This window comes from Acinetobacter sp. 148 (genome assembly GCF_031196675.1).
Classification (GTDB): Bacteria; Pseudomonadota; Gammaproteobacteria; order Pseudomonadales; family Moraxellaceae; genus Acinetobacter; species Acinetobacter baumannii.
In genome coordinates this window covers 1-115,343 of record NZ_JAVIMT010000041.1, presented here as the reverse complement: position 1 = coordinate 115,343, position 115,343 = coordinate 1, and the positions used below count along the sequence as shown (strand labels likewise).

The window sequence follows — 115,343 nt, the reverse complement described above, 5'->3', positions numbered from 1 at the left end:
TGTCTGGCGTGACAACACTTATCCGGGCGCTGCATGTGATGTGCCGTCACATCTTTATTCTTTTTCTTTTGAACAGGAACTTGGTTGGAAAAATCGCTACGGGACATCTCAAGAGATTTATCAATATTTACGTCACTGTGCCGATAAATATGACCTTCGTCCGCACATCAAATTTAACACTGAAATAGCCAGCGCCGAATTTGATGCACTGCAAGGTGTATGGCACATCCAAAGTACAACTGGTGAACAGTTTGAAGCGGAATTTCTGGTTGGTGCTGTAGGCCAACTTAACCGCCCAGCCTATCCAAAACTTAAAGGCATTGAAAACTTTAAGGGTAAGGCATTTCACTCAGCGCGTTGGGACCATGACTATGACTTAACTGGTAAACGTGTTGCAGTCATTGGCACAGGCGCAAGCGCGATTCAGTTTGTACCTGAAATTGCAAAACAAGTGGCTCACCTAGACGTTTATCAACGCTCAGCGCCTTATGTTATTCCAAAACCGGATCGGGTTTACCAACCTTTAGAGAAAAAAGCTTTCCGTAAACTGCCGATCTTGCAAAGTCTAGACCGTGCCTTGCAATATGGCCATCATGAAATTCGCCTACTTGCTTTTACAACTTCACTTAATGAAATGCCTTTGGTGGAATACATATTCCAGCGCCACATTCGAAAAGTTGTTAAAGATGGGAAGTTACGCCACCGCTTAATGCCTGACTATCCAATTGGTTGTAAACGTATTTTAATCTCTAACCACTGGTATGAAACGCTGACCCAACCTCATGTTGATGTGATTGATACAGGCATTCAAGAAATTACTGAACATGGCATTTTAGACACGGAAGGAAAGCTGCGTGAAGTTGATGCCATTATTTACGGTACAGGTTTTACAGCGACTGAATTTATGGCGCCAATGCAAATTACTGGACTTGATGGGCGTACATTAAAAGACACATGGAAAGATGGTGCTGAGGCTTATTTAGGTCTAACAGTAAACGGATTCCCTAACTTCTTTATGTTGTATGGACCAAATACCAACCTCGGGCATAACTCAATCGTCTATATGATTGAAAGTCAGGTGAATTATATTTTAGATGCACTACGCACTACTTTGAAAAATAACCTGCTGTTCACCAACATTCGTGCCGAAATTCAACACGAGTTTAATCAAAATATTCAGGAAAAAATGAAAAAAACGGTGTGGGCGCAAGGCTGTACCAGTTGGTATCAAACTGCTGATGGCAAAAATACCAATAACTGGCCAGGTTTTACCCTTGAATATCGACAACGTACTCGTCGCTTCGACATTGAAAACTACACGCAGGTTTCGGCTATTTCTTAAACAAGCTTCACCATAGGAAATGAGAAAAATAAACGGAGAATTTTATGAAGTCTTTTAAAAATAAAGTTGCAGCTGTGACAGGTGCGGGTTCTGGTATTGGACAAGCACTTGCCATAGTACTCGCAAAACAAGGTTGCCATCTGGCACTTTCCGATATCAGTGAAGCTGGATTAGCGAAAACAGTCGAGCTGTTGGCACCCTATTCTGTCAAAGTCACCACTCAAAAAGTTGATGTGGCTAAGCGTGATGAAGTTGCAACTTGGGCAAAGGCAGTAGTAGATGAACATGGCCAAGTTAACCTGATTTTTAATAACGCTGGTGTCGCAATTGGTAGTACGGCTGAAGGTGTGAGCTACGAAGACCTTGAATGGCTCATTGGTATTAATTTTTGGGGCGTAGTTTATGGCACCAAAGAGTTTTTACCTTACTTAAAGCAAAGTGGTGACGGGCATATTATTAATATTTCCAGTATGTTCGGCTTAACAGCTCAACCAACTCAAAGTGCTTATAACGCTAGTAAATTTGCCGTTCGTGGCTTTACTGAATCATTGCGCCAAGAACTCGATCTACAAAATGCTGGAGTGAGTGCGACCTGTGTGCATCCGGGTGGTATTCGTACCAATATTGCCAAAGCTGCCCGCATGAATAATAGCGTCCAGTCTTTAGGAATGGATCCTTTAAAAAGTCAGGATGCTTTCGATAAATTACTTCGCACCCCTGCTGATGATGCAGCTCAACAAATTTTAGAAGCTGTTCGTAAGGACCGTCGCCGTTTACTCATTGGAGCCGATGCGAAAGCCGTTGATATGATTCAACGTATTCTGCCACAAGGCTACCAAAAGATTTTTGCAACTGCCACTGCCTTTCAAACCCGTCTACTCAACAAATCAGCAAAATAAAAATAGTGGTCAGCATGCTCTTAATCTTAAGAGATGCTGACTAATCTCACATGCTTAGTATGAGTCCTTATTATGAAGCAACTTCTTGCATGGACCATCCGTACCACACTACGTCCAGCTTTATCCCCTAAAACACCACTAAAGCTACAACGTTTTTGTAGTGATGCAGCCAGTGCTATTGTGCTTGGGCCTCGTGGTTATCAAACAAAAAAGCAAATAATTGCTCAAGTTCCTACGCTTCATATTCGGCCTAAGACCATTAAGTCAGGTCGCGGTATTTTGTATTTACATGGTGGTGGCTATGTCGTGGGCAGTAGCAAAAGTCACGCTAAACTTGCCGCTCAGATCGGACATGTAGCTCAAGCACAAGTCTGGTTACCTGAATATCGTCTGGCCCCAGAACACCCAAGCCCTGCTGCTATTGAAGATATCATTGCAGTCTATAAAACTTTACTTGCTTACGGACAAGACCCTAAAAAACTTGTAATTGCGGGTGACTCCGCTGGCGGCGGGCTGAGCTTAAGCACCGTAATTGCTTTACGAGATGCTGGTTTACCTTTACCAGCGGCTTTAGTTTTACTTTCGCCTTGGGTTGACTTAAGTCTTTCAGGAAACACAATAAAAACTCATGCTGCTCAAGATGCGATGTTGTCAGAGGACTGGTTAACCTGGTGTGCAAAAAACTATTGCGGCCAAAAATCGGCAACCGATCCAACATGTTCCCCACTTTATGCTGACTTAACCGGATTACCGCCGATTCTGATCCATGTCGGTACCGAAGAAGTTTTATTAGACGATGCAAAACGCCTTGCTGAACAAACTGAAAAATACGGCATTCCGACGAACTTAAAGCTTTATGACCAAGTCGGACATGTTTTTCAATTTCATGCAGGTATACTAAAGGAATCTAATGACTCCATTGAGCGCATTGGGCAATTCATTGATAAACATACAGAGTCAATATAAAAAATATCATTAGACAGGAGCCTTCATCATGACAATAAACAATTATGACTATGATTACCTCATTATTGGTTCAGGCTTTGGTGGTAGTGTTTCTGCTTGCCGTTTAACTGAAAAAGGCTACTCAGTTGCCGTAATGGAAATGGGGCGACGCTGGAAAGCTGAAGATTTTGCTAAAAACAACTGGAATACTCGCCGCTGGATTTGGCGTCCGGGTATGAAACTTTTCGGTTATTTCAACATGCGTTTTTTTCGCCATGTCACCATTATTTGCGGTAATGCTGTCGGCGGTGGTTCAATTACCTATGCCAATACCCTACTGGTTCCACCTGAACATATTTGGGATGAAGGCACATGGGCAGATGCCGCGGACTGGAAAAATGAAATGCCTCAGCACTATGCTGAAGCAGAACGTATGCTTGGCGTGACTGATAATAAAATTTTCGGCCCTGCCGACCACATGCTAAAGAAAATGGGTGAAGCAGTCGGTGTTGGCCATACATTTAAACCTACTCGTGTTGCCACTTTCTTTCCACCGGAAGGTGAAGAAGGTGGGAAGACCTACCCTGACCCTTATTTTAACGGCGAAGGTCCAGACCGTGGCACTTGTACCGCATGTGGCGGTTGTATGACGGGTTGTAAACACAACGCAAAAAATACATTAGATAAAAACTATTTGTACTTTGCCGAAAAAAATGGCGCCAAGGTTTATGAAGAAACCAAAGTAGTTGATGTTAAACCACTCAATGGTAAAGCCGATGGCAGCGACGGTTATGAAGTCACGACCGAATGTTCAAGCTCATGGTTTAACACACAACGTCGTACTTGGCGAGTTCGTAATGTGATTTTCTCGGCATCTTCTTTAGGGACACAAGAGATGTTGTTCCGTTTAAAACAGTCTGGTTCTCTGCCAAATATTTCTGATGATTTGGGTAATCGGGTTCGTACCAATGCCGAGTCGATTTTAGGTGTTCGCTTTTTTGGTAAAGATGTCGACATGAGTAAAGGTGTTGCTATTGGTTCAAGTATTTACATTGATCATGACACTCACATTGAAGCGACTCGCTACCAAAGTGGCTCAGATGCCATGGGCCTTATGTGTACTTACATGGCTAAAGGCAAACCGGGTTGGACGCGTATTTTCTTTTGGTTATGGGCACTCATTTGCCATCCATTTATTTTCCTTCGCATGAGTAATCCTGTCAGTTTTGCACGTCAAACCTTAATTTTCCTTGTCATGCAAACTGCCGATGCCTCAATCAACATGCGCTTGAAACGTAACTGGTTCTGGCCTTTTGGTAAGGTGTTATCGAGCGAAGGTAAAAAGCTACCTGTTTATATTCCGCAGGCCAATGCATTTACCGAAAAAGTTGCCAAAATGTTTAATGGCCACCCCATGACGACCATTACCGAAATTTTGTTTAACGTACCTTTTACAGCTCACTGTATGGGTGGTTGTGCAATTGCTTCAAGTCCAGAGCGTGGTGTGGTAGATGGGCAAAATCGGGTATTTAACTATAAAAACTTATACGTTGTAGATGGTTCAATGTTAGGTGCAAATTTGGGCGTTAACCCAAGTCTCACCATTACAGCTCTGGCAGAACGTGCAATGTCTTATATTCCAGCTAAACATACTTTAGAAGAACAAGCTTATACTCAAACTCATGATGAAGTTTTAGAAGCAGCAAAAGTATCTGCTTAACCACATCCAAAAGCAGGTTAAAACCTCAAATAAAAGGTTTCAACCTGCTTTTTTAATATTTAAAATTTAAAGGTGTAATCGACATTCAAACGCGTTTCATTTGCCGAGTGGAAAGTCATATTCGTTGGCATGTCATTACGGTAGTGAGAAAAGCGGGCCCGCATTCCTAAGCCTTTTAACTTGCCTTCTGGAATTTTATAACCCAAATCAAACTCTAGCGAATCTTCTTTAAATCGCTGATCGCCATATTGCAGTAAATCAATATCTTCACCTTTAGCATAACGGGTCATAAAACGTAGTCCGTTTAATGACACATCACCTAATCGCGCATCTTTAAAGTCATACTCATAACGAACTGAATAGACTTTTTCATTTTTGTTCGAATAGTCCGAACTCATGAAATCAAGTACAACCGGACTTTCAGTTCCAGATAAGAATGGCAAACCTGTTGAACCAAATGACTGCATATAACCCAAAGAAAGCGTATGGTTTTGATAGTTCAAACCCAATAAGCCACTAATATGGCGGTTATCGACCTCTCCTATTTTTTTACTTCCAGTTTCTTCACTATTAAAAAACCGCACATCACTTAAAAAGTTAAGCTGGTCATTCAAAGGTTGTTTGCCGTTAAAGCCCAAAAATTGTTGCTGGTAAATGTCTTTCAGTTCGGCATGGTAAGCACGTAAACGGTAGTCTTTTAACTGATAACTTCCACCTAAAGTATAAAACGAGTCAGTGGTGGCTGCTTTGTTAAATCGATGATTGATATTGTCTGTTCCAACATCGGTATAACGAATGGAGTCACGCTGCCGTACTTCGTCGACATAAAAACCTTCGAGTTGAAGATTGGGAATTTCATTTGAAACAAAGCGAATACCGCGATAAGTCTGAGGGAACAAACGTGCTGGTGATGAAAATATGGTTGGCAATTGTGGAACCAAGTCCCCCACAAAAAGCTCATTTTTTCTAAATTTAGCCTTCCCTGTAATACCAATTTTCCCATAATAATCATCACGCGAGTTATCGGTATTCACTGGTAATAAGCCACTCCTTGCATAGTCATCAGCACGGCTTCCCATCAGGTTAAAACCTGCCATTGCCAGTACATCAACTCCGAACCCAACTGTCCCTTCGGTATAACCAGACTGTCCTTTAAAAATTAAACCCTGCGCCCAATCTCTGGCTGCTGTATAGGGATATGGATCTTTTTTATAGTCTCGGTCAAAGTAAAAATTACGCAGCGTCAGCTCAGCTTTACTGTCTGCTATAAACTCAGCATGCACAACTTGACTAAATAATGGGCACAAGCATACCCCCACCCACAATGGTGTCTTTTTCATTTTTTAACTCAACTATTTAATTTTTAATGGATTAAGGTGCTGTTTTAAGTGAGAAGTTTTGCTCTTTCTTACTTCGGTAAAAAGCGCTACCTAAACTCAAAATCAGGAAAATAGCCAAAATAAACACCACACCGTAATAGGCATACAGCGTTGCAGGTGCAATACCTTTATCTAAGAAAATGCCTGCAACCGTTGGCGATAAGATTGCCCCAATCCGACCAAAACCAATTGCATAACCCACGCCGCGACTACGGATTTCAGCATCGTAAATCGTTGGAGAAATAGAATATAAACCTGCCACACAGCCATTAATGAGTGTGCCAAGTAATAAACCGACTATGAGAGCAATGCTCACTTGAGATGAAACGGCGACAAATAGGAAAACACAGACAGCGGTTAATCCCAGAAATAAGCTTAGGGCATAGAAAATTTTCATGCGGGAAGCAAGTAAACCAATAATGGCTGCTCCGAAAATACCACCAATACTAATTAAAATACCGGTACTTACGCCTTGTTCAGGCGACATTCCCATTGAAATCAGAATTTTTGGTGTCCAGCTCATGACAAAGTAAAAGCCAAACATCACTAAAAAGAATGCAAACCAAAGACAAAGTGTCTGGAACCCCTGCTGTCCTGAAAATAATTTACCAATATCACCTGTATTTTTGTGATTATTCTGGCCGTAATAAGGTAAAGCTTTTAAAGCAGTTAAACCCATACGGTTCACTGTTGCGTTAATACGTTCTAGTGCCTGTTTTGGTCTTTTCGCCAACAAATAATCTAAAGATTCAGGTAATAACCATGCGCTAATTAGTAACATCATTATGGTTGTGATGCCCCCTGCCAAAAAGATTGAACGCCAACCTAAATGCTCAATTAAAGCCAGTGAGAGTACTCCGCCCAGTGTCGCACCAATGCCATAACCTGTAGACATTAAACTCACTGCGAGACTACGCCAGCGTGTATTGGCATACTCACTTGCCAAGACATTACTACTCGCAAGAATCCCGCCTACCCCAATTCCGGTAATAAACCGAAGTGCTGCCAACATACCGTGACTTTGCACTAAAGCACAGCCCAACATGCTAAGACCTGCAATCACAAGACAAACCAAGATGAGTAAACGGCGACCGATTTTATCGGCTAAAGGTGCGAGAAAAATTGAACCGGCAGCCATCCCAAAAAGACCTGAACTCAGCAATAAGCCAATTTGTGCGCCTGAAAGTGACCATTCTGCTGACACGGATGGAGCGGTAAAAGCCATTACCATCACGTCAAAGCCATCAATAATATTGAGACAAATACAGATCAAAATGATGAACCATTGATAACGGCTCATATTATTGTGATTAATCTCACTTAGAACATCTCTTTCCATTTGTGCATCTCCCAATGTGGATAAGAGATACACACGACATTGCTAATATGAGCGATTGGGTGGTTATGCATATCCGTATCCATCATGACCTAGAGGAATATTTGTTTTTTTGAGCATCCTGCTCTTTTTCTATACTGAATATTTGGATCCAAAAAATCAACTAAAATTATAAATTGATTATTAAAACATCTATAAACATATAAATTATATAAGTATAAAATTATTAAAAACATAAAATTAGATTGTTTGAATATTTTTATGGATCCACAATAAAAAATCTATTATGATCGATTCCAGAGCATTTTTTAGCCAAAAAAGCTCTGTTCATTTCCATGGAATGCAAGATGCATTTATAAAACTTCAAAGGATTGTTGTTATGAAACTCAAAAGAGTAAGCCAGCTTACATTGGGACTTTTTTTTGCCAGCCAATTGTTTTACACAACGCAAGCAGCATCTCCAAAAAATCAGCCACTACCCAACATCATGATTATTTTGGCCGATGATCTTGGATTTTCAGACATTAGTGCCTATGGCAGTGAGATTAAAACACCTCATATTGACAGCCTGTTAAAGCAAGGAAAAATGCTTTTCAATTTTCATGCTTCATCAATGTGTTCACCTACTCGTGCACAGCTTATGACAGGTGCAGATAACCACTTGGTAGGTTTAGGTGCCATGTATGAAACTTCTAAACGACAAGAAAAATTGTTTGGCGCCGATAGTCCGCGTGCACTCCTTAAAATTGATGGATATTCAGGTCACTTAACGCAAAATGCTTATACACTCGCAGAAATTTTAAAGACTAAAGATTATTACACCTTCATGGTCGGTAAATGGCACTTAGGCTATGCTCCCGAACAAAACCCTAAAGCCCGTGGTTTTGATCAATCTTTTGCCCTGCTCGATGGTTTCGATTTACACTTTAAAGACCAACCTAAAAACTATCCGCGCAACACCCAATACACGGAAAATGGTCAAAAGGTCACACTGCCTGACAACTACTATTCAACCGACTTTTTTACACAAAAAGCTTTTGAGTACTTAGATAAAAATAAAGCGCAGAAACCATTTTTTGCCTACCTCGCCTATACCGCTCCACACTGGCCAATACAGGCACCTGCTCACTATAGAGATTTATACAAAGGTAAATACAATCAAGGCTATGATGCGATTCGCAAACAACGCTTTGAACGTCAAAAGAAATTAGGATTAATTCCTACAAATGCAGAATACCCAACTGAAAGTGGTAATCAGGCTTTAGGCACTAAAAGCTGGAATGAACTCACCCCACAAGAGCGCAAATATGAAGCGCGTAAAATGGAAGTTTATGCTGGCATGGTCACCCAGTTAGATGATCGAGTGGGCGATGTTATTCAATATCTTAAAAAGCATCATTTATATGACAACACTTTGATTGTGTTTATGTCAGATAACGGCGCTGAAGGTGGTGATCATAATTTCCCAATGGGTGATGCCGACAATCGTTATGAAAATATAGGCAACGCCAGCTCATATGTTTATATGGGACCACGCTGGGCCGAAGTGAGCAGCACCCCATTTACGCACTGGAAGTCAGCTGCTTCAGAAGGTGGAGTACGTGTTCCATTTATTGTTAAATCGCCTGTACAAATTTCTAAACAACGTGGAATCAACGATAACTTTGCGACAGTCAGAGATATATTCCCCACTGTTATGGAACTCGCGGGTATTCAAAATAATCAAATCTATCCAGCTTCAAGCACTAAAATTAAACCGTCTGGTTTTAGCCTAATTCCTGCTTTTAAGGATAATACTGCCCGTATTCGCCCTGTTAATTATTATGACTTTAAAGAATTGCATGGCAGCCGCTATGCCAAAACTGACGAATGGAAACTTGTTGAAAACTCACCTTCTAAATTTAAAAGCCATGGTTGGGAACTCTACAATTTAAAAACAGATTTTAATGAGCAACATAATGTTTATGCAGAACATCCTGAGATCGTCAAAGTCTTAAATGATAAATATTTAAGATATGCCGATGAAAATGGTGTTGTGGATTTTGAGCAATACAATAAAAAGTAGAGAAAACCAGATGAAACAAATCATGATGCTTTCATCGTTTCTCTTACTTGGTGCATGCCAAAAAACCACGCCTCAACTAGAACAGACCACCTTGCCCGACTTAGGCAGCAAAGCTAAATGTAATTCTTATTCGGGCCTTCCTTCGGGTTGGCCTAAAAACAAAGAAGCCGGCATGGTCAAGCTTCCGCAAGGAAAAATTGTTTTAGGCACCACACAAGGTTATGAAGATGAACGCCCATTAAACTTACAGGCAACTTCCGTTCCCGCTTTTTTAATTGATGCAACTGAAGTCACCAATGCCCAATTTCAAGAGTTTGTTAAACAAACGGGTTATGTCACCGATGCAGAAAAGCAAGGCGGTGCGGCCATGTTTGTACAACCTGAGCATCCAGTTGAAGAACTAAAATGGTGGCGATTTGAAAAAGGTGCCAATTGGAAACACCCATGGGGCTTAAATAACTCTAAACAACCTGCACCTCATGAGCCTGTTCGCATGGTGACATGGAATGATGCTTATGCTTATGCAAACTGGCTAGGTCATGACTTACCGACCGAACTTGAATGGGAATATGCAGCTAAAGGTTTTCAGCAAAATTCCGATATTGGCCCTACCCACGAAGGCCATATTGTAGCCAACTTCTGGCAAGGTGAATTTCCATACAAAAATGTTCAGGAAGATGGTTTTAAGGATGTGGCCCCTGTTGGTTGTTTTAGCAAAAAACCATTTGGCTTATACGACTTGATTGGCAATGTATGGGAATGGACGCAAACACCCTATACAGGGCCAAGAGATCACCATATGGGGGATCCATCGAAATATCGGCAAAGTCACGAACAGATTTTGCAATACACGATTAAAGGTGGCTCTTATTTATGCGCAACCAACTATTGCGCGCGTTATCGTGCTGCCGCGAGGCATCCACAAGAACTCGACCTTGCCACCAGCCATGTCGGATTTAGAACAGTAAAACGCTTTTAAACGGATTTAAAAATGAAGCATATTTTTATTTATGGGATTTTCTTCTCAGGGACGACCTTTGCCTGCTGTTTAGCTCACAGTGCAGTCGATGTTAATTTTCAAAATACACTCACACTAAAAACATTCAACTTCGACAGACAATATGAAAATGGGACCAGCCCCGATACTCATAGCTTGAGCCAAGGTCTGATCTATCGTAGCGACTGGTCAACCAAACTTAATGAGGTTCAGCTACACCTCAATCCAAGCATTCAATATGCTTATCGCCTAAGTAGCGACCAACATACCAATGATATGGTCATACCCTTTGACCCTAACACCAAAAAACAAGCACAAGACTACGTTAAATATGGCTTAGGAGCTGGAGTTGAATATCAAAACTTTCGCATGAATATAGGTGAAATTATTCCCGACTCACCACTTACCCCACAAGTGGATACACATCAATTACGAGTGAACTACAAAGGCTTGGAATTAAAATATAAGACACCACAACAAAATTTCGAGCTGGGTTTGATTAACCGTTATTCACCTAAAAATGAGGAGGACTACCACAAACTCGCCATATCAAAACATGAATCTGACGGACTCTATTTCTTTCAGTGGGATGGCAAAACACCTCGGTACCACTGGAAATTTTATAATGGTTACTTAACAGATCTCATCAATCAAAGTTACCTTGCTTTTGATTATCAATGGACAAAGCAGCACACTACAAAATTACGTGTGTTTCGCCACGACGATGTCGGTAAATCAAAGCTTGGTGAATATGACAATACATCCATAGGCGCTATGCATTTCATCAAACATGGCAACTTTACAACCGGAATTGGCTATCAAGAAAACTTTGGCAAAGATGGTATTCCAAAACTCGACAATATACCCATCCCGCATATGGTGAACTGGACCTTAGGTGCGTTTACCAAAGCAGATGAAAAGTCTTATCATTTCGTTGCCTCGTATGACTTTAAAGACTACATCAAGGGCCTAAAAGTGACCTATAAATATATTTATGGCGATTCATTTCAGTCCATGAATCAAAATGATTTTGAGCAAGAAAGTGATGTGTTGATTCAGTACGACCTAAATGCTTGGGTTAAAAATCTTAAGTTTCTTTTCTTAAATATTAACTACGACACCAAACATGGCAAAAGTCTGGATGAACAGCGCATGATGCTTCACTATACGGTTAATTTCTAAATCTCTACACTCCCATAATGGCTTAACCATAGCCATTATGGATCCAAATAAACCAATAAAAAATTTCACCACAAAATTCCAAAGAAACGTAGAAGTCCTTAACAACAGTTAAAAACAGACAAATCAACCAACTTTAAAGAACAATATTTTTGAATAAATATACTGCTTATCAATTGACCAATATTTTTATTTATTATAAATTGGATCCAATAAGTGATAAGGAGTCGTCACAAATGTTTATTAAAAATGCTTGGTATGTCGCTTGCCGTCCAGAAGAAATCCAAGATAAACCATTAGGTCGCACCATCTGTGGTGAAAAAATCGTTTTTTATCGTGGTAAAGAAAACCAAGTTGCAGCCGTTGAAGATTTTTGTCCGCATCGTGGTGCCCCACTCTCACTTGGCTATGTCGAAGATGGCAACCTTGTCTGTGGTTATCATGGCTTAGTCATGGGTTGTGATGGAAAGACTGTTTCAATGCCAGCCCAACGTGTAAATGGTTTCCCTTGCAACAAAGCATATGCAGTTGTTGAAAAGTTCGGCTTTATTTGGGTATGGCCAGGTGAAAAGGCTTTAGCAGATGAAGCAAAACTCCCAACTTTAGAATGGGCAGATCATCCGGAATGGAGCTATGGCGGAGGCTTGTTTTACATTCAGTGCGACTATCGCCTAATGATCGACAATCTAATGGATTTAACCCATGAGACCTATGTTCACTCAAGCAGTATTGGGCAAAAAGAAATTGATGAAGCCCTGCCAGTGACTAAAGTTGACGGTGACCATGTCATTACCGAACGCTATATGGAAAATGTGATCGCACCTCCATTTTGGCAAATGGCCCTTCGCGGCAATCATTTAGCAGATGATGTACCTGTCGACCGTTGGCAACGTTGCCACTTCTTTGCGCCAAGTAATGTTCACATTGAAGTAGGTGTAGCGCATGCTGGACATGGTGGTTATCACGCACCGAAAGACAAAAAAGTGTCCTCAATCGTGGTCGATTTTATTACACCGGAAACTGAAACATCACATTGGTATTTCTGGGGAATGGCACGTAACTTCCAGCCAGATAATGCTGAACTCACCGATCAAATTCGTGAAGGCCAAGGCAAAATCTTTACTGAAGATTTAGAAATGCTGGAGCAACAGCAGCAAAACATTTTAAATAATCCACATCGCAAGTTACTGATGCTCAACATCGACGCAGGCGGTGTCCAGTCTCGTAAGGTCATTGACCGACTACTTGCCGAAGAAAATAAAACACCTCCTGAAACGTCCACACAGAAGTTTCCAAACATTCGGATTATTTAAAGGAGCATGAACATGGACGTTATCATTCAAAAAATTCACCAGCTCACCCCGACTATTCGTGCATTTGAATTGGTTGCAGCAAATGGTGCGGAGCTGCCGAGTTTTGAAGCAGGTGCACATATTGATGTGCATCTGAAAAATGGCCTCACCCGTCAGTATTCACTTTCAAACTGCTGCAGTGAAAAACATCGTTACGTGATTGGTGTTTTACATGATGCCAATTCACGCGGTGGTTCACGTTGTATCCATACTGAATATCGTGAAGGCGACCATTTAAAGATTGGTGAACCGCGTAATTTATTTGAGATTCACCCACAAACCAAACAGGCAGTTTTATTTGCTGGTGGTATTGGTATTACCCCTATTTTGTCGATGGCATATCGGCTTAAGTCAGCCAATTTTCCTTTCGAATTACACTACTTTGTTCGTAGTCATGAAATGATTGCCTTCTATGGCAACTTAACCGAACACTTTGGTGACCAAGTTCATTTTCACATTCAAGGCCAACCAGACACCGAATGTAATATGGTAGAGGCTTTAGGCCAAGCTTCACCTGATAAACACTTATATGTGTGTGGACCTACAGGGTTTATGCAGTTTGTCATGAGCTCAGCCGAACAAGCGGGTTGGCATAGCGAACAGTTACATCAAGAGCATTTTGTCGCGCAAAAAGTAGATACGTCTAATGATGAAGCTTTTACAATTGAAGTGAAAGGTACGGGCCGCCGAATTGAAGTATTGCCAGAGCAGACTGCAACAGAAGCATTAATTGCAAATGGCTTTGATATTCCTGTTTCATGTGAACAAGGTATTTGCGGTACCTGTATTACCCGCGTGGTAGAAGGTATACCTGATCATCGGGATCTATTTATGACCGATGAGGAACATGCCCTAAATGACCAATTTACGCCTTGTTGTTCTCGTGCAAAAACTAAACATCTTGTGATCGAGCTTTAACTCGAAAGTTCCTTTATTCAAAAATAAAGGAACTTTTCACTTTAAGCGCTGAGAACATTTCTTAGGGTTTCACCTAAAATCACCACACTACTGTGTTCGCGCATTAATGTTTCAGCACGCCCTGCCTGACGATTTACCAATGCATCGAAAATCGAACAATGCTGCAAATGTGCATAGTGCAAACGGCGATATTCCGATAAAGCTTGGTTCTGGTCATAGGTAATGGCTTGGGCAGAAGCCATTGGCAATTGGTTGTTTTTAGCCAACGCTTGGATGAGCGCAACGTTTTGCGCACCCTCAATAATGGTGTCATGAAAAATGACATTAAAATGGTGATAACGTTCCAGTTCAGCATCGCCAAACTCGTCTTTTTCATTAAAGAGTTTTTCAGTTTCCTGAATACAATGTTGCAACGTCTTTTTCTGCTCTTCGCTTAAGCCTTGCTCTGCCAAAGTTTTCGCAGCCAACCCTTCAAGCACACCGCGCACTTCAAGTGCGTCATGCACCAGTTTTCCGGAAATTTCACGAACCGTATAACCACGAGTTGGGTTTTTAATGAGGAGACCTTCTTGTTCGAGCAACCGAAAGGCTATACGAACAGGCTGACGTGAAACGCCAAGTAACTCGGCAGTAGGAATCTCGGCAATTCTGGCACCGCCTTCAAGTTCCCCTGAAATAATCATTTTTCTTAGTTTTAGTAAAACTTGTTGTCCTGAAGACATTCGTTGCCACACATCATCAAAAACGTCACTTCGATGCTAGCAAGTTCATTTGCAAAATGAAATCAATTTTCTGTGTGAATCAGTGCTTAAGCATTTGTACTGCGTTTAATAAATTAAATTGCAATCTACCTTTCATCAAAGGTTTTTAAGATTATTGACCATAATATCGAGATTATTACGAATTAAATAAGCCAAGTTAATATCAATGCCTTCAAGCATTTTTTCTTCGACTTTTAAAACCACTTCATTGCATTTGTTTAACTTTTCAATCCCGCTTTCGGTCAGGGTAATTAAAATACGGCGGCCATGTGTCGGGTCCGGTTTTTTCTCAATCCAGCCATTCACCAGTAAATCTTGCAAGATTTTATTGGCAGATTGCGGCTTTATGAAAGAACGCTCAGCAAGCTTGGCATTGGATAAATTACTTTTTGAAGCTAAAACAGAAAGTGCGGTAAATTGCGGTAAGGTAATTTCAAGCTCTTTTAAATGTTCTGTTAAATGTTTACTAATAATTCGGTCAACACGAGCAATCATGTAACTTAACTTAGGCTCATCTTCTACTTTTTTTTGAACTAAATTCGAACGTACCATAACCTTTCAATCATCATAAGAAAATCTGTAGTGAAAGTATGAGGTTCTAACCCCATACTTTCGTTAAAACTTAGCGAGCACCTGAGCTTTGTACTAAATGTACAGGCTGTTTAGGTTTTTTGACAAGAAGTAATGCAGAGATCGCTGCAATTAAGATCACTGGAATACTTGAACCAATTACGATGGTCGAGCTTTGCCCAAGCGAGAGTAAAAAACCAGCCATTAAAGGTCCAGCAAACGAACCAATACGCCCGATTGCAACCGCAGCGCCAACTCCGGTTCCACGCATTTCGGTTGGATAATACATGGCAGCCAAACCATACAACGCCGATTGCCCACCCACAATGAATAAGCCACAACCCACTGCCGAAAGTGCAAGTAAAGCAACGGTTGGAGAAATTGCTAAACAGCATAGTGAGAATAAAATGCCGAGATAAATTAGCTTAATCACAAAGCTCATGCGTAATTTATCAAGCAATACGCCCATCAGAACCGAACCTAAAATTCCGCCAACGTTATAGCCCATCTGTACATAGTTCGCCTGTAGTTTTGATAATCCCTGCGCACCCATGAGTAACGGCAACCAGTTCAACAAGAAATACAACACCACCAGCGTGCAGAAAAAGCTTATCCAAAGCTGAATGGTCGACATACGGCGTTCTTTCGCAAATAAAACCTCAAAGAATGGCGTGGTTTGCTGTGCTTGAACTTTGCGTTGCAGGTAGTCATTTGACTCAGGTAAAAAGCGCATAATCAGTGGGATTAGTAAAATAGGCGCAATCCCCCCGATATAGAAAATATGACGCCACTCTGCATCGCCTGCCAACGACATAGCAACGACAGAAGTGAGTAAGCCACCAAAAGGAATGCCACTATACATCACACTAACCGCAGTACCTTTGTGCTGGTCTGGTACAGCTTCAGAGGCAAGCGTAATCATCATGGGTAGCGCCCCACCCATTCCCAAACCCGTACAAAAACGAATAAGCAGTAACAGACTAAAATTGGCCGCATAGGCGGTTAGCAAAGACATAATTCCAAAAAGTAAGATACTAAAAATCAGAATTTTCTTACGCCCGACAATATCGGCAAACCGACCACCTAATATTGCGCCTGGGAGTGTTCCCAAAATTGCAGCACTAAATGCCCACGCCATCTGGGCATTATCTAACATAAACTCAGCCCGCATTCGTGGAGCGGCTACCCCCATTGATTGAAGATCAAAGCCTTCAAAAATTGCTATGGCAAAGCACAGTAGCAACGTTATTTTTGCCCTTGAAGGCTGTCCTGATATTTTTTCCATTGTGTTGTCCTTTATTGACTAGTCGTTCCATTTAGCCCTTTGTGTATTATTTTTAAACACACCAAAAATATCAGTTAAACTTATTAAAAAATCAACATATTTTTATTTAAAATTAATTTTTAAAATAATTAATTTTTAAAATACAACAAATTATAAAATATTTATGAAATTTTCCAAAAAAGACTTGAATGTAAGTTTAACTGATATTAGATTAAATCCCAGAACAGCAAGAAATCATTCAAGGAGTATGAAGATGAGTTATGAAAACCGCTGGGAAACAGTAGATGTTAAAGTTGAAGATGGAATTGCATGGGTCACTTTAAACCGCCCTGAAAAGAAAAATGCCATGAGCCCAACCCTCAATCGTGAAATGATTGATGTGCTTGAAACCCTTGAGCTTGATCAAAATGCTAAAGTTTTGGTTCTGACCGGTGCAGGTGACTCTTGGACAGCGGGTATGGATTTGAAGGAATATTTCCGTGAAGTCGATACTCAACCAGAGATTTTCCAAGAGCGTATTCGTCGTGACTCATGTCGTTGGCAGTGGCAACTTCTTCGTATGTATTCAAAACCAACCATTGCTATGGTCAATGGCTGGTGCTTTGGAGGCGGTTTCTCACCTTTAGTGGCATGTGACCTAGCAATTGCAGCAGATGAAGCAACTTTCGGTTTATCTGAAATTAACTGGGGTATCCCACCGGGCAACCTTGTAAGCAAAGCCATGGCAGATACGGTAGGTCATCGTGCATCTTTGTATTACATCATGACGGGTAAAACTTTTAGCGGTAAAGAAGCTGAAACCATGGGCTTGGTAAATAAAAGCGTACCGCTTGCCCAATTAAAAGCAGAAGTGACTGAACTTGCAAATTGCTTACTTGAGAAAAACCCAGTAGTTCTTCGTACCGCTAAAAATGGATTTAAGCGTTGTCGTGAACTCACTTGGGACCAAAACGAAGATTACTTATATGCCAAACTCGATCAATGTATCCACCGAGATACCGAGAATGGTCGCCAAGAAGGTTTGAAACAATTTTTAGATGAAAAATCAATTAAACCGGGTTTACAGAGCTATAAACGTACTGGTTAACTTTTGATTCTTTAATGGCAATGTAAGGACGCAACCCATGCAAAATGTACAGTTACTTATTCACGGTCAATCTGTTGATGCATCAAATCAGGCAACTTTTGAGCGTATTAGTCCAATTGATGGAACGGTAGCAACTAAAGCTGCTGCTGCAACATTGGAAGATGTTGATCGTGCAATCGATTCGGCACAGCAAGCTTTTAAAGTATGGTCGAAACTCTCGCCTACCGAGCGTCGTTTACGCTTATTAAAAGCAGCCGATTTAATGGACCAAAAAACCGAGCAATTCATTCAAACTGGAATGCAAGAAACAGGTTCAACTGCAACATGGTATGGGTTTAACGTTCACCTTGCTGCCAACATGTTACGTGAAGCAGCAGCAATGACCACACAAATTGACGGAAGCCTGATTCCGTCAGATGTGCCAGGCAATCTTGCGATGGGTGTGCGAGTTCCTTGTGGTGTGATTGTAGGAATTGCACCTTGGAACGCCCCTGTCATTTTGGCAACACGTGCGCTTGCCATGCCTTTGGCTTGTGGAAACACGGTGGTATTAAAAGCATCGGAAGCTTGTCCAGCAACACATCGTCTCATTGGTGAAGTGTTACATGAAGCAGGTCTGGGTGAAGGTGTCGTGAATGTGATTACGCATGCCGCCGAAGATGCACCACAAATCGTAGAGCGCTTAGTGTCTCATCCAGCTGTGAAACGCATTAATTTTACCGGTTCAACTAAAGTTGGAAAAATTATTGCCGAGACTGCTGCTAAATATTTAAAACCTGTTTTACTCGAACTCGGTGGTAAAGCCCCTGTTGTGGTTTTAAATGAAGCTGACATTAATGAAGCCGTAAATGCAGTCGCTTTTGGAGCATTCTTTAATCAGGGTCAAATTTGTATGTCGACCGAACGTGTTTTGGTTCAAGATAAAATTGCCGACCAGTTTATTGAAAAGTTGATTGAGAAAACCCGTTCTATTCAGGCAGGTAATCCAACCTCAAAAGACAATGTATTGGGTGTTTTAGAAAGTCGCCGCGCTGCAAACCGTATTCAACATTTGCTAGAAGATGCCCAAAACAAAGGTGCTGACTTACCTTTAGGCATTCATATTGAAGACACCACCATGCAACCGACGCTGGTACTCAATATTAAACCAGACATGCTGCTTTACCGCGAAGAATCATTTGGACCTGTATGCACAGTTCAACGTTTTTCAAGTATTGAAGAAGGCATAGCACTGGCAAATGACAGCGAGTTTGGTCTGTCTTCGGCAGTATTTAGCCAGAATATTTCACAGGCATTAGAAGTCGCTAAACAGATTGATTCGGGTATTTGTCATATTAACGGCGCAACCGTACATGACGAAGCGCAAATGCCATTTGGCGGAACAAAATCGAGTGGTTACGGACGTTTTGGTAGTAAAGTCTCTGTTGTCGAATTTACCGAACTACGCTGGATTACCATTCAAACCCAATCACGTCATTACCCGATTTAGTCAGGCTAATGCGAATACCGACATATTAAATAAAAATTGCATGATGCAAAAAATAAAGCGCAGTGATGCGCTTTCCATGGAGTGAAAGAAATGCAAATGAATGCCACTCAATCACAAGACCGCGAACGGTTCGTAAAATTAGGGCAACACGATATTCATTATCACTATAAAGATCAAACGCTCTATATCAGCCCAAAAGAGCAATTAAAACCGTATCCACAAAAACTGACAGATCGGTTAATTCATTTTGCACAAACCAAACCCGACCATATTTTTGCAGCAAAACGCAATGCTCAAGGCGAATGGGTCAAACTGAGTTATGCAGAAGTTCTACAACGCGCATGGCACATTGCTCAGGCTTTGCATGACCGTAATTTAAGCCAAGAACGACCACTGGTTATTTTAAGTGGTAATGATCTCGAACATTTAACACTCTCTATGGGTGCCATGCTGGCGGGTGTGCCTTTCTCTGCTATTTCCCCTGCCTACTCTCTGATTTCTCAAGACTTCGGCAAACTCAAACATGTGTTTGAAGTGCTCACACCTGGTATGGTTTATGCCAGCGATGGACAAGCTTTTGCCAAAGCCATTCAGGCATGCATTACATCCGATATTGAAGTGGTAACCAATAAAGGGATAGTGGGCGATCAGATCTGCACGTCTTTTCAATCGCTGTTAGATACACCAGTTTCAAATGTTCAAGAGTTTTATCAAACCCTTGATGAAAACCAGATTGCCAAATTTCTGTTTACATCAGGTTCAACTAAATTACCTAAGGCTGTACCGACCACACATTTAATGTTGTGTGTTAATCAGCAAATGTTATTGCAGACTTTCCCTGAGTTTGAAGAAACACCGCCTGTCCTACTCGACTGGCTGTCTTGGCACCACACATTTGGCGGCAGTCACAATGTCGGCATCGCACTCTATAACGGCGGTACGATTTACATTGATGATGGCAAACCCGTTGCAGGAAAATTTGACGAAACTATTCGTAATCTCAAAGAAATTTCTCCAACAGTTTATTTAAATGTGCCAAAAGGTTGGGAAGAACTCACCGAAGCGTTAGAAAAAGATGAAGAATTAAGAGACCGCTTTTTTGCCAAAGTTAAAATTCTATTCTTTGCAGGCGCCGCGCTTTCAGAAGCGGGCTGGAACAGACTCGATAAAATTGCTCAGCAACATTGCGGAGAAAAAATCCGTATTATGAGCGGATTGGGCATGACTGAAACTGCTCCCTCTTGTGCTTTTACAACTGGCCCACGCGTGATGGCTGGCTTTATTGGTTACCCTGCTCCGGGATGTGAAATTAAGCTAGTGCCATGTGGTGACAAACTTGAGTTCTGTGTTCGTGGCAAACATGTCATGAAAGGCTATTGGCGCTTAAAGGCGGACCAGCAAAGTACTATTTTTGATAATGAAGGCTTTTTCCATACAGGCGATGCCGTTCGTTTGGTCGACATCAATGATCCAACCATAGGCCTAATGTACGACGGACGAATTGCCGAAGACTTTAAACTCAATACAGGCACTTTTGTGAATGTCGGCACACTACGCAACAAAGTGCTCATTCAAGGTAATTTACTGATTCAAGATGTCTGCATTACAGGTTCAAACCTAAATGCGGTTGGCTTTTTGATTTTTCCAAAACTAGATGCTTGTGCTCAATATGCAGGTCTTAAGCTTGGTGAACATTCTGCAACAGAGATATTACAGCATCCTAAAGTCCAGCAATGGTTCCGCCAATTTTTAACGACCTTTAATAAAGATGCGACTGGCAGTTCAAATACAGTCTCAATGCTTTATTTAATGACCGAGCCACCTCAACTCGATGCCGGCGAAGTGACCGATAAAGGCAACCTCAATCAAAGCAGTATTACGAAACGTCGTGCCGCTTTAATTGATGAGCTTTATCAAAAGCAGACTGATAACCCGCTGATTATTCGGGTGCCCACCTTAAAACAATAAGCAATTGAAATAAAAAAGGAAGCTCAAACTTCGGTTTGGGCCTTAGCCTCACTTTTGCCAAAAAAGGTTCAACATGCCACACGATACAGAATTTGAACTATTTCGGGACAGCTATCGCAGGTTCTTAAAAGAACAGGTTGCTCCCTACTACGAACAATGGGAACACGATGGTCTTATCCCACGTGATCTATGGCTTCGTCTTGGGGAAAATGGTTTTTTGTGTGTTGATGTGCCTGAGGAATATGGCGGCTATGGCGCTCCTGTTCATTACTCCCTCATGCTGGTTCAAGAAACTGCTCAAGCGGGCTTTGCGTCTTTAGCTGTTGCCATTGGTGGGCAAAATGAATTGGTTTCTCCTTACCTGCAAAATATCGGGTCCGAAGAGCAAAAACGCTATTGGTTACCGAAAATGGTGACAGGTGAAGTCGTCACTGCCATTGCCATGACAGAGGCCAACGCGGGTTCAGACTTACAAGCCATACGCACTCAAGCCATTTTAGAAAATGATCATTACCGTATTAATGGTTCAAAAACATTTATATCAAATGGCTTGCATGCCGACCTGATTGTTTTGGTGGCAAAAACTGACCCTCAAGCTAAAGCAAAAGGCATTTCAATATTATTAGTTGATGCTGCTTTAGACGGCGTTAAAAAAGGTCGCTCTTTACAAAAAATCGGGCTGCATGCCCAAGATACAGCCGAACTGTTTTTTGATGATGTTTATGTGCCTGCAACTCAGCGTCTGGGGGAAGAAGGACAAGGCTTTGCTTATTTAATGCAAGAGTTACCTCGCGAACGTTTGAGTATTTCTATGATGGCTTTGGGGTCAATTTTAGGTGCCATAGAACTCACCAAAGACTACGTGCTGGAGCGTAAAGCTTTCGGGCAACCTTTAAGCCAAATGCAAAACACACGATTTGTTCTCGCAAACGCGCAAATCAAAGCCAAAGCCACCCAAGCTTTTGTAGACCAATGTGCGGCGCTTTATCAACAACACCAGTTAAGCGTGACTCAAGTTGCCGCACTGAAATGCTTTATTACCGATGCCCAATGTGAAGTGATTGACCAATTACTTCAGCTTTTTGGTGGCTACGGTTACATGCAGGAATACCCGATTTCACGCTTTTTTGTGGATGCGCGGGTACAAAAAATTTATGGGGGAACCAATGAAATTATGAAAGAAATCGTCGCCCGAGAACTGCTCGGAAAATAATTCGATTTAAAAACCAAACAAGGCAGACACAACAACTATGCCTTGTTGAAAACAAAAAATGTTATTTCAGGAAGAAATGCTATGTCGAAATTATGGATGTACTCTACCCTTATGCTCTCAGGTTCAGTGTGGGCTGGCAGTTTTATTGATAATAGTTCAGTAGAACTCACCACGCGAAATTTCTATTTTGACCGCGACTACCAAGAGCAATCTGCTTACCCTGCTGCCAAGGACTGGACACAAGGTTTTATTCTTAAAGCCAATTCAGGTTATACCGAAGGGACTGTCGGTTTCGGGCTGGATGTGCTTGCAACGGCAGGCTTTAAACTCGATGCCGATGCCGAGCACGGAGGTACAGGAAACTTACCTAGAGACACGCGCACCAATGAGCCTACCGACTCTTATGGCGAAATTGGGGTCACAGCAAAAGCGAAAATGAGCCAGACCGAGCTACGCATCGGTACCCTAATGCCAATGAATCCTGTTTTAGTGGCTTCACCTGCTCGTTTGCTTCCTCAAACTTATCGAGGAATTTCACTGACCAGTAAAGATATTAAAGATTTTGATTTACAGGCAGCCTACCTCGATAAAGTGAATCATCGGGATTCGACCAACTATGAAAAAATTAAAATTTCAGGCGTAAATGGACGATTTAAAAGTGCCGAAACTGATGGACTTTATTATTTAGGTGGAAACTATCAGTTTAATCCTGCACTCAAGCTCACCGCTTTTTATATGGATGTTGACGATCTTTATAACCAAACCATGGTCGGTGCTTTACACCAACATAAAATTAATGACACCACCAACTTTAGTTCACAATTACGCTACTACCGCAGCCGAGATGATGGACAAGCAAAAGCAGGTTTAGTCGATAATGATCTTTATCATGCGCATTTCGAACTTAAACATCAAAACCATAAATTTATTTTTGGAACCTTCCAACATCACGGCGACACCGCGTTCCCGTATTTAACGGGAGGTGAAACGGGTCTACTCATTGATACATGGCCAGGTGAGTTTTTAAACCCAAAAGAAAAAGCCTATAGCTTCCGTTATGAATATGACTTTAAAGATTATGTACCGGGTTTACGTTTTATGACTCGTTACACCACAGGTCACAATATTTATGCACCCAACTTAGGTGGAACCAATCTAAAAGAACGCGAAACAGACTTTGATTTAGGCTACACCGTTCAAAGTGGTTGGTTAAAAAATCTAGGGTTACGCGCACGCTACGCCATTTATGACAACAACATGCTCTCTACAGCCAATATCAAACCTGTAAACGAAACCCGTCTCAACATCGACTACACATGGAAATTTAAATAATTCAAAACCAGAGGTTCTGTCACACATAGAACCTCTTTTTATTTCGGGAAATTCATCATGAAGAAAGTTGTAACGCTACTCTGCGGAATTTGTCTCATTGGCCTAACTCATGCCGAAACTCAATATAACCCACCACCTATTCAGCTTGAGCCTTTAGCAAAATTTAGTGTTGATTTAAATGCGCCTGTTTGGGAGTTAGGCACCACCAGTGATGCAGGTAAACGCCGAATTATTCCCATTACCGGTGGGACATTTGAAGGCAAATCACTTAAGGGCCGCATTTTAAATAATGGTGCAGATTGGCAAATCGTTGACAATAAAGGACTGGCCATTATTGATACGCGATATTTGTTGGAAACCGATGACGGTGCGCTTATTTACCTTCAAACCAAAGGTTACCGCCATGGCTCGGCAGAGACGCTAAAACAGCTTGCCCAAGGCAAAGATGTCGACCCGAAAAACTACTATTTCAAAATTACCATGCAGTTTGAAACCAGCTCACCAAAATACTCATGGCTTAACCAGACCGTTGCGGTAGGCAGTGCAATGCGCTTGGGTAAAGCAGTTATTTATGATGCCTATACCCTGAAATAATAATTTTTATAACACCTACAAAAAGGATGGAGCCTTCATTATGGATCAAAAAACTTTAGAACACTTACCGCCCATCCATCAGCATTTGGGTGGACATAATATCCATTGGAATGACCAAAACACTGAACTCACCATCCACTACACGGCGCTAGAAAGCTTTACCAATCCACGCGGCACCGTTGAAGGCGGCATGATCTGCGCCATGCTTGACGATGTGATGGGACTTTTTGCATATCTCGCTAATGACCGTAAACCAGCCACCACCATCAACTTAACGATGGATTTTTTAAGACCCTGTGCTGTGGGCGAAGTTATTACAAAATGCCGATTCATTAAACAAGGCAAAACCGTACTGAATCTCGAAAGTGAAGCTTGGCAAAACAACAAAATGATTGCACGAAGCACAGCTAATTTTCTGGTTTTAGATTAATTACAAACATTCATTCAATAAGGATATGAATAAATGAATTACACCAACAATAAACGAATTTTGACCCGCTCCGCTTTGGTGCTTGCCATACTTGGTTCTTTGGCAGGCTGTGGAAGTGATAATGATGACACAACGGTTCCGTCAATAACCAAACCACCGCAGTTATCTCCTGCTGTTGGCGTAAAAATGACAGGAAGCTGTTCAGACTTACTCGGATTTCAGTACAACAATACCGTTATTAGCTCAGCTACCCTTCAAGAAGCAGGTACATTGACTGTCGCCAACAAACCGATTGGCGCACATTGTTTGGTCAAAGGTTATATGGATCAACGGGTAAGCCCTGTCGATGGACAAACTTATCAAATTGGTTTTGAAATGCGCTTACCAATAGACTGGAACGGCCGTTTCCTCTATCAAGGCAATGGCGGAACCGATGGTAATTTAGTTCCTGCAACAGGTCAGGTCGGCAGCGGCGGCCCACTCACCAATGCCCTACATGATGGTTTTGCGGTCATTTCTTCCGACGCAGGACATAATGCTTCACAAAATCCAATGTTCGGTTTAGACCCTCAAGCCAGAATCAACTACGGCTACGGTGCGATTACCAAACTCACGCCTATGGCAAAAAACCTAATTAAAGCCGCATATGGTAAATTGCCAGACCGCTCCTATGCCGGCGGTACATCTAACGGCGGGCGTCATGCCATGATTGCAGCAACTCGTTTGGGTGACCAATATGATGGAATTTTGGCAAGTACACCAGGTTTTCACTTACCTCGTGCAGCTGCGGCTCAACTCTATACAGCACAGCAGCTCCGTCGTGTCGCAACAGATGAAAATGACCTAAGTACCGCACTTACTCTTTCAGAGCGTAAAGTTTTAGCAAAAGCGATTTTAGATCGATGCGATGCCTTGGACGGTGTCGCAGATGGACTAGTTCAAGATGTCGAATCTTGTCGTACGGCTTTTGATATTCATAAGCATGTACCCGTTTGCTCAAGCACAAGAGATAGTACTTGTTTAAGCACCGAACAAATTGATGTATTAGCCAACATTTACCGCGGACCTGTAAACTCTGCTGGACAAGCACTTTATGCAACCCAACCTTTCGACCCGGGTTTAGTCGGCAGTAACTGGGCAAGCTGGAAATTTGAATCTTCGGTGGGAACAGCGCGTGACCCCGTTGCAGTCGGCATTCTTTTTCAGGTTCCACCAGACCCAACTGTGACTCAAAACTCTAGACAATTTGCCTTTAATTTTAACTTCGATACCGACTATCCAAAACTCTCGGCAACCAATGATGTCTATACCGAAAGTTCCATGTCATTCATGATGCCACCCGATGAACTCAATCTAGATAAACTCCGTAATCACGGTGGAAAAATGATTGTGGTACAAGGCACAGCAGATGGCGTTTTCTCTGTAGATGACACCCAAAATTGGTACGATCAACTGCTACAACACTATAAAAATGATGCGAAAGGTACAGCGCCTGAATTTGCGCGTTTCTTTAGAGTTCCGGGTATGAACCATACCCGTGATGGCATTGCGACCGACCAATTTGACGCATTGACTGCTTTAGTTAATTGGGTCGAATATGGGCAAGCACCTGACAAAATCATTGCAACTGCACGCGGTGCAGGTAACCCGAGTGGTCAAGTGAATACTGAACTTCCACCAGACTGGGCACCAGACCGTACCCGTCCACTTTGTCCTTACCCACTGATTGCTCGTTACAATGGTCAAGGTGATAGCGAAAAAGCTGAAAACTTTAGCTGTAAATAACACCCTATAAAATTAAAAGAGAGCTTAAATAAGCTCTCTCTTTTTTATCTTGATCTTAGCTCAAGCTTTACTGCTTAAACTTTTTAATACTCTTAGACAAATGAGCTCGCATCATTTGTCGGGCCAATAAACCGTCCTGATCCACAATTGCGTTATAAATATTGACATGATCATGGTGAACCGCTTTTAAATATTCTTCGCGATTTTCAGGACTTTGCTCAATAGATTTAACACGTGCACGTGGAATAATTTTTTCGCCAAGATACTTTAAAAAATCAACGAAATATTGGTTTTCAGAAGCTTCAGCAATGGCAATATGGAAATCATAGTCAGCTTTTACCGTACCATCATTTGCATCTGAAGAAATATGTCGTTCAAAGTCTTCAAGCGCAGCTTTCATTTTATCAATATGGATTTGCTTACGGCGCTCAGATGCTAAAAAGACAGCTTCAGATTCAAGACTAATCCTAAGCTCAAGCAAGGAAATAATGTCATTAATGGTTTCTAAACTGGCATTAGACAACAGAAAATTTTGCTCAACTGTCTGCTCTTTGACAAAAGTACCAATCCCGTGACGAGTCTCGACAAATCCTAATGAACGCAACTCAGTAATTGCTTCGCGAATGACAGAACGGCTTACTTCAAAAGTTTCAATTAATTCAAGTTCGGTCGGGATCTTTTCTCCAACTTTAAATTCTCCAGACTGAATTTTTTCGATCAGTTGTTCTACAATAATCTGGCTTAGTTTTTTTGTTGATCTAGGTTTAATTGCGCTAGACATAATCTGAAGAACTCATGAAATGTTGAAAAAAATTATAAAATTCATTTTACTATAAACTTAGCCGATAGTCATATTCGGTTTTTAGACCCCTAAGTTATTAAAAATAAAATATTTTCTCTCACTTATTAAACCACCACTCATATTTAAAAAGTAAGCAATTTGTGCTTATTTAAATATTTAACAATTCTTTGAATAAGTTAAAAAATATGCAGCTCAATACTCTTGATTAAGCTGCACCATTTTTAAATTTGGGCCTGACTTAACTGCCCATTGACCAGACGAGTAATCTGTAGTGGATTACTGTCTTTTAGTGCATCGGGTAATAATACTTGTGGCGTATTTTGGAAGCATACCGGGCGTAAGAAGCGCTCAATTGCTCCCGTACCTACCGAAGTGCCACGGGCATCACTGGTTGCAGGGAAAGGACCACCATGTACCATAGCATCCGATACCTCCACCCCTGTCGGGAAACCGTTAAACAATATCCGGCCAGCTTTACGGGTTAACAAATCAAGAAGCTCGCCTGCCTTAGACAATTCATTTTCATCACCAATAATGGTTGCTGTAAGCTGTCCACCTAAAGCTTCAATACCCTTCAACAGGGTGGCTTCATCTTCGACCGCAATCACAATCGACATCGGGCCGAAAACTTCATGTTGTAGTTTTGGGTTACCTGACAATAAAACAGATTGGTCCGCTTTAAACAGATGGGCTTTTGCTTGAGAAACTAGCTCAGGTTCCTGACCCGATGCAATGATCTCAAAACCAGCTTCATTTATTAATGCATCAATACCAGTTCGATAGCTTTTTAAAGTACCTTCATTCAACATAACCTGAGGCACAGCTTTCTGCGTATTTTCAGCTAAAGCTGTAATAAAGCGATCAAACTCGGGGCCTTTTATACCTAAAATTAGACCCGGTTTTGTACAGAACTGGCCACATCCCATATTAAAAGAAGCAACCGTATCTTGTGCAATCTGTTCACCACGTGAATGAAGTGCTTCAGGTAAAACCACCACAGGGTTCACACTCGACATTTCAGCAAAAAATGGAATCGGCTGAGGACGGCTCTGCGCAAGGTTATAAAGCGCCATTCCTCCTTCAAGTGAACCTGTAAAACCGGCTGCCTGAATCAGTGGATGTTCGACCAAGTTTGCACCAATACGGCCGCCAAAAATCATATTGAATGTGCCTTTAGGCATACCGCAAACTTCAATTGCTTTTTCAATGGCTTCTGCAACAAGCTCAGCAGTCGCCATATGTCCAGAGTGTGCTTTAAAGACAACCGGACACCCTGCTGCTAAAGCAGCTACGGTATCACCGCCTGCAGTTGAAAATGCAAGTGGAAAATTACTTGCACCAAACACGGCAACTGGTCCTACCCCAACTTTATATTGACGCAAATCAACACGCGGCAAAGGCTTACGTTCTGGCAATGCCACATCAATACGGGCACCATAAAAATCGCCGCGGCGTAAAAGTTCAGCAAATAGTCTTAGCTGGCCAGTAACCCGCCCTGTCTCCCCTTGAAGACGAGCAAGTGGCAAACCTGTTTCAAGTGAAGCAACCTCTTGCAAGTTCGCACCCAATGCTTCAATTTGGCGAGCAATTTCTTCAAGAAAAGATGCACGTTGTTCTTGAGTCGTTTGGCTATAAACTAAAAAAGCGTTATGCGCAGCTTGAGCAGCCTGATCTACTTCTTCAAGTGTTGCCTGACTAAATACATAACCTGTTGGCTGATAGTCTTTTGCAGCTATACTTTCTAGAGCTGGCGCATTTACAGCAACGCGTTGACCATTAATAAACTGCCGACCGTTATTTTTACTCATTTTAAAGCTCCAATACCTAAACAGTTAGAATTATTGCGGACCAAGTGTCGCAATGAGCGCAGCCAAATCTTCATAGTCTGCTTGAGTTAAATCACTTAATGGTGGACGCACAGGACCGGCATCATGCCCAACAATTTTGGCACCTGCTTTAATCATGCTTACCGCATAACCTGATTTACGGTCGCGAATTTTAATCAGTGGCAAGAAGAAATCTTTAATCAAACGATTGGTTGTTTCAAAGTCATCACTGCGAAGCGCGTTATAAAACTCCATAGCAGTCTTTGGAATAAAGTTAAATACAGCTGATGAATAAACTGGGCAACCTAAGGCTTTATATGGCGCTGCAAAAACTTCTGCTGTCGGCAAGCCACCTAAATATGACAAACGGTCTCCAATAGTTTGAGTCACTGCCGTCATCATATCGATTTGGCCAGAGCTGTCTTTAAAACCGATTAAGTTCGGGCACATCTCAGTTAACTTTTGGATCGAATCGAGATTTAATCTTGAAACGCTACGGTTATAAAAAATTACGCCAAAGTCTACTGAGTTACATACTTGCTTAACATGTTCAATTAAACCTTCTTGGCTTGATTCAGTTAAGTAATGCGGCATTAACAAAATACCGTGTGCACCTAAGCGCTCTGCTTCTTTTGCCTGTTCAATCGCCTGACGTGTCGGACCACCTGCCCCAGCAATAATCGGTACACTGCCTTTGCATGTATCTACCGCAGTTTTAATTACTTCAGAATATTCATTGCCAGTTAATGAGAAAAACTCACCTGTACCACCTGCAGCAAATAAAGCACTTGCGCCGTATGGAGCTAACCACTCAAGACGTTTTGCATAAGAAGACTTATTAAAATCTCCGTTTTGATCGAAATCTGTTACGGGGAAAGACAGTAAACCATCAGAAATAATGTTTTTTAACTCAAGAGCATCCATTTGCAAGTTTCCATACGTGTTTATGTTGTCAGACATCTTACATCATCAATCTAATTTCTTTCAATATCTTTTTTCTTTTTAAAATTAATTTTTTTATAGCAATAAAAAAGCTGCCCCAAAGGACAGCTATCAATTCAATATTTAAATACGAATCGAGTCAGATTAACGAACCAAACATGGCTTTTTATTATTAAAAGTCCAATTAGGAATTAGAAATTGCATCGCATCCGCATCATTACGTGCCCCTAAACCTTTTAATTTATAAAGTTCATGGGCTTGATTAATTTGGTCCCAATCAAGTTCGACACCAAGTCCCGGTGCTGTTGGTACCTGAATTTTACCGTCTTTAATTTCAAGCGGTGCTTTAGTCAGTTGATCTGTACCTTCTTGCCAAATCCAGTGCGTATCAATTGCAGTCACATTACCCATGGCAGCCGCCGCAACATGGGTAAACATGGCAAGGGAAATATCAAAGTGATTATTTGAATGCGATCCCCACGTTAAGTTATACATTTTACATAACTGAGAAACACGCACCGAACCTTCCAATGTCCAGAAATGCGGGTCAGCTAATGGAATATCAACAGCTTGCAATTGAATACTATGCGACATTTCCCGCCAGTCGGTCGCAACCATATTCGTGGCGGTCGGTAACCCCGTTGCTCGCTTAAACTCAGCCATAATTTCACGGCTTGAATAACCTTGCTCTGCACCACACGGGTCTTCTGCATAGGCCAGCACACCTTTTAAATGTTTACCTAAAGCAATTGCTTCATCTAAAAACCACGCACCATTTGGATCAAGCGTCACACGTGCATCCGGGAAACGGCGCGCGATAGCTGTAACAGCTTCGGCTTCTTGTTCGCCCTGTAATACACCACCTTTTAATTTAAAGTCTTTAAAACCATAACGGTCATAAGATGCTTCTGCTAAACGCTGCACAGCCTCAGGTGTTAACGCTTTTTCATGACGGACTTTATACCAATCATGGTTATGTTGAGGTGTAGTCGCATAGTCTAATGAAGTCTGTTTGCGGTCACCAATAAAGAATAAATACCCTAATACTTCAACTTCACTACGTTGTTGCCCTTCACCAAGTAAACTTGCGACATTCACATTTAAATGCTTACCAAGCAAATCAAGTAATGCTGACTCATAAGCCGTTACAACATGAATTGTGGTACGTAAATCAAAGGTTTGATTGCCTCTGCCACCACTGTCACGATCGGCAAAATTTTGCTGAATTTTTTTGAGCAAGTTTTTATATTCACCAATCGGTTGTCCTTCTACCAAGACTTTAGCATCATTTAATGTCGCTAAAATTTTTTCTCCGCCCGGAATTTCACCTACACCAATATTTCCAGAGTTATCTTCGATAATAAGTATATTACGAGTGAAATAAGGTCCATGCGCACCACTCAAATTGAGCAGCATACTGTCATGTCCGGCAACAGGGATTGCTCGAATGGATTTAACAATAGGTGTAGAGGTCGCCATTAAAATACTCCTTGGCATACTGATACTATTTTTTCATCACCAAAACTTATAAGACATCAGACAACTTGTCAATATAAACTCGCACAAAAATTATTTTTCGAGCCTACTTGCCAAAATAATATTTTTAATCATATGATGTCATACATCTAAAGGCGCGGTTTTAGAATTAGGACTATAGAGTAGATACAACATTCCGTTTTCTCATCTATTCTATCGATGAATTTGACATGACGTCACCTATTTCACGGATATGCAAATAGGTCGATTATTAAAAAGAGTTTGTATATGGATAATCTGCAAACAAATATTGCTGTAGTGACTCAGCAAAGAGCCAAGCATACAAAAACTCGCTATTACATTCTTGCGATGATTTTTTTGGTCACGGCTTTTAATTACGGTGATCGTGCAACTCTCTCAATGGCAGCAACGCCAATGTCTCATGAACTGGGAATTGACTCAGTCACTATGGGATATATTTTCTCGGCCTTTGCATGGGCCTATGTGATTGGTCAAATTCCAGGTGGCTGGCTACTCGATAAGTTTGGTGCTCGCCGTGTATATTTCTGGAGCCTGTTTTTATGGTCTTTGTTCACTGTTTTAATCGGTTTTACCGACATTTTAGGTGATACTGCGACCATCATTACTTCACTCTTTGTACTCAGATTTTTAGTCGGTTTGTCTGAGTCACCTGCTTTTCCGGGTAACAGTAAAATTGCTGCTGCATGGTTTCCAACCAAAGAACGTGGAACTGCCGCTGCCATTTTTAACTCATCCTCTTATTTCTCAACCGTACTTTTTGCTCCCCTCATGGGTTGGCTTGTTGCAACCGTCCACTGGCAGTCTATTTTCTGGGTCATGGGTGGTCTTGGAATCACTCTTTCCTTTATCTGGCTCAAGGTCATCTATAGCCCGGCCAATCATCCAACAGTAAATCCTGAAGAAGTAAAATACATTGCTTCAGAAGGTGCTTTACTCGATATGGGCGAAAACAGCCAAAACGCTAAAAAAGAGAAAATTACTTGGAGTAAAGTTAAACAACTTCTTGCTTCACGTATGATGCTCGGTATTTTTATTGGCCAATATTGTGTAAATACACTGACCTATTTTTTCTTGACTTGGTTCCCTGTTTACCTTGTCAAAGAAAGACATCTCAGCATTTTAGAAGCGGGTTTTGCAGCGGTTGCACCAGCACTCTGTGGCTTTATAGGCGGAATTTTAGGTGGCTTAATTTCAGATAAGTTAATTCGAATGAATTACAGCTTAAGCTTTTCGAGAAAGCTCCCTATCGTAATCGGCTTCTTGGTCTCAACCTCAATTATCTTATGTAATTACGTAGATTCTCAAGCAGCAATCGTATTCTTTATGTCTTTATCATTCTTCGGTAAAGGAATTGGCTCTTTAGGTTGGGCTGTGATGTCTGACGTTGCACCAAAAGAAATGGTTGGTTTATCAGGTGGAATGATGAATGCATTTGGTAATACGGCAGGAATCGTGACCCCAATTGTGATCGGCTATATCTTGGCAAGTACAGGCTCTTTCAACCTTGCATTAACTTATGTCGGTATACATGCCATCGCAGCTGTCATTTGCTATACCGTTATTGTCGGTAAAATTCAGCGCTTCGAATTAAAACCTACTTCTTAAACCTTTACACCATAACGCTTAAACACATTAAGCGTTATGGCCTCTCTTCAAATGTATACAAGGAACGATCATGCTGAAGCCTCTCCTAATAAGAATCAGTCCTCTCGATAATGTAGCCATTGTGGTCAATGACGGTGGCTTACCATCCTCTACATATATTGAAGAATACCAACTCACCTTGGTTGATGAAGTACCACAAGGACATAAGGTTTTATTGGAGCCGTTAAAGCAAGGTGAAGCAATTGTTCGTTATGGCGAAATCATTGGCTATGCCAATAAAGATTTAACCGCAGGTTCTTGGGTGAATGAAGCCGTTACCCAAATGCCAGAGGCACCTGAGCTAGATGATCTTGAATTAGCAACTCGCCCCGATCCTAAGCTTCCTCCACTGACCGGATATACATTTAAAGGTTATAAAAATAAGGATGGCAGCGTCGGCACAAAAAATATTTTAGGTATTACGACCAGTGTTAACTGTGTAGAGGGTATTGTCGATTATGTCGTTAAAATTATTGAACGTGATTTACTTCCAAAATATCCAAATGTAGATGGAGTAGTTGGATTAAACCACTTATATGGCTGCGGTGTAGCAATTGATGCACCCGCTGCAATTGTTCCTATTCGTACCATACATAACCTTGCACTCAACCCTAATTTTGGTGGAGAAATTATGGTGGTGAGTCTGGGCTGCGAAAAAATGCAACCCGAACGGCTTTTAAATATTCCTAAAGAAAACAAATATATTCCCCTAGCAAACGAAGATATTATTCAGTTGCAAGATGAACGCCACAACGGTTTTGAAAGTATGGTGAACCATATTTTAACTGTGGCAGAACAACATCTTGAAAAGCTTAATCAACGTACTCGAGAAGAAGTTCCAGCCTCTGAATTAGTTGTAGGCATGCAATGTGGTGGGAGTGATGCATTTTCCGGAGTTACCTCTAACCCTGCCGTTGGTTTTGCAGCTGACCTGATTGTGCAATGTGGCGGTACAGTCATGTTCTCTGAAGTTACGGAAGTCCGCGATGGTATTCACCTACTTACTCCACGTGCAGCAAATGAACAAGTTGCCAAAGATCTAATTCGGGAAATGAAATGGTACGATGACTACTTAGCAGCAGGCCAAGTAGACCGAAGTGCCAATACCACACCGGGTAATAAAAAAGGTGGACTGAATAACATTGTAGAAAAAGCGATGGGATCAATTGCAAAATCGGGCCACTCACCGATTGTAGAAGTTCTCGCACCGGGTCAAAGACCGACTAAAAAGGGTTTAATTTTTGCGGCCACCCCTTCGAGTGACTTTATCTGTGGTACGCAGCAAATGGCATCTGGTATTACCGTTCAAGTCTTTACCACAGGTCGCGGCACACCCTACGGGCTGGCAGCCGTACCTGTCATTAAAATGGCAAGCCGAAACAATATTGCAAACCGCTGGTATGACCTGATTGATATCAGTGCTGGCGATATTGCGATTGGGAAGAAAACTATTGAAGAAGTGGGCTGGGAACTTTTTGAGCTGATTTTACGCGTGGCTAGCGGTGAGAAACAAACGTGGTCGGACCGTTGGGGTATTCATAACTCACTCGCTGTATTTAACCCTGCACCAGTGACCTAATAAGGTTTAAAAGATGAGGCATATCACCTCATCTTTTCATATTTCCCCTATTAATTACGACACATTTCACCAAAACTTAACATCGCTGCTAAAATAACATCGAAAATTAAGAACTGTATTTCTCTATGCAAAACCAGACTGCTTCAAACCTCCCCTCTACACAACTTGGAAAAGCACTGCTTTGTCTTATGACATCAGCGTTATTATTTTCCATTATGGGAGTGTGCATTCGTTTTGCTTCACAAACGGTGGACAATGCGACCGTCGTGTTTTTTAGAAATGCAGTAGGTTTATTTATTTTTATTCCGATGCTCTTTAAACAGGGGCTAGATTTTATTAAAACCGATAAACTCTGGATGCATACTTGGCGAAGTATTGTCGGGCTAGCCGCCATGTATGGTTTTTTCTATGCCATTGCGAACTTAAAACTATCGAACGCTATGGTTTTTAGTTATTCATCTCCTATCTTTATTCCACTGATTGCATGGCTTTTCTTAAAAGAAAAAATTACCAAATCGATGATTTTTGCCGCTGTGATTGGACTCATTGGGGTTTTATTTGTCGCTAAACCCGATCAAGGTCTATTTAACGCATTATCTTTTATTGGCTTGGGTGCATGCTTTTTATCAGCAATGGCCTTTGTGACCGTAAGAGCTTTAACCAGTACAGAGCCGCCTGAACGTATTGTTTTTTACTTCTGTGTTTTTGGTAGTTTAATTTCCTCTATTCCCATGTTCTGGCATTGGCGTATTTTCACTTGGCATGAACTAGCACTACTCATTGCCGCAGGACTTTTAGCTAATATTAGTCAACTGTTTATGTCTTATGCCTACAGCTTAGCGCCCGCAGGACAAATTGGCCCAATGAATTACATTGCCATTATTTTTGCGGGAATTTGGGGATTTGTTTTTTGGCATGAATTACCAGATCTATTCAGTATTATCGGCATTTTTATTATTTTATTTGCGATTTTGCTCTGTAATCCATTTTTGCAGAAAAAGTTACTCTCTCGATTTAAATAATAAACAAACCTTAATCTAATTTAGGTACTGTATTCGATACTCATTTGGTGAAATGCCTGTCCAGTGACGGTAGGCTTTTCGAAAGTTAGAAGTATCTGAAAAGCCAATTCTCTCAGCAATTTCATCTATGGTTAAAGTTGTCTCTCGCAAATATTCATCAGCAAGACGGCGCCGAGTCTCATCTAACAATTCTTGATAGGTTAAATCAAAACCTGCCAAGCGCCGGTGTAAAGTACGCTTTGAGATATGTAAACGTTCAGCCATTTCTTGAGCTGATGGAAAAAGCCCTGTTCCATCCAATAGTATTAAACGAATCGTTTTCACCAACTCAGGCTCCTCAAGTTCAGCAGCACCTAGCATCCGCTCACAAAACGACTTACACATGTCCGCAGTAATCGGGTTGGCATTTGGACAAGGTACATCGAGCCATTTTAAATCAAAGTGCCATTGCATTACCCCAGCATTAAACTGAACAGGACAATGAAAAACTTTTTCATATTCTTCTGCATAGTCAGGCGCTGGACAGGGCAACAAAAGCTTCTTCGCTTGAAATGGTCCTTCAAGCACTCGTTCAATTAAGGTTTGCATAGAGCTAAACCAAAACTCGCACACTAAAGGTAAAAGCTTACCCAGTGCAATAATGTCCTGCCCTTCAAAAACGGCAACATCATCTCGAATATAAAATGACTTCTTTAAAATAGGTCCTGCAAGCTTAATGTGTCGAATACCAAGCTCGACCGCTTGTCTAAAATTACGTGAAGAATATAGCGCATAGCCATACACTCCAAAATCTGACAATCGCTGCTTTTGCCCTGCGCGCAGACCAATGAGTGGATCATTTGATAGCTTTTGAATATTTTGAAATAGCTGAATTTTTTGGACTTGGGAAATATATAAAGAGGAGTGATTCATAGCATCTGGCGAAATATTTGTGCCAGATAAAACATCGGATATTGAATGGCCTTGCGCCCCCATTTCATCAAATAAACTGGTTAAACCCAGCAAATATGTATTGGCACCTAAGGGTGTATTATCATAATTTCCTTCGATAACACTATTTGCATTTTTATAAAGATTTTTAGGCATTTAACTCACACCATCCCTAGAGTGACGTGCATAATGGCACTAATCTACCTCTTGTTGTCTCAATTTAACATCGACCATACGACGCTTCAAGCATAAAGTATGATAAGCAAAAGTATGGAAGGAACAATAATGGAAAGCTCCACTTTAAAAGAATATAGCGGCTCTGCCACTGAACATATGGAACTTATTTTTTCCAAACAACGTGCCAATTTTGAGGCAGATCCTTACCCAAGTCTTGAAGCACGCCGCACAAAACTGCATAAACTTAAAAAACAAATTATCCGTTATCAAGATGCTTTGGCTGCCGCGATTAATGCTGACTTTAGTTCAAGATCACTCGATGAATCTAAACTACTAGATTTGCTTGGTTCTGTGTTGGAAGCTGATCATGCGATTCATCATTTACGCCGCTGGATGCGTCCAAGTAAACGCCGTACCGAGCTTTTATTTTTATCGAACCGTTTAAGTGTGCAATACCAACCTAAAGGCGTGGTTGGTGTGATTGTTCCTTGGAATTTCCCCGTTTATTTAGCACTTGGCCCGCTCATTGCAGCTTTGGCTGCGGGCAACCGAGTCATGATTAAACTCCCTGAAATTACACCGAATACCAATGCAATGCTAAGACGCATGCTTGCTGAAGTCTTTAATGAAGATGAAGTGGCGGTTTTTGGTGAAGAAATTACAGACCCAGCAAGATTTACCTCTTTGCCATTTAACCATATTGTATTTACGGGTTCTCCTGCGATTGGCAAAGTCGTCATGCGAGCTGCTGCTGAAAATCTAACACCTGTTACACTTGAGTTAGGTGGCAAATCACCGGCCATTGTGAGCCGTAATTACCCACTTGCCGATGCGGCAAAACGTATTACCCATGGCAAAGCAACTAATAGTGGTCAAATCTGTGTAGCGCCTGACTACGCGTTGGTTCCCAAAGAAAGTATTGATGAATTTGTTGAAGCTGCGAAATCAAGCTTTATAAAAATGTTTGGTCAAAACATTGAAAATAATGAGAATTACACATCCATTGTGAACGACCGCCATTTAAAACGTATTCAAGATATTTTGACCGATGCGCAAGAAAAAGGTGCCCTTATTATTCCTTGCGATACTTATAGCTTTGACCAACAAGGTCGCAGGATGCCTGTGCACATTGTGCTGAATTGCACGCCAGACATGCGGATTATGAAAGAAGAACTCTTTGGCCCTATTTTACCTGTGGTGGCTTATGATTCTTTAGATGATGCGATTACCTATGTGAAATCGGACGAAAGACCTTTAGCACTTTATTGCTTTACGCATAATTCAGTAGAACGAGATCGTATTTTGCGTGAAACTCATTCAGGTGGTGTGACCATCAATGACTGGGGTTGGCATGTAGTTAACCACGATGCTCCTTTTGGCGGTATCGGTAACTCAGGCATGGGGTCATATCATGGCGAAGAAGGTTTCCGTGAACTTTCACATGCAAAAACTGTATTTATTCGTCATCGGTTTTTCCCGACTCAGCTTTTCCACCCTCCTTATGGAACATTCCTACAAAAACTAGCGATTCGCTTTTTTTTGAAAAAAGGCGATCCAAATATTAAATAAGGATTATAAAAAAGCCTCGTAATGAGGCTTTTTTATTGGGTTTTAAATAATAAGATTTCTAATAAAATCACTAAAAATGATTTAAATATAATCAACCTTTTGAGCTTTTAAAATATCAAGCTGCAACAGCTTTTTCTTTTTATATTTATAAGCAATAAATAAACCTATAAACCAGATTGGTGAACACTCCAATGCAATTAAAGTATCATGGTCTAAAGCCAAAATTACGATAGTAAAAACTAAAAATAACATGGTCATCCATGCCATAAATAAACCACCTGGCATTTTATATTTTGACTGGATATGTAGCTCAGGGCTTTTCTTACGATAATAAATATATGAAAGCACAATCAGCATAAATGTAAAAATACATAAAATTGAAGTGAGCGCTGAAATAATCGTAAAGGCGGTCATGACATTAGGCACAATAAATAAAATAGAAGTACCAACCGTTACGCATGCCATTGAAAATACGAGTCCGCGAATTGGAACTTTTCTTTTTGACAGCTTACTAAAGCTTTTAGGTGCATCGTTGTCTAAAGCCAAACCATATAGCATACGACTGGTTGCAAAGATTCCACTATTTGCAGAAGATAAAGCCGAAGTCGCAACAACAAAGTTGATTAAACCCGCCGCAATTGGTAATCCAACCAAGGTAAACATTTCTACAAATGGGCTCTTTTCTGGTGAAACTTTTGCCCAAGATGTGACTGCAATAATACAAACCAATGCGCCTACATAGAATAATAAAATGCGTAAAGGAATAGAGTTAATTGCTTTCGGAAGTGAAGTATGCGGGTCTTTGGTTTCAGCAGCAGTCGTACCGACAAGCTCAATACCCACAAATGCAAAGATGGCAATTTGGAAGCCAGCCAAGAAACCTGTAACGCCATAAGGAAACATCGATTCTGTTTCAAACAAATGGCTCATCGAGGCCTTAACCCCATTTGGAGAAGTAAATCCGGTACCTATTAAATAAATACCCGCCAGAATAAACAGAATAATTGCGGTAATTTTGATGAGGGAGAACCAAAACTCAAGTTCACCAAAAAGCCGCACAGCCACAAAGTTGAGTATGGTTAAGATCGCCAATGAAGTAAATGCCGGAATCCAAACAGGTAAATCAGGATACCAAAACTGCATATACCCCCCGATCACGATTACATCGGCAATGGCTGTAATAATCCAGTTACACCAGTAGGACCAACCAAGGAAGAACCCCGCCCACGGACCGAGATAAGCTGTTGCAAAATCGGCGAAGGTTTTAAAATTCGTGTTGGCAAGCAACAATTCACCCATTGCCCGCATTACGAAGAAAAAGAAAAAACCAATAATTAAATAGGTTAAAACAATTGAAGTACCCGAAACACTTAATGTTTTCCCGGAACCCATAAATAATCCAGTACCAATTGCACCACCGATTGCGATCATTTGAATATGACGATTTGTCAATGAGCGCTGCAATTTCTCTTCTTCTTGCTCAGTCATATGTTGACTACCAAGAAGATCTCCTTCCAGGAATTGCTTTCCATTATTCTTACTCATGTAATATTTACTCCAATTTATAGCAACCGTCGTAAATGCTTTAATAATAAATAAATTATATGATTATTAATTTAGTCCATTAAACCATTCTAAAAATATTATTAAATCACTTAAGACCTTATAAATTCCTTTTTAAAAGCCATCACCTATAACAATAAAAATTATTCATCATTCCTTTCCTTCATTATTATATTAGCCTGCATTTAAAAATATAATTTTGAAAAATTCTTAAAATATATAAATTAATTACACATTTTATTGAATTATCTTTTATATAATAAAACAGGCTAATTAATCCCAGCTCAGCGAGCAAGATTGTATTTATCCATATACCCATCTTGCGCTAGCGATAATATAGTATTCCTTCTTAAATTTGGTGAAATGTATAGTATTTCTGTTTAATTAATAGCCATTCGCAAATGTTCTGTTTCTTTAAGTTTGTTCACTATCTGTGGGTTCGAGTCCTGTTTAACATGGACGCTTAACACACGGACTAAACCACCATTTTCAACATTTAATTGTTTTGCTTGTGCTTTTGTTATTTGCAATGACTCCTGATAAGGTGTGCCGAATACAAGAATTGCTCGATAATTTTCATAGTTATCGTTGGCCACAATATAGGGTTCATCACCTGAACTAAGAGGAATAGACTCTACAACTTGCACAGTTAAAATCTGGCTTTCTTTAATTGCTCGTAAATTTTCAATATCTGCTTGCAGCGTTGCACCACCATCAAAAATATCGACATAGCCTTTGTAGCGTAGTCCTTCTTCAAGCAAGAGATTGTAGGCTGGTCGAGTATTGGGATGAACAATACCAATCGCGGCCTTAGCATCATCAGGCAGCATATCAACATAGAGTGGATGTCTCGGCATCAACTCAGCAATAAAAGCCTTTTGTCCCACCCCACTCAAATAATCGGCTTTGGTAAATTCAATATTAAAAAACTTATGGCCTACCGCATTCCAAAATGGTGACTGCCCATTTGCATCAGAGTATCCACGCATTTCGGCAACAATCGTTTCTTCAAAATATTGGCGAAAGGCAGAGAGAAACAAGAAACGGACTTTAGATAAAAATTTGCCATTTTTATTTAAGCGATAGTCAGGATCTAAAAATAAAGTACAAAGCTCACTACAGTTAGTATGGTCATTACTCAAATACAAAGTAGGTAAAGCGTTATAAACACTTAAGGGTTCTGAAGCGTGAACTTGGGTTCCTACATGGAAATTGTACCAAGGCTCTTTTAAACCAAGAGCGACTTCAATACCGCAAACGCCAACAACTTTGTTGAGTTCAGTATCTTCTAAAACAAATAAGTAAACCTGATCTGCCTTTGGGAGTTCGCCTGCGACTGTCTTACACGCCCGTTCAATACGTGCAGCCAACTTTTCCATATTTGGCTGCAAAGATGTCAAACCAAAACCTGCTTTTTGCGCCAACAGGTAAAGGTCATTAACATCCCTAGGTTCAATGTAGCGAATAATCATCATGCTGCTTGTTCATCCTTTTGAATTTCCACAAAGCGAGCAAGCGCACGTTCAAAGCGTTTTAAGCCCTCATCAATATCAGCAAATGGAACGATTAAAGAAGGTGTAAAACGGACTACATTTGGACCAGCAATAAGACTCAGTAAACCTTCTTCACCCGCAAGGTTATTAATATCTTTTGCTTTACCAGCAAACTCGTCTTTTAAAACACATCCGAGCAATAAACCACTGCCACGAATTGCTTTAAAGACTTCATATTTTTCATTTAATTGATTTAAAGCGTTTTTATAGTAGTCGTGACGCTCTTTAACGCCATTCAGCACTTCAGGCGTATTAATAAACTCAAAGACTGCACCTGCAACTGCACTCGCTAACGGGTTACCACCATAAGTTGTACCGTGTGTGCCTACAGAAAAATGCGGCGCAAATTTATCAGTTGTTAACATTGCACCGACCGGGAAACCACCGCCCAAGGCTTTTGCAGTAGTCAGTACATCCGGAATCACACCGTAGTTCATGTAGGCATAAAGTGCACCGGTACGGCCAACACCCGTTTGTACTTCATCAAAAATAAGTAAGGCACCAAACTGATCACACAGTTCACGTAAACCTTTTAAAAATTCGATATCAGCCGGAATAACCCCGCCCTCACCTTGTACAGGCTCTACAATTACTGCACAAGTTTGTTCATTTATGACTGCTTTAGCTGCTTCTAAATCATTATAAGCAACATGGCTAATACCGTTTGGAAGTGGTGCAAAGTCTTGTGAATATTTTGGTTGGCCACCTGCCGAAACGGTAAATAAAGTACGGCCGTGGAAAGCATTGTTAAATGCCACAATGCCACTTTTACCTGCAACACCGCTGTCGAGTCCAACTTTACGCGCAAGTTTTAAAGCTGCTTCATTCGCTTCTGCACCTGAGTTACAGAAGAAAACCTTGTCTGCAAATGTATTTTCAGTGAGTTGTTTTGCAAGGCGTAGAACGGGTTCATTTGTATAGCCATTACCGACGTGCCAAAGTTTTTTTGCTTGTTCTGTTAACGCATTGACTGCCACTGGAAGCGCATGACCTAATGCATTTACTGCAATCCCGCCTGCAAAATCGATATATTCTTTATTTTCTTGATCCCAGATACGTGAACCTTCACCACGTACCGGAATGAAATTTGCCGGTGCAAATACTGGAACCATCCACTCGTTAAAGTCACCACGAGAAACTGCAAAATTATTCATCTTATCTAGTCCATTAAATTGAATTATTCGGGTTAACTGATGACCTTATTATTCAAAATCAAATTGATTCACAAAATTTGTAATTCAGTAAAAAATGAATTATTTTTTACCAATCTGATAATTGACAATTACATTATGAACAATATTGATCAAATTATTTTAGGTTTACTTAAAGATAACGCACGGATGTCTGTAACCGAATTAGCCGAAAAAGTTCACGTCTCAAGAGCAACGATTAAAAAGAGAATGGAGTATCTTGAATCTTCGGGCATTATTACCGGATATACGGTTCGTTTTAAACCAAATGCGGAACGGAATGTCATCCGTGCATGGATGAGCATTATGGTCGAAGGCACCAAAGCACAGTCTGTGATTAAAGAACTACGCCTAGAAAGTGCGGTTGAATGTCTACATAAAACTAACGGTAAATGGGATATTCTGGTTGAGCTACGTTCAGACACTTTAGAAAACTTCGATAAAGTATTAGAGAGAATTCGAAATATTTCAGGCATTTATAACAGTGAGACCAGTATTTTACTTGCTAGCCATAAGACCTAATCACTGCGTTCAAACTTAAATTAAACATGGGGTGAGCCAACTTACGGCTGAGCTCATCCATTTTCCTTACATTAAAAAAACTCTCTATGGCCGCTCGTTAAATCTAAAAGGCCATCCTCATAATGAACCTATTCTAACAATCCTCAATAAATTTTTAATTTTTTTAAATAATCAAAATCAAAAACTTAAAATCTAATTTGATTTAAATTCCCACTTTTTCACTCACTCCCCTCATCAAAGCATTTGACAGAAAATTTAAAACATAATACATATAGTATTATATGTTATATGTTAAAACCTAAGGACAAGGTATAAAAATGGCTAAAACTCAACTACAACACTTCATTAACGGCGAATATGTTGCTAGCAAAGGAAATGATTTCTTCGATTTGGTAAGCCCAGTCACTGGTGAAGTCTATGCACAATCGCCAAATGCGACCGAGGCAGAAGTTGATGCAGCTTATACTGCTGCAAAAGAAGCATTTAAAATTTGGGGACGTAGTACACCTTCGACTCGTCAAAAAGCATTACTTAACTTGGCAGATGCTATTGAAGCAAATGCCGACCGTTTGATTGAAGCGCAAAGCCGCAATACAGGTCAGTTAAAACATTTAATTGCATCTGAAGAAGTAGGTGCATCAGCAGATCAAGTTCGTTTCTTTGCAGGCGCTGCCCGCTTACTCGATGGCACAGCAACTGGCGAATATCTAGAAGGTTTAACTTCTTCTATTCGTCGTGAACCAGTCGGCGTGGTCGGCCAAGTTACGCCTTGGAACTATCCACTTATGATGGCGGTTTGGAAAATTGCGCCTGCTTTGGCAGCGGGTAATACTGTCGTATTAAAACCAAGTGACACAACTCCTGAAAGTACCCTTTTACTTGCAGAAATTGCTGCACCATTTTTTCCGAAAGGTGCATTTAACGTGGTGTTAGGCCAAGCGCAAGTCGGTTCAAAAGTTGTATCACACAAAACCCCTGCTCTTGTTTCAATTACCGGTTCAGTTCGTGCCGGATTACAAGTTGCTGCTTCTGCTGCGGCAAATTTAGCAAAAGCCCATCTTGAACTTGGCGGTAAAGCACCTGTACTGGTTTTTGAAGATGCCGATCTTGATAAAGCCGTTGAAATGATTGCTTTAACAGGCTATTTCAACGCAGGGCAAGACTGTACTGCGGCAACGCGTGTGATTGTGGCTGAATCTGTTCATGATGAATTTTTAAGCAAGTTAATTGAAGCTGCAAAAAATACCCGTTTTGGCAATCCAGATGATCAAGACGCGCTTTATGGTCCACTTAACAATGCCAATCAATTAAAGAATGTTAAAGCTTTTATCGACAACTTACCTGCTCACGCCAAAGTTGAAACAGGTGGCAAACAAGCAGACCGCCCAGGTTTCTATTTTGAACCGACTGTTATTAGTGGCCTAAAACAACATGATGAAGCTATTCAAAATGAAATTTTTGGACCAGTGATTACCGTTCAGAAATTTACCGATGAAAATGATGCCATTGAAAAAGCCAACGATGTTGAATATGGCCTAGCTTCAAGTGTTTGGACCAAAGACCATGCTCGTGCAACACGCCTGTCACGTGAACTTGATTTCGGTACAGTTTGGATTAATACCCATATTCCTTAAACCGCGGAAATGCCACACGGCGGCTTCAAAAAGTCAGGATATGGTAAAGATTTATCTGGTTACGGTTTTGAAGAATATACCCGTGTTAAACATGTGATGAGTTCAAACGAATAATAACAATGCGTTTTGAAAGGAGATCAAAATGAATAAGCAAGAAATGAAAGACTTGGTGACTAAAGCCCATCACGAACTCTTTAATTTGCATGACACCACTGCTCTAGACCGTTATTTTTCTGAAGACTTTATAGAGCACTCACCACTCGTTGCAAATGGTATTTCAGGTCTTCGTCAATTGGTAGAAGATTGTCCCGATATGCAACATGAGGCTATACGTGTACTAGCAGATGGTGATTTGGTTGCAATTCATGGCCGCTTTCAAGGCTTAGATGAAAACCCATTAGTTGGTTTTGATATTTACCGAGTAAAAGACGGCAAAATTGTCGAGCATTGGGATGGTCTTGTGGCAGAAGCTGCACCGAATGTAAGCGGTAGAACTCAACTAGATGGTCCGACTGAAATCGTAACTCACCATGACCCAGAGAAAAACCGCGAGATTGTGACGTCTTTCTTCAAGAAGTCATTAATTGATGGAAATTATGAAGCCTTTAAAGAATATACCGACGGCGATCAGTTCATTCAACATAGTCCTGATATTGGTGATGGCGTTAAAGCCGTGATTGATTTTTTGAACAATATCCGTAATGAAGGACAAGGTTTGGTATACTCAAAAACGCATCGCTCCATTGCTGATGGTCAATTTGTATTGACACATTCCGAAGGCAGTATTGCCGGAAATCGACATGCCTATTTTGAACTATGGCGTGTAGATAATGGCAAAATTGTTGAACTTTGGGATGCAATACCTGCTGTGCCTGAAGATGAACAGGCTGTCCATGGTTATGGCGTGTTTTAATAACTATTTATCCGCTTCATTAAGCTAAGTCTTTTGACTTAGCTTTTAGAGAATTCGCCATGTCAGCATATACGATAATTTTTGCACCTATTGCTCAAGCAACTCGTTCGGAACAAGTTGTAGAACGCTTGGAAAATGCAATTATCTCTGGTTTGCTCAAAAGCAATGAACAACTTCCTAATGAAGCAGACTTAGCACGCTTAATGGGAGTTTCGCCAATTACCGTTCGCGAAGCATTAAATACTTTACGCGTAAAGGGTTTAATTGATACACGTCGCGGAAGAAATGGTGGAAGTTTTGTTTGTGAGCTACCTTCGGATTTACTTTTAAATCAACATCCTTTGCGCCAAGCTTCAAATGAGTATCTTGCCGATTTAGGCGAGTTTCATAGTGCAATTTTAAGTCATAGTGCCTATCTGGCCGCTCAAAGAACAACTGAATACGAACTTAACAAAATCAAAGAGTTGATTGATCAATTTGAACAAGCCGTTGAAGCAGATACACGTGCACAGCTTGATTTACGTTGTTTACTCACACTCACCTCATTTGCCCAATCTTCAAGACTGGCAAATCAGGAACTCACGATTCAGGCTGAATGGGCTCCGCTCATTGCCGTGCTTTATCAAGATGATGATTTTCACCGTGAAGTTGTAAAGCAATATCACCATCTTTTGTCGTCTTTTATTGACAACAATGAAAATGAAGCTGTTATTCAAGCCAGAAAAATAGTTTCAATGCTCACTGACCAAATGCTTCGATATAAGTTATCGAGTGAATAAAAATAAGAAATAAGATGGCTTATCAATACACAAGTTAGGAATATGGAATTTTAGGAGTTATAGGAATGACCCAACATTTAGATGTAGAAGAGCTTCAAAATTTGTTAAAGACGGTAGTTGACGAAACAACCTCTATTACGGAAACACTCGCAAATAAAGCAAGTAAAATTCTGTCGAAACACGCTTCTGAAAAAAATGCAGATATTAAGCTTTCAACTTCAGAACGCGCTGCTTTGCAGAAAGAAATTAAAAAAGCTCTCTCTCAGAGCCATTATAGTCAAGGTACGGGTTTTGCTAGCTATAGTCCGGCAACTCAAGATGAGCAAGACTATTGGACGCTAGAATGGTGGTATAAAAAAGAAGATCAATTACAACAAGCGAAACTTGAAAACTACCAAAATGCGCAGCGCTTTTTAGATTTCCGCTCATTTGAGTGGTTTCATAAACCTGCTCAAAATAAAAGTCCATGCATACATGGTCCTTATGTGGATTATATTTGCAATGGTGCCTATACCATTACCATTGCTCACCCTGTCATGATTCATGACCATTTTATCGGTGTCATTGCGACCGATATTTTAGTTTCGGCTCTTGAAAAACTACTTATGCCAAAACTCAAAAACATTAAGCAAAAGGCGGTCATTATGAATGATTCATCTCGAGTCATTACTTCAAATGACATTAGCATCAGAACCGGGACATTATTTAAAGATAAGACTGATCAACAGTTTTTCTCGCAACCCTGTCAGTCTTTCCAGTTGGTTGTCATCTAAAAAGCAAAGAATATTGGCCTTTTATTCCCGCTTTAGTGTACCACCAAGGTGATATAGCACTTTAAGCCCTAGCTGTTGTTCAAACTTTCTTCAAACAGACTTGTTTATTCAGGTCTAGGGGAAGTTTTGGCCTAAAAATAGCATCGCCTTTCTGGATGAAAAGCAAAAACAATGAAATTTGAGGTTGAAAAGACATGGAAAATAAAGCGTCTTCCTTAAAAAAATTATCGCTATGGCAAGTGACAATTATTGGTATTGCCTATATGACCCCCATGACGGTTTTTGATACTTTCGGTATTGTTTCCGGAATTACCAACGGGCATGTCCCTCTCGCATATTTACTTGCTTTAGGTGCTATGTTGCTTACCGCTTGGAGCTACGCAAGGTTTAGTCAAAATTCGGAAAAATCAGGCTCAGCCTATAGTTATACTGCCGAAAGCTTAGGACCCAAAAGTGGTTTTTTTGTCGGTTGGTGCTCTCTACTCGACTATCTGTTATTACCACTCATCAATGTGTTACTGGCAGCAATTTATCTCACCGCACTAATTCCAAGTTTGCCTTATTGGTTTTGGGTGCTGGTATCGGCGGGCCTTGTGACTTTAGTCAACTGTTTCCGTATTCGGTTACTTGCCAACTTAAGTCTCGTGTTTGTGTTCGCACCGATTATCCTCATGGTTATTTTTGTATATTTAGTGGTTCGGGGTATTGGCTCTACTCAAGGTTACGAACATGTACTTACCTTGGCTCCGCTATGGCATGGTCAGCAATCACTATTACCACTTGTTGCTGGGGCCTCAGTTCTATGCTTTTCATTCTTAGGTTTTGATGCGGTCACCACCCTTTCAAATGAAACCAAACAACCCACCAAAAATATTCCCCGTGCAGTCATGTTAACCACACTTGCTGGCGGAGCTATTTTCTTCACAGCCGCTTGGTTTATTCAGCTTTATTTTCCAAACAATGTCCGTTTTCACCATCCTTCAGAAGCGTTACCAGAAATTGTGCTTTATGTCGGTGGTGCTTTGTTTCAGTCCATCTTCTTATGCGGACAAATTATGAACACTGTCGCCTCTGGCCTTGCCTCACATGCCAGTGCTTCGCGTTTACTGTATATAATGGGTACCGACAATATTTTCCCTAAAAAGTATTTTGGAACCATCCATAGCTCTTTAGGGACACCCTTTTTCTCGGTTTTATTTGTCGGGCTTATTTCGATGTCGGCTATTTTCTTAGATTTAGCTCAAGTTGTCAGTCTGATCAGCTTTGGTGCGCTCGTTGCGTTTACAGCCGTAAACTTCTCAGTTTTTATGAAATTTTATATTAAAGATAAGCAACGCTCAGGTTTTAAAAATAAATTTCTAAACCTATTTTTACCGCTGTTATCGGTCGTCAGCATTATTTGTTTATGGCTCAATCTCGACTCGTCTTCACTGACTTTTGGATGTTTCTGGTTGGCTTTAGGCATTCTCCTATTCATTTATAAAACGATTAAAAAACAAAGTATTGCAATTAGTAATGCTTATTAATTTTTTAAGGAACTTCGTCATGAAAATTATTTCTAAACCTCAACTTTTAAAAGATGTGGAATACAAACCAAGTCAGTCTTTACAAGTGGGTAAAGAATGGAGCTGGTTAAATCCAAAACATACAAAATTTGACGCAACCACGGTTAACGGCACTTCGGTAGATAACCCAGCAAACTACTATGAAAGTTCCCTCTCGAATTGGCATACATTTGACAGTTTAAATGCTGACATCGAGTGTGATGTGGTGGTTATTGGTGGTGGCTTATTAGGTTCATCAACTGCCTTACATTTAGCTGAACAAGGTGTAGATACGGTTTTATTAGAAAAAAATCGTATTGGTAGTGCAGCTTCAGGTCGAAATGGTGGACAACTCACCCCAGGTTTAGCACGTTGGGAAGCTGAAGAAATGGCCGATCGACTCAGCTACGAAGATGCCAAAAAACTATGGCATTTTACCTCTACTGAAGCGATGCAACTGATTGATGATATCTCGGAAAAATACCAACTCAACTTTGACCGTAAATACGGCCATATTACTGCCGCCGTTCATGAGGGACATTTGGTTGGCTTAACACAAGGTGCCGATGCCCGAAAATACTTAGGTGAAGACCACACCCGTATTGTAGGTAAGCACGAACTCATGGACTATATTAAGTCTGACTACTATACAGGTGGTTTAATTGATGAGTTAGGTGGACAAATCCATCCGTTGGCTCTAAACCGTGGCTTAATTTATGGCTTTTGCCAAAACGGCGGCTCTGTGTATGAGCAAACAGAAGTTATTTCAATAGAAGAAAAAGCAGATGGTATTTATGTTCACACAGCAAATGCAGTCGTAAAAGCTAAAAAGTCTGTGGTTTTAGCGGTACACCATGCTTCATTTAAACTTTTATCTGAACAGAACAATACCACTATTCCGTTTTACACTTATGTCGCGACCACCGCTCCTTTAGAGCTTGATACCAAAGAGCTTCTGCCATTTGGACATCCGGTTTATGACACTCAGTTCCAGATTGATTACTACCGCCCTGTCTTTAATAACCGTTTACTGTTTGGTGGACAAGGTACTGGAACATGTTGGGGACCAGAGAAAACTCTAAATTATCTAGAGCATCGAATTCATACCGTATTCCCGCAAATTAAAAATCTAGAGATGGATTTCGTCTGGAGTGGAACTACCGATTTAACTGTTAATGGTGCAGTCGATAGCCGTAAATTTGGCAACAAGTTCCCGATTTATGCTGTTCACGGCTGGAGCGGTCATGGCGTAGCGCAGACAGTACGTATTGGTAAGGCGATTGCGAATGATTTTGTTGGCCAATCGAATGACTTTGAAATGTTATCTAGAATTGACCATCAAAATATTATTTTTGGCCGTACCCTTGCCCCTGTCGTTATTCCACTGGCTAAAAGTATGTATGGCATCGGCGCAATGATTAACCCAGGCAAAATGGTATCTTTCTAATTTATAAAAACGTCATTTTTCTAAAAAAGGATTCGTACAGGTTTGTGCGAATCTTTTTATATAAGCGCAATATTACTTTTCAAACTAGGTTATCCCTATCCAATCCATTACAATAACGCCGGCTTCTATATTCAGCGCATAGTATTTTGAGTAACTCATCTTCCCAACTAAAACGTGGACTTAAAAATCGTCACATCCAGTTAATCGCTATGGGTGGTGCTGTGGGCACAGGACTATTTTTAGGCTCGGCACAAGTCATTCAGTCTGCTGGTCCTTCAATCATTTTGGGTTATGCCATTGTCGGTTTGGTTGCATTTTTAATCATGCGCCAAATGGGTGAAATGATTGTCGAAGAACCTGTAGTCGGTTCTTTTAGTTACTTTGCACAAAAATACTGGGGAAGATTTCCCGGTTTTTTATCGGGCTGGAATTATTGGGTAGTGTACATTTTGGTTGCCATGACCGAGCTTACCGCCGTGGCTAAATATGTACATTATTGGTGGCCTCATATCCCTGCTTGGGTTTCAGTTTTATTTTTCTTTGTGCTGGTCACCTGCTTGAACTTAGGCAATGTTAAATTTTATGGCGAATCTGAATTTTGGTTAGCCATTATCAAGGTGGCTGCGGTCATTTCAATGATTGTGTTTGGCTTATATTTACTGCTTACCGCAGGTAATGACTCTATAGCTAGCTTTTCAAACCTATGGCAGCATGGCGGATTTTTCCCTCATGAGTTCTCGGGCCTATTTTATATGCTCGCTTTTTTAATGTTTGCCTTTGGTGGTATTGAACTCATTGGAATGACGGCAGCTGAAGCTGAAAATCCTGAAAAAAGTATTCCACAAGCCATTAACCAAGTTATTTTTCGAATCTTAATTTTTTACGTGGCTTCACTCGCGATTATTATGTCGCTTATTCCATGGAATCAACTGGACCTCGGCGGTTTAGATAAGAGTCCATTTGTCATGATTTTTAGCCAACTGGGCATTGGTTGGGCGGCACATTTACTTAACTTTATTATTTTAACTGCTGCCCTTTCTGTTTATAACAGTGGGATGTATGCCAATAGCCGTATGTTGTACGGGCTAGCAATTCAAGGCAACGCACCTAAAGTTTTTGCAAAAGTAAGCAAACAAGGTGTACCTACATCCGCGGTTATCTTTTCTTCTATTTTGATTTTTGGGTGTGTATTACTTAACTATTTCATACCAGAAGAAGCTTTAAGCTATCTTATGTACATGGCTGTAGCAGCTTTGGTTTTAAACTGGGCAATTATTAGTTTTACCCATTTAAAATTTAAACGTTCGATGAAGCTTGAAAATAAAATTGCTAAATTTCCTGCACTATTTTCACCTCTGAGTAACTATGTCGTTTTGACTTTTATTGGCATGATTTTATATATCATGTGGACTCAAGGCTTTGAAAAGTCAGTAATTATCATTCCAATCTGGATCGCCTTTATGTTTGGGCTATATACAATTTTGAGTTGGAAAAAATCACTCTAATCTTCAAACAAGGCTTATTTAAACAGAATAAGCCTTTGTTATTTTAGTCTTTACAAACGATTTGCCTTCAGAACAAACTAATAATGACATATGCCTATTTCTAATTTAATTCACAATAATTAATTCTGAGATATTTTATGTATTCTTTATTCATTCTAAAACAAGCAATTAGCCTATACTCAACAGATCATGATTAAAATACAAGTGTTTACATGATCTATAATTATTTGTGCTTATGTTCAGCTAAAATCGAGGCTGACAAAGTATATTGTTGCGATGCCCTTCTAGGAAAAAGACACTTCATCTAACCCAGTGCTTTACCCACTTATAGATTTCGCGCTATTTACTGCGTCGCTCAATGATGAAAGACAGGAAAATTTTATGGAAAAAACACTGCAATGTCCGAAATGTGGTTCTACAGAAATTGAAACACGTGATCATGACAAATTACTTAAAACCACTGGCGGTGTTTTATTAACAGCTGCAGGCACTACGGCAGGTACTGTAGGCGGCGCCGCAACTGGTGCTACTGTAGGGGCAGCGATTGGTACTGTTGCCGGACCATTAGGTGTAATTGTTGGTGGAACTGTAGGAACATTTGTCGGTGCAATCAGTGCAGGCATTACTGGCGGTGTGGTAGGTAATATTTTTGGTAAAAAAGCAGGCGTAATGATTGATAAAAATATATTTCAGGACTATCGCTGCTTGAAATGTAAATACCGTTTTAAACAGAAGAAATAAGCTTATTTCATTAAGCTTATTTTTAAAGCACGTTCGTGACTTTAAAAGATAGGAAAGCCACTATTTAGGTTGCTTTCCTTCCTCTCTTATCTCATCTTATTCAAAGAAAAAAATAATCTAATAACTAACTATTACCGATACTATATTTTATGAGTAGACTATAAAAATCAGTCATTTACTTTACGCTATTCATAAGATATGAAACAATTATGCCCTAATACAACTTCTGAAATTACAAATGAAAAAATTATTACTTTTAAGCTTAATTAGCATTTTCAGCTCATATAGTTTTGCAGAGGACAATAGCTCGATTTATCGGGGACTTGGTACTGGTCCTGAAGATTTTTTAAAGTTTCAAATTCTTAAACAAAAAGGTTTCCTAGCCAAAAAACCTAATATTTCAAGAGCAGACTATAACGATATATACAAACTTAAAAAACCTTATGAATTTATGGGACAAAACGTTGTACTTATTTCAGATGAATATATGTCTGAATATGTGGGCTGTTGTGTGAGTGAAGGTTGGGGAGCTGTATTTAAGCAAACCACCAATTTAAAATTAATTGAAAAATTTGCAAAAAAGAATCAATGTAATATCGCTCCGATAGAAACCAATAGCACTTACTATGGGTTTAAAATTAGTTCTCTGCCAAAAGGTAATTACTATGAATTATCATGCCGCGAACGTGATTTAGATGAGTCTGAATAGATAGGGATTAAATTCTGAAAAAAAGAGGCAAAGTAAAATATCTATAGAGGATAAAAGATGTTACCAAAAAGAATTTTTCTAACTATTTGTCTCTTAAGCATCCTGAGTTCAGGATGGGCAAAATCTATAAAACAAACAAATGACAATACTAGACAACAGCAATCTAGTCAGACTAATACTAATATAAAAAACAATATTGATTTAACTGATATCAGATCAAAAGCTGAAAAGGGAGATCCTGAAGCACAGTACAATTTAGGTGTAATGTATGCAGAAGGATATAAAGACATTCAACCCGATATTCTAAAAGCTATTGAATGGTACACTTTATCTGCAAATCAGGGTTATGTTAATGCTCAATATAATTTAGGTTTATTATACATGGGAAATGAGTATATTAAGCCAGATTATGTCAAAGCAAAATATTGGTATGAGAAAGCCGCAGCACAAGGTGACATTGCATCCTTAAATGAACTTGGAAATTTCTACAGTAAAGGTTTAGGTATTAAGCAGGACTATCAGAAAGCTATTAAATACTACTTAGATGCTGCAAATGCGGGTGATTCAGATGCTCAAACAAATCTAGCAACCATGTTTTTACATGGCAGAGGAGTAACTCAAAACAAGTTAGAAGCTTCTCAATGGTATTTGAAAGCTGCCGTCCAAGGAGATATTGATGCCCAATATAATATAGGGCTTATGTATTTACTCGGAGATGGTATAAAACAAGATTATGCTCAAGCACAAAAATGGTTTTTGTCAGCTGCAAATCAAGGCGAAAGCAATGCACAATATCATCTCGGGAAAATATATAAAGACGGACTAGGAGTGGATAAGAACTTATCCTTAGCCCGTATTTGGTTTGAAAAGTCTGCTGAAGTAGGAAATTCATATGCAGCTCAAGAATTATTCAAGTTAAATTAATATTTATCTAAGCACTTAATATATAAAAATCTTATTTATATTAGATTTAAAAATATTAATTTAATTCAATTTATTAAACATATTCAACCCTGAACTTAGATATTATTCATCTAAACCCAGTTCAATTTAATAAATTTTTAATAACACCCATATTCTTTTTATAATTTCTATATTTTTAGCAGCTTCTTGGTCTCCATGATCAGCTGCAAACTGATATAAATTTAGTGCTTTTTCAATATCTTTACTCCCTCCTCTCCCTTCATAATACATTCCAGCAAGGGTATAAGCTGCATTAATATTTCCACCTGTTTTATATGCTCTTTCAAACCATTTTCTAGCTTCGATAAAATCTTGTTTAACACATTGTCCTTTAAAATACATTATTCCTAGATTAAACTGTGCACTATTCGACCCTAAATTAGCTGCTTGTTTAAATAAAGATAAAGCTTTTGTATTATCTACAGAAGTATCAATACCATCTTTATATAATTCCTAATTGATTAATTGATTCTGCGTCATTTTCCCCCATACCTTCTAAAAAAATTTCCATCGCTTTTTTAACATTTCTATATTTTTAATTATCACTAATATAAATTACACCCAAATTATATTTAGCATCTTCTTCACCTCGCTTAGCAGCTTTTTCAAACCAATAAACAGCCTTATCCAAATCTACTTTCTCACCACTTAAACCTTGTTGATATACTACACCCATATTATATTGGGCTACAGGGTCACCATTTTCGGCATCTTTTTGATATTTACTTAACTCACTATTAGAACTTTTAACTTGTATATTAGATGAATCACATCCTACCAAAGTTAATGGACTAAATATAAATATTGATAAAAAAAACTTCATAATTTCAGACTAATACTATTCTGGATTGACAAAGAAAACTCAAACCTTTATAAAGAAATAATATCTCTATAAAGATTCAGAAATGAAATATTCTTTCAACTTAAATAAAATATTTTAATAACCAAATATTGATTATTAAAATATTATTTATTTTCTATTTCTCTAAGCTTATCCTTAGCTTCTATATTTCCATTAAGGCTAGCTTTTTCTAACCATTCTTTAGCCTCTTTCAAGTTATTACTTTTTTTACTATTTAATAAGATAAGAGCTAATTGCAACTGAGCATTTTCATGATTTTTATTTGCGGCTAGTCTATAGTAATATTCTGCTTTGCTTAAATCTTTATCTCCCCCCAACCCCCTTAAATAAATAATCCCTAAAGCATTTTGGGCTGATGCATCTTCTTGCTTAGAAGCTATCTCAAACCATCTTTTAGCTTGATTATAATCTTTTGGATAACCTTCCTCTCCGTTTAAAAAGTTCATTGCAACGTTATATTGGGCATTAACATTCCCAGCTTCTGCCCATTGAAATTCATTATTTTTCTTATAAGTAGCGCTATAAGCATAAGCGCAAAAAAGTAAACTTAAGCTAAAAAAATTTAAAGTTTTAAAAAAAAACATTATCTTAATCCTACGACCTTTTATCTATAAAATAATAAAATATTGATAATTTATAAACTTTCAAAATCAAAAATTTATTATTAAACTATCATTTATAACTTTAGTGCTTCCCAATTAAATCTACTTTTATTACTTTGCTACCACCCTATATTCTAAAGTAAATATTTTATGAAATTTTAACAGGTTAAATAGTCCAAAACCAACAAATAAAGCTTTTTCTATTCATTATATCCCCTTGTAGCTATACTCAATTTAATGGAAAAGTTTAAAAAACTGTTACAGACAGTCTAATCAATTGAAGATAATAAAATAAAGTAGCACATCATTTCTTGCCATTAATTCTCCTTTAAAAATATTAGTTATAAATCCTATCAGAAAATCTATTAATCCAATTAGGATACCTTTAATAAATTTGAAAAATATGGATAATTCTCTATTTGATAGCCAGTAATAAATCTACTCATAATCACTTCAGCTATAACTGTCAGCATTACTATTTCTTATCAAGATAATTTGCAAATATCTCAATTAAAAAAACAGCTAAGCTAATTATTAGCCCACCTCCAATACTTATGGCCAGCCCTAGCCCAATAGAACTTTTGTTACCATTTGATAGATCTGAAAATATCATCAATAAAAACATAACTATAGCAATAATAATGCCACGTATAATAATATTAATAATTGGATGTTCTGAAGCTTTAAAGTTCTCTATAAAAACACCCATGATCACTTCTACTAACATCGTTAACATTACTTCACCTTATTTCTTATTTGATTTATCTTTTTCAGTTGCGGCTTTAACTGTTCTTGAACCAGTTTACCCAATCATTTGTTCATTTGCGAATATAACCATTCCTGAAGCATTATTTTTAAGGAACTGTCCCATATTTGGCGCATTTAACACTATACTTTTCCAACCAACTTGACCAAATCCAGTCATAGTATTTGAAAATAAGAAACCTATACCTAATCCTAATTTTTTTCCGTCTACTAGCTGCTGCCCTATAGGGTTGACCTAATGGGTTAAGTTACTTAAAAAGCAAAAGTCTTACTGATTTGGAGTACAATTACTACAGCAAATTATATGATTAATTTATAATTTAATTTTATTATACTTTAAAAAGTATAAAATGGGCCAATTAACTAATAAAATTTATTATTCACATATCATCCTAAGCTTAGATAATATTTATGTAACCCAGAAAATTTAATATATTCTTTGTTAATTATTTATTTTTTCTAAATAAACATCAGCTTCTTGATTACCAGATAATTTTGCTTTCTGAAACCATTCTTTTGCAGTTTCTATATTTTTTTCAACTCCCTCTCCATTTAAGTACATAATTCCTAATTGAAGTTGGCTATCAGTATCACCTTGTAAAGCAGATTTTCTATAATATTCTACAGATTTTGATAAGTCCTTTTTTGCTCCATAACCATTAAGGTACATTATTGCTAAATTATACTGTGATTTTGCATCATTTTGATCAGCAGCTTTTTTATACCAATTAAAAGCTTGTTTATAATTTACATTTAGATCATATTCACCGAATAAATATGCATCGCCCATTTGTGACTGAGCCCGAATATCTCCCTCTTCTGCTGCGCACTTCAAATTTACAAATTCAGAATTTTCTGAACTATTAAGGCTATTACATCCTACTAATAAACTGAATATAAAGATATTTAAATATTTAATCATAGTAGACTCAAATTATTAATAAAGTTTTCACTAAAAAACTAATTTTCGAAAATAAATTTAGTTTTTCTTAAACCAATAACAATTACAAAAAAATATTATATAATTAAGAATATACTGGTCTGAGCTTAGATATTATTTATCTTAGTCCAGACCAGTTTAATATATTCTTTACTAACAACCACACTCTCTTTTTATAATTTCTATTTTTTTGGCCGCCTCTTGATCTCCTTGATCAGCAGCAATCTGAAGTAATTCAATTGATTTATTAATATTTTTTTCTACACCTCTCCCTTCATAGTACATTCCAGCAAGTATTTTAGCGGCATCTCCATCTTTCCCATTTATAATAGCCTTGTTATACCAATAGGTAGCCTTTTCATAGTCTAAAGGGGTCCCTTCACCATTAAAATACATATTACCTAAATTAAACTGTGCACTTAAGTCCCCCAAAATAGCAGCTCTATTAAAAAGATTAAAAGCCTTATTATTATCCTGTTTTACACCAACTCCATCCTTATACATTCTTCCTAAAAAATTAAGAGCTACTCTATTATCTTTTTTTGAAAGCTCAGAAAAAGTATCTAAAGCCTTAGGAATATTAGTATATTTAGTTCCCTCTGTATAATAAATTATACCCAAATTAGCTTTGGCTTCCTCTTCACCCTGTTCGGCAGCTTTCTCAAACCAATAAACAGCCTTGTCCAAATCTACTTTCTCATCATTTAAACCTAGTTGATATACTACGCCCATATTATATTGGGCAATAGGGTCACTATTTTCTGCATTCTTTTGATATTTACTTAACTTGCTATTAGAACTTTTAACTTTTACATTAGATGAATCACACCCCACCAAAGTTAATGTACTAAATATAAATATTGATAAGAAAAATTTCATATTTTAGAATAACATCCAATATAATTTAATAAATAATATAATATGCTATAAATTAGTGTTCTTCTACTTTCTAACTTAAGTTAATTTATATATACTTCTATTAAGAATATAAGGAAATTAAAATTCTCTTAACTTTTCTCTTAATAATATATATACTTTTTCCACTCTAAATTTTAAAGTATTTTCATCATTAATTTCTTGATTATTTACTCTTTGAAGATGGTACAAATAGCTTCTCAATCCTATTATAGAATCCGACTTAGTTGGCAACCGATTTGGACTAATATAATCACTTTCGCTCCATTGGTCTATCTCTAATCTAGGATCAAAACTTAAAGCAAACTGAACAAAACTATTCCACTTATAGTCCGTAGGTACATCTTCAAGATTCAATTGATTCGTTACAATTTTTTTCATTTCAACTTCCCTTTATAACTCCTATCACTACTTATCTAACGCTTCTTAATATATAAAATCATTTCTTATCAATATAGTTAAAAAAAGCCTCTACCGCGAACAGAAAAATACTTACGGCCAAGCCAATTATCAGGCTAAATATTAAAGCAAACCCCATCGAAAAGTCCCAACCTTCTAGGATTGAAGAAAATAATGCTATAAAAAAGCCGATTACCGCCACCAAAAGGCCACGTACTATTATACTTATAATAGAGTGTTCTGATGCTTTAAAATTAGCAATGAAAACACCCATAATTACTTCTACCAACATCGTTAGCATTATTTCACCTTACTATTTCTTACTTGATTTATCTTTCTCAGTCGCAGCTTTAACAGCTCTCGAACCAGCTTGTCCAATCATTTGTTCATTTGCGAATATAACCATTCCTGAAGCATTATTTTTAAGGAACTGTCCCATATTTGGCACATTTAACACTATACTTTTCCCACCAACTTTCCGAAAGCCCACAGCAGTGGAGGTTGTAGCGCCACATCCACTTGTCACAGCACTAACAGCAGCAACTCCCCCAGTACGACAAGATTAATATCTTTTAAGCATTTACACTTAACTCCTGGAGAAATTATGTCCACCCCCTCCAATTCCCGCACTTGTGACAGCAGCTTTACCCACAGTTCCAGCAGTTAAACTGGCTCCTTCTAAGTGTGCTCCAGTACCAATAAATGGCGCAGCCACTCTTCCTACTACAGGTGCAGCAGCAGACACAGCGGCCACTGTGCCTACTACAACATAAAATCCATAACCTGCAACTGATGCTGCCGCTAAGTTATTATTACGTATCGCCCCTAATGCTCTTAAAGCACGAGCATCTTCAGGATTTTTAGCAAACCCAGCCATAGTATTTAGAAATAAGAAACCTATACCTAATCCTGATTTTTCCACCTACTGGCTGTAATCCCATTGGGTCCACCAATTAAGTAGGGTTATTTACATAAGCCGAAGTATTTAGTCCACCTTCCAACCCAATCGGATCTTCGCTCATATATCTTGAGCTATGAGGATCATAATAGCGATAACGGTTATAGTGCAGTTCTGTTTCTTGGCCCATATTTTCAGGATATATAATAAAATATTTATCAATCCCTAAAGTTCCTACAAATAAATATAATTCAAATAATACTTTATCTCTAACAATACTATATATTCTCTCTAATAATTATTTGATCTTATGGATGAAAACAAATATTGTAAAATTTACTCTATTTGCTTTTTTACTAATATTGGAAACGTAAAACTAGAGGGATCAAAAGCATTGTCCCATTATGAAACCTCACAAGTACTAGATAATTTTATATTTATAGCTTGAAATATATGAAGCTATTCTATTGATGATGTAATGAATAGTTTAAATTTATTCTTTTTTTTATTTCCGGATATAATCTTATTAAAAGTTTACTAAATTCCATCCAATCTTTTGAATAAAACAAAGGTAGACCGCGGTTGCCATGACTTAACTATGAAAATAATTTTAAACAAAAAAATTAGTTATTTGATGTCTGCAAATTCAGAAACAAGCTTATTGACTTCAACTTTTTTGCCACCAAATTTTTCATTTACTCACTTTTGAATTTTAGGTAAGTAGTAAAGTTCACCAATTTTTATATAGATCGGGTCATTTTTGTTTGCTCAAGCTACATTCAATAAATTGATATAAAGCTTAGTAGACTAATCAATAGGCTCACGAGGATAGAATTTTTCAAGTACATTGAGGCCGTCCACAAGTGCCAATGTATTGCCGATCCTATAGAGTTAAATAGTGAGGATTATAGCTTTAAAATCCCTTCACGACTAAAAGCTAATTATTATAAATTATCATGTCATGAAAGTGACTTAGCTCAGTCTGAATAGATAGAAATTAACTTCTGAAAATAAGAGCCAAATAAGTTGTGTGGTTTGAATACTGATAAAGTCTATCTCAAATCAGAATTTTACTTCTAAGGCGGATATCAGAAATCTTTCTGAACAAACAACTTAATATTAACATTAATAATTCTTTAGTTAGCTAAAACGTAGGTTAGAAGTTGATCGATAAAAAGGATATTTGATTGAACTCAGAACTTTGCTGCTCTATAACGTTAAGCTCTGTATCATTCTGCTCAACAGAATATAGACTGTACTGGCCTGTTGAAATTAGACCAAATTGAAGATCTGTTCTTAAGACCAAGAGTATCTCACTATTTCCGTCCATCAATGCCGGGGTAACTTTTTTTAAATTTTCAATAAATTGCTGTGCAAAAAAAGGATTATTAAGCTTGTCTGGGCTTTTAATTCGAACATCAAAGTAACTTAATTTCCTATCGTTTATCGATTCTGAAGTTTCTTGAATATGTATAATTTCTGGCTGCATATCTTTTAATCGTGTCTGAATAATCTCTTCATTTTTTTCTTGGGATAAAGCTAGATTTATCACAAAAACCATGCAAGCAATTGCAAGTATACAGGCAAAAGCTTTATGTTTCCGCCATGTAGAAGGTATTTTTATATTAGTATAATTTTGTTGAACGTTAATAACTATCGAATCTGATATAAAATCATGGATCGATCGACGGTTTCGGCTATTAAAAAGATAAAAATATATAATTAAAATTTGTAAGCAAATAAATAATAGCTTAATGCCCCAAGAGAGAGTAAAGTTTTCAATATAATCACTTAAAGAAATTAAACATAGAGGCGCAAATAGAATCGCAGCACGTGAAATAGATAAGGGAACTGATAGATTTTTTCCTTCCAGATCCAGTACTTTAATTTTTAATAACTGTTTTGCAAAAGTTTTTCCTAGATTTAAATGACTATTCAATAATCCAAAATATAAAATGACACACCAATAGCCCACTAAAGTAGAAATCACAGGATGCTGATGTAATAAACGCGAAAAAATACTAACAATAAGCCCACAAAATAGACTCACTAGTACAACATCAATAATAAAAGCAAAAGTCCTCCGCCAGAACCCAGCAATATAAGATGGCTGTAAAGACAAAATTATTCCTTATTAAGAGTAAATAAAAATAGATTTTATCAAATTTAACTATTTCTTCAACAATTTACCCAGTTTCTTGATATTCAATAATTCTTCATTTGTATATTTCATTTGAGATATTAAATGATTATTAGTTGATATTTTTATATATTGATCAGAAATATCGATCTTATTTCTTAACAAAAACTCAATAAACTCACCACCATTATCATTTTTATGGAATTCAGTAAAAAATAAGATTACATAAAAATTCTTTTTTTGATTGTTATTTAATCCTAATAGAAATAAATTTATATTATTATAAAACTCACTATACGGTTGATCTCCACAAAATATATTCTTATTAATTAAATTAATTGATTTAATAATTTGACTATCTTTTGTTAAAATAAAAACCCTATTATTAAAATGATTAATACAAGTTTTTCTATCTATTATGGAACAGCCTATAAGAGATAATATTCCAATTAATAATAAAATTTTGCTGATTTTATCTAACATTTACTTCTCACCAGTTCGTGACTTCTTTTCCAGCCAAAATTTATCCAATTTTTGAACAAATTGCTTTCAAGGCTTGTTTCTCTCTAACTTTAATAGTGGTAACTGTTTCAACAGAATCCAAAAAGATTTAAATCCTATGTATCATGTTTTCATATTATTTTTCTTTATAAACAATTATACCTTTTAAATTTTTTCAAAGAGGTCATAAATAAAAACAACCTAATCATTATAAGTTGTTTTTATTCAGATCTACACAGGTATTTTTGTGTAGGGAATATTCATTTACTTTAAAAAAATATTGATGATCTATAATAGTATAGTTTTTTTATTGAGCTCATTACTGTCCTCCACATAGAAACCACGACTAAGTCAAAGCCTTTCATTTGGTTCTAATTAGTAATTCCACCCTATTCTAATTCAATTGATCGGTTTACTACATTTACCGTTTTCACCGGAAGTATATTAACGAGTGTTGAAAAATAGTCCATTTTAGACCAAGTATCCACATTACCGATCACATACAAACGACTCTTGGCTCGTGTCACAGCAACATTTAATAAATTTGGACTTGAGGAAGCCCAAGCTCTAGCTCCTTCCCCGGTACGATCCTTCACTGTACCTAATACTAAAAATACGATATCCGCCTCTTTACCCTGAAAAGTATGTACAGTGCCACATTCAATGCCTTTTATTCCTGCCTCTTCAATACTGCTTTTACATGCTTGAATAACTTTTTTAAAAGGTGAAATGACATATATTTTAATTTTTGAACTATTAATTGTAGTTTTTCGCTTTTCTTCAAGCTTTCTTAAAGAATCAATCAATACATCAAGTTCTTCAGAATTAACAGGATGAGCAAAATCTATTGAATCTACATGCATCCATGTACTCACACCAATATCATAAGCTATATTTGCTGGTGTAGGCTTTCCTTCGCGATCAACACGCCCCTGAACCATTTGACCCGCATAAGCAATACTGTTTGCAATAGAAAACATAGGGTCATCACAACGACGATGTGTTCTTAAGGGCATACCAGTCCAGATTCTTGATTGATTATCTCCACTACCATCATCAATCCATGAACCAAATGGCGTTATTCTGTCAGCAATTGTTTGTACAGATTCGAAGACAGGAGACCAAGATAAATCCACATCATTTTGTTTGCGTAGAATCTCAACTACACTATCTGGTAGTGTAAATACCGGTTCAACCTGCAAAGGGTCACCAATTAAAATAGCCCTTTTACTTCGCCAGATTGCACCTGCTGCAGATTGAGGTGTAGCCTGGCCTGCCTCATCAATTAATAACCACCCTAAACTATCTTGTCCCATGCCTGCAAAAAGCCGACTAAATGAAGCTAAAGTTGTGGAAACAACAGGAACCACAAAAAACAGACTGTCCCAAATTACAGGACGATCATGAAGGGAAAGACCTTTGGTATTTCCTGAAAGCATTTGCCCGACCATTCTCAAATTACTTAAAAATCTTTTGGCATTAGATAAAATCGTTAGTCTGTGTAGCTGTATCGATTTAATAAAAATACGGGCACGAATATCATCGATAATTTCTGAAGTATTTACTGAAGTCCTATGCAATTCTTCAAACGATAATTTCCAAAAATCAGGCCCAATGACATGTCTTACCCCTAAAGCGTGTACCGCCTGTAAATCGGAAATCAACTTGTGGCATTTTTGCCTTATTACAAGAAGCTCATCATTTAATTTCAATAACTCCTGCTCGCAAATTTTTATAATTTTATGGCTTGATGTCTTATCATTGATGAGCTTTTCATAGCGAGCGGTAGTTTCTTGTAATGATAAAGTTGCTTCACTAATTCGCTTATCATAGACTTCTGTACGGTGAGTCCGGTAACCAAATAATGCACATAGACGATCCCATAACCGAGGTCCATGTGATATCTGAATTTGCCCTAATATTTGCTGTTTAGATTGTATTAAAATAGCCTGGTCTTGTAACTCTCCCTGTATTTGACGATATAAATCTTGATGCTTATTTAATTCTTCATTTTTGAGCGTAATCGTTTCCGATAATTCTTCCTTCTTCTCCCTACATTCTGAAATAACAAGTGAAGCCTGCTCTGCTTTTATTAAAACTGAACGCTTTTTCTCTAATTCTTCAATTAATTCAATTAATTCACTTTTGACTGTGTGCCATTTCCGACAATAAGCACTAATATGAGGAATTGCATCCTCAAGTATTTGTTTCATCGATATAAATGAATTTTTGCTCTCCTCCTCATCATTCTCAGCAATATGATCCTCTTTAAAAAAAGCACGAGCAAAAGATCTCCGATTCGTACTGTTACCTAAAGCCGCAGCAATTAAACCCCATGCAGGAATTGTTTTTTGATTTTCATCCTGAACTCGTTGACTATCAAAAACTCCATTTATGACTTCAGAGAAATATAAAGAATCTGTTTCATACCGCTTGTCTAATTTACTAGTAGCAGGCAACTCCTGTGAAATATTTTTTACAGCATTGTTATTATTGCTACTGACAACTATTGAGCTATCTCGCACCAACTCCTCAACAATGGGTGAAAATCTTCGTCCCATAAGCTGAATAGGCTGTTTAAATATAGCTTCAGGTGTAGAAAGTGCAGTAATTCGCTTAGCCCTGTCAGTAATAACCGTCGCAATAACATCACACAGTAAAGTTGTCTTCCCAGTACCTGGCGGTCCATTTACACCGAGAATACCATCTTGATTTTTCAATGAGTTTTCTATATGAGCAACTACCGCCTGCTGTGCCAACACTAAAGGTCTATCTGGTGCGTTAGGCCAACGCGCAATAGGTAAATTGGCTGCACAGACAAGTTTTCCCATAATTTCATGATTTTTTAAAATATCTATTCGTTTATCATGAATAATTGAAGCCCCGAGATATGTAGATAACGCTTGGCCAAATGGTTGACTTAATGAACTTTGTTTCAGCATTTTATCTAGATCATCTAAATAAAATGAGTTCAGATAATTAACCTCTTGTTCAATATCCTCTAACGCTTTTTTTCTAGGTAATCGCTTTGTAGCAACTACGACTCGCCAATCTAATCCAATCTGCTCATCATGAGCAAAAATAGATCTAATTAAATCCGTTTCACTTTGCAAATCCTTCCATGAACATCGATAATCCTCTTTCAATTGAACTAAGCGATGACAACGCTGAGCAAACTCCTCCTTAGCTCTAGTAAGTCTTGCATTTAAGTCAATAAGGGGCTCTCCTTGACTTAAAGCCTGGGTACCATATACATAACTGGCTGGTGCATAGCTATCTGCACTTAGACATCCATTTTCGTTTACAGTAAAAGACGCTAACCACCCAGTACCCGAAATACGTTCACGTTCTTTATCACTCAACTCTTTGCTTACAATCTTACGCAAAACAAGTCTAGTCAATTCTTCTTGATCTGCTACACCAATATAAACTGTATGGATATACATATCCTTTAATGTTGGCTGATATTCCACCATTTCCCAAGGTAGTTTCTCACCAAATCTTAAAGTTATTATTTTTGTGAATTTATCATTATCTTTTGAAGTTGGAGCAGAAGGTATAGTAAATATTTCTAAATCACGCCAAAATGTAAGAATACGACTATCCTCAATAAAGTTACTTTTCTTATTATCCATAAAGACTCTCGAAGCTATATAGTGTTAAAATCCTATTTAAAATAAATATATCATGCCTAGAATATTAATCCATTAGCACCATCATTCCAATATCATCAAGAATCTTCCTATACCATTTATAAATAGATATTTATCTTAAATTTAAACTCCTCAAACCGAATTAAATAAATAAGACTATAAATTTCAAAAATTTACTCCTCAGATTGCTCACACATATCATCTCCCCATTTGTTATAGCTATAAGATATAGCGTCAGAATTATAATCTGTTATATTGAGTTTCCCACCTTGGTAATCAAAAACACCTATCATAGTAGGGCTCACAACATTAATTCTATTATTTCTCCCTAAACAATAAGTATCAACTCCTTGTCCTTTGCCTTTTAACACCCAGCCATCTTCTTCTAATTGGTTGATTAATTTTTTCAATTTATTAGGATCTTTTTCAAACCTAAAAGAAGAAATTTGAACTTCTGCTTTACGTATTGAGTTCACAATTTCAAGGTTATCCCCTAATAAAGCTTTCATTTTCACTTCAAATGGATATTTATCAGAAGGTTGAGAATAAATTTCACCACACCCAGTAAATATAAAAAGTATAAAAACAACCAAACTCAACTTACTTGACTTCATATTTATTTAACCTACAACTAATCTCTCACCATTTAATTATATATCAAAACTTAAATAAATTAATATACATTTCATATGTATTTAAACTAACAATTAAAAATATTCACCACCATATTACTACTTTCCATAAATCAAGAATTAAAAAACCATTAAACAATTAACCAAATCAAGTAGTTAAAATCAATAAAATTAAGATAAATATTTTCAAACTCAGCCTAAAAAATTCTTTACTATTATTTTAAACTAACGTACATTAACTCATAAAACATCAAAAACTCATGACCTTATTAAAAATTAGATTACCCTACAATAATAATTTTTTATCAAGTTAGTAAAATTTCCATATTGTAATTTTAGCAATCTTATCAATAATTTCATTTAGTAAAATAATATAAAAGTAAACAAAACCATTTATATTTAAATATCATAAATACTCAAAATTTTAACTACTCTCCATATTATTTAATTCATCTAAACGTTTTTTAGCATCTTCATTGAAATTATTTACCGCTTGATAATACCACCGCTTTGCCATTTTTATATCTACGACAGCATCTTTGCCATATTCATATATTAAACCTAGTCTATATGCTGCAACACCACTTCCTTGTTTTACTGCTTTTTTATAAAAAGAAATAGCTTGTTCAATACTTTTTTCTAAAAACTTTCCATTTTCATACATCTCAGCAAGTGTAATAAGAGCATCTGGATTATCTTGTGCTATAGATCTATTTAACCATAATAATGCTGTATCTATATCTTGTTTCACGCCTAAACCATTAAGATAAGACATTCCAACATTCAGCTGCCCAAATGAATCTTGTTGATTTGCTGCTTGCTGATACCAATAGAATGCTAAAGCATAATTTTTTTCAATACCATAACCTTGTTGATACATTTTTCCAATTTTATTTTGAGAATCTATATCACCACTTTTAGCAAATTTTAGTACTTTTTCAAACATAGGGATTTCATCATAATTTATTATTATTTCATCTTTAATTATATATTTGTCATCGATAATATTAATTCCGAGATAATTGATAAATAATTCAGACAACATTAATCTAGCTAAATAGCAATGATATACATGTTGATTTTTTGAACGCACATAATAATATTTATTATAATCATCAGTTTCCTCTAAAAAAATCGGATCGACTATTTTCTCAATTTCTATTTGACCGTTTTTATAATTCTCTTTCTCATAATATGTAGTAAAATCCAACCATTCTTTCTCAAAAAATAATGGTTCTCCCTCCTGATACAAATCACTTTCTTGAATCTGTATAACCCTACGAATTTCAATATTATTTTTGTAAATTAAATAACTGTATTGATCCCAACTATCAATACATTCAAAGAAAACAACCCAATTCTGGATTAATGACTCAAGTAATAATTCTTGCCACAGCTCAGGATTATTATATGCGGACTCAAAAATATCAGCATTAGCAATAAAGATAAAATTATTGTCCAAAAAATTTACATGTATTTCTTTATATCGATCTAGTAAGATAGCCTCATGTTGCATCCATTTATAAATAATTCCTTGTATATCTTCTTTAGAACCATTAAATGGGAAAACCATTCCTGTCATACGTGTACCCATATTTCTCCTCCACTTAAATAAAAAAATATCAATATATATAATACTCTTTTATTTTCATAATTAGTTCTTACCAAATACTGATCTAAACTCAACAACTAGATCAATCTTTATTTTAAAATTTTAAATAAAAAACAACTAAACTCCCATTTTAGTAATCAATATATTTTATATGTTTTACTAAAATTAAATCAATAAAATTATTTTTAAATTTCACGAAGTTGATAAATCACCCAATTCTTATCTACAAACAGCTAATTTATTTATACTTTGATAATTAAAAATACTAAATACTTTGAGCTGTATTGGTAATTATTTTCCTCAAACAACGTTTCTCTGCTTAACAAAGTAAATTGACCTACAATGCAGTTTTTATTCAATTTTCAGATTCATTCCATTTATATATATTCAAAAAATATTAGTTTAAAATCTCATAAATTATATAGTCTAAAAAATAATCTAGGCCCTATATTTTATTTTATAGTACTTACTAGTAATTTATCTCTGCAGAATAATATTCCTTGTTCTTGATAATACATACCAATATTCTATTCCTTTTCAATTGGAGTAAAAGTTAACCTATCTTCTTCATTAATAATTTCTTTAGAGTAATCTTTAGGCCGAATAATCTATCTCTAACTGATATTTCTTACCATTACAAAAAACATCAGCATTCTTTACACTCTTCTCAAGAATCCAGCCATTATCTTTGATTCTAGGAACTATGTTTCTTTGATAGGTTTCCTCATTTAATCTCTCTACAGGAATTTGAACAACAAGAAAGCTTTGAGTAGGAGCAAAAGCAATACCCTCATCTCTCAAAATAATTTTTTGATCGGTAAAGATTTTATCCAATTGTTCTTTAAAAAAACTTAATTTCCGTTTAAATTGTTCTGCAGGAACACTGCTATAATCATATGGGGTAGCTTCATTCGAACTTTTAAATTGAGGTTTTATTTCAACATCTTTGTTGCATCCTGATAATAAAAGACTAAGACCTGTAATCAATATCAAACAATTAATTTTAATCACAACTCCTTCTTATATTTTACGTACCAACTATTAAATTTAGATTCAATAATAATTTCAACAAATCTAATTAAAACTTAAAACCAGATTATCAAATTAAAATAAATACCACAAATTTAAGAAATTTTATTTAAATAATCAAATTTACTTACCATAATATTCCAAACAATTATTAACTCCAAATTTATTATAGTATATTGCGAAATACCAATAATCTTTGTTCTTAAAATTTACTTCATCACCTTCTCTCGCATAATGTCTATCATGAATAGGATTTAATATATCTATAGAATAATTATTAGTTTTACAAAAATTATAATAATTATCGTATGAATCAACAAAATCCCACTTCTTGCTTAATAGTTTGTTTTTAATTTTATCATAATCATTAATCGAAAAATTTTCTTTATTTATTTTTATCACAATTAATTGAGTAGAGCTTTTATTTCTATCAGTATCAACTTCATATGGATACTCACTGAACAACTCCTTAGAAAGCTCTTGTAAGCTAGTTGCGCTAGTACTGCATGCTATTAGGTAACAATAGAGACCGAAAATTAATAAAGTAAATATGAATTTTTTCACAATCATAATAATTTATCCCAATCAACTATTCATATTACATACATAACGTTTATGTCTAGAATGGATAAAACCTATATTCCAATAATCTACTAACTGATTCAATGACTGTCCTTCTCCTGATTGCATAACTGTACCTATCTTTATAGGAGGAACTAACTCAAGTTGATTCATATCTCTATCACAATAAATGTAAGCTTCTTTGTATTTTTCTTTATAGTTACAACCCCTCTTATTCAACCTACCATCTATTTTATCTATAAAATTATCACTATTTTGCTCTAGATCTTTCACTTGAAATATTAATCGTTCTGCATTATAGGAAGAAAATATTTTTTTACCTAAAATTTGATTACCAAAAATATATTCAGCATCACTTTCAAATTTTTTAATTATTATATTCTTATTTTCAACAACTGTTACTTCATTTTTTTTTCTAAGATCGCATGCAATACAGCAAGTACCCATTAAAATAATAGTCATAAATTTAAAAAAGGCTTTATTCCATGTTTGCATTACTTAATCTCTCTAATCTATTATTTCTTACTAGGTTTCACAGCATCTAAAATTGTATCAACACTAACAGTACCGCTCACACCTACATTGAAACCTGGTGTTCCTACTCCTAACTCAGAGGCCCACGTACCTTTTACAGGACTGCTTTTACTTACTAATGGAACCACTACATTTGCTACTGCTCCATAAGCTCCACCACCAACAGTAACTGAAGCTCCACTTACAAATTCATTTGTAATCTCGCCCATAGTCATTGTTGTTTTGGTATAACTTGGTATGTTGTGAATATTACCACCTACACAACTAGCCCCTGCCAGATCTTTAGCGCTAAATTGTTTATTTTGAACAACTGATTTTGCTACAGGAATTAATAGCGAATCCTTCGAACCACTAATATAATATTCGCCAGTCCATTGATTTTTAACAAAGCCCACTCCTATTCCTAAACCTCCGCCGCTACATGCAACATAATCAAATAATGGTGGCACTTTTATTTTACATAATTCTCCTGTTTCAGCATAACACTCATAATTTCGTTGACCTTGATATGCTAGACCTGACGGGCACTAGCTGGAATACCAAACATTTCACCATTAAAACTATTTAATCCTTTTGGATCAATCCATTGATTTGGATCAATTACATAACTAGAGGTATTCATACCACCCTCTAACCCAATCGGGTCTTTACTTACATATCTTGCGCTATGAGGTTCATAATAACGATAACGGTTATAGTGCAATTCTGTTTCTTGGTCGTAATACTGGCCTTGAAAGCGTAAATTATTTTGTTCAAATGGATTATCTTGATTTAGTGCTTTAATTTGCGACACCGCGCCCCATGTATCTTGGAGAATTTCCCATACACATTCACCGCGGGTATTGGTCATGGTTTGGGGTGTTCCAACCTGATCACAATGGTAAAATGTGATTTGCTCTAAATCAGCATGCTTTTTAAGAGTATTACTATTCCATACCGGGTCTTTATAAATAGAATATGGTTTTGTTTGATATTCCTGATAATCAGGAGTTTCTATCAACTGAATGAAGTCCTTATAACCTGCTTGTAATAAGGGAGTGAAGCTATCAGGTTCATAAATATAGTGCTTTGTATAACTAGTCTGTGCAGATTTGGCAGACTCCCATATCATTAAATCGCCATCCCAACCAAATAAGGTTAACTCATTAGATGTTTTTTTATAGATTCGACGACCAAAGACATCATAACCATATTCTGTAACTAGACCATTACTATTACTACGAATAAGTCTGTTTTGATTATCCCAAGTCAGTTTAAGGTTTTTGCCCGCTTGAAGACTATGTACCCCCTACAGTACCAGTAACGGTTAAAACCATGCTACAGGGGCAACCGTGGGCACAATACCCTAACCCTAATTGTGGTCATACCGATAATGGCTAAGGTATTAAAAGACTTTCAAAGGCGTTTAGCTAAAGTCGAAACCCATAGAAAGAACAAAGCGACTACTATTAAATTAGTAGCCGCTTTTCCACCTATTTTGTCTTATGATGAGTGGGAAGCTATTGCTGTACCACATCAACAACAATTAGTAGATGATACTAGGAGTTAATTATTATAAAGTTATTTTGTTTAATGCGCAGAAAGCTTCAACAACCTCATTAACAGTCCGAGATTTAAATACAATCCCTAAATCAATCATTTCTTGATACTGAACCGCTGGTTTTACTGCCGTTGGAATTGGAACGGAAATCACATCAGTTATATTATGTTTGAGATAAACGGCAGCAACTACTCCTAAAAAGTAGAACCTACTTCCTCCTATAATTGTATTATTATTCTTATCAGTATACCCACCAGTTTCACATAAAAAGACTGGACTACCACTGGAACCCCCAAACACAGAAGCGTCTATAAGAAACTTAGGTTGATTCTCAAAATCTATTTGTAATGGTGTAGCAGTTGTGCCTTTTCGAACAATTGGCAAATTATGATAACTATCCCAAATTCCATTTGGATAACCAACAAAGGTAATATTTTCTAATGCATCTAAATCTTTTAGTACAGCTTCGGTGGGAACACTAGCATTTGATACACATCTAAAAAATGGCTGTCTACCCGACTGTTGCTTCACAAAATTTATTAATGGGACAAAAGGACAAATAGCTATATCAACATTAGGATCAGGATGCCCCAACCACATATCTTGCCAAGCAGGATTTTGAATATCCAAATTGAATGTCTCACCTATTTTGGGTTGATTATTTTCTCCTAGATGCATCACAATAGAACCCGATACTGTATTTTCTATCACATGTTTATTGGTAACTAAAAATAAATAATCAATTTGTGGATCTTGCTTACTTTTATATCCATAAATAAATCCAGTACCAGAGCCTTGTTCTCCGTTAGCACTTAACGTATTTATTTTTAAGGTTAAGTAATAAAGCTGTTCCGCGATGGTAAAAACTTCCATTATTTAATTCCCTACAATCATTGCAATAGCTTTAACACCAAGTGCTTTAACAACGTCAAAAGTTAATTCAAGCCCCTTCTCTAAAGCTGTAGTTTTTATATTTTCCCATACAGGCTTACTTCTAATAGTATCTAAAAGGTCATGCCCTTCCCAAGTAAGACCACTAATAGACACATGAGCTACACTACCTCTCATTAACAATGGTTTGCCATTTAAGAAGCCTGAATCTATTAAAAGCACAGTATTTTCAAGTACTGATATTTTATTTTCCATTTCGGTTTCTTGGAGATAGTCTTCAAATCTATCTTCTTCAACAGCAATAAGAACCTGTCTAATAATTTCCCAATCTCTTTTCATCTCTACCCTACTTTAGATTACTTTTAATCTTGTCTGCTAAATCCGCTTCAATTAAACCTTTTGACAAGCAAGTTAGCGTCACATCAAATGTTGTGCTTCCAACTTTATATTCACCTTGAATATTACTTTTAATACTTAAAGAATTGTCATCAATAATAATATTCTGTGCTACTGTGGTTTTTGTTCGCTTATCTTTAAGGTAATCAATACCCATTACCTTGCCACAATCAGCATAACTTGGATCTATTCTATAGTCCTTAGAAGCTGTGGTTATCACACCTGCATCCAAGTCTGAACTTGTTATCTGGTATCCTTCTAAAGCCAAAGCACGTTTAGAAGCTTTAAATATTTCCTCCTTTGTTGCTTGAACTTCTACTGAAATACTTTTACTCTCGCCTACTGGTGGCTTATAAGCCATTGATAGAGTAGAAATGCAAAAAGCTAAAATACTCACAATTATTTTTTTCATATCATATTCTTTAGTCTAAAAAATATACGAATTAAATTACCATAGAGAAGAACTTCAATACACTGATTTAATGAAAGATATTTATTTTTAATTTTGTTTTTTGCTTACTACAGGCTTACGTTGCATAAACCCCAAAAACAACAAAACCCCGATTATCGGGGCTAAGTCGTTGATATTTGGCGGAAGCGGTGAGATTCGAACTCACGGAGGACTCACACCCTCGTCGGTTTTCAAGACCGGTGCATTAAACCGCTCTGCCACGCTTCCATGTGCGTAAGAATACAAAGCTTATTCATTTTATTCAAGAAAAAAATCATCGCTTTGTGTTCAAGTGCATATTGTTTCATCAATTTTACAGTTGGGCAGCCAATTCTGCTCCTTCTTTAATCGCACGCTTCGCATCTAGCTCTGCTGCGAGCTTTGCACCACCAATAATATGGTAGTTCGCTATAGTCGACTCCCCTTCTTTTGGCATCAAGTCTTTTACCGACTCTTGTCCCGCACACACCACAACGGTATCTACACGTAAAAGCTGGTCCTGACCATTATGCTCAATCCAAAGCCCTTCATCGGTAACTGCTTTATATTGCACGCCACGAAGCATGCGTACACCATGCTTTTTAAGCTGGGCACGATGTACCCACCCCGAAGTCTTGCCAAGACCAATACCGAGTGGGGTTGTTTTACGTTGCAATAAATAAATTTCTCGTATTGCTGGTTCAACCACAGGTGGCTGCATACCACCTTCAGAAACATAATTTGGATCTGGGTCTACACCCCACTCACGTTGCCACTCGGCTAAAGGTTGAGGCTGTGGTTGATGTGGTGGTTTAAGTAAAAATTCTGAGACATCGAAACCAATACCACCTGCCCCAATCACTGCAACTTTTCGTCCAACTTCAGCACCCTGTAAAACTTGAGCATAAGAAAGAACTTGAGGTGAATTACTTCCTTCAATCTTTAATGCACGCGGCACGACTCCAGTCGCCACAATCACCTCATCAAAACCTTCACGTTCAAGTTGTTCACGATTAACACGAGTATTTAAACGAACATCTACCCCAGTTTTTTGAAGTTGTACTTTAAAGTAGCGAATCGTTTCGTGAAATTCCTCTTTACCCGGCACAACCTTTGCAAAGTTAAACTGACCACCTACATCTGCATTGGCTTCAAACAGGGTCACTGCATGACCGCGACTTGCAGCAACAGTTGCAGCAGACATACCGGCGACACCACCACCTACAACGGCGATACGCTTTGGTTGTTTGGTTTTTAAATAAACCAATTCAGTTTCATGGCCTGCACGTGGGTTTACTAAACAAGACACACGCTTATTTTTAAATGCATGATCTAAACATGCTTGGTTACAGGCAATACACGTATTGATTTCATCTACACGATTGGTCGCAGTTTTATTTACCCAAAAAGCATCGGCCAATAAAGGGCGTGCCATTTGAATCATATCTGCTTTGCCGGTTGCCAAAATCTCTTCAGCAGTTTCAGGCATATTAATACGGTTAGACGCAATTACCGGAATTGAAATATGTTGTTTTACATGAGCCGTATAATCGACAAACGCGGCACGAGGCACAGAAGTGACAATAGTCGGCACACGTGCTTCATGCCAGCCAATACCCGTATTTAATAAAGTGACACCCGCTTTTTCTAAAGCTTTCGCAACCGTAACCACTTCTTGCATGGTGTTACCGTCATGCACAAGGTCAAGCAGCGATAAACGGAAACAGATAATAAATTTTTCGCCAACTTTTGCGCGGATCGCTTTGACAATTTCAACCGGGAAACGCATACGGTTTTCAATTTCACCACCCCAACGGTCTGTACGCTGGTTTACATGGCGACTTAAAAACTGGTTAATCAGATATCCTTCCGACCCCATAATTTCAACGCCATCGTAGCCTGCCTTTTTGGCAATGTCGGCACACTGTGCATAGTCTTCAATGGTACTGAGAATATTTTTTTCAGAAAGTTGACGTGGTTTAAATGGTGAAATTGGTGATTTTATTCCACTCGAAGACACTACAAATGGCTGGTAACCATAGCGTCCTGCATGCAAAATTTGCATCAAAATTTTTGAACCATGCTTATGGACGGCGTGAGTCACCAAACGGTGCTGCGGAATATCAAATAAGCTATTCATGGTTCCGCCAGCCGGAGCCAACCAACCTTGACGGTTCGGAGAAATACCGCCAGTCACAATCAAACCAACTCCACCTTTGGCACGCTCTTCAAAATAAGCTGCCAGTTTTGGGTAGTTAAAAAAGCGGTCTTCTAATCCCGTATGCATAGACCCCATGACCACACGGTTTTTAATGGTAGTGAAGCCCAAATGTAATGGTTTTAATAAATTGGCGTAACTTGTCATGCTGCGTCCCAATATTTTTTTGCAACTTGTTGCATAGTACTTTAATACTTTTTTGATAATTTTGGATGACCAAGAATTATTTTTTATTTGAGATTATGGTCAATCTATAAATGAAGCAGATAATCCCATATTTTTCTTTAAATAATAAATAGCCATCAGAACAAGTGAATTAATGCTTTTTTTGCCAAAAAAAGCACCATGAATAGTGCTACAATAGCCGCCATTCAGAATTCTCGAGACCGCCTCAACGGGGTCTTTTTCATAAATGTTAGGATTAGCAATGACTGATAATGCAACTATCTTGCAGCATGTACCAGTAGGCAAAAAAGTTGGGATTGCCTTCTCCGGTGGTCTAGACACTTCAGCTGCTTTATTGTGGATGAAACAAAAAGGCGCTGAGCCTTATGCATATACTGCAAACTTAGGCCAGCCAGATGAAGATGACTACGATGCAATTCCAAAGAAAGCAGAACAATATGGCGCTGTAAAAGCTCGCTTGATTGACTGCCGCTTACAATTGGCGCTTGAAGGTATTGCTGCAATTCAGTGTGGTGCATTCCATATCAGTACAGGTGGTGTTCCTTATTTCAATACAACTCCACTCGGTCGTGCAGTAACAGGTACTATGCTCGTTACTGCCATGAAAGAAGACGACGTAAACATCTGGGGTGACGGTTCAACTTATAAAGGTAACGATATTGAACGTTTCTATCGTTATGGTTTGTTGACTAACCCAAATCTTAAAATTTATAAGCCGTGGTTAGATCAAAACTTTATTGATGAGCTTGGTGGCCGTGCAGAAATGTCACAGTTCCTCATCGACAACGGTTTTGACTACAAAATGTCAAAAGAAAAAGCGTACTCAACTGACTCAAACATGTTGGGCGCAACTCACGAAGCAAAAGATCTTGAATACCTAAATGCAGGTATCAAAATCGTTGACCCAATCATGGGCGTTGCTTTCTGGAAAGAAGAAGTTGAAATCAAACCAGAAGAAGTGACTGTACGTTTTGAAGAAGGTGTACCTGTTGCATTAAATGGTCAGCGTTTTGACAATCCGGTTGAGCTTATTCTTGAAGCAAACCGTATTGGTGGTCGCCATGGTTTAGGTATGTCTGACCAAATCGAAAACCGTATTATCGAAGCGAAATCTCGTGGTATCTATGAAGCACCGGGTATGGCCCTTCTTCATATTGCTTACGAGCGTTTGGTTACTGGTATTCACAACGAAGATACGATCGAACAATACCGCATTAACGGTTTACGTTTAGGCCGTTTACTTTACCAAGGCCGTTGGTTCGACTCACAAGCGCTTATGTTGCGTGAAACTGCACAGCGTTGGGTAGCTAAAGCGATTACTGGTGAAGTGACTCTTGAACTTCGTCGTGGTAATGACTACACCATCATGAACACTGAATCTCCAAACTTAACGTACGAAGCTGAACGTTTAACAATGGAAAAAGGTGATTCAATGTTTACGCCAATGGACCGTATTGGTCAGTTGACTATGCGTAATCTCGACATTACCGATACACGTGCAAAACTAGGTATCTATACAGATGCTGGTTTACTTTCAATCGGTCAAGGTTCTGCTGTACCTCAATTAGACAATAAGAAAAAATAATTTCTTATAAGGTCAAAAAAGCCACCTCAATAGGTGGCTTTTTTATACTTAAAGTTAAGTTAGGCAATTTCGGCGACTTGTAATGGTTGATAATAAATTTGATTACGACCAAGCTGTTTTGCCCGATATAAAGCCTGATCTGCCGCATGAATAAGCCTATCTTGTCCCATCTTTAGCCCACCCGTATATACGGTAAACCCTAAACTGATAGTGACATACTTCGACACTAAAGAAGCTGCATGAGGAATCGCTTGCCGCTCAATGGCTTTATAGATATTTGCAGCCACTGAATAAGCACCCTGTGCAGGTGTTTCAGGTAAAAGTACAACGAACTCCTCGCCCCCATAACGCGCAACAAAGTCGACATGACGAATTGAGTTTTTAATTGCTGCGGCAATGCTAGAGATGACTTTATCTCCCATCTGGTGCCCGTAAAAATCGTTATAGTTTTTAAAAAAATCAATATCAATAAATAAAACAGCTAAAGGACGCTTCTCTTGATTTGCTCGGTAGTAGAAAAAATCAAACATCTCATCAAATGTACGTCGATTCGAAATTTGAGTCAGGGCATCCTGCTGGCTTAAATGCAATAACTCCGACGCTTCAATCCGTAAGATCTGTTCATTAATTTCAGCAAGCTGGTTATTTAAAAAAAGGCTTCTTTCTCTTGAGATGAGCATACTGCTAATCGAGAAACCTAAAATACAACTACCGAACAAAGCACGACCCAGTGCAATATAGTCACAATTTACGTCTAACAAAATAAGAAAAGCAAAAACTAAAAATGCTGCCAATAAACCAACACAAAGCATATGCAAAGGTTTAATACCACTTAATATGAACCCGAGCATATATAAAAATGAAAGAAGCAACATAGACTGGTTCTTCAGTGCCATATTTCCGACACTAAGCAATAACATCGCATTAATAATAATGGTTAAAAATACAATGCCACATGCAGCTAAATAAAAGTGCTCGGAGAGTTTTGTAAATTTGGCAAAAACCCAAAACAATAACAGGGCAAGTGCAATATTCATTGCACTAAGTAAGCAATGAATAAAGTCCAAAGTAATATAAGGTGCCCCAATCACTAAATAGTCGGTCGGCAGGGCCAGTAAAATAAAAATTAAATAAGTGAGTACACCACTTGCTAAAAACTTTGAGATGTTCTGTCTAGTTCGATCAAGATTTAAACACCAGAATTTTTTTTCCAGTTGCTTGGGCAAAGGCATATTGGCATAACGATGGGTATGTAGAGTGACCAAATACTCGATTTCTTCTTTAGATTTGAGTAATTGATGTACATTTCCCCTATTCGCCACTAGTCGATTCCTACATATTCTGCATTAACAAAATATAACATTATTTTTTAAAGCTCCCTGCGCTTTATTTTGCCATTTGTCCGTAATTCTCGTTACCATTTTCACACTTTATCGATTATCATTTGTTTTATTTCGAAGTTTGAACTGCCTTGAACTCTATTACCCTGCTCCAGCCAGATGATTGGCATGCACATTTACGTGATGGTTTAGCATTAAAACGTACTGTTCCAGATTTGGCTAAACAATTCGCCCGCGCGATTTGTATGCCTAACCTTGTACCGCCTGTAAAAACAGTAGAAGAAGCTTTAGCTTATCGCGAACGCATTCTTGCTCATGTTCCAGAAGGCAATAATTTTGACCCTCGTATGGTGCTTTATTTTACTGACCACACTTCACCAGATGAAGTTCGTAAAATTAAAGAATCTGAACATGTAAATGCGATTAAGCTTTATCCTGCTGGTGCGACCACAAACTCCGATAATGGTGTGAGTGATATTCGTAAAGTTTATGCAGTCATTGAGCAATTAGAAGAGCATCAAGTTCCGTTATTGCTTCATGGTGAAGTAACTCATAATCATGTAGATATTTTTGATCGTGAAAAACGCTTCCTAGATGAGGTATTATCACCTCTATTGAAACAGTTCCCGAAGCTTAAAGTTGTGCTTGAGCACATCACTACCAGTGATGCAGCACACTTTGTTTTAGAACAAGACCGTAATGTGGCGGCAACAATCACTCCACAACATTTATTATTTAACCGTAATGATATGTTGGTTGGTGGTATTAAACCGCACTTCTACTGTTTACCAATTTTAAAACGCCAAACGCATCAAACGACTTTACTTGAAGTGGCGACAAGCGGTAATCCTAAGTTTTTCTTAGGTACAGACAGCGCTCCTCATGCACAAAATGCAAAAGAGAATGCTTGTGGATGTGCAGGCTGCTATAGTGCACCAAATGCAATTGAGCTTTATGCACAAGCATTTGACCAAGTCGGTAAATTAGAGCGTCTAGAAGGTTTTGCTAGCCATTTTGGTGCGGACTTCTACGGTCTACCACGTAATACTTCTACCATTACTTTGGTTAAAGAAGATAACCTCGTTCCAGAATCTTTTGATTATTTAGATAATCAAAAAATCATCCCGCTGCATGCCGGGAAAACGCTGCAATGGAGAAAAGTGTGACACAAGAAAACTCTGTCCCGGTCATTGGCCAACGTTTTCGTGGCTTCTTACCTGTTGTTGTCGATGTTGAAACGGCAGGTTTTAATGCCCAGACAGATGCATTGCTAGAAATCGCATGCATTCCGATTGTATATGATGCTCAGGGACAATTTGTCCCTGGTCCTGCATTTCATGCACATATTAACCCTTTTGAAGGGGCTAACCTCGACCGCCGTTCGCTAGACTTCATTGGTATTGACCCATTCAACCCAATGCGTATTGCAATGGCTGAAGATGAAAGAACTGCTTTACGTCGCATTTTTAAATCGGTCAATGAAGTTCGTAAACAGCAACATTGTACTCATGCAGTACTCGTAGGCCACAACGCGCATTTTGACCTTGGGTTTTTACAAGCGGCCATTGCTCGCTCAGGTACAAAAAACCAAAACCCGTTCCATAGTTTTTCAGTGATGGATACGGTCACTTTAAGTGCAGTAATGTTTGGACAAACAGTGCTTGCAAAAGCATGTATTCAAGCTGGAATTGAGTTTGATGGTAAAGAAGCACACTCTGCTTTATACGATACTCAAAAGACTGCTGAACTGTTTTGCTATATTTTGAACAAACTGTCTCCTTACCTCCTTGACAGTTTGGTGGCGGCTTCTTAAGATACCGCCATCCTCAACGTCCCTATCGTCTAGAGGCCTAGGACATCGCCCTTTCACGGCGGTAACCGGGGTTCGAATCCCCGTAGGGACGCCATATTCTCTTCATATAAAATTTTTCTCTCTAAGTTCTGTCTTCTTATTCTTTTTATATTTTTCTTTATTTCTAAATAAAATACACTTGTGCAAATATATCACTGATCCAGTATTTCCTTTACATAGATTTACAATATAATAATTCTTATTTTTATACTGATATTTATTATCAAAAAGGTTTTAAATGGATCTTAAGCTTCGCCTTCTCTCCCTGAGTATTGCACAACTATGCTGTATTCCAGCTGCTTTTGCAGACACGAACAACTCTTCGACTACTCTTGCAACTATCAAAATTAAAGCCCAACAGGCATCTGACCAGACTTATAAAGTGGATAGTTCCAGTAGTGCTACGCGTAGTGAAATTGCATTACAAGATACCCCGCAATCTGTGAGCGTGGTAACCCAAAAAGTAATTGAAGATATTGGTGCAACTCGCTTAGTTGAAGCACTTGATTTAGCTGGTGGCGTGACTCGTGCTAATAACTTTGGTGGTCAAGGTTTAACTGGTTTTAACGTGCGTGGGTTTACCAGTGGTGAGTTTTATCGAAACGGGTTTCCAATTAACCGTGGCTATCCAAATGCGCCAGATAGTAACACCATTGAACGTGTAGACGTTTTACGTGGCCCCTCTTCTAGCTTATATGGACGTGGTGACCCAGGCGGTACGTTTAACTTAATTTCTAAAACACCAAAGTCTGAGCAACAAACCACTTTAGGTGCACAGCTCAACAGTGAAGGTTTATATCGCACTACTGTCGATACAACAGGTACTATCCCAAATGCAGAAAATATTGGTTATCGCCTAAATGTAATTGCAGAAGGTGGGGATAGTTACCGTGACCATGTCGAATCTAAACGTTATGGAATTGCACCAGTCATTCAATGGCAAGCTACTGATGCCACCAAGGTTACTTTTGAAGCCGATATTTTAAGAAACCAACATCCACTCGACCGTGGTCATACACGTTATCCAACACAGAAATCTTTTAATAGCTCACCAGAAACCTATTTATGGGAAACGGGTAAATACTACAATCGACTCTACAATGATAACAATATGACTCAATTACGAGTTGAACATGACCTTGGGAATGACTGGAAGCTAAATGCTGGCGTGCAATATTTAAATGGCAAATTGCATGGCTATGCAGTAGAAGCAAATGGCATTCAGGCTGATGGAGAAACATTAGGGCGAAATTACAATTATCGCGAATTAAAATGGCAAGATACCGATGCCCAAATTAATCTCACAGGTAATTTTCAGCTTTTAGGTTTAGCCCATACTTTAGTGACTGGGCTTGAATATGAAAATTATGATTATAAGTCATACATTATTCGCTCAAGCGGAGATATCGGTAGCTACCCTATTAATATTTATAATCCAGTTTTAGGGCAACCTTTACCTGAGCTCAATCGTGTAACCACACATGACCGTGAAAACTTAAAAACAACGGCCCTTTTTGTACAAGACCAAATCGGCTTAAATGAGCGTTTAAGCGCACTCTTAGGCTTACGATTTGAACATTACGAGCACGATTACAAAAACCTATTACCAAATACTACCAACTGGAATACCAGTCATGATGCATTTATTCCACGTTTAGGCTTAGTTTATAAAGCAAGTGATGACCTTTCACTCTATGGCAATGCTGCAAAATCTTTTAAACCAAATACTGGCGCCAGCCGTAACGGAGAAGGTTTTGATCCTGAAGAAGGTACGGCTTACGAGTTAGGTTTTAAATGGCAAGCACTTGATAATATGTTATCAATTGATTCCGCTATTTTTTACGCCAATAAAGAAAATGTCTTAACACTAGACCCTATTGATTCAGCTTATAAAGTCGCTGCTGGCGAAGTTCGTAGCCGTGGCATTGAGTTAAATATTGCTGGTCAAATTACACCAGCTTGGAAAATTATTGGTGGATATGCCTATACAGATGCGGAAGTAACTAAAGATAATACTTTGCACAAAGGAACAGCTCTAGCCAATATTCCAAAGAATAGTTTTAATCTTTTAAATATCTATGAATTTCAAGATGGCCCTTTACAAGGCTTAGGTCTAGGCATCAATCAAAAATATATTGATAAACGTGCAGGTCAGACAGCTAATAGTACCTATACCATGAAAGGTTATGCAGTTACAGATTTGGTTTCTTATTATCAGGCGACACCAAAACTTCGTCTTAACTTAGATGTGAAGAACATTTTTGATAAAGTTTATGATGAAAGTGCTTTCAATTTATATGCTTATCCGGGTGAATCACGTACCGTTCAATTAGGTATGAGCTATACGTTCTAAATTGAGCATAAAGGTACTATTTCATCCTTAGAAATAGTACCTTTACTTTAAGAAATTTTTACGCTGACTTACGTGAATTCACGCGTCCTTGAACAACAGCCTTAATATTACCCTTGGCATAATTTAAAAACACGATTAACGGTGACAGTTTAGGATTTGGCTTTTTACCCTGCCCAATAGCTTTAAATTGTGCTGCATACCAAATGATTTCCATAATCGCCATTTTATCGACAAAAGGTAAACCTGTTTTAATTGGTTTTACGGCGTAGCGAACGTCTTGGCCTGCGATTAAACGGTCAGTTAAATCAGTTTCAACAGCAAGTGGACGAGCAATACCAATAAAATCACATGCACCACTTGCCAAAGCAGCATTCATGCCTTCGACCGTACGGAAGCCGCCTGTCACCATAAGTTTACATTTTACATGCTGACGGATTTTTTCAGCGAAGTCTAAGAAATACGCTTCACGTGCAATAGTACTTGCCTTACGTTTATCAGCTTTGGCACCAGCCATTGCAGGTGCTTCGTAAGTTCCACCTGAAATTTCAATTAAGTCGATCCCTGCTTCATCAACTGCTTTAAATACCGAAATCACATCTTGTTCGCTAATACCACCGCGCTGGAAGTCAGCAGAGTTAAGCTTCACTGAAATAATAAAATTATCAGAAGTTGCTTCACGTACTGCTTTATAAACTTCTAGTAAAAAGCGAGTACGGTTTTCGATTGAACCACCCCACTGGTCTGTACGTTTATTGGTTAATGGTGATAAAAACTGGCTAATTAAATAGCCATGTGCGCCATGTAACTGTACCCCTTCAAAACCTGCCTTTTCACAAATACGAGCAGCGTTCGCAAAGCGTTTAATAATATCCAAAATTTCTTCATGCGTAAGAGCGCGTGGAGTACCAAACATCGTCGCTAAAGCTGGGCTAAAAGGAACTGCCGAAGGTGCAACTGTTTCTTTATTTAGGCCCTTTGGACACTGACGACCAGGGTGAGACAATTGGATAAGCTGTACCATCCCATATTGTTTACCGACTGCTGCCCATTCTTTTAAACGCTCTAGGTCACGCTCGGTTTCAATCACCACTACCCCGGGTTCGTTTTTGGCCTCTACATTGACCATAACATTTCCAGTAATCGCACAGCCCAAACCACCTTTGGCCCATGCACTATACAAGCCTAAATGTAAGTCATTCGGCTGGCCTTCATAGTTTGCAAGTGCCTCACTCATTGCACCTTTAATAATCCGGTTTTTAAATGTAGTATTTCGAATTGTGATTGGTTGTGCAATCTGGCTCATGGTTAACCTCTTTTAATATTTTAGAGCAATTACTCTAATTTAGATGAGTTATAGGTCATGTCAAGGGGAAATCGATAACTGACAATAGCACATGTCAAATTTAAAAAATATAAAAAAATGCAACTTTTTGCATTAAAAATTTAAATAAAATTTATTATTATAAAACAGAATCTTATTAAATAAATTTAATAACTTGCCGCAATTAACTGCTTGGTATATTCAGTTTTTGGAGCATTAAATAACTGCTCAGTCGGCTGATATTCCACAACTTTTGCATGTCGTAATACCATCACTTTATGACACAGTGCTTTGACCACATTTAAATCATGACTAATAAAAATATAGCTCAAGTGCTCTGTTTGTTGTAAACGTCGTAATAATTGAATCATCGCTTTTTGCGTGGTTCGGTCTAAGGCAGACGTTGGTTCATCTAAAATTAAAAGTTTAGGTTGAACTACTAAAGCTCTCGCTAAAGCAACACGTTGTCGTTGCCCACCAGAAAGTTCATGTGGATAGCGATGTTGAAAGCCCTCTGCCAACTCAACTTTTATCAAAGCTGATTCAACTTGCTGTTTAATTTCTTTATCAGCTATCGCTTTGACTTTTAACCCTTCAGCAACAATCTGCCCTACCGTCATACGTGGGTTTAGACTACCAAATGGATCTTGGAAAACAATCTGTAAGTCTGACCTGATCTTGCGTAAAGCTTTTTGTTCTAAGCGGTTTATATCTTGCCCTAGAAAGTTAATCTGTCCCTCACTTTTAATTAATCGAACCAGAGCCAAAGCCAATGAAGATTTTCCGGATCCACTTTCACCCACAATGCCTAATGCTTCGCCTTGAGCAAGCTCAAAATTTACATTTTCAACCGCATTGGTATAACCCTGAATTCGGTTAAAGAAACCACGTCGTATTGGATATTTAACATTGAGTTGTTGAACAGATAAAATCTTATGACTGGTTGAACGTTGCTCAGCGAAACCAAGATCATGATCTAACAATTGCTGGGTATAAATTGACGCAGGATTTTTAAAGATCTGCTGAAGCTGACCTTGCTCTACAACTTGTCCTTTGTGTAATACAATCAGCTTATCAGCATAACGGCGTACCAAATTTAAATCATGGCTAATTAAAATCAGTGCCATACCATATTTGCTTTGCAAAGATTTTAATAATTCTAAAATTTGCGTCTGTAAAATCACATCAAGCGCGGTAGTTGGTTCATCTGCAATTAAAATTTTAGGTTGAAGAGCTAGCGCAGCTGCAATCATGACCCGCTGTTTTTGTCCTCCAGAAAGCTCATGCGGATAACGTTTTAAAATGTACTCTGGATTAGCGATTCCTACATCTTTTAATAATTGAATTACCTGCTGTTGAGCTTTCGCTTTTGACCCACCTTGTAAAATAAAATTTTCACCGACAATTTTTTCAACACGATGTAATGGGTTTAAAGCCGTAGAAGGCTCCTGAAAAATCATGGCAATTTGGCAGCCGCGTATATGTGTTTGCGTCTTTTCGTCTATTTCTAAAATATTTTTTGAATCAATAATAATACGACCAGATGTTTTTAATTTTTCTGGTAATAATCCCATCATTGCCAAACAGCTTATTGTTTTACCTGAACCGCTCTCACCTACAATTGCAAGCGTATCACCTGCTTGTAAGTGTAAATTGAGACCTTCTAATAAAGGCTGATCTTGCGTAGAGATTGAAAGGTTTTCTATATTTAGCAAGCTAGCATCTACATTTAAGTTATTTTCTTGGGTCAAATGCATCACGTGCCGCCTCCCCAATATAAATTAATAATGACAATACAAAAGCTAAGCTAAAAAACCCAGATAAAGCCAACCACGGTGCGTCTAAGTTATTTTTACCTTGCAACAACAACTCACCTAAAGAGGCTGCATCTGGCGGCAAACCATAGCCCAAGAAATCGAGTGCGGTTAAAGCAATAATATTAGTCGTCAAAATAAAAGGTAACTGCGATAGACTAGAACTTATGGCATTTGGCAAAATGTGCTTAAAGATAATTGTTCTATCATTTACACCTAAAGCCTGAGCCGCACGCACATAGTCAAGTTGACGCGCTTTTAAAAATTCGGCACGGACAATTCCCACAAGTACAGTCCAGCTAAAGAACAGCATAATAAAAAATAGCCAATATACATTTGGGGTAAACATGCTGACCAAAATCATGACCATAAAGAGCATGGGTAAACCATTCCAAACTTCTACCAACCGTTGTCCTAACAAATCGACCCAGCCACCATAGTAGCCTTGTATAGCACCCACAAAAATACCAAGTAGTGCTGCGCAACCTGTTAAAGCCAAGCCGAAAAGTAATGAGACTCTAAGCCCATAGAGAATACGTGCAAGCACGTCTCGCCCTTGGTCATCTGTTCCTAACCAGTTCTGCTTAGAAGGTGGCGATGGCACAGGTACAGCCAAGTCTAAATTAGGAGTCTGGTAAGAAAATCTTATAAGGGGCCAAATAGCCCATCCTTTATGATTGATAAGCTCTTGTACAGCGGGATCTTTATAATCTGCTTCTGTTTCAAACACGCCACCAAAAGTGGTTTCGGGATATGTTTTAAAGATAGGCAAATAATAAGCGTCCTCATATTTCACCAACAATGGTTTGTCGTTAGCAATGAGCTCAGCAGCCAAGGACATCATCAAAATGAGACTAAACAAAACAAAGCTTGCCCAACCTAATTTATGTTGCCTAAACTTTTGCAGTCGTGATCGCACAATAAAAGACATTATTTGCCTCCTTGTGCGTCAAAGTGAATACGCGGATCAATCCATTGATACAGTACATCGCAAATAAGACGTAAAAGCAGGCTAAACAGCGTGAAGAAAAACAATACGCCAAAAATAACCGGATAGTCTCGCTGAACAATTGCTTCAAAGCCCAACAATCCTACACCGTCTAGGTGAAAAATAATTTCAATAAAAAGATTTCCCACAAAGAAAATGCCTGCTAAAGCCTCAGGCAATCCAGCAAGAACCACTAAAATGGCATTACGGAATACATGTTTATATAAGACTTGCTGGCTATTTAAACCTTTTGCATAAGCTGCCAAGACATAAGGTTTATTGAGTTCTTCTAAAAATGAATATTTGGTTAAATAAGTTAAGCTCGCAAAACCACCCAACACCATGGTAATAAGCGGCAACGTCATGTGCCATAAATAGTCCGTAATTTTTCCGAACCAACTCAATTGATAAAAATTATCTGACACTAGGTTTTGTAGTGGGAACCACTGAAAATATGAACCGCCAGCAAAAAAGACAATAAGTAGTATACCAAAGACAAAGCTGGGTACTGCATAACCCACCACTAGTAATAAAGAAGTGGAACGATCAAACCATGTACCTTGTTGTTTGGCTTTTTTAATTCCAAGTGGAATTGAAATAAGATAAATCAGCAAAGTGCTCCATAGCCCAAGTGAAATTGACACGGGCATTTTTTCCCAGAGCAGCTCAACCACTGATTTATCTTTAAAAAAGCTTTGTCCAAAGTCTAAAGTCAAATAGCCTTTTAACATCAGTAAAAAACGTTCTACTGGAGGATGGTCAAACCCGTATTGGGCTTTAATTTGCTCGACCATTTCGGGACTTAAGCCTTTAGCACCTTGATAGTATTTTTCAGTGCCTAATATACGCCCTGGTCCTAAACCGCTTTCTACTTCATGAATTGCCTGTTCAACTGGTCCACCCGGTGCAATTTGCACGACCACAAAGTTGATCAATAAAATAATGAACAACGTTGGAATCATTAAAAGAAGTCGCTTTAGAATATATGAACCCATATAACAGGATTTCCTTTAGGTACGTGCTTTTATTGTTGATGTAAATATTGAGCAACTTTCTTAGCTTGGTTTGCATTATTCCACCAATACTCTATACCGGCAGAGAGCACAGGTTTCACTTTAGGCTGCTGATACATATTCCAGTACGCATACCAATAATCCCCTTTTCCATAAGTCGGGATCTGGTAATATCCTGCACGAAGCAATCGGTCAAGAACATGAGTATAAGTGATTTGCTGTTCACGGTCTTTGGCAGTGACCAGTTTTGAAATCACCTCATCAATTACGGGATTACGAATACCAGCGTAGTTATAGTTGCCATTTTGAACTGCTGCTGCACTTCCCCAGAACTGAGCCTGTTCATTGCCCGGGTTTAAAGATTGCGGCAAATTCATCGTAGTCATGTCAAAGTCATAACGGCGTGTACGTTCTAAATATTGCGGCGCATCAACCTGCCGTAAATTAATATTAATTCCTAATTTTTTTAAATTTCTTACAAATGGCATCAGTGTTCTTTGTTTGCCATCTTGCTGAATGAGAAACTCAATTTGTACAGGTTTGCCTTCGGGCGTATATAACTGCCCTTCTTTAATTTTATAACCCGCCTCAATCAGCAACTGTCTAGCAAGTAATAGGTTTTGCCGGTTAAAACCACTGGCATCTGAAGCTGGATATTTCCAATCAGCCAAAACAGCTTTTTGCATGATTGGAGAAAGCTTTGGCAAAAGAGGCTTTAATATGGCCATTTCATTGTTTGAAGGACGACTTGTCGCTGCCAAATCACTATTTTCAAAATAACTTTGTAGTCTTTGATATTGTCCGTAAAACAAAGCTTTATTTTGCCATTCAAAATCATAGGCATAAGTTAAAGCTTGTCTAAAGCGGATGTCATTGAAAGGTTTGCGCCGTGTGTTAAAAACATAACTCTCGGTTGCAATGGGGTTATGATGTCTAAATTTATATTGCGTTACCAAGCCTGCTTTTACAGCCGGAAAATGATAGTCAGTAACCCATTTTTTAGGATTAGTTTCTTCATGCAAGGTATATTGCCCAGATTTAAAACCTTCGAATGCAATATCCCAATTTCGGTAATAAACATACTTTAAATGATCGAAGTTATAGCGCCCTTTATTAATAGGTAAGTCTTTTGCCCAATAATTTGGATTACGTTTATAACTAATACTCCGACCTGCATCAATTTTCTCAACCACGTAAGGCCCTGAACCTATAATCGGTTGCAAGCTAATACGGGTAAAATCGCGTTTCTGCCAATCTACTTTTGAGTAAATCGGTAAACTCGCCACAACAAATGGCATTTTAGGATTATGGCTGGACTTAAAAGTGAATTTAACTTGATGTGAGTTTATCACTTCTGTTTTCGCTAAGTCTGCAAGATACATTTGTAGACCAAAATTAGATTTAGTTTGATAGGTATCAAAGCTAAATTTCACATCTTCAGCTGTTACGGGCAGCCCATTACTAAATCGAGCTTTTGGGTTTAAATAAAAAGTAACTGACTGAGTTTTTATAGGATCATACGAAACTTTTTCTGCCAAGAGTGGATATAACACGCCCACTTCATCAAGTGACTGGGTCATTAAGGTATCAAAAAGATAATTTACCCCTTCTGTCGCATTTCCCTTACCGTTCATACTGTTTAAGTTATCAAATGTCCCTTGCGCAGCCTGACTCAATACTCCGCCTTTAGGTGCATTCGGGTTGGCATAAGGCATAGCAGCCATTGCCAGATATTTAGGCTTAGAATGAATTGCGATATAAGGCGTGGTTTGCTGAGCAGAGAATATAACTTGCGAAAAAACACTGAGCCCGACTAGCAGGCTCAGTTGAGAATATAACTTTTGCATAAAGTACTAATTATTCTATAAATTAGGCACTTTAATGATATCGCCAATACGCAATTGAGTCGACGGTGTTAGGTTGTTGAGTTCCGCCAATAAAGTGGTTTCTAAACCATATTTACTCGCAAGACCAATTAAGGTATCACCACGTTTGACTTTGTATTCCACTACAGTTTTTGGAATCACAATATTTTGTCCACGCTGTAAATTGGCATTTGCTTTTAATGCATTCATTTCAGCAAGTTCACGAACTGAAATACCCGCACGACTCGCAATAGCATTTAACGACTCACCAGCTTTAACCGTGTACTTTTCAGTATTTTTTCCTGCAACTACAGCTTTTGGAGAGGATTTCGCCGTATCCGTTTTAGCTGCTTCTACTGTTGGTAAATCACCTGTTAATTTTAAGCGTTGACCAACACGAACATTACTGTTGCGAGACAAACCATTCAATGCAGCAAGGTAATCTAACTGTAAATGATAGCGGTTGGCGATATTTCCTAGGCTATCACCAGATTTAACTGTGTAGGTCTCTGGTGTTTCTTCTTTGGTATTTTTAGCCGAAACTTTGCTAGTTGTTTCAACTTCACCAGTTAATTTTAAACGCTGACCAGCACGAAGGCCTGCAGTACGTGACAAACCATTCAAATCAGCCAAATAACTGGTTTGTAAGTTATATTTAGCTGCAATTGCATTTAAGCTATCGCCTGACTGCACAACATATTGGTCAGGAACTGATGCACCAGCCGGAACTTTTAGAGTTTGTCCCAGTTGGACATGACTGTTGGCTTTTAAGTTGTTCAGTTCAGCAAGCTCAGCTAGGCTAATTTTAGACTTAGTCGCAATGCTTGATAATGTATCACCACGCTGCACTTTATAACTTTCAGTTTTATATGATGGACCTGCTGCAAGCTTTTCATATTTACCAGAAGCCTTGCTGTCATCAACTTCATCAACAGTGATTTCTTTTGCAGGTACATTAATTTTTTGGCCTACAATTAAACTACTACCAGCTGATAACCCTGGTGTTAGGTCTGCCAACTCTTGATTAGATAATGCATAACGGTCTGCAATTAATTTCAAATATTCGCCACGTTTAACCGTATAACTCTTCGTTGCAATACGACGTGTACTTGCTTGAATTGCCTTTGGTTCTACTTTAGCAGCACGATTACCTTTAGGCTCTTTTAACTGTAATTTTTGCCCTACAAACAAGCCATCTGTTACAGACAAATCGTTATATTCAGCTAGCTGTTTCACTGACAAATTAAATTGATTTGCCACTCCTGTTAAACTGTCATTTGCTTGAACAACATAGACATCAGGTTTAGTTGCCGATTTTGCCGTAGTTTCCGCCTCTTGAGGCTTAGCATCATAGAGATATAGACTGGTTCCTACAAATAAAGTCTTTTCAGGATCAATCTGGTTCCATTTAGCTACATCACGCCAGTTCACACCATTCTTCATGGCAATAACTGCTAAAGTATCGCCCGGTTGTACTGTATAAGTACTACGCTTACCTTTAGGTTGTACAACCACAACATCTGTATCAGTCTTGATATAAGGCTTATCTTTATTGCGCTGAGCATCTTCAGAGTTTGCAAGAGTTGCATCTTCAGCTAAAGTTTTTGGATAAGCAAAACCTTTACTTACTTCTTTACCTTGCTGCTCAGCAACAGATTGGCTGGTCTGAATTGCGGTTAACTTAATTTTGCCGTCATACGGATCGACAATTTCTGTACCCTGAGGTGCAAGTGCTTTTAACTCGGCAACAACTTGATCTTTTTCAGCTTGAGTAGCTTGAGGCTCTAAAGCTTGATCAACTGTTTCCTTTTCCCCTTCAGCACGCACTGCCGCTAAAATTTTCTCGCGTTCAGTTGCTGAAATTGGCGGTTCCATTCTCACAGGTTTGATATTTGCAGCCGGAGTGACCGCAACAGGAATACGTGGTGCACTTGGTACATCAGCTGACGCTGCAAAAGCAGCTAGCGCATCAGAACCACGAGGTGTTGCAGTTTTTACCGTTACCGAGCTGCTACTTGTTTTAGCAGGCGTCGATGGTCTTACTGGCTGAGCTGGAGTTGATGGAGTAGTTCTAACTGTGACTGAGGTTGAAGTTGTTGTGGTCGGTTTAGACGGCGAAGTAACACTTGCCCACCAGCCTGAACTTCCACCTGCTTTCATTCCTTTTAACTTGTTATCCACTGAAGGACTTATATCAGCTGGAATCAAAATACGCATTGGACTTGCAGGGTCTACTGTTTCACCACGATAGCCTGGGTTTAATGCATATAACTCAGCACGACTAAGACCCGTCACCGACGCGATTTCATTTAAAGATAATGGTGCAGATAAGGTGACTTCACGGAAATGGGGTCTGTTTGCAATCGGAGGTAACGAAACCCCATAAGCGCGTGGGTTTTTAATAATTTGTGCAACAGCCAAGAAACGCGGAACATAGTTCATGGTTTCTTGCGGTAATTTTAGTGACCAATAGTCTGTTGGCAAACCAGCAGCCTGATTTCGGTTAATCGCCTGTTGAATACGACCCGGACCAGCGTTATATGCAGCCAAAGCTAATTCCCATGAACCGAACTGGTTATATAAGCTTCCTAAAAACTCATAGGCAGCACGAGTAGATTCCACAACATCACGGCGTCCGTCGTACATACCCGTTTGTTGTAAACCATAAATACGACCAGTACTAGGAATAAATTGCCATAAACCCGCCGCCGCCGCACTACTTGTTGCAGCTGGGTCATATGAACTTTCAATCACTGGTAATAACGCAAGTTCGGTTGGAAGACCACGGCGTTCTGCTTCTTTAACAGTATGATATAAATAACGACTTGCGCGAGCACTTAAGCGGTCAAGGTAGGGCTGACGTGAGATAAACCAACTACGCTGCGCTTCAATACGTGGATCCCAATGATTGAGGTCCATTTTGAAGCCTACGGCCATACGCTTCCAGACATCACCGTGTTTTAAAATAAGTAAACGGTCGCCCTCTACAGCACGCATATCTGTTGCTGAAAGTAAGTCTTCTAAAGAGTCCAGACTGCTTGCATCAAGATAGCCTGCTCCACTCACCTGTTTTGTTTTCGAGGTTTTTGCAGATTGCGGAGTCGAAGAACAGCCTGTTGTAATACCCAACGCAGCTAAAGCAGAGCTAAGGACTGTAATTTTGAATAATGATGCTGCAGATGGCTGCCACACAAATGTGGTTGGTTTATACATAAAAACTTCCAAACAACTCGCGTAATATTTCTTGGGGTCTGCCCACAAACCCTAGGTCTTCGATGCCATTGTAGTAAAGCATGCAAGATAGACAAGGCAATAATTTAATGTCATTTGCATGGAAATGTTACAAGAAATTAAAAAAAGCTTGCTTTGTAACGATGGAACCGAACTTTTTGCGTATACAATACACCAAATTCAGCTCTTTTTCTTTCAGTTTAGGTTTCGATTTATGTCTCAAACAATCACACTGTATGTTGATGGTGCATGTCGTGGCAATCCGGGTTTAGGCGGTTGGGGTGCATATGTCATTACCGAACAGGGTGAACATAAATTATTTGGCGGTGAACCCGATACAACAAATAACCGTATGGAACTTACTGCGGCTATTGAAGGAATTTCTTTTTGCCCTCCTGATGCTCAATTAATTGTCTGGACAGACTCAAATTATGTGAAGCAAGGTATTACAGAATGGATTCATGGTTGGAAAAAGAAAAACTGGAAAGATGTTAAAAATCCTGACCTATGGCAAAAACTCGATGCCGTTTGTGCGGGTAGAAATATTGAATGGAACTGGATTAAAGGCCATGCAGGACATGCAGGTAATGAAATGGCTGACCAACTTGCGAATTTAGGTGCAGACAAAACTGCTCAAGAACTTAAGCAACCACAGTCAGCCACTGTATCGCAAGATATAAAAAAGCATGAACAAGACTGGTTACTAGACGATCCTTTCGGATTCGATCTGGTTGAAACAACCGAAGATGAGACGGTCACTTTAGAGCAGACACAAGAAGTTGAGATGATTGTTGTGGATGAAGAAATGAATCTAGTTGAGGCTGTAGAACAAGAAGAACAACAGCAAACTACCAATATTCATCCACAAATTGTGATGACTGAAGCCAAGCTTAAATTACAAGGCCCAAGACAACTCATACTCGATACGGAAACAACTGGTTTCTATTTCCAAGATGGTGACCGCATTATTGAAGTCGGTGCGATCGAAATGATTAACCGTAAGCTTACGGGTAGTTCGATTCACATTTATATTAATCCTGAAAAACCAGTGGGTGACTCTGTTCAAGTCCACGGTATTACAGATGAGTTTTTGGTCGACAAACCAAAATATGCAGAAATTGCAGATACCTTATTTGAATACCTAAAAGGCGCAGAAATTATTGCCCATAACGCAACCTTCGATATGAACTTCTTAGATATGGAGTTTAAGCGTGTTGGGTTACCTGCTCTTTCAGAAGTTTGTGAAGTTACCGATACTTTAGCTTTAGCGAAAAATAAGCATCCTGGGCAGAAAAACTCACTTGATGCCTTAGTTAGACGTTATGAAATTCCAGCGCGTGACCGTACTTTCCACGGCGCATTACTCGATGCTGAAATTCTTTCTGATGTTTACTTGGCAATGACAGGTGGTCAAGTTTCCTTTGATATGGATGCCCTATCGCAAAGTGAAAGTGACCAGCAAAAAACGACCAAAGCTAGAGTTCAAATTGAATTACCTGTTATTTACCCTTCAGATGAAGAGCTAAACATACATGAGACTTGGGTCAAAGAATTTGAGAAAAAACATGGAGAACCTTGCCTTTTTGCAAAATAAATTTTTGATTCTCTAATGTTTTTTTAGTTTCCCCTTTTGCAAGTTAAGTTATATTAGTCGTATAGATTTTTAGCTCAAACTATTGAGCCATGACGAATATAACAATTGATTTTTTTGCAAAGGGGAATTTTTATGTCTGAGCATAATTCGATTCAATTTGATCCAACAGCGTTACTCATCATTAAAAATGAAATTGATAATTCAATAAAACTGGTGGAAGGCGCTGTAAGTACCTTAATTGAAGAACAGGCTCTCCCTTTTGGTATTGATGATGCATTAGAACAATTTAAACAATGTACTCAAGTCTTACGTCTCATTGATATTCCGTATTTGGCAAAAATCACTCAATATTCAACCGAGTTGATGCAAAAGATTATGGCGAATCCAGAGCGCATCAATACAGATGACGTTGTTGCTTTAAGTGAAGGCACAACCATGGTTAAACGTTATATTGAGTTCATCTGTTTACGTGAAGTCGAAGTACCTCAGTTTCTTTTAGACACCTTAAATAATTTAGAAAAAGCCTTAAATAAGCCACTAACCTCTTCTGGACAACAGATTGCGTCAAAGCTTTCAACAGTTTCACTTGAGTTACCGTTACCCGAAGTGCTTATTAATGAAAGAACTCAGTTTATCCATCAGCTTTATAAATTATCACTACATCAATTTTTAAATAAAACTGAAAGTGCTCGAGACTTTCAAGCATTTAAACTGATTGGCAGTTATTTAGTGAGCATGGCTCAAGGTCAACCAAGCCAGCAATACTGGCAATTGGTGAACTCTGCCTTTAGTCATATTGATGAACTTGTTTTAAATGATGCTCGCCTACGTGTGTTCATTAACCTTGAAAATGCCATAAGTTTATTTTTAGCTTCACCTGAAGGCTTTGAAGCAAACTTAACTGCTCTAGCAGATATCCTGAGTATTGTGATTGGACAAGAAGACCAACTTGCGCAGCAAATCCGTAGTCAGTTAAACATTGGTCATGAGTTTCTCACCGACACTCAACTTAAAGCACTAAGCCAACACTTGTATGGTCCAGACTTTGATACCATGCAAACGGTAAGTCAATTAATCTTAAGCGAAATGAACAAAGTTCGTAATGATATTGAATATAACTACCAAAACATGTCACCAGAAAAAGCTCATCAACTACAAAGCAATCTTATGCAGCTTGCTCATACTTTTAAATTACTCAACTTAAACGAGGCTGCTTCAGAGCTTTCTCAACAAGCCAGCAGTTTAAGCCAAATCAATATATTGAGTAATGAAAACTATGCTCAGCAGTTGATGAAAAGCATTTTATCTGCCATGAATGCCATTGGTATTTTGGTGCGCCATTATTCATCTAACCGTCTACAAATTCGTGTGAACAATACCAATATCTCTCTAGATCGTTTAGATGAAGCACATCAGACATTATTGAATGAGACCAAAAATTTAATCGATTTTGTATGCCAAAGTTTGACTCTCTATGCCAACGATCAAACTCAAAATATTGAAGCAATTGCAGGCTCTTTAAAAGAGTTGGCTGGCGCGGCTGAATTTTTAGGAAGTACAGTTCAACAAAATGCTTTACTTGAAACTGCCAAGTTTGTACAACAGCAAATCGATCAAAATCAGCCTTTCAATCATGATCAGATTCACTGTATTTTTAACGTTTTAGCTGGGCTAGATATGTTAGTTGACAATTTAAAAAATAAACAGCCTGTTCTACAATCCATGTTTGATGTAGCATTACTAAGTAGTCAACAACTTCAAAAAAAGGCAGCTTAATGTCTGAGTTATCACTTGCTTATATTTTTCATCATCAACAATTATTGGTTGACCAAAACCTTCAATTACCCAAAGTCGAAAAGTTAGCAAGTGATCTGCTTTTCAGTCATGATGAACAGGTCATTGCACGTGACCTGTTGAGTGAAGAAGCCATTCCGGAAGGTCTGCAACTCGTTCCAATTCGTCAACTTATTTCCAACTGGTCAAAAGAACAATTTTTACAGGCAAGTCGTGCTGTACAGTTGCTCGAATGGCGACGTAATCACAAGTTTTGTAGCCACTGTGGGCATGCTACCGAAGTACACCCTACAGAATATGCTATGGTGTGCCCTTCTTGTCGCTACCACCAATATCCGCGTGTAAACCCATGTATTATCACCATCATTACTAAAGGCGATGATGAAATTTTATTGGCGAAATCTATTCACAATAAAACCAATATGTATGGCTTGATCGCAGGATTTGTAGAAGTTGGGGAAACGCTTGAAGAAGCTGTTCAGCGCGAAGCTTTAGAAGAAGTGGGGCTTAAACTCAAAAATATCCAATATATGTCAAGCCAACCTTGGCCTTTTCCAAGCAATCTCATGATTGCATTTAGAGCTGAATATGAGTCAGGTGAAATTTCTTTGCAAGAAGATGAAATTGCCGATGCGCAGTTCTTTAAATTTGATCAGCTACCTGAAATTCCATTTAAAGGCAGTATTGCACACGCAATGATTACGCAGATTACTCAAGCGAAGTAATCTGCGCTCTCAAACAGATGTTTTAGAATACTTCATCCAGAAAGTGCAAAATGGTCCGTTTAGTTCGGAAGTAATGACTTACAAAACTCGATAAACTCGCCAAAATTGTAATATGACCTGTTTTAGGAATCACAGCGATATGACTGTGATTTCCGCTTTGTCTAAGTGCCTGATCAAGATCAAAGGTATTTTCTTTTTTTACAAGCTGATCATTTTCAGCCATGAGCAGATAATGCTTAATATGATTTTGATTTACAAAATAATATGGCATCACTTCTTTATAAGAAATGCTTTGATCAAAAGCATCTTCGGCAAGCGGATCACCTTTATAATCAAAATGATAAGGACCTGCCAAACCAAAAATTGCTTTAATATTACCTAAACATTGAATTGTATTTGGCTTTGGATGATAAACAGCAGACATCACATTAAATGCACCTGCCGAATGTCCCATAAGCACAATATTCTCTGTCGAGATTTCCAATTTTTCTTGGTTCTGGTGTAAATAGTTTAACGCTTGTGTTAAGTCATCTACATAACTTGGAAAAATATTCTTTGGTGCGAGCTGATAGTTAATGACAGCAACGTCATAACCTTCTTTCGTAAACGCTTCACCCACAAATAAATAGTCTCGTTTATTACCATGTTGCCAAGCACCACCATGTACAAAAACAATGAGTGGTCGATGAGCTAAGCGCTTAGTAGAACGATAAATATCTAGACGATGGCGAGGCTTTAAGCCATAACGCACATTTAAAACCTGCTCAAAACCATCTTTTGGTGTAAAATGGTTTAAAGCAAAGCTCCCCAAATCATACAGACGGAACTCTTTATAAAGAGTTCTCGCCTGCTCAATTTTGCTTTGTAATTGTTCAATCAGGTTCATATTTTATTGTGCAGAAGATGCTGGATCTGTTTGGTCCGGATCAATTGCAACAGGAGTTTGAACTGTTGGTTGAGCAAGAACGTTATTAATTACTGGTGTAGTTGTTGCACTGGCAGTACTCGCTGCCGGAGCAGGCGCTAAATCAATATTATCAATGAGCGTTACAATCTTAGTCACGTTACCGACATTTTGAAGCACATTGTTTAAGTCATTAATTTCAGCTGTGTTTAAACGACCCATCACATATAAAACACCATCTTCGGTATGGACCAGTACTTTACTGTCCGATACTACTGGCGCTTTCATTAATAAAGCACGTGTATTTGCGGTTACCCCAGCATCTTGCATGATCGTGTTATAGCTTACTTTGTTACCCACCGTAATATAGTTATGTACGGCTTTCACATCACTCATGGCTTTAACGTTGTCTTCTGCCAACTGTTTTAAGTATGGGTCTGGCACCTGTCCAGTTAACAATACTGTGCTATGGAAGCTTTCGATGTTAATACGAGATTGTTTAAAACGCTGATCAAGCTTATAGAGGTTAATATTCGCTGTACGCTTAATTGAAGAATCAATAAATACTTGGCCTAAGCTACGTACACCACTATCTGTTCCAACTGGAGCTGTACCTGTTCCACCAGAAATAAAACTTGCGCAACCTGACAAACTTGCGACACAAAGCGCTGTTACAGCAATACGTTTCAACACTCCACCAGACTCCTATCAATCTCTTCTTGGCTTGATCATAAAACATCGGTCTTTAATTTGCTCAAAAGAGTAATGAACTCTTAATCCAAAGTAAATGCATTTTCGATCCATTGCAGATCATAATGGAATTTCGAAAAGTCTTGCTGTACTGTTTTTGCAATTTTCTGTGGAAAATCAAAACAAATCACATCAAAACGACAATAAAAATCCTGATAAGATGGGTAGCGCTGTAAAAACCTCATCGCCGTCTTAATTATTTTTGTCTGTTTACTCAAGGTCACCATTTCACAAGCTTGACCATAATTTCCCTGCCCTCGCGCTTTTACCTCAACAAAAATCAATTCGTTACCGCGTTTTACAATCAGATCGACCTCTCCACGGCGTGAATGATAATTACTGGCGACCCATTCATAATTTTGTTCTTTTAAAAGTTTTAGTGCTGTTTGTTCCGCCCATTGGCCCAACTGCTGTGCAACTAACATAATTTTTTTGTTTCCCCAATTAAAAATGTAAATACTGTTAATGCCGGTTCTATGCCTTTTTATTTTTGAATTGAACAAATCAAAAGCAGATGTTTCGAAAAATAAAAAGCCTACTGACATTGTTCACGCCAAAAACATAATTTCGGGTACACTAACCCATTAAAATTGTTTATCTGTACGGAGTAAAAACCAAATGAGTGCTCAGTTATTTGTTGTAGCCACCCCAATCGGGCACTTAGATGATATGACTTTCCGTGCAATTGATATCTTAAAATCAGTTTCTATTGTGGCTGCCGAAGATACACGCCAATCAGCTCAATTATTCAAACACTATAATATATCTACCCCACTTACCGCATGCCACGACCATAATGAAAGCAACAAAATTGAGCAGTTAGTTCAAAAGCTACTTGCTGGTGAAAATATTGCTTTGATTAGTGATGCAGGCACACCACTTATTAGTGACCCTGGGTTTAAACTGGTCCGTGCTGCTCAAGAAAATGGTATTAGGGTTGTACCTGTACCAGGTGCATGTGCTGCAATTGCTGCTTTAAGTGCTGTAGGCCTACCAAGTGACCGTTTTAGTTTTGAAGGCTTTTTACCATCAAAGGCTTCTCAACGTATTTCGCAACTCGAAAAGCTTAAAAATGAAACTCAAACCTTAATTTTCTATGAAGCGCCACATCGTATTTTAGAATGCGTAAAAAATATGGCTGAAGTATTTGGTGAAAACCGCCCTGTAGGCTTCGCGCGTGAAATTACCAAAACATTTGAAACAATCAAAAAAATGACCTTAAAAGATTTGGTTAGTTTTATTGAAAATGACCATAACCAAGAAAAAGGTGAAATTGTTCTTGTAGTTGGCGGTGCACCAGAAAAAACCGATCTGGAACAAGAAAAACTAGATGAACTTTTAAAGCGCTTACTTCAAGATTTATCAGTTAAAGCAGCATCTCAACTGGCTGCTGATTTAACGGGTATTAAGAAAAAAGTCGCTTATCAACGTGCGCTTGAGTTAACACAATCTTAATTTATTAACTAAACGGTGATGACCAACGCCTATGTCATCACCTCGCATAAATTTTGCATAACAATATTAAAGATAAAAAAATAAGAGTATTGATATGACTGAATCACTTGGAAAACTTGGCCCGCATGAAGGACAAGAACTAGAATTATTACTTTCAGGCAAAAAACCTATCGCTTATTTTTATGAGTTATTACCCATTGAATTTATAAAGCATCTTGAACAAGGGTCTTTGTCTATGATCAGTAAAGACATTGAAACTTCTCTGTCTCTCCCCTTTTCAATTATGTTGATCTATAAAGATGCGTCTTTAGCAGATTTGAATGAACTCATGTTATGTATTGAAAGGTCATTAAAAGCAACTCAACTTGAAGAGCGCCTAGAACTCGACCGTAGAATCGGACAACTTTTAGGTTACTCAGTACAAGATATAGAGTTTTATATTCAACACATTTCAAATCGCCATTTAAAAACCAAGATCTAAAATTATCTCAATATCTGTTTTGCTGATTCAACAATGGTCTCGGTCAGTACATCAAGTTGTTTCGACTGTCTTTTCCAGTGATGCCAATATAAAGGAACATCAAGTTGAGCCTCAGGCATAATATCAACAAGTGTTCCATTTTCGAGTAATGGTTGAACCTGAAGTTCAGGCACCATGCCATAGCCTAAACCTAGTTGAATTGCTTTAACAAAAGCATCTGTCGCCGGAATAAAACTATAAGGATAACTCTGCATTGGTAAACCGTATCCTTTTAATAAAACCTCTGAATGCATTAAATCTTTATGGTTAAAAATAACCGCCGGTGTTTTTCTTAAAACTTCTCGGTTAATTCCACCACTAAACCACCGATTTACAAACTCAGCCGATGCCAGCATTTTATAGCGCATTTTACCAAGAGGCTGAGCTAAACAGCCTGCCATCACCTGCTCTTCTGCTGTAATACATGCATTGACCTGACCTGTTTCTAGCAAAGTATGCGTGTGAGATTGATCATCAATTTTTAGTTCTAATACTATTTTTTCTTTAAAAAGTGTTTGCTGAATACTGGGTAAAAGCCAAGTTGCTAATGAGTCTGCATTTGAAGCCAACGCAATTTTATAAAATTCTGAGTCGGATGATTTGCCCATTAAACCCTGTAATAGATTTTGCTCCATTAACCTTGTATGACGTAAATGCTGGAGTAAAGTTTGCCCTGCTTGTGTAAGCACACATGGACGGCCACGTATTATTAAAATCTGCCCTAAATATTTTTCTAGGGCTTGTACACGTAGTGATACAGCAGAGGGAGTTATACATAAATGCTCTCCTGCTGCATCAAAACTTCCGACTTCTGCAACCGCCAGAAAAGCTTCACACTGCTTACTATCCAACATACAAAACCTAAATTATTTTTAGCCAAACCTAAATATTCTTAATTTTACTTATTTCTTAATAAAAAGTCAGATAATTCCCCCATCTGATTTGTTTCTGCTTAATGGTTATGCTTTCTCTGAGTGTGTTTTTTAAAGGTTTAGGTATTGGTAGCGGCCTAATTGTAGCAATTGGTGCCCAAAATGCTTTTGTTCTAAAACAAGGTCTTAAACAGCAATATGTATTTTGGCTATGTTTAATTTGTGCCCTGTCCGATTCAATTTTAATCGCCTGTGGTGTATTAGGTTTTGCCGAAATTATGACAGCATCACCCATCTTAATCACAGTCGCTAAATATTTAGGGGCAACGTTCTTATTCGTCTACGGTGCAAAAGCCTTCTATGCCGCGTTTAAAACTAACCAAGGCATGGAACTTGATAGCAGCCAAAAGCAGACTTTAACCCAAGCACTTATAACCTGTCTTGCCTTTACTTGGCTGAATCCGCATGTCTATTTAGATACCATTGTACTGATTGGTTCGGTTGCGACACAGCTAGAAGATAAAATCAGTTTTGCCTTAGGCAGCATTCTTGCCTCTTGGATCTTCTTTTTCAGTCTAGGTTATGGTGCAAGATTTCTAAAACCATTATTTATCAATCCAAAAGCTTGGAAAATTTTAGATTTCATGATTGGTTGCGTTATGTGGAGTATCGCAATATCACTTCTCATCTAATGCATTCAAAAACAAAAAAGTACCATGTAAGCATGGTACTTTTTTATGCAATCAAGATTAAGCTTCTGAACCCAACATTAACTTTGATTGTTTTCTTTCTTGTAATGATTGCTTAATCACAGCGTAACCCGAAGATACACCTAAATATGCAATAACAAAGGCTACGAATAAATCCGGAAATATAGTGCCTGTTCCAAACACGCCTACAGCAGCCAAAACAACAGCAATGTTAGCGATAGAGTCATTTCGACTACACAACCAGACAGAGCGCATATTGGCATCGCCATCGCGGTATGCATAAAGCATTAAAGCCACAGAAACGTTAGCAATTAAAGCGATTACCCCAATTGTCCCCATGACCATCGGTTCAGGTGAAACGCCATGAAAAAATGACCAAACGACTTTTGCAATAACGAAGAACCCAAAAGCGGCCATCGTTATACCCTTAACAAGTGCTGCGGTTGCACGCCAGTAAAGGCTCATCGAAAGCACGACTAAAGACAGAGCATAATTTGCAGCATCTCCGGCAAAATCTAATGCATCTGCCCATAATGAAACAGATTGGGCTTTATAACCACCGACTATTTCAACGACAAACATGAGTGCATTAATTACAAGAGCAATCCATAAGGCTTTTCTAAAGCGCGGGCTTGCTTTCTTTGTAGGAGAGCAGGTTGAAGCACATCCACATCCAGCCATTTTATTTCCTCAAAAACTCTTTTATAGTGATTAAAAACCCTTGAGTAGCTCCAGAGTCAAGTCTTATGAGTCTTTCTATTGGTCAATTATCAAAAAAAGCGGATGTCCCGATCGATACTATTCGTTATTACGAAAAAGTAGGTGTGCTGGACCGCATTCAGCGCTCAGAAAATAATTATCGTGTTTACACAGATCAAACACTCGCAGACCTATTATTTATTAAACATTGCCGTGAATTAGATATTTCTCTCAGTGATATTAAAACGCTAAAAGAAATGAAAGCTCAGCCGAAACGGGCTTGTACGGAAGTTGATAATTTGGTGAATAAATACTTGATAGAAGTATCGGAAAAGATTGAACGTCTATTGCTTTTAAAAGAAACCCTAATCGATTTAAAACAACACTGCTCTACCGACCGTACAGTAGATGAATGCGGCATTTTAAAAGAACTACAAAACCATCTTTAAATCATCATAAAACGGGCAATAAAAAAGCATCACTCAAGTGATGCTTTTTTAATATTAACGATCGCTATGTTCATCTGGTGGAACTTCTGTGATTCTTCCGCCACGAGCTAAAAACGCAGCGACTTCATCTTCCAACGCTTGGCGTTGTTTTTGTTTCGCAGTTACAGTAAGCGTTTCTGCTTCTGCAAGATCGGCATCAGTTAAGTTGCCTGCTTCTTCATCAGCTGCGCCACTTTCAGCCGCTTTGGCTTCATCTTCATCTACAGCAGAATCTTCTGCATCTTCATAATCATTGATATCTGTCATTTTTACACTCCCCACAATGATTTGTATTGCATCATCGCTATGGTCTTCAAGACCTCAGAAATTTAGCAATCTCTTTGCATTTAGCAAAGAGCCAAATTGGTCAAATCCGTATCTTTTCTGACCGAATTGGTAATGATATATAAATGATTGTTTAAAAAATATCTACTGATATTTATTTAGATCAGTAGAGCATAAACTTCGTAATTATTTTAACGACTATACTGGGTGTTTTGTAAAGCCCCTAAACCATTTGCTTGTTGCATAAAACGCTCTTTTAAGAACGAAATTTGTTCAACTTGCTTGAGTCCCACATTCCGGGCCCAAATCAATGGAAATAGCTCACTGCTTTCTAGCCAACCAATTGCCGACATACTATGCATCATCGCATCATTCTGTCCTTTACGGCGGTGTTCATAACGCATTAAGGTTTGTTCATGCGCCCATACACCACGACCTAAATCATGCAGTAGTGCATCACAGAGTACCGCTGCATCTAAACAACCAATATTCACCCCTTGTCCAGCAAGTGGATGAATCACATGAGCTGCATCACCGATTAGGGCTAGGCCAGCTTTAACGTATTGTTTTGCAGCGCGCGCTTTTAATGGAAATTGTGCTCTTGAACGAACATCTAACACTTCACCCAACATATGTTGGCTTTCTCGAGTTAAAAGCTGCATAAACTCGCGATCACTTAAAGCCGAATATTCATCGGCATAATCATCTGGCAGTGTCCAGACAATGGACTGCCAGTAGCCATTTTCACTTTCTTCAAGACTCGCCATCGGCAAATATGCCAAAGGTCCAGTAGGTAAAAAGATTTGCCGAGCAACATAATGATGAGGCTTAGACGTTTTAATCGCACAGCTAATCGCTGCTTGTTTGTAATCTAGTACATCTAGATCAATAAAGGCTTGCTCACGTACAAATGAATTGGCGCCATCAGCACCAATAAGCAGTTTAGTTTTAAGTGTCGCGCCATCTGCCAATTGAATATGCCAACATCCAACACCTTGTTCAATACGTGTCACGCGGACTTGAGTACGATAATCTGTTAACTGCTCAAGCATTTTTTGTTGAATAGCAACATTCAATACACTTGGCTCAACCATAGAACCCAAGGCTTGCTCTGGCATTGGTCTTTGTACAGACTCATGGCCAAAATTAATTTCACCATAGCCATTTAAGTTCCACACTTGCATGCCTGTATAAGGCATTTGACGTGCCAGATCATCCCAAACATTGACTGTTTTAAGTAAATGAATCGTCGCTTGGCTAAGTGCTAAAACACGTGGATTCATCACGCTTAATGTTTTTTCAACATCAAGTACAGGGGCAGCATCAAGCACGGTAGGCTGTACACCACCTTGTGCAAGTAATAAAGCAGTTAAGCCACCAACTAGTCCACCACCAACAATGACGACATCTAACACTTCACTCATGCTTTTAACCCCATTGCATAGTTTGCTACCAGTGGCTTCACACCCGGAATGACATCAAATGCAATTAATCCCGTATTACGGATTAATTTTAATAATGGGTTTTGGTTACTAAAGCCCCGAACTACGGTATCGCAGAATTTAATTACTCGCTGCTGGTCAGATAAACGGGCTTGTTCATAGGCAAGCAAATTATCTGGGTTACCAATATCATCAGATGCGCTTAACTGGTTCACTAAATAACGCAACAATACATCTGCATCACGCAGACATAAATTAAAACCTTGCCCAGCAACAGGATGGATTGTATGCGCTGCATTCCCCATTAAAATAACGCGTCCAACCGCTTGTTTATGCGCAAGCACTTGTGAAAGCGGATAACTAAAGCGTTTACCCGTTTTTTCAAATTTACCTGCTCTGTCACCATAAGTTTTTTGCAAAGCATCTAAAAAGTGTTGGTCATTTTCTTCGCCCAACCACTCACCTTCAGTGCCTTTTTTAACAGGCCATACCACTGAGCGACGGTATTCACCCGGTAATGGCAACAAAGCTAAAGGCCCTAATGCACTAAAACGCTCAAATCCTACATGCTCATGCGGTTTTGAAGTCTGAACAGTCGTAACGATCGCAACCTGATCATAGTCGTGGACATCGACACCAACACCAATTGCTTGACGACAGAAAGAATCTCGCCCATCTGCTGCAATTAATAATTTTGACTCAAGCTTTAAAAGTTCATCACCACGCTGAGCTTCGATATGTACCTGTTCAGCGTCTTGAGTTAAAGCAGTCACTTGTACGCCATCAATCAGTTCAATCAACGGTTGTTGGCGTACTTGAGTTAATAAAACACGACCAAGCCAAGCATTTTCAATGACTTGCCCAAAGCTTTCCACTTTTTCTTGTTCTGCAACTAAACGAGCTTTACCAAAACTGCCTTGCTCAGTAATGTGAACTTGCAAAATTGGAGTGGCATGCTGTTGTAAGGCATCCCATAACCCTAACTTCTGATAAATCTGTACGCTACGACGTGATAAAGCCGTATTTCGCGCATCAAAACTGGAATGATAAGGGGCAACATTTTGATCATCATAGTTTGGGTATTTCACAGCTTCTAATAGCTTTACCGCGATATTAGCCTTCGCCAGCATGAGGGAAAGGCTTAAACCCACCATACCCCCACCTACAATAATCACTTGTTGTTGCATCGAGTTTTGCTCCTTTGGCGAATACGTTTAATTATGCTTTAGCTTGCGCCATTAAATGTTCAATATCTGCAATATCTTTAACCACATCGGCCGTTAAAACTCGTGGGCCTTTTGAGGTCGCGACTACATCATCTTCAATACGAATGCCAATACCACGCCATTTTTTATCTACAGTTTCGTCATCTGGTGCAATGTATAAACCGGGTTCAACAGTAACAACCATGCCCTCTTCATATTGGCGCCAGTCGTCATCTTTTTTATAAGAACCGACATCATGTACATCCATACCTAGCCAATGGCCTGTACCATGCATATAAAATTGACGATATGCCTCGGTTTCAATCAGCTCACTCACCTCACCTTTGAGCAAACCTAAATCAACTAAGCCTTCCGTTAAAATTTTGACTGCAACCTCATGAGGCTCACGGTATGAATTACCTATACGTACTGCATCAATCGCCGCATATTGAGAGGCCAATACCACCTCATACAATGCTTTTTGTTCAGGGCTAAATTTCCCGTTTACGGGAAAAGTACGGGTAATATCCGATGCATAGAACTCATATTCACATGCAGCATCAATTAAGACCAAATCACCGTCTTTAAGAGCTTGGTTATTTTCAACATAGTGCAAAATACAAGCATTGGCACCGCCACCAACAATACTGTTGTAAGAAGGCACACAGCCGTTTTGCCCAAATATATAATTGAGCTCGGCTTCTAGTGCATATTCCATCATGCCAGGGCGAACAGTTTGCATTGCACGAGTATGTGCCTTAGCACTAATTGTTGAAGCAATTTGCATCAGCTCAATTTCTTGCGGTGATTTAATTAACCGCATTTCATCAACAATGCGATCAAGTTGAACTAACTGGGCTGGAGCGGCTTCATGACGATGCTCGGCATTCGCTTTTTTGATCCATTGGCTTACTCTGGCATCAAATGCAGCATTGTGTCCGATTCGATAATAAAGACGCTCTTTATTTAATAATTTTTCAATAATTTCTTCATCAAGCAGATCAATTGCATAAGCTTCATCTGCTTCGTACTCTTCAATTGCGCCGTCAATTCCCGCACGATAACCATTCCAGATTTCCATCTCATGATTACGTTCACGGCAAAAAAGACTATAGCTATAGTCAGTAACGTCATCAAAGGTTTCAATGACAGCAACTGCCTCAGGCTCTGCAAAACCCGTCAAATAGAAAAAACTACTATCGGCACGGAATTTATAATCCGCATCACGATTACGGTACATTTCCTCACGCGTTGCAATAATCGCAATGCTGTTTGGACCCATTTTTTCTGCTAGACGGTTTCTGCGATGTTGAAAATCAGCTTGAGGCAATTTCATAATGATCTACTTGATTTAGAATTTTAAAGTCAAAAAATTAAACACAGCCAATAACACATCGCCTCAATTAACTTGGGCGATGTGGTGTAAACATTTCTACAATATTTTGATCTGCGGTGCCTACAGTAGAAGTTTTACTTTTTGCATAAAAGTTTTTCAACAATGAACTTTCAGCCACTGTTACTTTCTTTCTACCAATAGATAAGCTCACTGGAATAAGGCGTACAAATTCATACAATTCTTCGTAACTGCTTTCGCCTTCTTCGTCGTTATCAGAGTCTTCAAATTCTACTGCTGCAACATCTTGCAAATGTTCGATCAATTCACGCTCATCTGTACGAACATGTCCCGATGCCAAACCAAAACCGAGCACAACGCCAGCACACCAATCTGACAACGCTTGTACACGGTCTTGAAGAAGATGTTCATCATCTGGAAGCATTGGTAAATAGTCCAATTCATCTTCCGATAATGCATGTGCTACATCTTCTGCTTCATCTGTTAAAAGAGCTAAAGCTTCTTCATTTAACTCAGGCACATTAAGAGTTGTTAAGATTTGTGTCCATTCTTCACGCGTAGGCGCTTCTGTCACACAAACAATACCTGTTAATAAACCATGTAACTCACTAGGGCTTGAAATTTCTTCAATTCCTTCAAAATGAGCGTTCCATTCTGTCCAGCCTGAAATATCGTCTTGCATTCGTTTATCCAATCTCTATACTTCGTATATATTACCTTTGATTGCAATTCTGTGCGACCTCGTTATGTTAGAACAATTACAGCGTCTACAAGCGCATATTGGCGTTTTAAAAACACGCTTACATCATCTAGAGAGTGAAAATTCTGCTCTCTCGGAAGCTAAAGAACTGGCTGAAACAGAGCATCACGCACAAGTTGTGCAAAAAAATAGCATCATCACTAAAAAACAAGAGGAAATTGAGACATTAACTGAGCAACTCACTCAGTTACAAGGCCAATTTCAACAATTGAATCAAGATGCTAACACACTTGCAGAGCGTTACAGCCGCCTAGAAAAAAGTACGACCGATTTAAAAAATCGTTTTCAGGAAATTTTGGCAGAGCGTAATGAATTACGTGTTACCAAAGAAAAACTTCAGTCACAGCAACGTCAAACTCAACAAGAGTTACACGACTTGCAGCAAGATCGTGACCGTTTGTTACAAAAAAATGAACTTGCCAAAGCAAAAGTTGAAGCCATCATTCAACGTTTAGCAATTTTAGGTACTGCTCAAGATCAACATGCGCAAGAAATTCAGCAACTTGCTCATCCAAATGCTGAAGCTGGTGAGGAGACACAATCATGAGTGAACAAGTCATGGTAGAGCTTCGGCTGATTGAACAAACTTTTAGGCTTGCAACGACTTCGGATAAAAGAGAAGAACTTGAACGTGCAGCTGAGCTTCTCAATGAAAAATTCAATGATATGCGTCGTAGTGCCCCTCGTGTTGAGCATAATAAACTTGTCATCATGGTAGCTCTACAGCTTACTCAAGAAGTATTAAGTTTAAATAAATCTTTGCAAGAATATGCGCATTGTGAACGTTTACTCCAGACTATTTTGGAAGATGTTGAACAAATAGTGTAAACAATTCGCATAAAGCTTCATCAAACGCAAAGTAAGTTTACAGTTCGATAGGCTCAGATGATTGCCAACGAAGTCAGATCAGTTATACTAAAGCTGTCTCTGGGATGTTCGCCAGCCGGTCTGATTCCCCTGAGCCGATATCATCTCTTTAGGATGGTGTTCTGCATATTTAGAGCGTATGCCTACCCCGAGTAGGAAACCCAGCAAGTATGCGTCACCTCCACCTTGAACTTTAGGGTTCAAGGGTAACGACATGCAGCGGCATCTTCGGAGCATTTATTTTTAAATAAATACCTATAAATTCGAATTTTATTTTCAAATTAAAACACCTAGACAGACCTGTCAGTCTATTTTTTTATTCTCTTAACTAATTAGTTGTTCTTAAAAATTAAATACTCATTATTTTTTAATTATTATTCATTTCTACGTAAACATTCCTCATACCACCCTGCTTGAAAATCTTCAATTGCTTGGCGTTTAAAGAAACTTGTCTTAAATACTTTGGCAGCATAAGCTGAGCTAATTAAGTCTTGATAAAGCTGCTTGGCTTTTTCATCTGCTAGCCCATCGGCAATTTGTTGTAAATCTTGTGCTGGTACTTTTTGCTGTCGTGCTTCCATCACGTTATAAGCGACCTTTTTTACGATATTACAAATATCCGGATCAGCTGTACTTTCATTAGCATAGCAACCAGTGGCAATAAAACTTAATAATAATATTTTAAATTTCATATCCCTATCCTATTATTCATCTTCCGTTCTTAAAAAAGTAATAGATGAGAAGACCTATTCCTTTCAAAATGTTCATGCAGGATTAATTACATAAAAATAAATGATCATGACCACAAGCAAGATGGAAGCAAGTGTTAAATAGGTGCCGACTGTATTAAAACTCTGTAAAAATTTTAAGATCTGCATTTCAAATCCAGAGAAAAGTTGAAGTAATTAACAGAAGAAATTTAGCACAACTAAATAATACCAATCAATTCACACTTTTAAATTTTATCGTGATTTAATTCAAATATTATTCATTACATTTTATCCCCAAAGTCCCTTTATAGTAGTCAGTTGCACTTTTCAAATCTGACAATAATTTTTCTTCAGTGTACGGTTTTGGTGAAACTTTTATTAATGCAGGCATGTATTGTTTTTTATACACCTCAGGATAGTCATGACATAAAATTTTAACTTTAACTTCTTGAGGGGTATTTGGATTATCTAACTGATCTAAAAATTCACCAATTTTTCGGTCCGACTCTTCAAATTGAGCTTTATAATCAATTTGAGGTGCCTCAGATTCTGCCTGTTTCGTACATGCGCTGAGCAATGCCACACATAACATCATTGTTAAAAATTTTAACTTCATAGATTTCACATTTTCATATTCATCTTTAAATATACTTATCCTGATTAAATGTAAATAAATACTGTAAATACGTAAAAAAGAAAAAATTATATGTAGATAGCTTCTCCTAACAACAAAACTATTTTTACTTGGTCTAATACATTAGAAGACTGCTTTTTAATAATTTTTAAATTTCGGTGAAACCATAGAAAAGTAGGTATAATTTTGCTCGACTGTCCGCAAATCTTTGTTAGATTTCTCCATGAATGAATTAAGTTTTATTAGAAAAAATTTAAGATTTAGAAGACGAGCTTTAAACCAATTTGAGCAAAAACAGGCTCAGCTTAATGTTTTACATTACCTAAATCACCTTCCTATTTTTCATTCATCAAAAAAAATCGGTTTATATCTGCATGCTTTTGGTGAAATCCATACCGATCTTGTTATCAAATTATGTTTTAAAAAGAACAAACAAGTTTATTTACCCATGATTTGTTCGATGAACCAACGTTTAGTATGGATAAAAATAAATAAAAACCAATATTTAAGTCGTCGTTTTTCTCATCACCCATTGGGAATGAAAGAACCTATGGCGACTCGCGGAAAACATGTAGCACAGCTTGATTTGCTACTTATGCCACTTTTAGCTTGCGATCACTATGGGACACGTATTGGTATGGGTGGTGGTTATTATGATCGTACATTAGCAAGTGCTAAGCATAAACCTTACCGTTTAGGATTGGCACATCAATTTCAATTTATTGAACACACTTTAGAACGTCAAAGTTGGGATCAACCATTAGATGGTTTACTGACTCCACAGCACTTTTATTATTTTAAAAGATGATTTTTATATAAAATTTATAAAATCTCCAATATATCCTTTTACTTTTTTAGCTCCTTAAAAACGAAAAAGTAACCACCCTAAGGATGGTTACTTTGCCGTGACAGACCGTTTTACCAACTTATATTAACACGTCTATTTGGCGCTAAACATTGAATAAGTTGTGAACTATTGTTACTACTACACTGCTTGTATATGTCGGTCTGGCTATTCGCCTGTATTTGTATACGGCTTGCATCAACACCTTGTTGTACCAGTAACTTGGCAACCGTATTCGCTCGTTTAGATGATAACTCTTGGTTATAACTAAACTTACCCAATGGATCTGTGAATCCAGAAACAATAATTGGAGTTATTGTTGGACTTTTCTTAATTTGCTCAGCAATTTTCACAACGCTATTAGTACCTTCTTCAATCGCACTCGCATCAAATCGGTCAAAAGCAAATAGGACACTCGCTATACGATCTGCAATCACAGTGCTATGTGCTGGTGCCTGATTATTTTCTCCCAAAACAACTAAACCTTCACACGCTTCACCCTTCCAAGATAAACGTTCTGCTAAATAGTGCTTATCAAAATCAATACGCAACTGGCAACGCTGGTACTGGTGTGTGTTGGGAACACGGATATCTAGCACATAGTTCCAAACTTTTACTGCAAAAAGCCCTTCACTAAATTGTGGATTGCCTAGTAAAGCTCGAATTTGATCTTTATTTAGTCCTGTATCTAAACGAGCAACATCTTGGTATTCATAACGTTTTACTTGCTTAAGATAGCTATCTGATACTTTAGGAAACGTGACATTTCTTTGATATATTGCTTCTTCTTGTGCATAACCAACCATTGCCAGGCCAGAAAGAACAGCAATAAATAACGCCTTAACTGTATTTTTCATACTTTTACTCTCGAAATGGAGAATGAGGAAGACCTTGCCTTCCTCGCCTAGTCAAATTAGTCAATTACACCACTAATACCGATACGAACACTTGGATCACCTTGAGAAGCTGCAGCTACACCACCAGTCAGTGACCAACGTCCATTATCAGCAGTTTTACGTAAGGTCACACCGACAGCATTTTCACCACCATGATAAGCAGCCCCAACAGCATAGGTGTATTTACCCGCAACAAATGGCGCATTTTCTAAAGCCATCGCGGCAGCAATACCAGCATTCGCTCTTTTCTCAACATCATCAATACGTTGGTTTGTTGCATAGAATGCTTGTTCAAGCTTATTACTTACATTATCAATTTTGGTATTTAATGTTTGGTCAGCTTGATTCAATGCACCTATCGCATCACCAACATTGTGGTAAGACTGATCACCTACGTTATATGTTGGATTTGAGAAGCTTTGGGTAATATTGTCATAACCTGCTCCACCACCTAAGTAGTTTACAAGTGCTTGATTTGTTGTATTAAGTTGAGAACCATTTACTGCATCTTTTGAAGACTCTGTAACTGCTCCCGCTTTAACACCAGTCACAGTACGCTCACCTGCTGTTCCAGCAACATTAACCTGAGTACCACCAGTATCTTTACCAACAGTAATCGCTGCATCTTTATCAGCTTGCTGAACTAAACCTGATTTACCATTGTTAATATTGCTGATGTCAGTCTGAAGATTCGAAATATCGCCCGTATTTTTATTGACCTGTTGTTGAACAGTCCATAACTGGCCTCCATTAACAGCATCTTTAGAACCTTCTGCTACAGTACCATTTGCTACATTTTTAATGGTTGTACCATTAGCACCGCCAGCTAAAGTAATAGAGTCTTTGTTAACTGATCCATCACTATTTTTATCGTACTGCACAGCACTATTAGCAAGAGCACCAACATTATTTTTTATGCTACTTATTGCGCTATCCAGTTGTCCTTTGTTTACCGCATCTGTAGAAGAAACACCTGCGGCTACATTACTTATCTTTTTATTACCAGCACTAATTCCAGAAGTAGTGATACTCGGACCGCCAGCAATGATTAAGCCTGTTGATCCTAACTGGACGTTATCACCAACTTTTACTCCAGTCGTATCGATAACGGTATTACCAGTCGTAACACTATCAACCTTCAAGTTTTTGTTCAGCGCGACCTTGATATTACCTTCATTATCAGTTTCGCTGCTTTGAGCAACAGTTAAGTTGTCATCGCCAGTAAAATTCACTTTACCATTTGGTTTGATCTTTTTAGCAGTCGCAGCATCACCATTGGCTGAAACTGTCCAGCCTGCATTCGCTGCCGTACCTGCATCAGTAACTGCTTTATCAAGTGCTGTTAAAGCATCACCAACATTGTTTGCACTTGTACCTGCAACATTATAAGTCGGGTTAGAAATTGAACCATCTGTATTAGCTTTAGCACCACCACCAAAGATACTTGCAGTTGTATTTGTAACCTGTGTTACACGATTATCTACATGATCAAGCTGGCCTTTGTTTACTGCATCGGTAGCATTGGTGCCTGCTGCTACGTTACTGATTGTGTTGCCTGCAGCATCAATACCAGTCTTAGTCACACTTGGTCCACCTGCAATGGTTAAACCATTCGTATCCAGCTTGCTGTCCCCTGCCGTTACACTGTCAATATTCAGATCACGGTTTAAGCCATACTGAATCGTATTGCCGGTCTTGGTTACGTTCAGGTTGGTTTCACCTGCAACCGTACCAATGTCTACCGTATCACCAGCTTTTACTGCAGCTGCATTGGTACCATTGCTTTGTAAAGTCCAGCCTTTGTCTAATGCAGTGATCGCATCGCCCACGTTATTGACGTTGTTGCCATTCACAGTATAGGTCGGTGAGCTTACTGCACCTGTAGTGCTGTCATAGCTTGCGCCACCACCCAGATTGTTGGCTGTGCTGTTGCCCAAGGCATCAGTCTTGTTGTTGCTTGACGTACTTAATGCATCAAGCTGGCCTTTGTTTACTGCATCGGTAGCATTGGTGCCTGCTGCTACGTTACTGATTGTGTTGCCTGCAGCATCAATACCAGTCTTGGTCACACTTGGTCCACCAGCGATGGTTAAACCATTCGTATCCAGCTTGCTGTCCCCTGCCGTTACACTGTCAATATTCAGATCACGGTTTAAGCCATACTGAATCGTATTGCCGGTCTTGGTCACTTTCAGGTTGGTTTCACCTGCAACCGTACCAATGTCTACCGTATCACCAGCTTTTACTGCAGCCGCAT

At 38.4% G+C, this 115,343-nt stretch carries 101 protein-coding genes, 2 tRNA genes, 1 other RNA gene and 5 pseudogenes (1 of these 109 running past the window's edge); 49 read left to right on the top strand and 60 right to left on the bottom strand.

The annotated features are described in order from the left end of the window. The 4 genes from RFX69_RS08050 to RFX69_RS08035 form a co-directional block, all read left to right on the top strand. Window positions 1-1,342: the 3' portion of an NAD(P)/FAD-dependent oxidoreductase gene (locus RFX69_RS08050; RefSeq protein WP_000483427.1), read on the top strand. The gene continues 146 nt to the left of window position 1, outside the view; 1,342 of the gene's 1,488 nt are visible here — the last part of the coding sequence; the start codon falls outside the window, past its left edge; it ends in the stop codon at window positions 1,340-1,342. A 44-nt stretch (window positions 1,343-1,386) separates the two neighbouring features. Continuing rightward, on the top strand, window positions 1,387-2,241 hold the full coding sequence (locus tag RFX69_RS08045; protein ID WP_000834600.1) for an SDR family oxidoreductase: 855 nt from the start codon (window positions 1,387-1,389) through the stop codon (window positions 2,239-2,241). A 72-nt stretch (window positions 2,242-2,313) separates the two neighbouring features. Then, window positions 2,314-3,207, top strand: coding sequence for an alpha/beta hydrolase (locus RFX69_RS08040; RefSeq protein WP_271052208.1), 894 nt, complete (start codon window positions 2,314-2,316; stop codon window positions 3,205-3,207). 28 nt (window positions 3,208-3,235) lie between these two features. Further along, entirely contained in the window at window positions 3,236-4,906 is a 1,671-nt protein-coding gene (locus tag RFX69_RS08035; RefSeq protein ID WP_289332834.1) for a GMC family oxidoreductase, read from the top strand. A 59-nt stretch (window positions 4,907-4,965) separates the two neighbouring features. Here RFX69_RS08035 and RFX69_RS08030 read toward each other — a convergent pair whose 3' ends face one another. After that, window positions 4,966-6,246, bottom strand: a complete 1,281-nt coding sequence (locus RFX69_RS08030; protein ID WP_005129136.1) for an OprD family outer membrane porin — start codon at window positions 6,244-6,246, stop codon at window positions 4,966-4,968. A 31-nt stretch (window positions 6,247-6,277) separates the two neighbouring features. Beyond that, complete coding sequence (locus tag RFX69_RS08025; protein WP_271056276.1) at window positions 6,278-7,624, bottom strand: MFS transporter; 1,347 nt, start codon at window positions 7,622-7,624, stop codon at window positions 6,278-6,280. Between the two features lie 376 nt (window positions 7,625-8,000). Here RFX69_RS08025 and RFX69_RS08020 point away from each other — a divergent pair, with 376 nt between their 5' ends. The 5 genes from RFX69_RS08020 to RFX69_RS08000 all read left to right on the top strand — a co-directional run bounded on the left by RFX69_RS08020 (window position 8,001) and on the right by RFX69_RS08000 (window position 14,132). After that, window positions 8,001-9,686 (top strand): arylsulfatase, encoded by a 1,686-nt coding sequence (locus RFX69_RS08020; protein ID WP_289332835.1) that lies wholly within the window; start codon window positions 8,001-8,003, stop codon window positions 9,684-9,686. A gap of 25 nt (window positions 9,687-9,711) precedes the next feature. Continuing rightward, complete coding sequence (locus tag RFX69_RS08015) at window positions 9,712-10,665, top strand: formylglycine-generating enzyme family protein (protein ID WP_289332842.1); 954 nt, start codon at window positions 9,712-9,714, stop codon at window positions 10,663-10,665. A gap of 12 nt (window positions 10,666-10,677) precedes the next feature. Next, a complete protein-coding gene (locus RFX69_RS08010) occupies window positions 10,678-11,865 on the top strand; it encodes an OprD family porin (protein WP_261481392.1) in 1,188 nt (395 codons plus the stop codon). A 233-nt stretch (window positions 11,866-12,098) separates the two neighbouring features. After that, the gene (locus RFX69_RS08005; protein WP_289332836.1) at window positions 12,099-13,175 is read left to right on the top strand and encodes an aromatic ring-hydroxylating dioxygenase subunit alpha; all 1,077 of its coding nucleotides are present in this window, start codon (window positions 12,099-12,101) and stop codon (window positions 13,173-13,175) included. Between the two features lie 12 nt (window positions 13,176-13,187). After that, window positions 13,188-14,132 (top strand): PDR/VanB family oxidoreductase, encoded by a 945-nt coding sequence (locus RFX69_RS08000; protein ID WP_309169155.1) that lies wholly within the window; start codon window positions 13,188-13,190, stop codon window positions 14,130-14,132. A gap of 41 nt (window positions 14,133-14,173) precedes the next feature. Here RFX69_RS08000 and RFX69_RS07995 read toward each other — a convergent pair whose 3' ends face one another. From RFX69_RS07995 to mhpT, 3 genes are all read right to left on the bottom strand, one after another. Then, entirely contained in the window at window positions 14,174-14,866 is a 693-nt protein-coding gene (locus RFX69_RS07995; protein WP_080631563.1) for a GntR family transcriptional regulator, read from the bottom strand. A gap of 123 nt (window positions 14,867-14,989) precedes the next feature. Continuing rightward, complete coding sequence (locus tag RFX69_RS07990; RefSeq protein WP_000252464.1) at window positions 14,990-15,445, bottom strand: MarR family winged helix-turn-helix transcriptional regulator; 456 nt, start codon at window positions 15,443-15,445, stop codon at window positions 14,990-14,992. A 70-nt stretch (window positions 15,446-15,515) separates the two neighbouring features. Next, a complete protein-coding gene (gene mhpT, locus RFX69_RS07985; protein ID WP_000411717.1) occupies window positions 15,516-16,748 on the bottom strand; it encodes a 3-(3-hydroxy-phenyl)propionate transporter MhpT in 1,233 nt (410 codons plus the stop codon). A 247-nt stretch (window positions 16,749-16,995) separates the two neighbouring features. On the opposite strand from mhpT, the gene RFX69_RS07980 reads away from it, so the two are divergent. From RFX69_RS07980 to RFX69_RS07945, 8 genes are all read left to right on the top strand, one after another. Then, the gene (locus RFX69_RS07980; RefSeq protein WP_002040868.1) at window positions 16,996-17,835 is read left to right on the top strand and encodes a p-hydroxycinnamoyl CoA hydratase/lyase; all 840 of its coding nucleotides are present in this window, start codon (window positions 16,996-16,998) and stop codon (window positions 17,833-17,835) included. A gap of 37 nt (window positions 17,836-17,872) precedes the next feature. Further along, window positions 17,873-19,324 carry an aldehyde dehydrogenase gene (locus RFX69_RS07975; RefSeq protein ID WP_289332837.1) on the top strand — a complete coding sequence of 484 codons (1,452 nt, stop codon included), beginning with the start codon at window positions 17,873-17,875 and terminating at the stop codon, window positions 19,322-19,324. A gap of 81 nt (window positions 19,325-19,405) precedes the next feature. Next, complete coding sequence (locus RFX69_RS07970) at window positions 19,406-21,292, top strand: feruloyl-CoA synthase (protein ID WP_289332838.1); 1,887 nt, start codon at window positions 19,406-19,408, stop codon at window positions 21,290-21,292. A gap of 73 nt (window positions 21,293-21,365) precedes the next feature. Further along, the gene (locus RFX69_RS07965; protein WP_289332839.1) at window positions 21,366-22,505 is read left to right on the top strand and encodes an acyl-CoA dehydrogenase family protein; all 1,140 of its coding nucleotides are present in this window, start codon (window positions 21,366-21,368) and stop codon (window positions 22,503-22,505) included. An 81-nt stretch (window positions 22,506-22,586) separates the two neighbouring features. Next, window positions 22,587-23,837, top strand: coding sequence for an OprD family porin (locus tag RFX69_RS07960; RefSeq protein ID WP_272260960.1), 1,251 nt, complete (start codon window positions 22,587-22,589; stop codon window positions 23,835-23,837). Window positions 23,838-23,894: 57 nt separating this feature from the next. Further along, window positions 23,895-24,431 carry a DUF3237 domain-containing protein gene (locus RFX69_RS07955; protein WP_000758288.1) on the top strand — a complete coding sequence of 179 codons (537 nt, stop codon included), beginning with the start codon at window positions 23,895-23,897 and terminating at the stop codon, window positions 24,429-24,431. Between the two features lie 40 nt (window positions 24,432-24,471). Beyond that, the gene (locus RFX69_RS07950; RefSeq protein ID WP_000372418.1) at window positions 24,472-24,861 is read left to right on the top strand and encodes a PaaI family thioesterase; all 390 of its coding nucleotides are present in this window, start codon (window positions 24,472-24,474) and stop codon (window positions 24,859-24,861) included. A gap of 33 nt (window positions 24,862-24,894) precedes the next feature. Further along, window positions 24,895-26,646 (top strand): tannase/feruloyl esterase family alpha/beta hydrolase, encoded by a 1,752-nt coding sequence (locus tag RFX69_RS07945; RefSeq protein WP_271651540.1) that lies wholly within the window; start codon window positions 24,895-24,897, stop codon window positions 26,644-26,646. A 67-nt stretch (window positions 26,647-26,713) separates the two neighbouring features. Here the strand turns inward: RFX69_RS07945 and RFX69_RS07940 are convergent, their stop codons facing one another. From RFX69_RS07940 to gudD, 4 genes are all read right to left on the bottom strand, one after another. Further along, window positions 26,714-27,427 (bottom strand): FadR/GntR family transcriptional regulator, encoded by a 714-nt coding sequence (locus RFX69_RS07940; protein WP_000092890.1) that lies wholly within the window; start codon window positions 27,425-27,427, stop codon window positions 26,714-26,716. Between the two features lie 242 nt (window positions 27,428-27,669). Continuing rightward, window positions 27,670-29,256 (bottom strand): aldehyde dehydrogenase (NADP(+)), encoded by a 1,587-nt coding sequence (locus RFX69_RS07935; RefSeq protein WP_031993530.1) that lies wholly within the window; start codon window positions 29,254-29,256, stop codon window positions 27,670-27,672. Between the two features lie 30 nt (window positions 29,257-29,286). Further along, on the bottom strand, window positions 29,287-30,198 hold the full coding sequence (gene kdgD, locus RFX69_RS07930) for a 5-dehydro-4-deoxyglucarate dehydratase (RefSeq protein ID WP_289332843.1): 912 nt from the start codon (window positions 30,196-30,198) through the stop codon (window positions 29,287-29,289). A 162-nt stretch (window positions 30,199-30,360) separates the two neighbouring features. Continuing rightward, window positions 30,361-31,695 (bottom strand): glucarate dehydratase, encoded by a 1,335-nt coding sequence (gene gudD, locus RFX69_RS07925; RefSeq protein ID WP_289332840.1) that lies wholly within the window; start codon window positions 31,693-31,695, stop codon window positions 30,361-30,363. 285 nt (window positions 31,696-31,980) lie between these two features. Here gudD and RFX69_RS07920 point away from each other — a divergent pair, with 285 nt between their 5' ends. The 3 genes from RFX69_RS07920 (at window position 31,981) to RFX69_RS07910 (ending at window position 35,979) form a co-directional block, all read left to right on the top strand. Further along, window positions 31,981-33,339, top strand: a complete 1,359-nt coding sequence (locus tag RFX69_RS07920; protein WP_289332841.1) for an MFS transporter — start codon at window positions 31,981-31,983, stop codon at window positions 33,337-33,339. Window positions 33,340-33,409: 70 nt separating this feature from the next. Then, a complete protein-coding gene (garD, locus tag RFX69_RS07915) occupies window positions 33,410-34,957 on the top strand; it encodes a galactarate dehydratase (RefSeq protein ID WP_289333116.1) in 1,548 nt (515 codons plus the stop codon). A 125-nt stretch (window positions 34,958-35,082) separates the two neighbouring features. After that, the gene (locus RFX69_RS07910) at window positions 35,083-35,979 is read left to right on the top strand and encodes a DMT family transporter (protein WP_001181015.1); all 897 of its coding nucleotides are present in this window, start codon (window positions 35,083-35,085) and stop codon (window positions 35,977-35,979) included. A gap of 15 nt (window positions 35,980-35,994) precedes the next feature. Here RFX69_RS07910 and RFX69_RS07905 read toward each other — a convergent pair whose 3' ends face one another. Further along, on the bottom strand, window positions 35,995-37,065 hold the full coding sequence (locus RFX69_RS07905; RefSeq protein ID WP_289332678.1) for an AraC family transcriptional regulator: 1,071 nt from the start codon (window positions 37,063-37,065) through the stop codon (window positions 35,995-35,997). A 129-nt stretch (window positions 37,066-37,194) separates the two neighbouring features. Between RFX69_RS07905 and RFX69_RS07900 the strand changes: the two genes are divergently transcribed. Further along, complete coding sequence (locus tag RFX69_RS07900; RefSeq protein ID WP_289332679.1) at window positions 37,195-38,655, top strand: coniferyl aldehyde dehydrogenase; 1,461 nt, start codon at window positions 37,195-37,197, stop codon at window positions 38,653-38,655. Between the two features lie 81 nt (window positions 38,656-38,736). On the opposite strand, the gene RFX69_RS07895 is transcribed toward RFX69_RS07900, so the two are convergent. From RFX69_RS07895 to RFX69_RS07885, 3 genes are all read right to left on the bottom strand, one after another. Further along, complete coding sequence (locus RFX69_RS07895; protein ID WP_032044383.1) at window positions 38,737-40,200, bottom strand: amino acid permease; 1,464 nt, start codon at window positions 40,198-40,200, stop codon at window positions 38,737-38,739. Between the two features lie 398 nt (window positions 40,201-40,598). Next, entirely contained in the window at window positions 40,599-41,693 is a 1,095-nt protein-coding gene (gene astA, locus RFX69_RS07890; protein ID WP_289332680.1) for an arginine N-succinyltransferase, read from the bottom strand. Then, window positions 41,690-42,925 (bottom strand): aspartate aminotransferase family protein, encoded by a 1,236-nt coding sequence (locus RFX69_RS07885; RefSeq protein ID WP_289332681.1) that lies wholly within the window; start codon window positions 42,923-42,925, stop codon window positions 41,690-41,692. Before RFX69_RS07885 ends, astA begins: the two co-directional genes overlap by 4 nt. Before the next feature lie 135 nt (window positions 42,926-43,060). Between RFX69_RS07885 and RFX69_RS07880 the strand changes: the two genes are divergently transcribed. The 11 genes and pseudogenes from RFX69_RS07880 to RFX69_RS07830 all read left to right on the top strand — a co-directional run bounded on the left by RFX69_RS07880 (window position 43,061) and on the right by RFX69_RS07830 (window position 54,452). After that, window positions 43,061-43,483: an Lrp/AsnC family transcriptional regulator gene (locus tag RFX69_RS07880; RefSeq protein WP_289332682.1), complete on the top strand. Its 423-nt coding sequence runs from the start codon at window positions 43,061-43,063 to the stop codon at window positions 43,481-43,483. A 317-nt stretch (window positions 43,484-43,800) separates the two neighbouring features. Continuing rightward, window positions 43,801-45,231, top strand: a pseudogene (locus tag RFX69_RS07875) (gamma-aminobutyraldehyde dehydrogenase). 28 nt (window positions 45,232-45,259) lie between these two features. Further along, window positions 45,260-46,030 carry a nuclear transport factor 2 family protein gene (locus RFX69_RS07870; protein ID WP_289332684.1) on the top strand — a complete coding sequence of 257 codons (771 nt, stop codon included), beginning with the start codon at window positions 45,260-45,262 and terminating at the stop codon, window positions 46,028-46,030. 59 nt (window positions 46,031-46,089) lie between these two features. Next, window positions 46,090-46,809, top strand: coding sequence for a FadR/GntR family transcriptional regulator (locus RFX69_RS07865; RefSeq protein ID WP_001277431.1), 720 nt, complete (start codon window positions 46,090-46,092; stop codon window positions 46,807-46,809). Window positions 46,810-46,874: 65 nt separating this feature from the next. Continuing rightward, window positions 46,875-47,582: a cache domain-containing protein gene (locus RFX69_RS07860; RefSeq protein WP_000191917.1), complete on the top strand. Its 708-nt coding sequence runs from the start codon at window positions 46,875-46,877 to the stop codon at window positions 47,580-47,582. Window positions 47,583-47,776: 194 nt separating this feature from the next. After that, window positions 47,777-49,108, top strand: coding sequence for an APC family permease (locus RFX69_RS07855; RefSeq protein ID WP_000428074.1), 1,332 nt, complete (start codon window positions 47,777-47,779; stop codon window positions 49,106-49,108). Window positions 49,109-49,127: 19 nt separating this feature from the next. Then, the gene (locus RFX69_RS07850) at window positions 49,128-50,573 is read left to right on the top strand and encodes an FAD-binding oxidoreductase (RefSeq protein ID WP_289332685.1); all 1,446 of its coding nucleotides are present in this window, start codon (window positions 49,128-49,130) and stop codon (window positions 50,571-50,573) included. A 146-nt stretch (window positions 50,574-50,719) separates the two neighbouring features. Continuing rightward, window positions 50,720-52,078, top strand: a complete 1,359-nt coding sequence (locus RFX69_RS07845; RefSeq protein WP_289332686.1) for an amino acid permease — start codon at window positions 50,720-50,722, stop codon at window positions 52,076-52,078. Between the two features lie 381 nt (window positions 52,079-52,459). Then, window positions 52,460-52,819 carry a hypothetical protein gene (locus RFX69_RS07840; protein ID WP_000416092.1) on the top strand — a complete coding sequence of 120 codons (360 nt, stop codon included), beginning with the start codon at window positions 52,460-52,462 and terminating at the stop codon, window positions 52,817-52,819. Window positions 52,820-53,057: 238 nt separating this feature from the next. Continuing rightward, a complete protein-coding gene (locus tag RFX69_RS07835; protein WP_005129199.1) occupies window positions 53,058-53,528 on the top strand; it encodes a hypothetical protein in 471 nt (156 codons plus the stop codon). 57 nt (window positions 53,529-53,585) lie between these two features. Beyond that, window positions 53,586-54,452 (top strand): tetratricopeptide repeat protein, encoded by an 867-nt coding sequence (locus tag RFX69_RS07830; RefSeq protein WP_271056385.1) that lies wholly within the window; start codon window positions 53,586-53,588, stop codon window positions 54,450-54,452. A gap of 126 nt (window positions 54,453-54,578) precedes the next feature. On the opposite strand, the pseudogene RFX69_RS07825 reads toward RFX69_RS07830, so the two are convergent. The 20 genes and pseudogenes from RFX69_RS07825 to RFX69_RS19400 all read right to left on the bottom strand — a co-directional run. Then, a pseudogene (locus RFX69_RS07825) lies at window positions 54,579-55,314 on the bottom strand (tetratricopeptide repeat protein). 143 nt (window positions 55,315-55,457) lie between these two features. Beyond that, window positions 55,458-55,937, bottom strand: a complete 480-nt coding sequence (locus tag RFX69_RS07820) for a tetratricopeptide repeat protein (RefSeq protein WP_271056386.1) — start codon at window positions 55,935-55,937, stop codon at window positions 55,458-55,460. 493 nt (window positions 55,938-56,430) lie between these two features. Further along, window positions 56,431-56,691: a hypothetical protein gene (locus RFX69_RS07815; RefSeq protein WP_005111683.1), complete on the bottom strand. Its 261-nt coding sequence runs from the start codon at window positions 56,689-56,691 to the stop codon at window positions 56,431-56,433. Window positions 56,692-57,162: 471 nt separating this feature from the next. After that, window positions 57,163-57,642 carry a tetratricopeptide repeat protein gene (locus RFX69_RS07810; protein ID WP_271056387.1) on the bottom strand — a complete coding sequence of 160 codons (480 nt, stop codon included), beginning with the start codon at window positions 57,640-57,642 and terminating at the stop codon, window positions 57,163-57,165. A gap of 171 nt (window positions 57,643-57,813) precedes the next feature. Continuing rightward, window positions 57,814-58,539 (bottom strand): tetratricopeptide repeat protein, encoded by a 726-nt coding sequence (locus RFX69_RS07805; RefSeq protein ID WP_271056388.1) that lies wholly within the window; start codon window positions 58,537-58,539, stop codon window positions 57,814-57,816. Window positions 58,540-58,656: 117 nt separating this feature from the next. Beyond that, window positions 58,657-58,956: a hypothetical protein gene (locus RFX69_RS07800; protein WP_271056389.1), complete on the bottom strand. Its 300-nt coding sequence runs from the start codon at window positions 58,954-58,956 to the stop codon at window positions 58,657-58,659. Between the two features lie 58 nt (window positions 58,957-59,014). Beyond that, window positions 59,015-59,275: a hypothetical protein gene (locus RFX69_RS07795; RefSeq protein ID WP_271056390.1), complete on the bottom strand. Its 261-nt coding sequence runs from the start codon at window positions 59,273-59,275 to the stop codon at window positions 59,015-59,017. A gap of 12 nt (window positions 59,276-59,287) precedes the next feature. Then, window positions 59,288-59,413: a hypothetical protein gene (locus RFX69_RS07790; RefSeq protein ID WP_021510605.1), complete on the bottom strand. Its 126-nt coding sequence runs from the start codon at window positions 59,411-59,413 to the stop codon at window positions 59,288-59,290. Between the two features lie 147 nt (window positions 59,414-59,560). Next, window positions 59,561-59,896: a hypothetical protein gene (locus RFX69_RS07785; RefSeq protein ID WP_271056392.1), complete on the bottom strand. Its 336-nt coding sequence runs from the start codon at window positions 59,894-59,896 to the stop codon at window positions 59,561-59,563. A gap of 37 nt (window positions 59,897-59,933) precedes the next feature. Beyond that, a pseudogene (locus tag RFX69_RS07780) lies at window positions 59,934-60,053 on the bottom strand (RHS repeat-associated core domain-containing protein); the annotation flags it as partial. Between the two features lie 446 nt (window positions 60,054-60,499). Continuing rightward, a pseudogene (locus tag RFX69_RS07775) lies at window positions 60,500-60,754 on the bottom strand (NLPA lipoprotein); the annotation flags it as partial. Between the two features lie 274 nt (window positions 60,755-61,028). Further along, window positions 61,029-61,994: an RDD family protein gene (locus tag RFX69_RS07770; protein WP_289332687.1), complete on the bottom strand. Its 966-nt coding sequence runs from the start codon at window positions 61,992-61,994 to the stop codon at window positions 61,029-61,031. 48 nt (window positions 61,995-62,042) lie between these two features. After that, a complete protein-coding gene (locus tag RFX69_RS07765; RefSeq protein WP_289332688.1) occupies window positions 62,043-62,495 on the bottom strand; it encodes a hypothetical protein in 453 nt (150 codons plus the stop codon). Window positions 62,496-62,902: 407 nt separating this feature from the next. Continuing rightward, a complete protein-coding gene (locus tag RFX69_RS07760; RefSeq protein ID WP_289332689.1) occupies window positions 62,903-66,148 on the bottom strand; it encodes an ATP-binding protein in 3,246 nt (1,081 codons plus the stop codon). Between the two features lie 191 nt (window positions 66,149-66,339). Beyond that, window positions 66,340-66,780, bottom strand: coding sequence for a hypothetical protein (locus RFX69_RS07755; protein WP_000842611.1), 441 nt, complete (start codon window positions 66,778-66,780; stop codon window positions 66,340-66,342). Between the two features lie 442 nt (window positions 66,781-67,222). Further along, entirely contained in the window at window positions 67,223-68,392 is a 1,170-nt protein-coding gene (locus RFX69_RS07750; RefSeq protein ID WP_289332690.1) for a tetratricopeptide repeat protein, read from the bottom strand. Between the two features lie 612 nt (window positions 68,393-69,004). Continuing rightward, window positions 69,005-69,421 (bottom strand): hypothetical protein, encoded by a 417-nt coding sequence (locus RFX69_RS07745; protein WP_005111710.1) that lies wholly within the window; start codon window positions 69,419-69,421, stop codon window positions 69,005-69,007. Between the two features lie 141 nt (window positions 69,422-69,562). After that, on the bottom strand, window positions 69,563-70,009 hold the full coding sequence (locus RFX69_RS07740) for a hypothetical protein (RefSeq protein ID WP_289332691.1): 447 nt from the start codon (window positions 70,007-70,009) through the stop codon (window positions 69,563-69,565). 15 nt (window positions 70,010-70,024) lie between these two features. Beyond that, window positions 70,025-70,516, bottom strand: a complete 492-nt coding sequence (locus tag RFX69_RS07735; protein ID WP_309169118.1) for a hypothetical protein — start codon at window positions 70,514-70,516, stop codon at window positions 70,025-70,027. Window positions 70,517-70,536: 20 nt separating this feature from the next. Next, window positions 70,537-71,831 (bottom strand): annotated as a pseudogene (locus tag RFX69_RS19400) (RHS repeat-associated core domain-containing protein); the annotation flags it as partial. A 96-nt stretch (window positions 71,832-71,927) separates the two neighbouring features. Between RFX69_RS19400 and RFX69_RS07720 the strand changes: the two are divergent. Next, on the top strand, window positions 71,928-72,104 hold the full coding sequence (locus RFX69_RS07720; RefSeq protein WP_289332693.1) for a hypothetical protein: 177 nt from the start codon (window positions 71,928-71,930) through the stop codon (window positions 72,102-72,104). A gap of 3 nt (window positions 72,105-72,107) precedes the next feature. Here RFX69_RS07720 and RFX69_RS07715 read toward each other — a convergent pair whose 3' ends face one another. The 5 genes from RFX69_RS07715 to RFX69_RS07695 form a co-directional block, all read right to left on the bottom strand. Further along, window positions 72,108-72,968, bottom strand: a complete 861-nt coding sequence (locus tag RFX69_RS07715; protein ID WP_086264177.1) for a trypsin-like peptidase domain-containing protein — start codon at window positions 72,966-72,968, stop codon at window positions 72,108-72,110. A 3-nt stretch (window positions 72,969-72,971) separates the two neighbouring features. After that, on the bottom strand, window positions 72,972-73,325 hold the full coding sequence (locus tag RFX69_RS07710; RefSeq protein WP_178319572.1) for a DUF2513 domain-containing protein: 354 nt from the start codon (window positions 73,323-73,325) through the stop codon (window positions 72,972-72,974). A 7-nt stretch (window positions 73,326-73,332) separates the two neighbouring features. Then, window positions 73,333-73,794, bottom strand: coding sequence for a hypothetical protein (locus RFX69_RS07705; RefSeq protein WP_086264175.1), 462 nt, complete (start codon window positions 73,792-73,794; stop codon window positions 73,333-73,335). Window positions 73,795-73,971: 177 nt separating this feature from the next. Beyond that, window positions 73,972-74,061: transfer RNA gene (locus RFX69_RS07700), tRNA-Ser, on the bottom strand. Between the two features lie 85 nt (window positions 74,062-74,146). After that, entirely contained in the window at window positions 74,147-76,177 is a 2,031-nt protein-coding gene (locus RFX69_RS07695; RefSeq protein WP_000205094.1) for an NADPH-dependent 2,4-dienoyl-CoA reductase, read from the bottom strand. Between the two features lie 265 nt (window positions 76,178-76,442). Between RFX69_RS07695 and argG the strand changes: the two genes are divergently transcribed. Beyond that, on the top strand, window positions 76,443-77,801 hold the full coding sequence (gene argG / locus RFX69_RS07690; RefSeq protein WP_001986427.1) for an argininosuccinate synthase: 1,359 nt from the start codon (window positions 76,443-76,445) through the stop codon (window positions 77,799-77,801). A gap of 59 nt (window positions 77,802-77,860) precedes the next feature. On the opposite strand, the gene RFX69_RS07685 is transcribed toward argG, so the two are convergent. Further along, window positions 77,861-79,123: a diguanylate cyclase gene (locus tag RFX69_RS07685; RefSeq protein ID WP_031965703.1), complete on the bottom strand. Its 1,263-nt coding sequence runs from the start codon at window positions 79,121-79,123 to the stop codon at window positions 77,861-77,863. 149 nt (window positions 79,124-79,272) lie between these two features. Here RFX69_RS07685 and pyrC point away from each other — a divergent pair, with 149 nt between their 5' ends. The 4 genes from pyrC to RFX69_RS07665 all read left to right on the top strand — a co-directional run bounded on the left by pyrC (window position 79,273) and on the right by RFX69_RS07665 (window position 83,346). Next, window positions 79,273-80,307: a dihydroorotase gene (pyrC, locus tag RFX69_RS07680; protein ID WP_001084867.1), complete on the top strand. Its 1,035-nt coding sequence runs from the start codon at window positions 79,273-79,275 to the stop codon at window positions 80,305-80,307. After that, entirely contained in the window at window positions 80,292-80,954 is a 663-nt protein-coding gene (gene rnt / locus RFX69_RS07675; protein ID WP_001982681.1) for a ribonuclease T, read from the top strand. The genes pyrC and rnt overlap by 16 nt, the downstream gene beginning before the upstream one ends. Window positions 80,955-80,972: 18 nt before the next feature. After that, window positions 80,973-81,048, top strand: a tRNA-Glu gene (locus RFX69_RS07670). A gap of 183 nt (window positions 81,049-81,231) precedes the next feature. Further along, the gene (locus RFX69_RS07665) at window positions 81,232-83,346 is read left to right on the top strand and encodes a TonB-dependent siderophore receptor (RefSeq protein ID WP_289332694.1); all 2,115 of its coding nucleotides are present in this window, start codon (window positions 81,232-81,234) and stop codon (window positions 83,344-83,346) included. A gap of 58 nt (window positions 83,347-83,404) precedes the next feature. Here RFX69_RS07665 and RFX69_RS07660 read toward each other — a convergent pair whose 3' ends face one another. The 6 genes from RFX69_RS07660 to RFX69_RS07635 form a co-directional block, all read right to left on the bottom strand. Then, window positions 83,405-84,649 carry an NADH:flavin oxidoreductase/NADH oxidase family protein gene (locus RFX69_RS07660; protein WP_000077965.1) on the bottom strand — a complete coding sequence of 415 codons (1,245 nt, stop codon included), beginning with the start codon at window positions 84,647-84,649 and terminating at the stop codon, window positions 83,405-83,407. Window positions 84,650-84,834: 185 nt separating this feature from the next. Continuing rightward, window positions 84,835-86,427, bottom strand: coding sequence for an ABC transporter ATP-binding protein (locus RFX69_RS07655; RefSeq protein WP_289332695.1), 1,593 nt, complete (start codon window positions 86,425-86,427; stop codon window positions 84,835-84,837). Then, window positions 86,402-87,412 (bottom strand): ABC transporter permease, encoded by a 1,011-nt coding sequence (locus RFX69_RS07650; RefSeq protein ID WP_032046713.1) that lies wholly within the window; start codon window positions 87,410-87,412, stop codon window positions 86,402-86,404. The genes RFX69_RS07655 and RFX69_RS07650 overlap by 26 nt, the downstream gene beginning before the upstream one ends. Further along, window positions 87,412-88,464, bottom strand: a complete 1,053-nt coding sequence (locus tag RFX69_RS07645; RefSeq protein WP_289332696.1) for a microcin C ABC transporter permease YejB — start codon at window positions 88,462-88,464, stop codon at window positions 87,412-87,414. The genes RFX69_RS07650 and RFX69_RS07645 overlap by 1 nt, the downstream gene beginning before the upstream one ends. A 29-nt stretch (window positions 88,465-88,493) precedes the next feature. Continuing rightward, window positions 88,494-90,329: an extracellular solute-binding protein gene (locus RFX69_RS07640; protein ID WP_289332697.1), complete on the bottom strand. Its 1,836-nt coding sequence runs from the start codon at window positions 90,327-90,329 to the stop codon at window positions 88,494-88,496. Between the two features lie 15 nt (window positions 90,330-90,344). Next, entirely contained in the window at window positions 90,345-93,560 is a 3,216-nt protein-coding gene (locus RFX69_RS07635) for a LysM peptidoglycan-binding domain-containing protein (protein ID WP_289332698.1), read from the bottom strand. 232 nt (window positions 93,561-93,792) lie between these two features. Between RFX69_RS07635 and dnaQ the strand changes: the two genes are divergently transcribed. The 3 genes from dnaQ to nudC all read left to right on the top strand — a co-directional run bounded on the left by dnaQ (window position 93,793) and on the right by nudC (window position 97,691). Further along, window positions 93,793-95,172 carry a DNA polymerase III subunit epsilon gene (dnaQ, locus tag RFX69_RS07630; RefSeq protein WP_289332699.1) on the top strand — a complete coding sequence of 460 codons (1,380 nt, stop codon included), beginning with the start codon at window positions 93,793-93,795 and terminating at the stop codon, window positions 95,170-95,172. Window positions 95,173-95,304: 132 nt separating this feature from the next. After that, on the top strand, window positions 95,305-96,948 hold the full coding sequence (locus tag RFX69_RS07625; RefSeq protein WP_168650775.1) for a chemotaxis protein: 1,644 nt from the start codon (window positions 95,305-95,307) through the stop codon (window positions 96,946-96,948). Beyond that, complete coding sequence (nudC, locus tag RFX69_RS07620; RefSeq protein WP_109090627.1) at window positions 96,948-97,691, top strand: NAD(+) diphosphatase; 744 nt, start codon at window positions 96,948-96,950, stop codon at window positions 97,689-97,691. Before RFX69_RS07625 ends, nudC begins: the two co-directional genes overlap by 1 nt. A 22-nt stretch (window positions 97,692-97,713) precedes the next feature. Here nudC and RFX69_RS07615 read toward each other — a convergent pair whose 3' ends face one another. The 3 genes from RFX69_RS07615 to RFX69_RS07605 form a co-directional block, all read right to left on the bottom strand. Further along, entirely contained in the window at window positions 97,714-98,577 is an 864-nt protein-coding gene (locus tag RFX69_RS07615) for an alpha/beta hydrolase (protein WP_272278318.1), read from the bottom strand. A gap of 3 nt (window positions 98,578-98,580) precedes the next feature. Continuing rightward, a complete protein-coding gene (locus RFX69_RS07610) occupies window positions 98,581-99,288 on the bottom strand; it encodes a BON domain-containing protein (RefSeq protein WP_000919363.1) in 708 nt (235 codons plus the stop codon). Between the two features lie 80 nt (window positions 99,289-99,368). Next, window positions 99,369-99,770 carry a YraN family protein gene (locus tag RFX69_RS07605; RefSeq protein WP_289332718.1) on the bottom strand — a complete coding sequence of 134 codons (402 nt, stop codon included), beginning with the start codon at window positions 99,768-99,770 and terminating at the stop codon, window positions 99,369-99,371. Window positions 99,771-99,963: 193 nt separating this feature from the next. Here RFX69_RS07605 and rsmI point away from each other — a divergent pair, with 193 nt between their 5' ends. Continuing rightward, a complete protein-coding gene (gene rsmI, locus RFX69_RS07600; protein WP_001275978.1) occupies window positions 99,964-100,800 on the top strand; it encodes a 16S rRNA (cytidine(1402)-2'-O)-methyltransferase in 837 nt (278 codons plus the stop codon). 94 nt (window positions 100,801-100,894) lie between these two features. After that, entirely contained in the window at window positions 100,895-101,281 is a 387-nt protein-coding gene (locus RFX69_RS07595; protein ID WP_000140378.1) for a hypothetical protein, read from the top strand. A gap of 2 nt (window positions 101,282-101,283) precedes the next feature. Here the strand turns inward: RFX69_RS07595 and RFX69_RS07590 are convergent, their stop codons facing one another. Then, window positions 101,284-102,174 (bottom strand): LysR family transcriptional regulator ArgP, encoded by an 891-nt coding sequence (locus tag RFX69_RS07590; protein WP_000887357.1) that lies wholly within the window; start codon window positions 102,172-102,174, stop codon window positions 101,284-101,286. A 107-nt stretch (window positions 102,175-102,281) separates the two neighbouring features. Here RFX69_RS07590 and RFX69_RS07585 point away from each other — a divergent pair, with 107 nt between their 5' ends. After that, on the top strand, window positions 102,282-102,884 hold the full coding sequence (locus tag RFX69_RS07585) for a LysE/ArgO family amino acid transporter (protein ID WP_000950251.1): 603 nt from the start codon (window positions 102,282-102,284) through the stop codon (window positions 102,882-102,884). Window positions 102,885-102,941: 57 nt separating this feature from the next. Here RFX69_RS07585 and RFX69_RS07580 read toward each other — a convergent pair whose 3' ends face one another. After that, a complete protein-coding gene (locus RFX69_RS07580; RefSeq protein WP_000896581.1) occupies window positions 102,942-103,583 on the bottom strand; it encodes a cation transporter in 642 nt (213 codons plus the stop codon). Between the two features lie 65 nt (window positions 103,584-103,648). Between RFX69_RS07580 and RFX69_RS07575 the strand changes: the two genes are divergently transcribed. Beyond that, window positions 103,649-104,050 carry a MerR family transcriptional regulator gene (locus tag RFX69_RS07575; RefSeq protein ID WP_000058922.1) on the top strand — a complete coding sequence of 134 codons (402 nt, stop codon included), beginning with the start codon at window positions 103,649-103,651 and terminating at the stop codon, window positions 104,048-104,050. Between the two features lie 54 nt (window positions 104,051-104,104). On the opposite strand, the gene RFX69_RS07570 is transcribed toward RFX69_RS07575, so the two are convergent. The 5 genes from RFX69_RS07570 to RFX69_RS07550 all read right to left on the bottom strand — a co-directional run bounded on the left by RFX69_RS07570 (window position 104,105) and on the right by RFX69_RS07550 (window position 109,057). Then, window positions 104,105-104,356 carry a hypothetical protein gene (locus RFX69_RS07570; protein WP_000129799.1) on the bottom strand — a complete coding sequence of 84 codons (252 nt, stop codon included), beginning with the start codon at window positions 104,354-104,356 and terminating at the stop codon, window positions 104,105-104,107. A 209-nt stretch (window positions 104,357-104,565) separates the two neighbouring features. Beyond that, window positions 104,566-105,798: an FAD-dependent monooxygenase gene (locus RFX69_RS07565; protein ID WP_000005679.1), complete on the bottom strand. Its 1,233-nt coding sequence runs from the start codon at window positions 105,796-105,798 to the stop codon at window positions 104,566-104,568. Beyond that, a complete protein-coding gene (locus RFX69_RS07560) occupies window positions 105,795-107,003 on the bottom strand; it encodes an FAD-dependent monooxygenase (RefSeq protein WP_001187367.1) in 1,209 nt (402 codons plus the stop codon). Before RFX69_RS07560 ends, RFX69_RS07565 begins: the two co-directional genes overlap by 4 nt. A gap of 31 nt (window positions 107,004-107,034) precedes the next feature. Continuing rightward, window positions 107,035-108,357, bottom strand: coding sequence for a Xaa-Pro aminopeptidase (pepP, locus tag RFX69_RS07555; protein WP_289332700.1), 1,323 nt, complete (start codon window positions 108,355-108,357; stop codon window positions 107,035-107,037). Between the two features lie 67 nt (window positions 108,358-108,424). Then, entirely contained in the window at window positions 108,425-109,057 is a 633-nt protein-coding gene (locus tag RFX69_RS07550) for a UPF0149 family protein (protein ID WP_001150153.1), read from the bottom strand. A gap of 64 nt (window positions 109,058-109,121) precedes the next feature. Here RFX69_RS07550 and RFX69_RS07545 point away from each other — a divergent pair, with 64 nt between their 5' ends. The 3 genes from RFX69_RS07545 (at window position 109,122) to ssrS (ending at window position 110,241) form a co-directional block, all read left to right on the top strand. Beyond that, window positions 109,122-109,682 (top strand): hypothetical protein, encoded by a 561-nt coding sequence (locus RFX69_RS07545; protein WP_000893185.1) that lies wholly within the window; start codon window positions 109,122-109,124, stop codon window positions 109,680-109,682. Then, entirely contained in the window at window positions 109,679-109,963 is a 285-nt protein-coding gene (locus RFX69_RS07540) for a cell division protein ZapA (RefSeq protein WP_000003719.1), read from the top strand. The genes RFX69_RS07545 and RFX69_RS07540 overlap by 4 nt, the downstream gene beginning before the upstream one ends. Window positions 109,964-110,056: 93 nt before the next feature. Next, window positions 110,057-110,241, top strand: a non-coding RNA gene (gene ssrS / locus RFX69_RS07535) — 6S RNA. Between the two features lie 135 nt (window positions 110,242-110,376). Here the strand turns inward: ssrS and RFX69_RS07530 are convergent. The 3 genes from RFX69_RS07530 to RFX69_RS07520 form a co-directional block, all read right to left on the bottom strand. Next, entirely contained in the window at window positions 110,377-110,694 is a 318-nt protein-coding gene (locus RFX69_RS07530) for a hypothetical protein (protein ID WP_000669361.1), read from the bottom strand. A gap of 72 nt (window positions 110,695-110,766) precedes the next feature. Further along, window positions 110,767-110,880: a hypothetical protein gene (locus RFX69_RS07525; RefSeq protein WP_001166305.1), complete on the bottom strand. Its 114-nt coding sequence runs from the start codon at window positions 110,878-110,880 to the stop codon at window positions 110,767-110,769. 106 nt (window positions 110,881-110,986) lie between these two features. Further along, window positions 110,987-111,328: a hypothetical protein gene (locus RFX69_RS07520; protein ID WP_128202465.1), complete on the bottom strand. Its 342-nt coding sequence runs from the start codon at window positions 111,326-111,328 to the stop codon at window positions 110,987-110,989. Window positions 111,329-111,569: 241 nt separating this feature from the next. Between RFX69_RS07520 and RFX69_RS07515 the strand changes: the two genes are divergently transcribed. Next, the gene (locus RFX69_RS07515) at window positions 111,570-112,154 is read left to right on the top strand and encodes a 5-formyltetrahydrofolate cyclo-ligase (RefSeq protein ID WP_032059638.1); all 585 of its coding nucleotides are present in this window, start codon (window positions 111,570-111,572) and stop codon (window positions 112,152-112,154) included. A 110-nt stretch (window positions 112,155-112,264) separates the two neighbouring features. Here the strand turns inward: RFX69_RS07515 and RFX69_RS07510 are convergent, their stop codons facing one another. Both RFX69_RS07510 and RFX69_RS07505 read right to left on the bottom strand, forming a co-directional pair. Then, the gene (locus RFX69_RS07510; RefSeq protein WP_289332716.1) at window positions 112,265-113,047 is read right to left on the bottom strand and encodes an OmpA family protein; all 783 of its coding nucleotides are present in this window, start codon (window positions 113,045-113,047) and stop codon (window positions 112,265-112,267) included. Between the two features lie 56 nt (window positions 113,048-113,103). Continuing rightward, the coding region (locus tag RFX69_RS07505) for a YadA-like family protein (RefSeq protein WP_309169083.1) at window positions 113,104-115,343 on the bottom strand (2,240 nt) is incomplete at its 5' end.

Bases quoted from the DNA above. Each gene is read 5' to 3' on its own strand.
- RFX69_RS07980 (WP_002040868.1), top strand. From the start codon at position 16,996: ATGAAGATGAGTTATGAAAACCGCTGGGAAACAGTAGATGTTAAAGTT.
- RFX69_RS07695 (WP_000205094.1), bottom strand. From the start codon at position 76,177: ATGACAAGTTACGCCAATTTATTAAAACCATTACATTTGGGCTTCACT.
- RFX69_RS07530 (WP_000669361.1), bottom strand. From the start codon at position 110,694: ATGAAATTTAAAATATTATTATTAAGTTTTATTGCCACTGGTTGCTAT.
- RFX69_RS07665 (WP_289332694.1), top strand. From the start codon at position 81,232: ATGGATCTTAAGCTTCGCCTTCTCTCCCTGAGTATTGCACAACTATGC.
- RFX69_RS08000 (WP_309169155.1), top strand. From the start codon at position 13,188: ATGGACGTTATCATTCAAAAAATTCACCAGCTCACCCCGACTATTCGT.
- RFX69_RS07955 (WP_000758288.1), top strand. From the start codon at position 23,895: ATGAAGAAAGTTGTAACGCTACTCTGCGGAATTTGTCTCATTGGCCTA.
- RFX69_RS07885 (WP_289332681.1), bottom strand. From the start codon at position 42,925: ATGAATAATTTTGCAGTTTCTCGTGGTGACTTTAACGAGTGGATGGTT.
- RFX69_RS07935 (WP_031993530.1), bottom strand. From the start codon at position 29,256: ATGAGTAAAAATAACGGTCGGCAGTTTATTAATGGTCAACGCGTTGCT.
- RFX69_RS07960 (WP_272260960.1), top strand. From the start codon at position 22,587: ATGTCGAAATTATGGATGTACTCTACCCTTATGCTCTCAGGTTCAGTG.
- RFX69_RS07805 (WP_271056388.1), bottom strand. From the start codon at position 58,539: ATGAAATTTTTCTTATCAATATTTATATTTAGTACATTAACTTTGGTG.
- RFX69_RS07720 (WP_289332693.1), top strand. From the start codon at position 71,928: ATGGCTAAGGTATTAAAAGACTTTCAAAGGCGTTTAGCTAAAGTCGAA.
- RFX69_RS07790 (WP_021510605.1), bottom strand. From the start codon at position 59,413: ATGGGACAGTTCCTTAAAAATAATGCTTCAGGAATGGTTATATTCGCA.
- RFX69_RS07795 (WP_271056390.1), bottom strand. From the start codon at position 59,275: ATGCTAACGATGTTGGTAGAAGTAATTATGGGTGTTTTCATTGCTAAT.
- RFX69_RS07760 (WP_289332689.1), bottom strand. From the start codon at position 66,148: ATGGATAATAAGAAAAGTAACTTTATTGAGGATAGTCGTATTCTTACA.
- dnaQ (WP_289332699.1), top strand. From the start codon at position 93,793: ATGTCTCAAACAATCACACTGTATGTTGATGGTGCATGTCGTGGCAAT.
- RFX69_RS08030 (WP_005129136.1), bottom strand. From the start codon at position 6,246: ATGAAAAAGACACCATTGTGGGTGGGGGTATGCTTGTGCCCATTATTT.
- mhpT (WP_000411717.1), bottom strand. From the start codon at position 16,748: ATGGAAAAAATATCAGGACAGCCTTCAAGGGCAAAAATAACGTTGCTA.
- garD (WP_289333116.1), top strand. From the start codon at position 33,410: ATGCTGAAGCCTCTCCTAATAAGAATCAGTCCTCTCGATAATGTAGCC.
- RFX69_RS07850 (WP_289332685.1), top strand. From the start codon at position 49,128: ATGAAAATTATTTCTAAACCTCAACTTTTAAAAGATGTGGAATACAAA.
- RFX69_RS07975 (WP_289332837.1), top strand. From the start codon at position 17,873: ATGCAAAATGTACAGTTACTTATTCACGGTCAATCTGTTGATGCATCA.
- RFX69_RS08025 (WP_271056276.1), bottom strand. From the start codon at position 7,624: ATGGAAAGAGATGTTCTAAGTGAGATTAATCACAATAATATGAGCCGT.
- RFX69_RS07550 (WP_001150153.1), bottom strand. From the start codon at position 109,057: ATGCAAGACGATATTTCAGGCTGGACAGAATGGAACGCTCATTTTGAA.
- RFX69_RS07895 (WP_032044383.1), bottom strand. From the start codon at position 40,200: ATGAGTAAGAATAATGGAAAGCAATTCCTGGAAGGAGATCTTCTTGGT.
- RFX69_RS07750 (WP_289332690.1), bottom strand. From the start codon at position 68,392: ATGGGTACACGTATGACAGGAATGGTTTTCCCATTTAATGGTTCTAAA.
- gudD (WP_289332840.1), bottom strand. From the start codon at position 31,695: ATGGCGACCTCTACACCTATTGTTAAATCCATTCGAGCAATCCCTGTT.
- RFX69_RS07870 (WP_289332684.1), top strand. From the start codon at position 45,260: ATGAATAAGCAAGAAATGAAAGACTTGGTGACTAAAGCCCATCACGAA.
- RFX69_RS07540 (WP_000003719.1), top strand. From the start codon at position 109,679: ATGAGTGAACAAGTCATGGTAGAGCTTCGGCTGATTGAACAAACTTTT.
- RFX69_RS07645 (WP_289332696.1), bottom strand. From the start codon at position 88,464: ATGGGTTCATATATTCTAAAGCGACTTCTTTTAATGATTCCAACGTTG.
- RFX69_RS07615 (WP_272278318.1), bottom strand. From the start codon at position 98,577: ATGAACCTGATTGAACAATTACAAAGCAAAATTGAGCAGGCGAGAACT.
- RFX69_RS07625 (WP_168650775.1), top strand. From the start codon at position 95,305: ATGTCTGAGCATAATTCGATTCAATTTGATCCAACAGCGTTACTCATC.
- RFX69_RS07715 (WP_086264177.1), bottom strand. From the start codon at position 72,968: ATGGAAGTTTTTACCATCGCGGAACAGCTTTATTACTTAACCTTAAAA.
- RFX69_RS07570 (WP_000129799.1), bottom strand. From the start codon at position 104,356: ATGACAGATATCAATGATTATGAAGATGCAGAAGATTCTGCTGTAGAT.
- RFX69_RS07735 (WP_309169118.1), bottom strand. From the start codon at position 70,516: ATGCAAACATGGAATAAAGCCTTTTTTAAATTTATGACTATTATTTTA.
- RFX69_RS07855 (WP_000428074.1), top strand. From the start codon at position 47,777: ATGGAAAATAAAGCGTCTTCCTTAAAAAAATTATCGCTATGGCAAGTG.
- RFX69_RS07880 (WP_289332682.1), top strand. From the start codon at position 43,061: ATGAACAATATTGATCAAATTATTTTAGGTTTACTTAAAGATAACGCA.
- RFX69_RS07965 (WP_289332839.1), top strand. From the start codon at position 21,366: ATGCCACACGATACAGAATTTGAACTATTTCGGGACAGCTATCGCAGG.
- kdgD (WP_289332843.1), bottom strand. From the start codon at position 30,198: ATGGATGCTCTTGAGTTAAAAAACATTATTTCTGATGGTTTACTGTCT.
- RFX69_RS07525 (WP_001166305.1), bottom strand. From the start codon at position 110,880: ATGCAGATCTTAAAATTTTTACAGAGTTTTAATACAGTCGGCACCTAT.
- RFX69_RS07905 (WP_289332678.1), bottom strand. From the start codon at position 37,065: ATGCCTAAAAATCTTTATAAAAATGCAAATAGTGTTATCGAAGGAAAT.
- RFX69_RS08020 (WP_289332835.1), top strand. From the start codon at position 8,001: ATGAAACTCAAAAGAGTAAGCCAGCTTACATTGGGACTTTTTTTTGCC.
- RFX69_RS07815 (WP_005111683.1), bottom strand. From the start codon at position 56,691: ATGTTAACGATGTTAGTAGAAGTGATCATGGGTGTTTTTATAGAGAAC.
- RFX69_RS07900 (WP_289332679.1), top strand. From the start codon at position 37,195: ATGGAAAGCTCCACTTTAAAAGAATATAGCGGCTCTGCCACTGAACAT.
- RFX69_RS07580 (WP_000896581.1), bottom strand. From the start codon at position 103,583: ATGGCTGGATGTGGATGTGCTTCAACCTGCTCTCCTACAAAGAAAGCA.
- RFX69_RS07830 (WP_271056385.1), top strand. From the start codon at position 53,586: ATGTTACCAAAAAGAATTTTTCTAACTATTTGTCTCTTAAGCATCCTG.
- RFX69_RS07765 (WP_289332688.1), bottom strand. From the start codon at position 62,495: ATGTTAGATAAAATCAGCAAAATTTTATTATTAATTGGAATATTATCT.
- rnt (WP_001982681.1), top strand. From the start codon at position 80,292: ATGGAGAAAAGTGTGACACAAGAAAACTCTGTCCCGGTCATTGGCCAA.
- RFX69_RS07640 (WP_289332697.1), bottom strand. From the start codon at position 90,329: ATGCAAAAGTTATATTCTCAACTGAGCCTGCTAGTCGGGCTCAGTGTT.
- RFX69_RS08040 (WP_271052208.1), top strand. From the start codon at position 2,314: ATGAAGCAACTTCTTGCATGGACCATCCGTACCACACTACGTCCAGCT.
- RFX69_RS07705 (WP_086264175.1), bottom strand. From the start codon at position 73,794: ATGAAAAAAATAATTGTGAGTATTTTAGCTTTTTGCATTTCTACTCTA.
- RFX69_RS07635 (WP_289332698.1), bottom strand. From the start codon at position 93,560: ATGTATAAACCAACCACATTTGTGTGGCAGCCATCTGCAGCATCATTA.
- RFX69_RS07820 (WP_271056386.1), bottom strand. From the start codon at position 55,937: ATGTTTTTTTTTAAAACTTTAAATTTTTTTAGCTTAAGTTTACTTTTT.
- RFX69_RS07660 (WP_000077965.1), bottom strand. From the start codon at position 84,649: ATGAGCCAGATTGCACAACCAATCACAATTCGAAATACTACATTTAAA.
- RFX69_RS07860 (WP_000191917.1), top strand. From the start codon at position 46,875: ATGACCCAACATTTAGATGTAGAAGAGCTTCAAAATTTGTTAAAGACG.
- RFX69_RS07520 (WP_128202465.1), bottom strand. From the start codon at position 111,328: ATGAAGTTAAAATTTTTAACAATGATGTTATGTGTGGCATTGCTCAGC.
- RFX69_RS07755 (WP_000842611.1), bottom strand. From the start codon at position 66,780: ATGAAGTCAAGTAAGTTGAGTTTGGTTGTTTTTATACTTTTTATATTT.
- RFX69_RS08005 (WP_289332836.1), top strand. From the start codon at position 12,099: ATGTTTATTAAAAATGCTTGGTATGTCGCTTGCCGTCCAGAAGAAATC.
- RFX69_RS07605 (WP_289332718.1), bottom strand. From the start codon at position 99,770: ATGTTAGTTGCACAGCAGTTGGGCCAATGGGCGGAACAAACAGCACTA.
- RFX69_RS07940 (WP_000092890.1), bottom strand. From the start codon at position 27,427: ATGTCTAGCGCAATTAAACCTAGATCAACAAAAAAACTAAGCCAGATT.
- pepP (WP_289332700.1), bottom strand. From the start codon at position 108,357: ATGAAATTGCCTCAAGCTGATTTTCAACATCGCAGAAACCGTCTAGCA.
- RFX69_RS07840 (WP_000416092.1), top strand. From the start codon at position 52,460: ATGGAAAAAACACTGCAATGTCCGAAATGTGGTTCTACAGAAATTGAA.
- RFX69_RS07565 (WP_000005679.1), bottom strand. From the start codon at position 105,798: ATGAGTGAAGTGTTAGATGTCGTCATTGTTGGTGGTGGACTAGTTGGT.
- RFX69_RS07990 (WP_000252464.1), bottom strand. From the start codon at position 15,445: ATGGTACGTTCGAATTTAGTTCAAAAAAAAGTAGAAGATGAGCCTAAG.
- rsmI (WP_001275978.1), top strand. From the start codon at position 99,964: ATGAGTGCTCAGTTATTTGTTGTAGCCACCCCAATCGGGCACTTAGAT.
- RFX69_RS07710 (WP_178319572.1), bottom strand. From the start codon at position 73,325: ATGAAAAGAGATTGGGAAATTATTAGACAGGTTCTTATTGCTGTTGAA.
- RFX69_RS07585 (WP_000950251.1), top strand. From the start codon at position 102,282: ATGCTTTCTCTGAGTGTGTTTTTTAAAGGTTTAGGTATTGGTAGCGGC.
- RFX69_RS07920 (WP_289332841.1), top strand. From the start codon at position 31,981: ATGGATAATCTGCAAACAAATATTGCTGTAGTGACTCAGCAAAGAGCC.
- RFX69_RS08015 (WP_289332842.1), top strand. From the start codon at position 9,712: ATGCTTTCATCGTTTCTCTTACTTGGTGCATGCCAAAAAACCACGCCT.
- RFX69_RS07950 (WP_000372418.1), top strand. From the start codon at position 24,472: ATGGATCAAAAAACTTTAGAACACTTACCGCCCATCCATCAGCATTTG.
- RFX69_RS07800 (WP_271056389.1), bottom strand. From the start codon at position 58,956: ATGAAAAAAATTGTAACGAATCAATTGAATCTTGAAGATGTACCTACG.
- RFX69_RS07650 (WP_032046713.1), bottom strand. From the start codon at position 87,412: ATGTCTTTTATTGTGCGATCACGACTGCAAAAGTTTAGGCAACATAAA.
- astA (WP_289332680.1), bottom strand. From the start codon at position 41,693: ATGATGATTATTCGCTACATTGAACCTAGGGATGTTAATGACCTTTAC.
- RFX69_RS08045 (WP_000834600.1), top strand. From the start codon at position 1,387: ATGAAGTCTTTTAAAAATAAAGTTGCAGCTGTGACAGGTGCGGGTTCT.
- RFX69_RS08010 (WP_261481392.1), top strand. From the start codon at position 10,678: ATGAAGCATATTTTTATTTATGGGATTTTCTTCTCAGGGACGACCTTT.
- RFX69_RS07590 (WP_000887357.1), bottom strand. From the start codon at position 102,174: ATGTTGGATAGTAAGCAGTGTGAAGCTTTTCTGGCGGTTGCAGAAGTC.
- RFX69_RS07810 (WP_271056387.1), bottom strand. From the start codon at position 57,642: ATGATTAAATATTTAAATATCTTTATATTCAGTTTATTAGTAGGATGT.
- argG (WP_001986427.1), top strand. From the start codon at position 76,443: ATGTTAGGATTAGCAATGACTGATAATGCAACTATCTTGCAGCATGTA.
- RFX69_RS07560 (WP_001187367.1), bottom strand. From the start codon at position 107,003: ATGCAACAACAAGTGATTATTGTAGGTGGGGGTATGGTGGGTTTAAGC.
- RFX69_RS07865 (WP_001277431.1), top strand. From the start codon at position 46,090: ATGTCAGCATATACGATAATTTTTGCACCTATTGCTCAAGCAACTCGT.
- RFX69_RS07510 (WP_289332716.1), bottom strand. From the start codon at position 113,047: ATGAAAAATACAGTTAAGGCGTTATTTATTGCTGTTCTTTCTGGCCTG.
- RFX69_RS08035 (WP_289332834.1), top strand. From the start codon at position 3,236: ATGACAATAAACAATTATGACTATGATTACCTCATTATTGGTTCAGGC.
- RFX69_RS07740 (WP_289332691.1), bottom strand. From the start codon at position 70,009: ATGATTGTGAAAAAATTCATATTTACTTTATTAATTTTCGGTCTCTAT.
- RFX69_RS07945 (WP_271651540.1), top strand. From the start codon at position 24,895: ATGAATTACACCAACAATAAACGAATTTTGACCCGCTCCGCTTTGGTG.
- RFX69_RS07595 (WP_000140378.1), top strand. From the start codon at position 100,895: ATGACTGAATCACTTGGAAAACTTGGCCCGCATGAAGGACAAGAACTA.
- RFX69_RS07835 (WP_005129199.1), top strand. From the start codon at position 53,058: ATGAAAAAATTATTACTTTTAAGCTTAATTAGCATTTTCAGCTCATAT.
- RFX69_RS07910 (WP_001181015.1), top strand. From the start codon at position 35,083: ATGCAAAACCAGACTGCTTCAAACCTCCCCTCTACACAACTTGGAAAA.
- RFX69_RS07575 (WP_000058922.1), top strand. From the start codon at position 103,649: ATGAGTCTTTCTATTGGTCAATTATCAAAAAAAGCGGATGTCCCGATC.
- nudC (WP_109090627.1), top strand. From the start codon at position 96,948: ATGTCTGAGTTATCACTTGCTTATATTTTTCATCATCAACAATTATTG.
- RFX69_RS07545 (WP_000893185.1), top strand. From the start codon at position 109,122: ATGTTAGAACAATTACAGCGTCTACAAGCGCATATTGGCGTTTTAAAA.
- RFX69_RS07515 (WP_032059638.1), top strand. From the start codon at position 111,570: ATGAATGAATTAAGTTTTATTAGAAAAAATTTAAGATTTAGAAGACGA.